102 protein-coding genes and 1 other RNA gene (1 of these 103 running past the window's edge) are annotated in these 115343 nt (G+C 41.5%); 37 read left to right on the top strand and 66 right to left on the bottom strand.

Annotated elements, in window-relative coordinates:
• From rluF to trmJ, 22 genes are all read right to left on the bottom strand, one after another.
• Positions 1 to 636 carry the 5' portion of a 23S rRNA pseudouridine(2604) synthase RluF gene (rluF, locus tag J6836_RS03970; protein ID WP_219247041.1) on the bottom strand. 240 nt of this gene lie to the left of the window's left edge, so only the first 636 of its 876 coding nucleotides appear in the window; the start codon lies at positions 634 to 636; its stop codon lies off the left edge, out of view.
• 172 nt (positions 637 to 808) lie between these two features.
• Entirely contained in the window at positions 809 to 2287 is a 1479-nt protein-coding gene (gene der / locus J6836_RS03965; protein ID WP_219247039.1) for a ribosome biogenesis GTPase Der, read from the bottom strand.
• A 129-nt stretch (positions 2288 to 2416) separates the two neighbouring features.
• Positions 2417 to 3589 carry an outer membrane protein assembly factor BamB gene (gene bamB, locus J6836_RS03960; protein ID WP_219247037.1) on the bottom strand — a complete coding sequence of 391 codons (1173 nt, stop codon included), beginning with the start codon at positions 3587 to 3589 and terminating at the stop codon, positions 2417 to 2419.
• Between the two features lie 20 nt (positions 3590 to 3609).
• Positions 3610 to 4233 (bottom strand): YfgM family protein, encoded by a 624-nt coding sequence (locus J6836_RS03955; RefSeq protein WP_219247035.1) that lies wholly within the window; start codon positions 4231 to 4233, stop codon positions 3610 to 3612.
• A 10-nt stretch (positions 4234 to 4243) separates the two neighbouring features.
• On the bottom strand, positions 4244 to 5521 hold the full coding sequence (gene hisS / locus J6836_RS03950) for a histidine--tRNA ligase (RefSeq protein WP_219247033.1): 1278 nt from the start codon (positions 5519 to 5521) through the stop codon (positions 4244 to 4246).
• 223 nt (positions 5522 to 5744) lie between these two features.
• Entirely contained in the window at positions 5745 to 6863 is a 1119-nt protein-coding gene (ispG, locus tag J6836_RS03945; RefSeq protein WP_219247031.1) for a flavodoxin-dependent (E)-4-hydroxy-3-methylbut-2-enyl-diphosphate synthase, read from the bottom strand.
• Between the two features lie 156 nt (positions 6864 to 7019).
• Positions 7020 to 7967, bottom strand: a complete 948-nt coding sequence (gene rodZ, locus J6836_RS03940; RefSeq protein ID WP_219247029.1) for a cytoskeleton protein RodZ — start codon at positions 7965 to 7967, stop codon at positions 7020 to 7022.
• Between the two features lie 201 nt (positions 7968 to 8168).
• Complete coding sequence (locus J6836_RS03935) at positions 8169 to 9350, bottom strand: bifunctional tRNA (adenosine(37)-C2)-methyltransferase TrmG/ribosomal RNA large subunit methyltransferase RlmN (protein ID WP_206082452.1); 1182 nt, start codon at positions 9348 to 9350, stop codon at positions 8169 to 8171.
• 157 nt (positions 9351 to 9507) lie between these two features.
• Complete coding sequence (gene ndk / locus J6836_RS03930; RefSeq protein WP_219247027.1) at positions 9508 to 9933, bottom strand: nucleoside-diphosphate kinase; 426 nt, start codon at positions 9931 to 9933, stop codon at positions 9508 to 9510.
• Between the two features lie 279 nt (positions 9934 to 10212).
• Positions 10213 to 12534: a peptidoglycan glycosyltransferase PbpC gene (pbpC, locus tag J6836_RS03925; protein ID WP_219247025.1), complete on the bottom strand. Its 2322-nt coding sequence runs from the start codon at positions 12532 to 12534 to the stop codon at positions 10213 to 10215.
• A 232-nt stretch (positions 12535 to 12766) separates the two neighbouring features.
• The gene (locus J6836_RS03920) at positions 12767 to 17806 is read right to left on the bottom strand and encodes an alpha-2-macroglobulin family protein (RefSeq protein WP_219247023.1); all 5040 of its coding nucleotides are present in this window, start codon (positions 17804 to 17806) and stop codon (positions 12767 to 12769) included.
• Positions 17807 to 18123: 317 nt separating this feature from the next.
• Positions 18124 to 18576, bottom strand: coding sequence for an enhanced serine sensitivity protein SseB C-terminal domain-containing protein (locus J6836_RS03915; RefSeq protein WP_219247021.1), 453 nt, complete (start codon positions 18574 to 18576; stop codon positions 18124 to 18126).
• Between the two features lie 126 nt (positions 18577 to 18702).
• Positions 18703 to 19998, bottom strand: coding sequence for an aminopeptidase PepB (gene pepB, locus J6836_RS03910; RefSeq protein WP_219247019.1), 1296 nt, complete (start codon positions 19996 to 19998; stop codon positions 18703 to 18705).
• A gap of 172 nt (positions 19999 to 20170) precedes the next feature.
• Positions 20171 to 20371: a Fe-S cluster assembly protein IscX gene (gene iscX, locus J6836_RS03905; protein WP_219247017.1), complete on the bottom strand. Its 201-nt coding sequence runs from the start codon at positions 20369 to 20371 to the stop codon at positions 20171 to 20173.
• Between the two features lie 709 nt (positions 20372 to 21080).
• Positions 21081 to 21416 carry an ISC system 2Fe-2S type ferredoxin gene (gene fdx, locus J6836_RS03900; protein ID WP_206082460.1) on the bottom strand — a complete coding sequence of 112 codons (336 nt, stop codon included), beginning with the start codon at positions 21414 to 21416 and terminating at the stop codon, positions 21081 to 21083.
• 2 nt (positions 21417 to 21418) lie between these two features.
• The gene (hscA, locus tag J6836_RS03895) at positions 21419 to 23269 is read right to left on the bottom strand and encodes a Fe-S protein assembly chaperone HscA (RefSeq protein WP_219247015.1); all 1851 of its coding nucleotides are present in this window, start codon (positions 23267 to 23269) and stop codon (positions 21419 to 21421) included.
• A 12-nt stretch (positions 23270 to 23281) separates the two neighbouring features.
• The gene (gene hscB / locus J6836_RS03890; protein WP_219247014.1) at positions 23282 to 23803 is read right to left on the bottom strand and encodes a co-chaperone HscB; all 522 of its coding nucleotides are present in this window, start codon (positions 23801 to 23803) and stop codon (positions 23282 to 23284) included.
• Positions 23804 to 23898: 95 nt separating this feature from the next.
• Positions 23899 to 24222 (bottom strand): iron-sulfur cluster assembly protein IscA, encoded by a 324-nt coding sequence (gene iscA, locus J6836_RS03885; protein ID WP_047756461.1) that lies wholly within the window; start codon positions 24220 to 24222, stop codon positions 23899 to 23901.
• 209 nt (positions 24223 to 24431) lie between these two features.
• Positions 24432 to 24818 (bottom strand): Fe-S cluster assembly scaffold IscU, encoded by a 387-nt coding sequence (gene iscU, locus J6836_RS03880; RefSeq protein ID WP_206082463.1) that lies wholly within the window; start codon positions 24816 to 24818, stop codon positions 24432 to 24434.
• 24 nt (positions 24819 to 24842) lie between these two features.
• Positions 24843 to 26057 carry an IscS subfamily cysteine desulfurase gene (locus J6836_RS03875; protein ID WP_219247012.1) on the bottom strand — a complete coding sequence of 405 codons (1215 nt, stop codon included), beginning with the start codon at positions 26055 to 26057 and terminating at the stop codon, positions 24843 to 24845.
• Between the two features lie 124 nt (positions 26058 to 26181).
• Positions 26182 to 26679 (bottom strand): Fe-S cluster assembly transcriptional regulator IscR, encoded by a 498-nt coding sequence (gene iscR, locus J6836_RS03870; protein ID WP_004264917.1) that lies wholly within the window; start codon positions 26677 to 26679, stop codon positions 26182 to 26184.
• Positions 26680 to 26798: 119 nt separating this feature from the next.
• Positions 26799 to 27530 carry a tRNA (cytosine(32)/uridine(32)-2'-O)-methyltransferase TrmJ gene (trmJ, locus tag J6836_RS03865; protein WP_219247010.1) on the bottom strand — a complete coding sequence of 244 codons (732 nt, stop codon included), beginning with the start codon at positions 27528 to 27530 and terminating at the stop codon, positions 26799 to 26801.
• Positions 27531 to 27654: 124 nt separating this feature from the next.
• Here trmJ and suhB point away from each other — a divergent pair, with 124 nt between their 5' ends.
• Positions 27655 to 28458 (top strand): inositol-1-monophosphatase, encoded by an 804-nt coding sequence (suhB, locus tag J6836_RS03860; protein ID WP_219247008.1) that lies wholly within the window; start codon positions 27655 to 27657, stop codon positions 28456 to 28458.
• Positions 28459 to 28506: 48 nt separating this feature from the next.
• Here suhB and J6836_RS03855 read toward each other — a convergent pair whose 3' ends face one another.
• On the bottom strand, positions 28507 to 29523 hold the full coding sequence (locus J6836_RS03855) for a zinc-binding alcohol dehydrogenase family protein (protein WP_255586316.1): 1017 nt from the start codon (positions 29521 to 29523) through the stop codon (positions 28507 to 28509).
• 142 nt (positions 29524 to 29665) lie between these two features.
• Here J6836_RS03855 and J6836_RS03850 point away from each other — a divergent pair, with 142 nt between their 5' ends.
• From J6836_RS03850 to J6836_RS03805, 10 genes are all read left to right on the top strand, one after another.
• The gene (locus J6836_RS03850) at positions 29666 to 30571 is read left to right on the top strand and encodes a GntR family transcriptional regulator (protein WP_219247005.1); all 906 of its coding nucleotides are present in this window, start codon (positions 29666 to 29668) and stop codon (positions 30569 to 30571) included.
• A 353-nt stretch (positions 30572 to 30924) separates the two neighbouring features.
• Complete coding sequence (locus tag J6836_RS03845) at positions 30925 to 32379, top strand: tagaturonate reductase (protein WP_219247003.1); 1455 nt, start codon at positions 30925 to 30927, stop codon at positions 32377 to 32379.
• A gap of 46 nt (positions 32380 to 32425) precedes the next feature.
• Positions 32426 to 33430, top strand: coding sequence for a C4-dicarboxylate TRAP transporter substrate-binding protein (locus tag J6836_RS03840; protein WP_219247001.1), 1005 nt, complete (start codon positions 32426 to 32428; stop codon positions 33428 to 33430).
• A gap of 77 nt (positions 33431 to 33507) precedes the next feature.
• Complete coding sequence (locus J6836_RS03835; RefSeq protein WP_219246999.1) at positions 33508 to 33987, top strand: TRAP transporter small permease; 480 nt, start codon at positions 33508 to 33510, stop codon at positions 33985 to 33987.
• Entirely contained in the window at positions 33978 to 35255 is a 1278-nt protein-coding gene (locus J6836_RS03830) for a TRAP transporter large permease (RefSeq protein ID WP_219246997.1), read from the top strand. The genes J6836_RS03835 and J6836_RS03830 overlap by 10 nt, the downstream gene beginning before the upstream one ends.
• A gap of 456 nt (positions 35256 to 35711) precedes the next feature.
• Positions 35712 to 36305 (top strand): fimbrial protein, encoded by a 594-nt coding sequence (locus J6836_RS03825; protein ID WP_219246995.1) that lies wholly within the window; start codon positions 35712 to 35714, stop codon positions 36303 to 36305.
• Positions 36306 to 36353: 48 nt separating this feature from the next.
• Entirely contained in the window at positions 36354 to 37046 is a 693-nt protein-coding gene (locus J6836_RS03820; protein ID WP_219246992.1) for a fimbrial biogenesis chaperone, read from the top strand.
• A 14-nt stretch (positions 37047 to 37060) separates the two neighbouring features.
• Positions 37061 to 39571 (top strand): fimbria/pilus outer membrane usher protein, encoded by a 2511-nt coding sequence (locus J6836_RS03815; RefSeq protein WP_219246990.1) that lies wholly within the window; start codon positions 37061 to 37063, stop codon positions 39569 to 39571.
• A gap of 8 nt (positions 39572 to 39579) precedes the next feature.
• Positions 39580 to 40662 (top strand): fimbrial protein, encoded by a 1083-nt coding sequence (locus J6836_RS03810; RefSeq protein ID WP_336432751.1) that lies wholly within the window; start codon positions 39580 to 39582, stop codon positions 40660 to 40662.
• A 12-nt stretch (positions 40663 to 40674) separates the two neighbouring features.
• Complete coding sequence (locus tag J6836_RS03805; RefSeq protein ID WP_255586315.1) at positions 40675 to 41370, top strand: fimbrial biogenesis chaperone; 696 nt, start codon at positions 40675 to 40677, stop codon at positions 41368 to 41370.
• 42 nt (positions 41371 to 41412) lie between these two features.
• Here the strand turns inward: J6836_RS03805 and J6836_RS03800 are convergent, their stop codons facing one another.
• Together J6836_RS03800 and glyA are read right to left on the bottom strand one after the other, a co-directional pair.
• Entirely contained in the window at positions 41413 to 42564 is a 1152-nt protein-coding gene (locus J6836_RS03800; RefSeq protein WP_219249357.1) for a 3-phenylpropionate MFS transporter, read from the bottom strand.
• An 80-nt stretch (positions 42565 to 42644) separates the two neighbouring features.
• A complete protein-coding gene (gene glyA, locus J6836_RS03795; protein WP_219246988.1) occupies positions 42645 to 43898 on the bottom strand; it encodes a serine hydroxymethyltransferase in 1254 nt (417 codons plus the stop codon).
• Between the two features lie 464 nt (positions 43899 to 44362).
• On the opposite strand from glyA, the gene hmpA reads away from it, so the two are divergent.
• On the top strand, positions 44363 to 45562 hold the full coding sequence (hmpA, locus tag J6836_RS03790) for an NO-inducible flavohemoprotein (RefSeq protein ID WP_219246986.1): 1200 nt from the start codon (positions 44363 to 44365) through the stop codon (positions 45560 to 45562).
• 198 nt (positions 45563 to 45760) lie between these two features.
• On the opposite strand, the gene glnB is transcribed toward hmpA, so the two are convergent.
• The 5 genes from glnB to J6836_RS03765 form a co-directional block, all read right to left on the bottom strand.
• Complete coding sequence (glnB, locus tag J6836_RS03785) at positions 45761 to 46099, bottom strand: nitrogen regulatory protein P-II (protein WP_004912721.1); 339 nt, start codon at positions 46097 to 46099, stop codon at positions 45761 to 45763.
• Positions 46100 to 46111: 12 nt separating this feature from the next.
• Entirely contained in the window at positions 46112 to 47734 is a 1623-nt protein-coding gene (locus tag J6836_RS03780; RefSeq protein ID WP_219246984.1) for an NAD+ synthase, read from the bottom strand.
• 74 nt (positions 47735 to 47808) lie between these two features.
• The gene (gene glrR, locus J6836_RS03775) at positions 47809 to 49149 is read right to left on the bottom strand and encodes a two-component system response regulator GlrR (protein ID WP_219246981.1); all 1341 of its coding nucleotides are present in this window, start codon (positions 49147 to 49149) and stop codon (positions 47809 to 47811) included.
• Positions 49136 to 49966 carry a two-component system QseEF-associated lipoprotein QseG gene (qseG, locus tag J6836_RS03770; protein WP_219246979.1) on the bottom strand — a complete coding sequence of 277 codons (831 nt, stop codon included), beginning with the start codon at positions 49964 to 49966 and terminating at the stop codon, positions 49136 to 49138. Before qseG ends, glrR begins: the two co-directional genes overlap by 14 nt.
• Positions 49966 to 51405, bottom strand: coding sequence for a sensor histidine kinase (locus J6836_RS03765; RefSeq protein WP_219246977.1), 1440 nt, complete (start codon positions 51403 to 51405; stop codon positions 49966 to 49968). Before J6836_RS03765 ends, qseG begins: the two co-directional genes overlap by 1 nt.
• A 1157-nt stretch (positions 51406 to 52562) precedes the next feature.
• Between J6836_RS03765 and J6836_RS03760 the strand changes: the two genes are divergently transcribed.
• The 7 genes from J6836_RS03760 to fbpC all read left to right on the top strand — a co-directional run bounded on the left by J6836_RS03760 (position 52563) and on the right by fbpC (position 61888).
• Entirely contained in the window at positions 52563 to 53597 is a 1035-nt protein-coding gene (locus tag J6836_RS03760) for a methyltransferase (protein ID WP_219246975.1), read from the top strand.
• A 216-nt stretch (positions 53598 to 53813) separates the two neighbouring features.
• Positions 53814 to 54443 (top strand): response regulator transcription factor, encoded by a 630-nt coding sequence (locus J6836_RS03755; RefSeq protein ID WP_219246973.1) that lies wholly within the window; start codon positions 53814 to 53816, stop codon positions 54441 to 54443.
• 4 nt (positions 54444 to 54447) lie between these two features.
• Positions 54448 to 55974, top strand: a complete 1527-nt coding sequence (locus tag J6836_RS03750) for an MASE1 domain-containing sensor histidine kinase (RefSeq protein ID WP_219246971.1) — start codon at positions 54448 to 54450, stop codon at positions 55972 to 55974.
• Positions 55975 to 56080: 106 nt separating this feature from the next.
• Positions 56081 to 57400 carry an MFS transporter family glucose-6-phosphate receptor UhpC gene (gene uhpC / locus J6836_RS03745; RefSeq protein ID WP_219246970.1) on the top strand — a complete coding sequence of 440 codons (1320 nt, stop codon included), beginning with the start codon at positions 56081 to 56083 and terminating at the stop codon, positions 57398 to 57400.
• A gap of 20 nt (positions 57401 to 57420) precedes the next feature.
• Positions 57421 to 58452 carry an ABC transporter substrate-binding protein gene (locus J6836_RS03740; protein ID WP_219246968.1) on the top strand — a complete coding sequence of 344 codons (1032 nt, stop codon included), beginning with the start codon at positions 57421 to 57423 and terminating at the stop codon, positions 58450 to 58452.
• Between the two features lie 300 nt (positions 58453 to 58752).
• On the top strand, positions 58753 to 60831 hold the full coding sequence (locus tag J6836_RS03735; RefSeq protein ID WP_219246967.1) for an ABC transporter permease: 2079 nt from the start codon (positions 58753 to 58755) through the stop codon (positions 60829 to 60831).
• 16 nt (positions 60832 to 60847) lie between these two features.
• A complete protein-coding gene (gene fbpC / locus J6836_RS03730) occupies positions 60848 to 61888 on the top strand; it encodes a ferric ABC transporter ATP-binding protein (protein ID WP_219246964.1) in 1041 nt (346 codons plus the stop codon).
• A 113-nt stretch (positions 61889 to 62001) separates the two neighbouring features.
• On the opposite strand, the gene ulaG is transcribed toward fbpC, so the two are convergent.
• Together ulaG and ulaR are read right to left on the bottom strand one after the other, a co-directional pair.
• Positions 62002 to 63069, bottom strand: coding sequence for an L-ascorbate 6-phosphate lactonase (gene ulaG, locus J6836_RS03725; protein WP_219246961.1), 1068 nt, complete (start codon positions 63067 to 63069; stop codon positions 62002 to 62004).
• Positions 63070 to 63182: 113 nt separating this feature from the next.
• A complete protein-coding gene (ulaR, locus tag J6836_RS03720; RefSeq protein ID WP_219246957.1) occupies positions 63183 to 63938 on the bottom strand; it encodes an HTH-type transcriptional regulator UlaR in 756 nt (251 codons plus the stop codon).
• 402 nt (positions 63939 to 64340) lie between these two features.
• Here ulaR and J6836_RS03715 point away from each other — a divergent pair, with 402 nt between their 5' ends.
• The 4 genes from J6836_RS03715 (at position 64341) to J6836_RS03700 (ending at position 68127) form a co-directional block, all read left to right on the top strand.
• On the top strand, positions 64341 to 66092 hold the full coding sequence (locus tag J6836_RS03715; protein WP_219246954.1) for a PTS ascorbate-specific subunit IIBC: 1752 nt from the start codon (positions 64341 to 64343) through the stop codon (positions 66090 to 66092).
• Positions 66093 to 66162: 70 nt separating this feature from the next.
• A complete protein-coding gene (locus J6836_RS03710; protein WP_219246953.1) occupies positions 66163 to 66639 on the top strand; it encodes a PTS sugar transporter subunit IIA in 477 nt (158 codons plus the stop codon).
• Positions 66640 to 66653: 14 nt separating this feature from the next.
• Complete coding sequence (locus tag J6836_RS03705) at positions 66654 to 67475, top strand: Cof-type HAD-IIB family hydrolase (RefSeq protein WP_219246951.1); 822 nt, start codon at positions 66654 to 66656, stop codon at positions 67473 to 67475.
• A 4-nt stretch (positions 67476 to 67479) separates the two neighbouring features.
• The gene (locus J6836_RS03700) at positions 67480 to 68127 is read left to right on the top strand and encodes a 3-keto-L-gulonate-6-phosphate decarboxylase UlaD (protein ID WP_219246948.1); all 648 of its coding nucleotides are present in this window, start codon (positions 67480 to 67482) and stop codon (positions 68125 to 68127) included.
• A gap of 121 nt (positions 68128 to 68248) precedes the next feature.
• Here J6836_RS03700 and J6836_RS03695 read toward each other — a convergent pair whose 3' ends face one another.
• Both J6836_RS03695 and purL read right to left on the bottom strand, forming a co-directional pair.
• Entirely contained in the window at positions 68249 to 70858 is a 2610-nt protein-coding gene (locus J6836_RS03695; RefSeq protein WP_219246946.1) for a calcium-binding protein, read from the bottom strand.
• A gap of 355 nt (positions 70859 to 71213) precedes the next feature.
• Entirely contained in the window at positions 71214 to 75101 is a 3888-nt protein-coding gene (purL, locus tag J6836_RS03690) for a phosphoribosylformylglycinamidine synthase (protein ID WP_219246945.1), read from the bottom strand.
• A 273-nt stretch (positions 75102 to 75374) separates the two neighbouring features.
• Between purL and mltF the strand changes: the two genes are divergently transcribed.
• The gene (gene mltF, locus J6836_RS03685) at positions 75375 to 77042 is read left to right on the top strand and encodes a membrane-bound lytic murein transglycosylase MltF (protein ID WP_219246941.1); all 1668 of its coding nucleotides are present in this window, start codon (positions 75375 to 75377) and stop codon (positions 77040 to 77042) included.
• Positions 77043 to 77071: 29 nt separating this feature from the next.
• Here the strand turns inward: mltF and tadA are convergent, their stop codons facing one another.
• The gene (tadA, locus tag J6836_RS03680) at positions 77072 to 77563 is read right to left on the bottom strand and encodes a tRNA adenosine(34) deaminase TadA (protein ID WP_219246938.1); all 492 of its coding nucleotides are present in this window, start codon (positions 77561 to 77563) and stop codon (positions 77072 to 77074) included.
• A gap of 98 nt (positions 77564 to 77661) precedes the next feature.
• Positions 77662 to 78306 carry a leucine efflux protein LeuE gene (gene leuE, locus J6836_RS03675; protein WP_219246935.1) on the bottom strand — a complete coding sequence of 215 codons (645 nt, stop codon included), beginning with the start codon at positions 78304 to 78306 and terminating at the stop codon, positions 77662 to 77664.
• Positions 78307 to 78785: 479 nt separating this feature from the next.
• Between leuE and J6836_RS03670 the strand changes: the two genes are divergently transcribed.
• Positions 78786 to 79046 carry a YfhL family 4Fe-4S dicluster ferredoxin gene (locus tag J6836_RS03670; protein WP_219246933.1) on the top strand — a complete coding sequence of 87 codons (261 nt, stop codon included), beginning with the start codon at positions 78786 to 78788 and terminating at the stop codon, positions 79044 to 79046.
• 89 nt (positions 79047 to 79135) lie between these two features.
• On the opposite strand, the gene acpS is transcribed toward J6836_RS03670, so the two are convergent.
• From acpS to rpoE, 11 genes are all read right to left on the bottom strand, one after another.
• Positions 79136 to 79525 (bottom strand): holo-ACP synthase, encoded by a 390-nt coding sequence (gene acpS / locus J6836_RS03665; protein WP_219246930.1) that lies wholly within the window; start codon positions 79523 to 79525, stop codon positions 79136 to 79138.
• Positions 79525 to 80256 carry a pyridoxine 5'-phosphate synthase gene (gene pdxJ / locus J6836_RS03660; protein ID WP_219246928.1) on the bottom strand — a complete coding sequence of 244 codons (732 nt, stop codon included), beginning with the start codon at positions 80254 to 80256 and terminating at the stop codon, positions 79525 to 79527. The genes acpS and pdxJ overlap by 1 nt, the downstream gene beginning before the upstream one ends.
• Before the next feature lie 307 nt (positions 80257 to 80563).
• The gene (recO, locus tag J6836_RS03655; protein ID WP_219246926.1) at positions 80564 to 81292 is read right to left on the bottom strand and encodes a DNA repair protein RecO; all 729 of its coding nucleotides are present in this window, start codon (positions 81290 to 81292) and stop codon (positions 80564 to 80566) included.
• An 11-nt stretch (positions 81293 to 81303) separates the two neighbouring features.
• A complete protein-coding gene (era, locus tag J6836_RS03650; protein ID WP_219246923.1) occupies positions 81304 to 82212 on the bottom strand; it encodes a GTPase Era in 909 nt (302 codons plus the stop codon).
• Positions 82209 to 82889, bottom strand: a complete 681-nt coding sequence (gene rnc, locus J6836_RS03645) for a ribonuclease III (protein WP_219246921.1) — start codon at positions 82887 to 82889, stop codon at positions 82209 to 82211. Before rnc ends, era begins: the two co-directional genes overlap by 4 nt.
• Positions 82890 to 83181: 292 nt before the next feature.
• Positions 83182 to 84147: a signal peptidase I gene (gene lepB / locus J6836_RS03640; protein ID WP_219246919.1), complete on the bottom strand. Its 966-nt coding sequence runs from the start codon at positions 84145 to 84147 to the stop codon at positions 83182 to 83184.
• A gap of 17 nt (positions 84148 to 84164) precedes the next feature.
• Positions 84165 to 85961: a translation elongation factor 4 gene (gene lepA / locus J6836_RS03635; RefSeq protein WP_219249355.1), complete on the bottom strand. Its 1797-nt coding sequence runs from the start codon at positions 85959 to 85961 to the stop codon at positions 84165 to 84167.
• 385 nt (positions 85962 to 86346) lie between these two features.
• Positions 86347 to 86811 (bottom strand): SoxR-reducing system protein RseC, encoded by a 465-nt coding sequence (gene rseC, locus J6836_RS03630; RefSeq protein ID WP_219246917.1) that lies wholly within the window; start codon positions 86809 to 86811, stop codon positions 86347 to 86349.
• Positions 86812 to 86814: 3 nt separating this feature from the next.
• Entirely contained in the window at positions 86815 to 87765 is a 951-nt protein-coding gene (rseB, locus tag J6836_RS03625; RefSeq protein WP_219246915.1) for a sigma-E factor regulatory protein RseB, read from the bottom strand.
• Positions 87765 to 88388, bottom strand: coding sequence for an anti-sigma-E factor RseA (gene rseA / locus J6836_RS03620; RefSeq protein WP_219246912.1), 624 nt, complete (start codon positions 88386 to 88388; stop codon positions 87765 to 87767). The genes rseB and rseA overlap by 1 nt, the downstream gene beginning before the upstream one ends.
• Before the next feature lie 59 nt (positions 88389 to 88447).
• On the bottom strand, positions 88448 to 89026 hold the full coding sequence (gene rpoE, locus J6836_RS03615; protein WP_219246909.1) for an RNA polymerase sigma factor RpoE: 579 nt from the start codon (positions 89024 to 89026) through the stop codon (positions 88448 to 88450).
• 393 nt (positions 89027 to 89419) lie between these two features.
• Between rpoE and nadB the strand changes: the two genes are divergently transcribed.
• The gene (gene nadB, locus J6836_RS03610) at positions 89420 to 91015 is read left to right on the top strand and encodes an L-aspartate oxidase (protein ID WP_219246905.1); all 1596 of its coding nucleotides are present in this window, start codon (positions 89420 to 89422) and stop codon (positions 91013 to 91015) included.
• Between the two features lie 36 nt (positions 91016 to 91051).
• Here the strand turns inward: nadB and trmN are convergent, their stop codons facing one another.
• Positions 91052 to 91786, bottom strand: coding sequence for a tRNA(1)(Val) (adenine(37)-N(6))-methyltransferase TrmN (gene trmN / locus J6836_RS03605; RefSeq protein WP_219246900.1), 735 nt, complete (start codon positions 91784 to 91786; stop codon positions 91052 to 91054).
• Positions 91787 to 91941: 155 nt separating this feature from the next.
• On the opposite strand from trmN, the gene J6836_RS03600 reads away from it, so the two are divergent.
• The 4 genes from J6836_RS03600 to srmB all read left to right on the top strand — a co-directional run bounded on the left by J6836_RS03600 (position 91942) and on the right by srmB (position 96612).
• A complete protein-coding gene (locus J6836_RS03600) occupies positions 91942 to 92673 on the top strand; it encodes an IclR family transcriptional regulator (RefSeq protein ID WP_219246897.1) in 732 nt (243 codons plus the stop codon).
• A 2-nt stretch (positions 92674 to 92675) separates the two neighbouring features.
• The gene (hutG, locus tag J6836_RS03595; RefSeq protein ID WP_219246895.1) at positions 92676 to 93593 is read left to right on the top strand and encodes a formimidoylglutamase; all 918 of its coding nucleotides are present in this window, start codon (positions 92676 to 92678) and stop codon (positions 93591 to 93593) included.
• A gap of 292 nt (positions 93594 to 93885) precedes the next feature.
• Positions 93886 to 95091, top strand: coding sequence for a sodium/glutamate symporter (gene gltS, locus J6836_RS03590; protein ID WP_219246893.1), 1206 nt, complete (start codon positions 93886 to 93888; stop codon positions 95089 to 95091).
• 180 nt (positions 95092 to 95271) lie between these two features.
• Positions 95272 to 96612 carry an ATP-dependent RNA helicase SrmB gene (gene srmB, locus J6836_RS03585; RefSeq protein WP_219246891.1) on the top strand — a complete coding sequence of 447 codons (1341 nt, stop codon included), beginning with the start codon at positions 95272 to 95274 and terminating at the stop codon, positions 96610 to 96612.
• Between the two features lie 30 nt (positions 96613 to 96642).
• Here the strand turns inward: srmB and J6836_RS03580 are convergent, their stop codons facing one another.
• Both J6836_RS03580 and grcA read right to left on the bottom strand, forming a co-directional pair.
• A complete protein-coding gene (locus J6836_RS03580) occupies positions 96643 to 98088 on the bottom strand; it encodes an ankyrin repeat domain-containing protein (RefSeq protein ID WP_219246889.1) in 1446 nt (481 codons plus the stop codon).
• A gap of 158 nt (positions 98089 to 98246) precedes the next feature.
• A complete protein-coding gene (grcA, locus tag J6836_RS03575) occupies positions 98247 to 98630 on the bottom strand; it encodes an autonomous glycyl radical cofactor GrcA (protein WP_042844740.1) in 384 nt (127 codons plus the stop codon).
• A gap of 383 nt (positions 98631 to 99013) precedes the next feature.
• Here grcA and ung point away from each other — a divergent pair, with 383 nt between their 5' ends.
• Entirely contained in the window at positions 99014 to 99694 is a 681-nt protein-coding gene (gene ung, locus J6836_RS03570; RefSeq protein ID WP_219246888.1) for a uracil-DNA glycosylase, read from the top strand.
• Positions 99695 to 99746: 52 nt separating this feature from the next.
• Here ung and grpE read toward each other — a convergent pair whose 3' ends face one another.
• On the bottom strand, positions 99747 to 100340 hold the full coding sequence (grpE, locus tag J6836_RS03565; RefSeq protein WP_219246886.1) for a nucleotide exchange factor GrpE: 594 nt from the start codon (positions 100338 to 100340) through the stop codon (positions 99747 to 99749).
• Positions 100341 to 100441: 101 nt separating this feature from the next.
• On the opposite strand from grpE, the gene nadK reads away from it, so the two are divergent.
• The 3 genes from nadK to bamE all read left to right on the top strand — a co-directional run bounded on the left by nadK (position 100442) and on the right by bamE (position 103578).
• Positions 100442 to 101341 (top strand): NAD(+) kinase, encoded by a 900-nt coding sequence (gene nadK / locus J6836_RS03560; protein WP_219249353.1) that lies wholly within the window; start codon positions 100442 to 100444, stop codon positions 101339 to 101341.
• An 85-nt stretch (positions 101342 to 101426) separates the two neighbouring features.
• Entirely contained in the window at positions 101427 to 103088 is a 1662-nt protein-coding gene (gene recN / locus J6836_RS03555) for a DNA repair protein RecN (protein WP_219246884.1), read from the top strand.
• Between the two features lie 112 nt (positions 103089 to 103200).
• Positions 103201 to 103578, top strand: coding sequence for an outer membrane protein assembly factor BamE (gene bamE, locus J6836_RS03550; RefSeq protein WP_219246882.1), 378 nt, complete (start codon positions 103201 to 103203; stop codon positions 103576 to 103578).
• A 178-nt stretch (positions 103579 to 103756) separates the two neighbouring features.
• Here bamE and J6836_RS03545 read toward each other — a convergent pair whose 3' ends face one another.
• Together J6836_RS03545 and J6836_RS03540 are read right to left on the bottom strand one after the other, a co-directional pair.
• Positions 103757 to 104053, bottom strand: coding sequence for an RnfH family protein (locus J6836_RS03545; protein ID WP_219246880.1), 297 nt, complete (start codon positions 104051 to 104053; stop codon positions 103757 to 103759).
• On the bottom strand, positions 104046 to 104480 hold the full coding sequence (locus J6836_RS03540; protein ID WP_206082531.1) for a type II toxin-antitoxin system RatA family toxin: 435 nt from the start codon (positions 104478 to 104480) through the stop codon (positions 104046 to 104048). Before J6836_RS03540 ends, J6836_RS03545 begins: the two co-directional genes overlap by 8 nt.
• Before the next feature lie 153 nt (positions 104481 to 104633).
• On the opposite strand from J6836_RS03540, the gene smpB reads away from it, so the two are divergent.
• From smpB to J6836_RS03525, 3 genes are all read left to right on the top strand, one after another.
• Positions 104634 to 105116: an SsrA-binding protein SmpB gene (smpB, locus tag J6836_RS03535; protein WP_219246878.1), complete on the top strand. Its 483-nt coding sequence runs from the start codon at positions 104634 to 104636 to the stop codon at positions 105114 to 105116.
• 48 nt (positions 105117 to 105164) lie between these two features.
• Positions 105165 to 105528, top strand: a transfer-messenger RNA (tmRNA) gene (gene ssrA / locus J6836_RS03530).
• Positions 105529 to 105693: 165 nt separating this feature from the next.
• On the top strand, positions 105694 to 106902 hold the full coding sequence (locus J6836_RS03525; RefSeq protein WP_219246876.1) for an integrase domain-containing protein: 1209 nt from the start codon (positions 105694 to 105696) through the stop codon (positions 106900 to 106902).
• 324 nt (positions 106903 to 107226) lie between these two features.
• Here the strand turns inward: J6836_RS03525 and J6836_RS23320 are convergent, their stop codons facing one another.
• From J6836_RS23320 to J6836_RS03460, 13 genes are all read right to left on the bottom strand, one after another.
• Positions 107227 to 107457: an HNH endonuclease gene (locus tag J6836_RS23320; RefSeq protein WP_099073630.1), complete on the bottom strand. Its 231-nt coding sequence runs from the start codon at positions 107455 to 107457 to the stop codon at positions 107227 to 107229.
• Positions 107450 to 107605 (bottom strand): hypothetical protein, encoded by a 156-nt coding sequence (locus J6836_RS03515; RefSeq protein WP_164996111.1) that lies wholly within the window; start codon positions 107603 to 107605, stop codon positions 107450 to 107452. Before J6836_RS03515 ends, J6836_RS23320 begins: the two co-directional genes overlap by 8 nt.
• Before the next feature lie 124 nt (positions 107606 to 107729).
• Positions 107730 to 107957 carry a hypothetical protein gene (locus J6836_RS03510; protein ID WP_219246875.1) on the bottom strand — a complete coding sequence of 76 codons (228 nt, stop codon included), beginning with the start codon at positions 107955 to 107957 and terminating at the stop codon, positions 107730 to 107732.
• Between the two features lie 98 nt (positions 107958 to 108055).
• The gene (locus J6836_RS03505) at positions 108056 to 108829 is read right to left on the bottom strand and encodes a hypothetical protein (RefSeq protein ID WP_219246872.1); all 774 of its coding nucleotides are present in this window, start codon (positions 108827 to 108829) and stop codon (positions 108056 to 108058) included.
• A 450-nt stretch (positions 108830 to 109279) separates the two neighbouring features.
• On the bottom strand, positions 109280 to 110905 hold the full coding sequence (locus J6836_RS03500) for a DUF927 domain-containing protein (RefSeq protein WP_219246870.1): 1626 nt from the start codon (positions 110903 to 110905) through the stop codon (positions 109280 to 109282).
• Positions 110906 to 111081: 176 nt separating this feature from the next.
• Entirely contained in the window at positions 111082 to 111843 is a 762-nt protein-coding gene (locus J6836_RS03495) for a hypothetical protein (RefSeq protein ID WP_219246868.1), read from the bottom strand.
• Between the two features lie 74 nt (positions 111844 to 111917).
• Positions 111918 to 112106 carry an AlpA family phage regulatory protein gene (locus J6836_RS03490; RefSeq protein ID WP_181468625.1) on the bottom strand — a complete coding sequence of 63 codons (189 nt, stop codon included), beginning with the start codon at positions 112104 to 112106 and terminating at the stop codon, positions 111918 to 111920.
• 99 nt (positions 112107 to 112205) lie between these two features.
• Positions 112206 to 112880 (bottom strand): hypothetical protein, encoded by a 675-nt coding sequence (locus J6836_RS03485; RefSeq protein WP_219246866.1) that lies wholly within the window; start codon positions 112878 to 112880, stop codon positions 112206 to 112208.
• Positions 112881 to 112982: 102 nt separating this feature from the next.
• On the bottom strand, positions 112983 to 113498 hold the full coding sequence (locus J6836_RS03480; RefSeq protein WP_219246863.1) for a hypothetical protein: 516 nt from the start codon (positions 113496 to 113498) through the stop codon (positions 112983 to 112985).
• 70 nt (positions 113499 to 113568) lie between these two features.
• Positions 113569 to 114003, bottom strand: a complete 435-nt coding sequence (locus J6836_RS03475) for a DUF2787 family protein (RefSeq protein ID WP_163860999.1) — start codon at positions 114001 to 114003, stop codon at positions 113569 to 113571.
• 280 nt (positions 114004 to 114283) lie between these two features.
• Positions 114284 to 114601 (bottom strand): hypothetical protein, encoded by a 318-nt coding sequence (locus J6836_RS03470; RefSeq protein WP_048607090.1) that lies wholly within the window; start codon positions 114599 to 114601, stop codon positions 114284 to 114286.
• Between the two features lie 9 nt (positions 114602 to 114610).
• Entirely contained in the window at positions 114611 to 114952 is a 342-nt protein-coding gene (locus J6836_RS03465; protein WP_163860998.1) for a hypothetical protein, read from the bottom strand.
• A gap of 97 nt (positions 114953 to 115049) precedes the next feature.
• A complete protein-coding gene (locus J6836_RS03460) occupies positions 115050 to 115334 on the bottom strand; it encodes a helix-turn-helix domain-containing protein (protein WP_163860997.1) in 285 nt (94 codons plus the stop codon).
• Between the last annotated feature and the right edge of the window lie 9 nt (positions 115335 to 115343).

The following is a 115343-nucleotide window of genomic DNA, read 5'->3' as shown; positions in this document are numbered from 1 at the left end:
TCCCACATTCATAATACGAATACGTTCAAGTTTAGTGACTTCAAAACCAAAGTGTTCGCACATGCGGCGGATTTGGCGGTTAAGCCCTTGCACAAGGGTAATACGAAAAACAAATGGCGCTTCTTTTTTGACCTTACATTTTTTGGTCATTGTGCCAAGTATAGGAACACCGGCTCCCATACCGCGGATAAACTCATCAGTAACGGGTTTATTGACCGTCACAAGGTACTCTTTCTCATGTGAGTTGCCTGCACGCAAAATTTTATTGACCAGATCGCCATGATTGGTTAAAAAAATCAGCCCTTGTGAGTCCTTATCTAACCGCCCAATCGGGAATATACGCGTACTGTGGTTCACATAATCAACAATATTATCTTTCTCACCACTTTCTGTCGTACTGACGATCCCCACCGGTTTATTGAGAGCAATAAGAATTAAGTCATCTTCATTACGCGCTTCAATCAGTTGACCATTTACTTTAACAACATCACCCGCAAAAACTTGGTCACCGATGCCTGCACGTTTCCCGTTGATAAATACATTACCTTGCTCAATATAACGGTCGGCTTCGCGCCTTGAGCAAATACCACTTTCGCTAATATATTTGTTAAGACGTGTAGAAGAACGAGTATCCATAAATTCCCTCAATCAGTTATGCCCCGCCGACACCATTATTATGAGTTATTGGCCACACGGATTTGCACTTGAATCACTAAAATTGTCAAAAGATCATATAACAAAAAGCCGTAACAGGTTGATGTGTTACGGCTTTAACGTCTATTAAGGCTAAAAATGCCTTAATGACAAACTAACGTTTTTTCAAATGCTGCATCAAACGCTTACGTTTACGTAATTGTGTTGCTGTCAGCTTGTTTTTCTTATCCGCATAAGGGTTTTCACCCTCTTTAAACAGAATACGAATTGGTGTTCCCATCACTTGTAATGAACGACGGAAATAGTTCATCAAATAACGTTTATAGCTATCTGGCAAGTCAGACACTTGGTTACCGTGGATCACTACAATCGGTGGATTATGCCCCCCTGCGTGAGCATATTTCATTTTCACGCGACGGCCACGGATCAACGGTGGTTGGTGCTCATCTTCTGCCATTTTCATAATACGGGTCAGCAATGCCGTACCAACGCGACGGGTAGCTGATTCATAGGCTTCTTGAACAGATTCAAATAAGTTGCCCACCCCGCTGCCATGTAGTGCAGAAATAAAGTGAATACGTGCAAAATCAACAAAACCAAGACGTAGCTCAAGCATATCTTTTACGTGTTCGCGATCTTCCGGCTTCATGCCATCCCATTTATTGACCGCAATGACCAATGAACGCCCCGCATTCAGGATAAAGCCCAGTAACGATAAGTCTTGGTCAGAAATACCTTCACGCGCATCGATAACTAATAAAACTACGTTGGCATCTTCAATGGCTTGCAACGTTTTGATGACAGAGAACTTTTCAACCGTTTCAGTGACTTTACCGCGTTTACGTACCCCTGCTGTATCAATGAGGATATATTCGCGCTCATCACGTTCCATTGGAATATAGATACTGTCACGGGTAGTACCAGGCATGTCGAATACAACCACACGCTCTTCACCCAAAATACGGTTTGTTAACGTTGATTTACCCACATTAGGGCGGCCAACAATCGCTAATTTAATCGGTAGTGTTGTTGGGTCGAAATCATCTTCTTCGTCTTCAGCAAGCTCACCTTCGGCTTCTAGTTCAGCCCAGTATGCCGCATTCTCTTCTTCTTCCGTTAACTCAACTTCTTCTTCATCTTCGCCAATAAATGGTTTCAATGATTGTTCGATTAATTGAGTGACACCACGGCCGTGGGAGGCAGCGATAGGATGAATTTCACCTAAGCCAAGGGAATAGAAATCACCAATTGCTGTGGTAACATCAATACCATCGGTTTTATTGGCAACTAAATAGGTTTTTTTCTTACGGCTGCGTAAGTGTTTAGCGATGCCTTCATCCGCAGGCATTAAGCCTGAGCGCGCATCAACCATAAAGAGTACGATGTCTGCTTCTTCAATAGCTTGCAAGGACTGCGCTGCCATGTGTGTTTCCACACCTTCTTCAGTCCCATCGATACCACCCGTGTCGATAATAATGAATTCATGCCCTTCAACTTCGGCACGCCCATATTTACGGTCACGAGTCAGACCAGGAAAGTCCGCTACTAATGCGTCACGGGTACGGGTTAAACGGTTAAATAACGTGGATTTTCCTACGTTTGGACGCCCTACCAGCGCTACGACGGGTATCATTCTTAGATGCCTCACAACTTTAATTAACTAAGGAATTCTGAGGCTTAAACTCAGAAAACAAAAAAACGAAACGGTCCCTGTTATCAGGAACCGTTTATTTTATCGGTAAAATGGCGGTTTGTCAGGAAATTAACGCGTTAACAGATAAACTGTTCCGTTTTTCGCCTGAACCATGAGTTTATCACTCGCCACTACTGGGCGTGCATGAATACCTGAGCTATTCAATTTGTTTTGTGCAACAAAGCCCCCAGTGTTCATATCCAACCAGTGTAAATAACCTTCTTTATCACCGACAACAAGGTAACCATTATACATTTCTGGTGCAGATAACCCACGGTTTAGCAGTTCTTCTTGCGTCCATAAGGTAACACCATCACTTTTACGTACAGATAACACGCGATCATTTTGGTCTACCAGATATAAGTTTTCACCGGATAAAACCATGTTGTTTACAGAGCCTAATTCGCGTTTCCACAGAATTTGCCCTGAGCGCATATCTAACGCAGCTAATGTACCATTGTATGCAATCGCATACACTTTGCCATCATCAATGATTGGTGACATATCCACATCATTCAAGCGACCGATTTCAGTTGAGCTGGTCACTTGAGAAATACGTTGCTGCCAAATCAGTTGGCCTTGGGATAATAACACCGCGCTGACACGACCGTTATCACCACCCACAATTGCGGCACCAAAGGCCACCGCAGGGGCTGACTCACCGCGTAAAGACAGCGATGGCGTATCCATGTTTACGGTCCATTTGATTTCGCCGCTGTTCGCATCTAACGCCTGTAATTGGCCATTACTGGTGTGAACCATTACTAAGTCGTTGCTAACAGTTGGTTTAGACAGAGCCTCACCTGCGACTTCGACATCCCAAACGACTTGTCCATCGTCTTTGTTCAACGCAATCACTGTACCGCGTTCGGTACCAATAAAGATTTTGTCACCATCAATGGTTAAACCACCAGACAGCAGCGCAGACAAATTAGCAGAAAGGAAGCCAGTACGCTTAGAGAGATCAACAGACCAAATTTCTTTACCGCTATCGAGCTCTAATGCTTTCACTAAACCTTTACGATCAGCCGCATAGACCGCTGAACCATCCCAAACAGGGGCTAATTCAGAGTAAAATTGTTCAACACCGTTACCAACAGATTTATCCCAAACAATTGATGGGGTAAATTGATTCTCAACCTGTGGAAGTGGCGCCATAATGATAGAATCAGTTTCGCTGGAACAACCGGCAAGTAAAGCTGAAGCGACGAGGCCTATCAAAAGAGTTTTGCGCAACTGCATGTTTGTCGTTTCCTTTCTTCTTATGAATTAGATACGTTGTTCAATTTCAGAGTCAAAATACCTCTAAGAGATTGAGAACCTTCACTTTCTAACCCCTGTGCGTAAGCTGCTTTCGCACCAGCTTTATCGCCCTTATGGAGTAAGGCATCACCACGGACATCCTGTGCCGTTGCTTGCCATGACTTACCTTTAATGTTCGCTACAGACGCGATTGCCGCATCAGCGTTACCTTGTGCAAGTTGCACTCGCGCTAAACGTAGATTGATAAGGTCTTGCATATCAACCGTTTTTGCTTTTGCTAGTGCGTTGCTTAATGCTGTTTGTGCATTCGCCAAATCACCTTTATCGACCGCGATTTGTGCGAGTTCCAGCCCCATCATGGCACTGTAAACATCATCTGTTTCAGCCGCAAATTTTTGTGCAGCAATAACACCCTGCTCTGAACCTGAGCGTAATTGGGTATTGATGGTTTCATATTTTTGCGCGCTTTCTTGTAGGACATTGACTTTATGGGACTGCCAATAGTTCCAACCGAATACCCCACCCACACCAATGACGAGACCAATGACTAATGGCGCGCCATAATTCGCGAAAAAGCGTTTAATCGCGTCAACTTGATCATTTTCGTTTGTATAGACTTCCACTTGTCTCTCCTTAACCTAATAGCTCAGTGATACGTGATGCCATTAGTTGCTGTGAAATGGTTTCTTGCTCGCCAGTACGCAAATCTTTTAGGGTAACTTGGCTATTATTAATTTCATCTTCCCCCAAGATCAACGCAATTTTAGCGCCTTGCTTATCGGCTCTTGCTAACTGTTTCTTGAAGTTTCCGCCACCGTGGTTAGTCATTAACCGCAGCGTAGGTAATTCGTCACGCACTTTTTCTGCAACCAACAGCGCAGCTTGCTGGCTGTTGTCACCAAATGAGGCCAAGTAGACATCAGCAACTGAGGTGTCTGCTGTAAATTCAGGGTTTACTTCCTGAACTAATAACACCATGCGTTCCATGCCCATCGCAAAACCAACCGCTGGTGTTCCACGACCGCCCAACTGTTCAACGAGGCCATCATAACGGCCACCAGCACACACCGTACCTTGTGAGCCTAAGGCTGTCGTTACCCACTCGAAAACAGTGCGATTATAGTAGTCAAGACCACGGACCAAACGCTGATTAACACGGTATTTAACCCCCGCATTATCCAATAATTTGCATAAGCCATCAAAGTGCTCACGTGATTCGACATCTAGGTAGTCAAACAGTTCCGGCGCATCGTTCAATAAAGTTTGAACATCTTGATTTTTGGAATCCAAAACGCGTAATGGATTAGTGTACATACGGCGTTTGCAGTCTTCATCCAACTTGTCTTTGTGTTGCTCTAAGAATGCCACTAATGCTTCGCGGTAATTGGCACGCGCCTCTAAAGAACCAATAGAGTTCAGCTCTAATGTCACATGTTCGCTAATCCCTAACGCTTTCCACCAGCGCGCAGTCATCAGAATAACTTCCGCATCGATATCTGGACCTGCTAAACCAAACACTTCAGCACCTAGTTGGTGGAATTGGCGATAGCGGCCTTTTTGTGGGCGCTCATAACGAAACATTGGCCCTAAATACCATAAACGCTGTTCCTGATTGTACAGCAGGCCATGCTCAATACCTGCACGGACGCAACCAGCGGTATTTTCAGGGCGTAATGTCAGACTTTCCTCGTTGCGGTCGTTGAAGGTATACATTTCTTTTTCAACAACGTCCGTCACTTCACCAATCGCTCTGCGAAATAGCGGGGTCTGCTCTACAATCGGGGTACGAATTTCACTAAAACCATAACCCTGTAAAATATTTTTTAATGTTGCTTCGATTTTCTGCCATACGCGTGTATCAGCTGGCAAGTAATCATTCATGCCGCGAATGGCTTGGATATTTTTTCCCACGTTCTTTCTCTATTTTCAGAATTACATTAGTTTGATTATAAGAGCGAAATATCATCAGGTTCAATCAACAAACAACAAATCCTGATACGAATCGAGATTTATCCGTTGATTTGCACAGTACTTAACCGATTTCGACTGCAAACACAGATAATAATTTGAATTGTGCACTAAAAATTTCAAGCTACAACAAATAACGGTGTAGCTTGAAGTTATATGAGCAAATTTAGTTCTTTAAATTAATCTCAATTCGATTGCTTTCGTCCATCATGGCAGCTTTAGCGCGAATTTTCGCTTCTAATTGGTCGATAATTTTATCATTATCAAAGCGTTCTTTTTGGCGCTTGCCATCTTCATAAAAACCGCTTTTGGTTTTAGCACCTGCAACGCCTAACGTTGAAACTTCGGCTTCACCAGGACCATTGACCACACAGCCTATAATCGAGACATCCATTGGCGTGATCAAGTCTTCTAAACGCTGCTCGAGTTCATTCACCGTGCCAATCACATCAAATTCTTGACGTGAACAGGTTGGGCACGCAATAAAGTTAATGCCGCGTGAACGAATACGCAGTGATTTGAGGATATCAAACCCAACTTTAATTTCTTCGACTGGATCTGCTGCTAAGGAGATACGTAAGGTATCGCCAATGCCTTCAGACAGTAACATGCCAAGGCCGATAGCGGATTTAACTGAACCCGCACGCGCGCCCCCCGCTTCGGTGATCCCTAAGTGCAAAGGTTGGTCAATTTTATTCGCCAGCAAACGGTACGAACCGACAGCTAAAAATACATCAGAGGCTTTAACGCTGACTTTAAATTGATCAAAGTTCAGTCTATCCAAGATATCAACATGGCGCATCGCCGATTCCACTAGCGCTTCAGGCGTTGGCTCGCGATACTTTTCTTGAATATCTTTTTCCAATGAACCGCCATTCACACCTATACGAATAGGAATGCCATAATGACGTGCACAATCAACAACCTGGCGGATACGTTCTTCACTACCAATATTGCCTGGGTTAATTCGTAAGCAGTCCACGCCGTATTCAGCGACTTTCAACGCAATACGGTAGTCAAAGTGAATATCTGCCACTAATGGCAAGTTAACTTGCTGTTTAATCAGTTTAAAGGCTTCCGCTGCATCCATCGTCGGAACAGAAACACGCACAATATCAGCCCCAACACGCTCGAGGGCTTTGATTTGGCGGACAGTGGCTTCGACATCTGTAGTGCGGGTGTTAGTCATTGACTGAACAGCGATAGGGGCACCGTCGCCTATTGGCACGCTACCTACATTGATACGGGTGGATTTGCGTCTTTTTATCGGTGATTCGTTATGCATTTTTCTTTAATTCTCCGAACGTCCATGTGCTCTTTGTTACCGTGGTATAGTGTTAACTATTGCTTCTATGCGTTCCACTATACACAAGAAAGCAAACTATAACCTATCAAAAAAGATGTTTTCAGATATAGTTTGCTTCTTCTTTACAATTTATTTTTAAGCTTCTGGCAGCTTAAGTTTCGCAGGACGTTTCGCTTTAATAAAGCGACTTAAATCAACTGGGTTACCTTGGAATTGTACAGTCACATTAGCTGGCGCACCGATATTTAAACGATAAGGTGCAGTGCCATCGAGTTCCAGTTTGTCGCCATTATTTTTCGCGCCACTAAACAAAATCTTATTGTTCGCATCACGCACTTCTAACCAGCACTGCCCTGTAAAATTCAGGACTAAAGCACTACTACTCACTGGCGCAGGTTCTTCCGTTTGTGTATTTTGCATTCTATCTTGTGAAACAGTTGATTGAGGTGCATTCGGTAATGGAATGGTTCTCACACTCGCTTGTTCAGAGGTGGTATTTGATGCAGCGCCTTCTGGAGCCAATGTTTCTGGCGTATCTTCCAGTGTCGCTGTTCCCACGGTGATGGAAGAGTCATCAATTGGGGTCGGTAATTCAACAGGCGTTGTGTTGTTGTCTTGTTGAGACAAAATCAAATCACTTTGATTTGCCATCGAAACTAATTCATTTTTTTGCGCGTTATGGTCTTGCCACCACCAAATACCCACCATGGCTATCAAAACTATTACAATTAACCACGTCAGTTTCATTAACCAACCTTCGCGTTTTTTGCGTTTTTTACCCAGAGAGTAACTTTGCATTGGCGACACTTTAGCCAGTGGAACAGGCTCTTCCACTTTCATGAATGCCTTGATGTCACTTTCTGGCACACCGACCATGCGTGCATATAAACGGATGTAGCCACGTAAAAAGGTGGGTTCAACACCAGCAGGAGCAATGTCTTGTTCTATCTCTTTTACCGTACTGATTTTAAGGCATAATCGTTCCGCAACAGCATCTTGCGTTAGCCCCATGCGCTCACGTGCCTGCGCCAATAATTGTCCTACAGTGACACTAGTTTGTTCGGTATTATTTTCGATAGTCATTTGCTGGCAACACTATTTCCAAGTTAAAAAAATATAAAGCAAACATTCATAAGCTTTATTCGTCAGTATTTATCATAGCTTTGAAACAACAATTAAATTTATCTTATTGCTTTAACTATTGTAGGTGAACAAAGGCGTTTTGCCTAACGTAAAAACGCCTTGAAACATTACCTAACTCACTGATTGGATAATATCTATAAATCAGACTGATTTTACTTGGATAGGTTCCCCAGCTAAGCGTTTTTTCAACGTTCGCTTGGTTCTATCGATCACATCGCCAGCTAATTGACCGCAAGCTGCGTCGATATCATCACCACGAGTCTTACGAACTATAGTCGTAAACCCGTATTCCATCAATACCTTAGAGAAGCGATCGATACGACTGTTCGAACTTCGACCATATGGCGCACCTGGGAACGGGTTCCATGGGATCAGGTTAATTTTACTTGGTGTGTTTTTCAAGCATTCAGCCAATTGGTGCGCTTGTTCTACGCTGTCATTCACGTGATCAAGCATCACGTACTCAACGGTGACGCGCCCTGCATTCGCGTTCGATTTTGTCAGGTAACGATTCACACTATTGAGGAATGTTTCGATATTGTATTTCTTATTGATTGGAACAATATCATCACGAATATCATCAGTTGGTGCATGAAGTGAAATCGCTAATGCCACATCAATCATATCACCGAGTTTATCCAACGCAGGAACAACACCTGAGGTTGAAATCGTGACACGGCGCTTTGATAGACCAAAACCGAAATCATCCAACATGATTTCCATCGCTGGTACTACATTGTTTAAATTGAGTAATGGCTCACCCATTCCCATCATAACAACGTTAGTAATTGGACGGCGACCGCTAGATTTTAGTGAACCTATAATTTTTGCAGCACGCCAAACTTGGCCGATAATTTCTGAAACACGCAGATTACGGTTGAAACCTTGTTGCGCTGTCGAACAGAATTTACACTCGAGCGCGCACCCCACTTGAGATGAAACGCACAATGTTGCACGGTCAGCCTCTGGAATGTATACCGTTTCAACCAGTTGGTCGCCAACTTTGATAGCCCATTTAATGGTGCCATCCGATGAACGTTGTTCATCAGCCACTTCAGGGGCACGGATTTCAGCCACTTCTTGCAACTTAGCACGAAGGACTTTATTGATATCCGTCATTTGCTCGAAATCATCGTAGCAGTAGTGATAAATCCATTTCATAACCTGATCGGCACGGAATGGTTTCTCGCCCATTTGCGCGAAAAATTCACGCATTTGCTTGCGATTTAAATCGAGTAAGTTAACTTTTTGATTCGTTTTTTCTGGGGTGACAGAAATAGCGGAAGATGTTGCACATTGTGCATCAGTCGTCATATCGGACATGTGTATTGCCTCGTTGTTACACTTTCGGCAGTGCTGAATTCAGCACGACGTAGATTTTGGTAGTCTTAAAAATATAAGCGCCCTGCTAATTATAGCAGGGCGTGGCATTGTACAAACTTTACAACAATAATGCTAATGCACTTTGATGTTTAGTTTATTAGCGTGGGCAGATTTCGTCAGCAGTGAAGAAATACGCGATTTCACGTGCAGCAGATTCTTCAGAATCTGAACCGTGAGTTGCGTTTTCTGTGAAGCTGTCTGCGTAGTCAGCACGTAAAGTACCTGCTAATGCGTTGTCTGGGTTAGTTGCGCCCATCAGGTCACGGTGACGTTGAATCGCGTTTTCGCCTTCTAATACTTGCAGCATGATTGGGCCAGAAGTCATGAATTCAACCAGACCATCAAAGAAAGGACGGCCTTTGTGTTCAGCGTAGAAGCCTTCAGCTTGTTCACGCGTTAAGTGCATCATTTTAGCTGCAATGATTGAGAAACCCGCGCTTTCGAAACGGTTGTAGATAGCACCAATCACGTTTTTCTTCACAGCGTTTGGTTTGATAATAGAAAATGTACGTTGAACAGTCATAAATAACCTCTTAGCGATTTATTAGGCCTTTATTCTTTGCTCTTCCCTGTAAGTTAGGATGCAAGAACGTAAAATAGGGGCATGTTGTAGTTTTTTATATTATTTCTAATTCGGATATTAGGGTTTTTGCCTCTAAAAATCAGCGCACCTAGGAAAAAGAAAAATAAGGCGATGATTATAGGGGCTCTGATTACAATTTCCTACAGTCACAACAACATTTTGTTAAAGTTTTTATAGCAAAAAACACTATTTTTTCGGGTAAGTCACGTTTTTCCTCTGTTACTTAACTCTAAAGTTTAGTGCGGTGACTTGTCCGCTTAAATCTAAAACAGATATTTGGTAGTTCCCGCTTTTTTCAAGCGTGAGCAAAATAGATCCATTTTGCTCAGTAGAGTTCACTTGTTCGCCATTTAAGAACCACCATTTCTGCCCTTGCCCCCCTTGCGTGACTAAGCGCAAATCCAAACTGGTTTTCCCCGGCAAACGCTGTAAAACTTCCCCATCACGCACACCCGAAATCAATAATGGCGGCATTTCTAATTTCAGTGGCGGGCAGCTTAAATCGGCTTTTGGTAGCCGATTTTCCCGTTTTTCACTTGATGGCAACCAAGACTCCACGGTAATTGGCCACAGATGCACCTCTTTTTCTTGAGCATTCGGGCAATCCGCGGCGACTTGCAAACCTTGGTCATTGACCCAAATTTTTTGTCTTAGCCCCAACAACGATTCTTGGTCACGCGCCATTAATGTTGGCGGGATGGTGTTATCCAAAACCCAACTTAAACGCCGCTGGCGGCAATTATTATCGTCTTTCAATAACGCTGTGCCACCCGGCCAACAAATCACCGCTTGGCTAACACTCGCAGGCTTGCTGTCTTTTGGCAGCGTTTCATGGGAAAGGTAAATTCGGCTCAACAACATGCCATTGACTTGGTTCATAATCGGGATAGCCGTAGCAACGCCTAATTGCCCTGCGACTGGAGTGGCATCAGGCCGCCCAACCCATACGCCAATGGTATACCGTGGGTTAACACCAATCGCCCATGCGTCTCGGTAACCATAGCTTGTGCCCGTTTTCCAAGCCAAGTTTAGTTGCCCTGATAAGTTAGCCTCTGGAACAGGCCGAGCCTCCCCGCCCATAATACGACGGACAATCCATGCCGCCCCCGGTGACATTAGCGCCCTATCGTGAATTTCATCCGTTGGCTTAAAACGCAGCGGCGACACATTACCTTTGCGAGCAAATGCACTGTAAGCCGACACCAAATCTTCCATGCGTGTTGCTGTACCGCCTAAAATCAACGATAAATTCGGCTCGCTACCCACAGGGAAGCGTAATTCCGTACCCACGTTACGCAGTTGTGCAGTAAAACGCTTGCTGCCATACACATCTAATAGTTGCACCACAGGTAAGTTTAACGAGCGCACAAGTGCATCACTCACACTCACAGGGCCATTAAAACCGCTATCGAAGTTACCTGGTCGATAATCATTGAAGCGCCGTGGCACATCTTGCAGCAATGATTCAGCGTGAATCAATCCATCGTCCATCGCTAACGCATATAAAAACGGCTTTAATGTCGAGCCTGGAGAGCGCCATGCGCTAATCATATCCACATGACCAAAACGGCTATCATCTTGAAAATCAATAGAACCGATATAGGCTTTCACCGCCATATCGGAATGATCGACCACTAAAATTCCCAAGGAAGTTTGCTTAGGAAGCTGGTTTTTCCAGTTCATCGCCATGTCTTCAAGCTGGCTTTGCAAACTGGCATCAATCGTGGTTTCAATAATCGACTCTTGAGCATCTTTGGTAACTCGTCGGGCCAATAACGGTGCCGAGTGTGGGTTTTTACGTGGTGCGAGCCAAATTTGCTCTTGCTTAATGTCAGCCACTTTTTCATGACTCCACACTTGGTACTCTTCAAGCCTATCCAGAACTTTATCCCGCGCGGCTTGTGCACGCTCTGGGTAACGGTCTGGTCTTAAGCGGCTTGGGGCTTGAGGGAGTACCGCAAACAAAGCGGCTTCACTAGCAGTGAGCTTGGTAGGGGATTTATTCAAATAGACCCAGCTTGCCGCACCAATACCTTCTATCGTGCCCCCGTAAGGCGCACGGTTTAAATACATTTCGAGAATATCATCTTTCGAATAATGGTATTCCAACTGAGCAGTACGCCACAGCTGCTTTAGTTTACCGCCCAATGTACGTTCATGAGGGTCGATAAGCCGCGCCACTTGCATGGAAATGGTGCTACCACCCGATACAATGCGCCCTGAGCTCACAAACTGCCCTGCCGCACGCACTAATGAAAACGGGTTTACACCGGGGTGTTGGTAAAAGTGGCGGTCTTCATAGGTTAATAACGCTTCGATAAAATCAGGGGAAACCTCATCAATTTTAACGGGAAAACGCCAAATTCCGTCTTTATCCGCAAAGCGCCACAGTGGTGTACCATCAGCGGCCACAACGGTTCGTGCCATTTCTATCTGTTTGATTGGCAAAGGCCAAATTTTGTCTGCCACTAAAAATAATAACGGCAGCAAAATGAGCAGAGACACGAACGTAATGCCTGTGCGACGTAACCATTTTTTCATTGATGGGTGTACCAAAAAAGAAGTAAAGAAAAGCCCTTATATTCTATATAAGGGCTCAGATGACTGAAAAACCGATTAGGTTTGCCAGCCATCTGATAGGTTTTGAAAATAAATATGGAAAATCAATTCATTGATTTTCGGCTAATAACACAAAGCGGGAAAAATCGCGCTTTTATCCCGCTTTGTCAACAAGCTTTGCCCTTATATTCTATATAAGGGCTTAAGGTGATAACTAGCGAACGATTTCCACTTGGCCTTCTGAGTAGCCCGTAGCACGCCAATCAGGGACGTACATCGACTCAACTTGTGGGACAGGGATGCTATACACACCCGGTGTCACGGCTCGCGCTAAGTAAACCAAGGTGGTTGGGCGATACTGCTGAACTTCAACGGCAGCCACAAAGCGGTCGTCACGGTATTCCATATGACGAATTTGCGATTGTTGCATGTCATCAATCAGTTCTTGCAAGTTCGGCGCAGATTCACTTAAATTCGCGCTGCTATTGGCTAAGTTCTGGTTTTCCAATTCTAAGCCCGCAGGCAGTAAATCCACCACCAGCGCATCTGGCACGCTTTGTGACGCTTGAACTTCCAGTTTCACCACCACCATTTCACCGCTTCTTAATCTATCCAGTGAAATACGGTTTCCTTTCATATCAAAGTAGCTGCGTTGAATTCCCAGCACATTCGACATTGGCTTCGGTGAACGTTGCGGGTAACCCACCACATTCAGGCGCGTATACAATGTGTTTGTACCACTGTTTTCAATGCTATAGCCGTTTTGAATTTGGCCTTTGCTTAAGAACTCGCTAACCGGCTTATCCGAAATCATCGGCGGTTCTTGCCCGTTAATTAACGCTTTCCAAGGTGCTTCAGAATCATTCAAGTAGAAGCGACCTGCTAAGAATAGTGCGTTGCTTTCTTGTGTTGAGAAATAACGTTGCGAAGTCAGGTTATTTGACAGCGTTTGCAGTTTTTGGTCACGGGATTTTGGCATCAAATTGTATTCGTTTAATAACGCAATAATCATTGCATCATCACGAATGGTTGAGCCGTAATCACCGATATAGTTATAACCAGTACGCTGTTTTTTCAAGCCCTCAATAATCGCACTTTCACCGCGGGATTTATCCCCCATCAGGTTTAATGCAACCCCTAACTGAACCAATGGTAACCCGCTGATTGCATTGTTACTTTGGCTGTACAGCTGGCGCAGTGCCCCTAATGGCGCTTTTTGCTGCGATGCTAACACTAAACCTGCATACGCCTGTGTCGCAAAGCGCGCTGCTGGCTGGTTGTCAGTGTATGGGTAATTGATTTGGTTACCATCTTGCAAGTAGCTTAATAAACGCGTATTAGCGTTGCTCAGTGCATCTTGCGGAACGGTGAAACCACGTTGATTCGCTTTATTTAAGAAGTCCGCAGCATAAGCCGTTAACCAGTATTCTTCACGGCCATTTCTATCCCATAAGGAGAAACCACCGTCACCACGCTGCATACTTAGCAGGTGTGGAATACCAATTTCAATCGCTTTATGGCGATCCGCATCTGTTTGCGTTTTAATGCCTAGCTTGTTCAGCTCCGCTTGTGTCGAGAATAAAGATGGATACAAGCCGCTGATGGTTTGCTCAAGGCAACCATACGGATACGCAAAGAGTTCACGAATATAACGAGAAATATCTAACGGCGGGCGGCTAGTCAACAGTACTTGCCCTTCCAGAGTTTCTGGGTTCAATGCTGCCAGCTGGTTGGCTGGCAATGACCACACGGTGCCTGGCTCAATTGCCGTTGCGAATGCGATTGTTTCCGCAGGCTGTGCAGGGCGAACACCCACTTTCCAGCTATTGCTGTAGTCTTTATTTGCTTCCCCGTCAATCTTCATGCCGTTAATGGTCATCGACACTTCACCTTGACCGAAGCCATAATCTGCTTTGACAGGTAAGTTGATTGTCGTGCGCTTACCTTTTGGCAGCTCTAATTCACGGCTCGTCACACCATCCAGCTTCACCATACCCGACGCTTTGAAATTCACTGTCAGGTTTTGCGTGTTGTCAGTCATGTTCGTTAGATCGAGGGCAAAATAGGACTTGTCCCCACCCGCCATAAAGCGAGGCATCGACATCTGCGTCACTAACGGCGCTGCAACAATCACTTTACTGTCTGCATGGCCGAAATCTTTTTCATTCCATGCTTGCGCCATCACACGTAATTCACCATTAAAATCAGGAATTGCGAGGGAAATTTCCCCTTCCCCATTTTTATCCAGCGTGACAGGTTTGGCTTGCTCAGCGATAATTTGTACTTCCGTCAGTGGCTTCATACCACCACGTTCCAGCGCTGCATCTTCGCTATCACCACCAAAGCGCAGGCTTGCAACTTTACCTTGCCCTTCAATCAGATGGCCATAAACGTCATATTGGTCGACACTGTAACGCTTACGACCAAAGAACGCGTCGTATGGATCTGGCGTTTTGAAATCAGTGATATTCAGTACACCCGTATCCACCGCAGATAACAGCACATTCACTTTTTCAGGCAGTGGCTTGCCATCTTGCGCTGTCGCTTTAATTTTCACCGTTAAGTCTTGGTTTGGACGCATTTTGTCTGGTGACGTTAGCGCTAAAGCAATTTTACGGTTTTCATCTGCGATTGGCAGATGCAACACACCTACGGCACGTTTTACCGTTGCTTCTTTCGAGTCATCTCCCGGACGAACGACAACGGCTGAGATATATAAGTCGTGACGTGCCCACTCTTTATTCACTGGCACTTCAACGTCTAAGCCTTTTTCAGGCACATCAATCTCTTCCCACCACAGCGGGCCATTGCTCGACTCAAGAAGCACATAACCTTTACCTGCTTTTGGTGATTCAATGCGAACTTTCGCTTTTTCACCCGGTAAATAAGCGGGTTTGTTCAGGCTTAATTTCACTTGGTCAGGGCGCACCGAACCGCTTCCGCCAGTGTTATCTTGCCATGAATACCCAGCCCAGAATTGCAGGCTAGAGACTAATTGATTTTCTGGGTTCAGCACTTCAATACGGAATGCGCCCCAATCCACAGGGAAGGAAACTTTGGCGGTGCCGTCTTTGGCAATCGCGATATTTTCATTCGCCATAACTAAATCTTTTTGGTCGTAATTGGATGACCAACCACCGCTTTCAGACCAGCTCCAGTAATAATCACGGCGCTCATACACTAAACGCACGGTTAAGTTGTCAGCAGCTAGTTTATTACCCGCCGCATCGGCCATGACTAACTCAAACTCAGCCAGTGAATTTTCATCCACATTGTGGCGTTTTACATAGCGGTCGGTGCGGTAATCATAGATTTCTTTTTTCGCGAATAATGGGCGAATACCCACCAGTTTTTCCGCTGGCCAAATTGCTTGTTCCGCACGGCGCGTCACTGGGCGACCACCCGCTTCTAATAAGCTAGCTTGTAACACCGCAGAAATTGGCGAACGAGTTGAACTCCAATTGCTATTTGGGATAGAAATAACGGTTTCGCCATTACTATCAAGTGTCAGGTCAAATTCATCCAGCTTACGCGGTAGGCCTTCTTCATTGACGGCACCAAATTCAAAGCCGGGTAATTTTGCGACCGCTTCACGGTTGGCTTTCAGGAGTATTTGCCCTTGCAGCTCATTGCTTGCTGCCGGTGCGCCATACAGATAACGGCCTTGAATATCAAAATCAACGGATTGATCCGTTAAACGTGGAACGTCACTGCCAACGATTTCTAATGCCATACGCTCTGGCATAAAATCTTCAACATTGAATTTGTAGTAACGCTGCGGGGAACCATCCCCTAAATCAAAGCGTAATGACCAGCCACCTGTTTCTGCATTTTTTGGAATTTCAAATTGGTATTGATATAACCCATTTTGGTTTTCCTCAGGTTGCCAAACAAAGCTGCGCACCACTTGCCCATCGGTTTTCAAAATATCGACTTTAACCGGCTGGGATTTAACAGGGTTACCGTCGCCATCACGCAGTAAACCGTTCACGAGTAATAATTCACCCGGACGATACAAATCACGAGGACCAAAGGTAAAGAATTGTTTTGCAAAGCCTTCTGGCCCTGAAATATCGAATTCAGACAGATCTAACGCAGGCTGCGTTAAATCAATCATACTGGTTTGCCCATCGTGGGTTGCCAGTAATAACTTACCACCTGCCAGTTTATCTAATTGCGCATGACCGTCACCGTCAGTGGTGCCTTTGGTCACTAATTGGCCTTTTTCATCCAAAATGCGCAGTTCCACACCTTTAATTGCGGAACCTTTGGCTAATGACTGAGTAAAAATATCCACACGGTCTTGGTAACTGTGCAGCGATACACCAATATCACTCAACGTAAACACTGTCGCTGGGAATTGATAGCTGTATGAACCCGCTTTTTGCATGATGGCGAGGTACACGCCATCTTGCTGAAGTTCTTTGATATCTTTTAGCGGCAGTAAAACAGTTTGGCGGGTATTTTTATCTGGGTTTAAATCAAAACGCCCGGTATAGGCCAATTCGACCTTATCGAGAAACTCTTCTGAGTACCAATACTCGTAATTGCTGCGGTATTGCCACTGGGCTAAAAATTGCGGCAACTGTTTTTCGTCCACACGGAAGAAATTCACATCCACTTTATCAACATTCAACGCAATAACAGGCAAGCCTTGCGCCACTTTACTTGGCAGTAAAGAACCTTTACTTGCAAAGCCAACGGTAGGGATGATTTGCGCCGTGGTGAATTTTTTATCGAACGTTTCAGAAATGGTACGCTCATTAACCGCTTTAATGCCTGGGTTAATGGTGAGGTTTAATTCTTTTGACGGAGGTAAATGGCGAAAACGCAGTTCCATTTGGTTATCAGACAGTTCCCAAGCACCATCTAATTTTCCTGATTTCACATCAATCAGGTTCACAAACTGCCCAAAATCTTGGTTTGCTTGCAGCGGAACCGAGAACGTAATCACCATCGCACTTGCGCCATCAAGTTGCAGTTCAGACGCATCCAACACCGTTAAATCTTTCCCTGCGTACTTTTTAATGAGCTCTTCAGTGGAAAGTTTTGGAGCCGCTTTTTTCTGCTCGGCAACTGGTGCAGTTTTAGTTTGGTTTTCTGCCGACGATGCGACATTGTTTTCTTTGGTCGTTGGCTCTTTCGCCGTATCATCACAGCCAGATAATGCCACGACCGATGCTAATGCGATTGCAATATAACGTTTTTTCGTTTTTAGACCCGCCAATGAAGCCCAACTTGATTGTTGTTTCATTACCGCCCGCCCTTTAATTAGTTAGAAATATGCTGTTTTTTTGAGGCCTTAACAGGAGGTTAAAACCCATTATGCATTTAGAATGGCTTTAAATTATGCATAAATGAAAACGATAGATATTTGTTTCATTCATCGACATAATTTAACAGAATGTAATAAAAAGACCTATCAGACAAAACGGAAAAAGCTATCAGAGGCAAAAACAGTGCTATTGCGGGATATTTTATAAATAGAAAGCGGAATATAAGTGTAATTAATTATCTATTATCCATTTATGAGTGAGAAAATACAATTCCCCCACTCAATACGGAATTTTATTAGGTATTTTTTACTGGGATGGTATCACGTAAAAAACTGCCTAAACGGCGCTGATAAAATGGCTGAACATGTTGGGTAATAAAATGGCTAATGCCTTTTTCATGTTCATTCACCACACAAAAATCAATTGATTCATCATCGTTTAAATACTCGCAAGCCAATGTGCCCGCTTCATGAATAATCGTATCGATATTCTCTGCGCCTGTCGTAAATTCTAATGCGATCATTAAGATAGGGTTTTCGTCACCCTCATCATCTTCAAGCGCTGACACCATAAAGGCCCGTCTGACAACTTTATGTTGCTTAAAGAACTCGGTCAGTGCATCAACAATCACTTGCGGCTCTTCGTCTAACACACTTAATTTTAGTGAAGAACCTTTTGGCACCGTTAACTCTGTGAATTGGATCTCAGTTTCTTGATTAGCATTGTTATTGTTCGGTTGCTGCGACATGCTCATCCCCTACCATAAGAAAATAATTGCTTATTATACGCGTACTTTCGTTGAGGTAAAAATTGTTGAGGTAAAAAAATAGGCACGAAAAGTTTCCCTTTCGTGCCTGATATCAATAACCGCGATTTATTTTGCTTTACTGATTAATAAATTCGCTAATGTTCGCACACCAATACCCGTTGCACCTTCAGCCCATAAGCTGACAGGTGATTTACGGTACGTTGCAGAGCAGTCAATATGCACCCAATTTTGACGATAATTTTCGACAAAGTGAGATAAAAACGCCGCTGCGGTGCTCGCACCTGCAGTGTGTGACGGTGCTGCAATATTATTTAAATCGGCAAAGCCTGATGGCAACTGTTGGCGGTGAAATTCCGCTAATGGCAAGCGCCAGAACAGTTCAAATTCCGCATCTGATGCGCTCATTAAGTCAGCAACCAGTTTATCATCAAAGCTTAATACGCTATGGTAGTCACCACCAACTGCGGTTTTGGCTGCACCTGTTAAGGTCGCTGCGTCGATGATAAGTGTCGGTTTTTCTTTGCTTGCATCAATCAGACCATCCGCGAGGACCAAGCGGCCTTCCGCATCCGTATTCATGATTTCAACCGATTTACCATTACGGTAGCGAATAATATCGCCTAATTTAAAGGCGTTGCCACTGACCATGTTATCTGCAAGGCACAGGAACATTTTGACGCGTTTTTTCAGACCGCGGGAAATCGCCAATGCTAATGAGCCCGCCAATGTTGCTGCACCGCCCATATCCGCTTTCATGGAGTTCATGGAAGAAGATGGCTTGATACTGTAACCACCTGAATCGAATGTAATTCCTTTACCCACTAATGCAGCGAATACTGGCGCATCTGGGTTTGCACCTGGGTTATAATCGAGCGCTAAGAATACCGGTGGGCGGCTAGAGCCACGGCCGACGGTATGAATACCGGTGTAGCCTTGTTCTAGTAAATCGTCACCTTTTACAATACGGTAGCTAATATCTTGCGCACCAACGGTACAGAGTAAATCGATAGCACGTTGAGCCAATTGCTCAGGACCTAGCTCCTCTGCTGGCGCGTTAATCACATCGCGCACCCAATCAACGGTGCGAATGCGGTTTTCTAATTCTTTACGGTCATCTTCTGGCAATACTGGCCATTCAATAGTTCTCGCCCCTTTTGGCGCACGAAAACCTTGCCAAAATGCCCAGCTTTTTTCTAAATCCCAGCCTTCGCCAGTCAATGCAACATTGCGAATACCTTGGCTATCTAATTTGCGCCCCGCGCTTTGCACTGCACAGAGTTTACCGGCATGTTTCAGGTGAATTGTCATCCCTTTATCGCCAGAGCTTAACAATGCGCCTTCACCCCAACACGGTGCTGCAGGCTCACAAGAAATCATTACTGGCATAATTTGTTTTGTCATCGTTTCTCTCACTTTGTCTATTTTTGCAGACAGCAAAAGCCCAATAATCTGTCGGCAGATGTCATTACCTTAACTGATTAATAGCGCTAGGGATATCATTATAGTGCTGATATAAAATAAAAAACCGAGCACTATTTCTAATAGCCACTCGGTTTTTAGTGTTTATTGCTAATTATTCGAACTCATCCAGCCAAACTAATAAGATAGCCTCAAGGATTTTTTCGTTTGACTTTTGCGGATCATCATCAAACTCTTCTAAATCGCAAATCCACTGATGCATATCGGTAAAACGCACTGTTTTTGGATCAGTATCTGGAAATGCATCATACAATGCTTCACCGATTTCACGGCTATTTGACCATTTTAAGCTCATGTTCTCTCACCAATTTGATTATCAAGCTTTCATCAGCACTTCAATACGCGAAATATGACGACCATTTCGATTTTTTAAATAATTCATGTTCTCGCTAGGCGGCAATTGAAAGTATCTCGGGGAGCATACATTAGTATGTGACCCGAGTACTTGAAAGAAGCCAACACCGCGAGAGCGCGAAATATGACGACCATTTCGATTTTTTAAATAATTCATGTTCTCGCTAGGCGGCAATTGAAAGTATCCCGGGGAGCATACATTAGTATGTGACCCGAGTACTTGAAAGAAGCCAACACCGCGAGAGCGTGAAGTATGACGACCATTTCGATTTTTTAAATAATTCATGTTCTCGCTAGGCGGCAATTGAAAGTATCTCGGGGAGCATACATTAGTATGTGACCCGAGTACTTGAAAGAAGCCAACACCGCGAGAGCGCGAAATATGACGACCATTTCGATTTTTTAAATAATTCATGTTCTCGCTAGGCGGCAATTGAAAGTATCTCGGGGAGCATACATTAGTATGTGACCCGAGTACTTGAAAGAAGCCAACACCGCGAGAGCGCGAAATATGACGACCATTTCGATTTTTTAAATAATTCATGTTCTCGCTAGGCGGCAATTGAAAGTATCTCGGGGAGCATACATTAGTATGTGACTCGAGTACTTGAAAGAAGCCAACACCGCGAGAGCGTGAAGTATGACAAAAATCAGTGTTCACGGGCGTGGTTAATCGTATATTTCGGTAATTCAACGACCAAATCCTCATCCGCTACCATTGCTTGGCAACTCAGTCGGCTTTCGGGTTCTAGGCCCCATGCTTTATCCAACATGTCGTCTTCTAATTCACTGCTTTCTTCTAGAGAATCAAAGCCTTCGCGAACTATGCAGTGGCAGGTTGTGCAAGCACAGGATTTCTCACATGCATGTTCCAGTTCGATACCGCTACGCAGTGCCACGTTTAAAATCGACTCGCCCTCTTGTGCTTCAACAACGGCACCGTCTGGACATAAATCACTATGAGGTAAAAAAACTATTTTAGGCATAATTATATCTCATCCACAGAATGGCCTGACAACGCTTGGCGAATAGAAGCATCCATTCGACGCGCAGCAAAATCCTGCGATTGCTTATCCAGTTGTTTAATGGCATTTTCAATTGCGATGGGGTCTGTGCCCTCAACCGCTTTAATTAACTCATTGACCGCATTATCAATTTCTGACTCTTCGGTTGGTGTCAGTAAATTGGCATCTTGCTCTAATGCGCTCGTTAAACTTTCAAGCACTCTTGCCGCTTCAACTTTTTGCTCCGCTAGGCGGCGCGCAGTTAAATCATCTTGCGCGTTAGTCATTGAATCTTTAATCATGTTTGAAATTTCATTGTCCGTTAAACCATAGGATGGTTTAACTTGAATTGAGGCTTCTACTCCTGTGGATTTTTCCATAGCGCTCACGCTGAGCAAACCATCGGCGTCCACTTGGAATGTGACACGAATATGTGCGCCACCCGCCGCCATTGCAGGGATATCTCGCAAAGTAAAACGCGCTAAAGAGCGGCAGTCTGCCACCATTTCGCGCTCGCCTTGCACCACATGAACACTCATGGCGGTTTGGCCATCTTTGAATGTGGTAAATTCTTGTGCACGTGCAACAGGAATAGTGGTGTTACGTGGAATGACTTTTTCTACTAAGCCACCCATAGTTTCTAAACCAAGGGAAAGTGGGATCACATCCAGTAACAGCATATCGCTGTCGGGCTTATTGCCCACTAAAATATCAGCTTGAATAGCTGCGCCAATGGCGACAACTTTATCAGGGTCGATGGAAGTTAGTGGTGTTTTACCAAAAAACTCCCCCACTTTTTGGCGCACAAGTGGCACTCGAGTCGAACCGCCAACCATCACGACATTCAGTACTTCATCCGCCTCTACACCCGCATCTTTTAATGCACGGCGGCACGCCATTAACGTACGTTTGATATGCGTTTCAATCAGCGCTTCAAATTGTTCACGGTGAATTTCACCCTGCCAATTGGCAAGCTGAATAGCTGCGGTATCTGCATCACTCAACGCAATTTTTATGTCAGTGGCAATATTCAATAATTGGCGATTTAAATGGTGGTCACCTTGCAGTGAAACACCGGCTTGGTCGGCAATCCACTGCGCAAGCACTTGGTCAAAATCATCACCACCGAGCGCGGTATCGCCCCCCGTGGCTAACACTTCAAACACACCACGGCTTAAACGTAAGATTGATACGTCAAATGTGCCACCACCGAGGTCATAAACGGCGATAACCCCTTCTTGGCCTGAGTCTAAACCATAAGCAATTGCGGCGGCAGTCGGCTCATTGAGCAAACGCAATACATGCAAACCAGCAAGGCGTGCGGCATCTTTAGTACCTTGACGCTGCGCATCATCAAAATAGGCTGGCACGGTGATCACCACGCCATCCATTTCACCACCAAGGGTGTTTTCAGCGCGCTGTGCCAGTGTTTTTAAGATATCTGATGACACTTGAATAGGGTCAACTTGCCCTGCTGCTGTATGGATGAACGGTAATCCGTTTTCACTGGCAGTCAGTTGATAAGGTAAATCAGGGTAGCGTTTTTGAATATCTGCCAATGAACGCCCCATCATTCTTTTTACGGAAATAATGGTATTTACAGGGTCTTGTTCTGCGAGCTGCTTTGCCTCCCAACCAACGCGCTTTGCATCAGTTTGGTAATTAACGATAGAAGGTAGCAAAACGCGCCCTAGGCTATCGGGTAGCGCGGCAGCTTCACCACTGCGTACCGTGGCAATCAACGAGTGTGTTGTTCCTAAGTCGATACCTGCCGCCAATTTACGTTGGTGCGGCGCAGCGGTCATACCCGGTTCACTGATTTGTAATAAGGCCATAATCGTTTTCTCTTAAAATTCGTCCAGTAACCGTTCTTCGAGCTGCTCAGCTTGTTGCTGCAACTTATCAAGAAAACGCAGTTTACGTACAGTATCAGCGGCTTTATCCCACTGCATCGCATCCAATTCGTTGACCATTAACAGGCTTCTATCTTGCTGCATTTTTTTGACGTTCTTCATAAACACGGCCAATAAATCAAGCGTATTGGCACTATTTTCAATATTGTCGAGCTCTTCACGCAGCTCAAGTTGCTCCATCAAAAATGCCGTATCATGCATAGTATGTTGTTCATTATTAATATCGAAACCATGCAATGAAAGCAGATATTCCGCCCGTTTTAGCGGATGGCGTAAAGATTGGTAAGCCGCGTTAATCGTGGCAGCTTTTTGAAGGGCTTGCATTTTTTCCTGCTCAGAAGAAGCAGCAAAACGATCAGGGTGGTATTGACGCTGTAAATCTTGAAAGCGCTGTGTAAGTTGTTCGCTATCAATTGCGTAATTTTGGGTTAACCCAAAGAGAGTAAAGTAATCCATAAGTGCTTAGTGTCTCGAACCGGTTACCAATGCAACAAACACGTTGTTTAACAGTATCAGCTACATTGGTCGAAAATCATGCGTTTATGAAGGCATTATACGTGAAAACTTTCACCGCATCCGCATTCGCTATTGACGTTAGGGTTATTGAATTTAAACCCTTCGTTTAAGCCTTCTTTGACGAAATCCAGCTCGGTACCATCCAGATAAACGATGCTTTTACCATCAACAATGACTTTTACACCTTTATCTTCGAAAACTGTGTCTTCTTCATTGATTATATCAGCGAACTCAAGAACATATGCCATTCCTGAACAACCTGAAGTTCTTACACCTAAACGCAAACCTTCACCTTTACCGCGATTTTGCAGGAAAGATTGAATACGCAGCGCTGCACTTTCTGTAAGAGAAATAGACATTGCAAACCTCACTTTAGAAACAAACAAGGCAGATGCTACACAATTGTCGCATCCGCCTTCAAATTATTTTTATATCTTTCATCCTGTTGATAAGTAATCACTTACTTAGCGATATTCAACATGTTGGATGACCGATATTTTGACCAGATATAGGGCAATAACTTTTTGTTATTTATTAATATGGGTTGCCCTATAAACTGATTTAAACCTTATTTGCTTTGGCGTTTGCTTTTGTAATCTGCAATAGCAGCTTTAATTGCATCTTCAGCCAAGATTGAGCAGTGAATTTTCACTGGCGGCAATTCTAACTCTTCTGCAATCGCTGTATTTTTGATTGACTCCGCTTCGTCTAAACTTTTGCCTTTCATCCACTCAGTAACCAGTGAACTTGATGCAATCGCTGAGCCGCAACCGTAAGTTTTAAAGCGTGCATCTTCAATAATGCCGTCATCACTAACTTTGATTTGTAGCTTCATGACGTCACCACAAGCAGGTGCACCTACCATACCGCTACCAACGCTTGGGTCGCTGTTGTCGAACGAGCCAACGTTGCGTGGGTTTTCATAATGATCGATAACTTTTTCACTGTAAGCCATTTTTAAACTCCTGAAACCGTCTGATTAATGGTGAGACCATTCGATGCTGTTAAGATCTACGCCGTCTTTAAACATATCCCATAAAGGAGACAGCTCGCGTAAGTGGCCAATTGCGCCATGAATCATTTTGATTGCATAGTCAATTTCTTCTTCTGTCGTGAAACGACCTAAAGAGAAACGGATTGAGCTGTGTGCTAGCTCATCATTCATCCCTAAAGCGCGCAGTACATAAGAAGGTTCTAGGCTTGCAGAAGTACATGCAGAACCTGAAGATACAGCCAAATCTTTTAATGACATCATCAGTGATTCACCTTCAACATAGTTGAAGCTGACGTTCAGAATGTGCGGCGCACCGTGTTCTAAATCACCATTGAGGTAAACTTCTTCGATATCTTTAATGCCATTCCATAAACGTAAACGCAGACCACGCAGGCGCTCAGATTCCGCCGCCATTTCTTCTTTAGCGATACGGTAAGCTTCACCCATACCCACGATTTGATGCACAGGTAATGTGCCTGAACGCATGCCGCGCTCATGACCACCACCGTGTTGCTGAGCTTCAAGGCGAATACGAGGTTTACGGCGAACGTATAACGCACCGATCCCCATAGGGCCATAGAGTTTATGTGCAGAGAATGACATTAAATCCACTTTTAATGCGCTTAAGTCGATAGGTAATTTACCGACACTTTGTGTTGCATCAACATGGAAAATAATCCCTTTGCTACGGCATAATTCACCGATAGCCTCGATATCCTGAACCACACCGATTTCGTTGTTCACATGCATGATAGAAATCAAGATAGTCTCTTCGCGGATAGCGTCAATCAGGTCTTGCATCGCAATTAAGCCATTGCTTTGCGGTGACAAATAGGTCACTTCGAAGCCTTCACGCTCTAATTGGCGGCAAGTGTCTAAAACGGCTTTATGTTCCGTTTTACACGTAATAATGTGGTTGCCTTTCTTCTTATAGAAGTTCGCTGCGCCTTTAATGGCTAAGTTATCAGACTCGGTTGCACCTGATGTAAAGACGATTTCACGTGGGTCAGCCCCCACTAATTCAGCGATTTGGTTACGTGCAATATCAACCGCTTCTTCGGCTTGCCAGCCAAAACGGTGAGAACGGGACGCTGGGTTACCGAAGTTCCCATCCATCGTTAAGCATTGCATCATTTTTTCAGCCACACGCGGGTCAACCGGTGTTGTTGCTGAATAATCAAGATAGATTGGTAATTTCATTGCTCACATACTCCAAAGGACAAGTTAACTTGCCTTTAATTTTCTAAAGATACCGATGGCGGAACTTAGCTCTTCGTCTAGGCACTCACTACTCGGTATCGACTGCAATTTTTAATATAATATTTTAAGCACGTACATTGATAATGGATTCAGGCGTAATGCCATTTGGCATGGTTTTGCGCTGTTCATTATCTTGTCTGTCAGCAACAACCATCACTTCTTGGTTTTTCACGAGCTCATCAAGACTGATGCTGCTGAGGAAACTGGTGATTCTGTCGCTTAAGTCACGCCATAATGCATGCGTTAAGCAGCGGTCACCGTTTTGGCAACCTTCTTTATTACCTTGGCAACGAGTCGCATCAACAGATTCATCAACCGCAGCGATTACTTCAGCAACAAAAATTTGGTCAGCGTCTCTACCAAGCAAATAACCACCGCCCGGACCGCGGACGCTAGAAACTAGCTCGTTTTTGCGTAAACGAGAGAAAAGTTGCTCAAGATAAGAGAGGGAAATTCCCTGACGTTCAGAAATATCAGCTAAAGGTACTGGACCTGACTGAGAGTGTAATGCGACATCGAGCATCGCAGTTACTGCGTAACGTCCTTTGGAAGTGAGTCTCATAACATATTACTCCGTGGTAAAATATGGCTGAATTGTGACATTCCTGAGTAATTTAGTCAACTATTTACCTGACTATTTTACTCAAGTATTATTCACTGACTTTCACCACGGATTTCGCCTCACTTTTTCGCCCATTTTTCCATCGACGTTAAGATACCGCGCAAAATGTGTAGCTCTTGTGTCTCTATGTGTGCACGGGTAAATAAACGGCGTAACTTATTCATAATTAAGCCCGGATGTGCTTTGCGAATAAAGCCCGACTCGTTTAATACGCTCTCAAGGTGCACATAAAAACGCTCAACATCTTCAGAGGGTGGATATTCTACCTCATCATCATTTGAGATCACCGCATTTTTTTCATCCATGGCTAAATACGCCATACGGATCTCATAACTCACCAATTGTACCGCCATCGCAAGGTTTAAAGAACCGTACTCTGGGTTAGTTGGGATATACAAATGATACTGGCATTTTTGCAGTTCTTCGTTGGTTAACCCAACTCGTTCACGGCCAAAAACGATTGCGACTGGTGATTCTTTTGATTGTTCGACAGATTTTACACCGCATTCCCGTGGCTCAACCATCGGCCAAGACAATGTCCGTGAACGTGCGCTGGTTCCAATCACCAATTTGCACCCTTCAAGGGCTTCATCTAAGGTTTTTACAATGGTCGCGTTACCAATGACATCACTCGCCCCAGCAGAAAGCGCAATTGAATGCGAATCGGGTTCGACAAGCGGATTAACGAGGTATAGGTTTGAAAGCCCCATGGTTTTCATTGCACGAGCCGTAGAGCCCATATTGCCAGTGTGTGAGGTTTCAACAAGAACGATACGAATATTTTCTAACATGTTTTATACGTTTAATGAAAAAATTATCGGCATAGCTTAACACAAAATTGCTTATTGTGACGAACATCTATATACTTCGGCTCTCAAGTTTTTTTGTTCTTTAACATCCCAGTGGAAAAAGCCCATGCATCCGATGCTTAACATCGCCATACGTGCCGCACGTAAGGCCGGTAATCACATAGCTAAAAACTATGAAATGCCTAGCAATATTAAAGTCACTCAGAAAGGGACGAACGATTTCGTTACCAATGTTGACCAAGAATCTGAGCAATTAATTATTGAAATCATTCGTAAATCTTACCCAGACCACACAATCATCACTGAAGAAAGTGGTGAATTATTAGGTAAAGATGATGATATTCAATGGGTAATCGATCCACTGGATGGCACTACCAACTTCACAAAACGTCTCCCTCACTTCTCTGTTTCTATCGCTGTACGCGTTAAAGGCCGTACTGAAGTTGCTGTGGTTTACGACCCAATGCGTAATGAGTTATTCAGCGCGGTTCGTGGACAAGGCGCACAGTTGAACGGCTATCGTGTCCGTATCGATGAGAAACGTGACCTTGACGGTGCTATCGTTGCAACGGGCTTCCCATTCAAACAAAAACAACATGCCCCTGTATTTATGAACATCATGACAGCGATGTTTGATAAATGCGCTGATTTCCGTCGTACAGGTTCTGCGGCATTAGACTTATGCTATGTGGCGGCTGGCCGTGTCGATGCTTACTTTGAAATCGGTTTAAAACCATGGGATTTCTTAGGTGGCGAACTCATTATGCGTGAAGCAGGCGGGATCATGACCGATTTTATCGGTGGTCATAACTACTTAGCTTCTGGCAACTTAGTTGCGGGCAGCCCGCGCGTCGTTCGTGATATATTGTCTGTCATGAAAGATGAATTATCTGAAGCGTTAAAACGTTAATCAGAATATTGATAGAAGCCCACAGATGTGGGCTTTTTTATGGTCATTTTAAAATAAAATAACGCCTTTGATTAAGTCACGATTATTGATGACATCTTGCTCATAACGCTCACCTATCGAATCAAAATCAAATTGGTGAGTAAGCATCAGTTCACTTGATATTTTACCTTCAGCCATCAACCTAGCAACTTTATTAAAATCTTCAGGGGTCGCATTACGGCTGCCCATCATTGTGGTTTCTTTTTTATGAAAATCAGGATCAGAGAATGAAAGGTTGCCTTTGAATAACCCTACAAAAATAATTTTTCCACCATGACGAATTAAATTAACGGTATTATTCATCGCATGCGGGTTACCCGTGGCATCAATCACTTTTTCGGCTAACATCCCGCCAAAATAGGCTTCAATGACGGACAGATAGTCCTCAGAAGCAGGATCACAAGTTTTTATACCCAGCACTTTTTCAACATGTTGTCGTCTTGCCAAGCTAGTATCAGCAACAAGAACATTTGCTCCATCAGCTTTTGCAATTGCTGCAACGCCAAGACCAATAGGCCCCGCACCGACGACAAGAATGGCATCATGCGGTTTAATTTGTGCTCGTCTCACCGCGTGGGCACTAATAGCGAAAGGTTCAATTAATGCTCCATCAATATCAGACACGCTGTCTTCAATGGCTAATATATTTTTTTCAGGAACATTCAGATATTCACAAAATCCACCATCTTCGTGCACACCAATCACTGAAATTTTTTCACAACAATTGGTTTTCCCGCTTTTACATGCACCACATTCATAGCATGCCACATAAGGCATTACAGCAACACGCTGCCCCACTTTCCATTGTTTTATATCATCAGCAACGGCACAAATAGTCCCCGAAATTTCATGCCCTAAGACACGAGGATACTGAAAAAAGGGCTGATTCCCCCCCCACGCATGAATATCTGTTCCACAAATGCCTACTGCATGTATCTTTATTTTGACTCGCCCTGCCTTAACAACAGGTTCTTCCACTTGCTGGTAAACTAATTTTTTTGGTTCCTGACAAATCAATTGCTTCATATCACCCTCCATCAATTAACCTGTCTTTTTTAATTTAAAAAACATCAATTAGGTATTAAACAACTAATTTTTGTGATTAAATGTTTTCAAATCGGTTTTAAATCGGTTTTTTAAACATAAAAATCACAAAAGGATTCTGGAGATGGTAAGAAGTAAAAACTTACGTTACAGTTCAATTAATGAATTCCTAGATGCTATTCATAAAAATCTACTATCTTCGCCATTTCCTTCTCAATCATCCCTAGCAGAGATGTTTAATATCAGTCGTACGACGGTAAGGCATACGATTGAATATTTATTAGAAAAGAAAATCATTGAAAAACAAGGAAGTGAATATCATGTTTCCCGATATCCTAACAAAAATGATTTCTTCCCCGTTGAGTCTAGCCTCCCCGATCAACAAATCGTTTTATTCGAAAAAGCCTTTTATCAAATGATAAAAGACAAAGAATTGATGCCAGGTGACACTTTTACTGAACTCCAATTAGCTAAAAAAAGCCATGTGAATTCTAGTGTTGTACGTGAGTTTTTAGTTGAGTTTTCACGTTATGGTCTGATTCAAAACACCCATCGCGGCAACTGGCACATGATGAAATTTTCCCGCGAGTATGCAGAGAAATTATTTGAATTTAGAGAGTTACTTGAAACCAATGCATTAACACATTTTTTAAACTTACCCGCGGATGACCATCGCTGGATTTTAGCGAAAGAGTTACTTTTAAAGCATCGCGCACTGAGGGAAACAGTCACAATAAACTACCGAGACTTCTCTCAACTCGACTACGAATTACACAGTTTAATTTTATCTGGTGCTAATAACCCTTTCTTTAATCAGTCACTTGAAATCATTACTGTTATTTTTCACTTCCAATATCAGTGGGATGAATCAGACCTAAAAGAACGGAATGTGCTTGCAATTGAAGAGCATATGACCATTCTCAGTGCGCTAATTAGCCGTAATGACCTTGTAGCAATGAATGAACTTCGCCACCATTTAGATACCGCTAAACGAACGATGATCAACTCTATTCAACAAACTTACGAGTAAATCGAGCCATCAACAATTTGTTATACACCATAAGGAACCAATTGATTTTTCTCATTTACGCTTATTTTCATTATTTTATTTTTTCTGGATTTTTCTTAAAAAAAACCAAATAAACAATAAATAATATTTTAAAAGAAAAGCAGAAAATCCACTATTTTAATAAATATCAACAATTTAAATATAAAAAATATATTCAACATTAAATTTCAATCTGTTTTTTACTCATAAAAAACAGATTAAAAGCATGAAAAAGCCATTTAATCCACAAAATTGATGCAATTAATAGTGCCTTCCCCTAAATACTTCTAGTCTGAGTCCACACCAGAACATAAATACACATAATAACTAGAGGAATGGCTATGGATTATTACCTGAACCGAAAGTCAATGGTGACAAAGCAATACCCTGAAAAAATTCTTCAATTTGGGGAAGGTAATTTTTTACGTGCATTTATTGATTGGATGGTTGACCAACTGAATGAAAAAACGGATTTCAATAGCGGCATTACACTTGTAAGGCCTATTGACTCTGCACACCCATCAATCAATAAGCAAGATGGCCTATACACAGCCATCACCAGGGGGCTTAATGAACAACAGCAACAAGTTGCTGATATTAGAATTATAAATTCAGTTAATAGAGAAATACTAATTTATTCTGAATATGATGAATTTATAAAGTGTGCAGAAAATCCTGAGCTGCAATGGATATTTTCTAACACCACTGAAGCTGGCATTGTATATCACCATGATGTCTGTTTTGATGAAAAACCAGCAAAGAGCTTCCCTGGTAAATTGACCCAATTTTTGTTCCATCGTTACCAATATTTTAAAGGGGATACAAATAAAGGCTTATTTATTATACCTTGCGAACTAATTGATTATAACGGTGAAAAACTTAAAGAATTTGTTCTTCAACATGCACAAGATTGGGAGCTACCAAGTCAATTTGTTACTTGGCTAAATGAGCACAATACCTTTTGCTCCACATTAGTGGATAGAATAGTCACAGGCTACCCAAAAAACGAAATTGAAAAACTAGAAAGCGAATTAGGCTATAAAGACGATTTCCTCGTTACTGCTGAATATTTTTATCTATTCGTCATACAAGGTCCAAAGATCTTAGAGGAAAAATTGAAGCTGAATTCTCTTCCACTAAATATCAAAATTGTTGATGACATTAAACCCTATAAAGAACGTAAGGTTGCTATTCTTAATGGTGCTCACACCTCAATGGTACCTGTTGCTTACTTAGCTGGCATAAAAACCGTCAGAGAGGTGACCTCCAACCCAATCTTTTTGGCCTATGTTAATGAGCTTGTCACTCATGAAGTGATCCCTGTTTTATCCCAACAACCCTCTGAGTTAAATCAGTTTGCCACAGATGTTATTGACCGTTTTAATAATCCCTACATTGAGCATGAGTTACTTTCTATTTCCCTTAATTCACTCACTAAATTTAAAACACGATTATTACCCCAGTTAATCTCATATTCTCAACAACGTAATGCTATCCCCTATTGCATTTCATTTTCACTTGCAGCTTTAATTGTTTTTTATCGTGGAAAATTCAACCATCTGTCTATTCCATTGAAGGATGATGAATATTTACTGGAACGATTTAAAGTTTGGGACAAACTCTACGATACCGACATCACACAGCTCACTTACAATGTGCTTGCCATGTCAGATTTATGGGAAATAGATCTCAATCAAATTGATTCATTAACTGAGAATATCGCCTTAAAGGTTACTCAAATTTTACGCAGTGGCACTCAAGCAATACTTGAAGAACGATACACCAAATAAACAATAACTATTTAAAACAATAAATCCCCCTACAGGAGATAAATTTATGAAACTGAGCACATTAAACGGGAAGAATATTCTAGGCTTAACACTCAGTGCCGTGTTTTTAATGGGCAGTATGGCAGGAACCGCTTTTGCGGAAGCGAAGTATAAGCTAAAAGTCGCTTACGAAAATAACCCTGGAGAACCTTTTGACCTCGCCATTCATGAATGGGCAAAAAAATTCAATGAAAAAACCAATGGTGAAGGAGAGCTTATTCCTTACCCAAGCTCACAACTAGGTTCGAAAAAAGATGTCATTGAACAGATGAAATTAGGTAGCCCACTCATCACTCTCGCCGATGGTGCTTTCTTTTCAGATTATGTTCCTGACTACGGCATCATGTTCGGCCCATATCTCGGTCTGTCATATAAAGATATTTTTAAATTAAATGCCTCTCCTTGGTATAACTCTCTGGAACAACAGCTAGACAAAAAAGGATTGCATGTTGTTTCTAAAGATTGGCTGTATGGGTCTCGCCATATTTTAGCGAATAAAATGGTGCAAACTCCAGATGATCTAAAAGGCCTAAAAATTCGCGTACCAAACAACAAAATCCAAATCAAAGGCTTAGAAGCAATGGGAGCTACACCGACGCCACTGCCATTAGCTGAAGTTTATACTGCACTTAACCTTAAAATTATTGATGGCGCAGAGAATCCAATTCCCGTGTTATACGGTCAAAAGCATCATGAAGCAGCGAAATATTTAATTTTAACTGGCCACGTTGAAAACGTCACCAACTTAGTTATGGGAAGCAAAACATATAATAAATTACCTGAAAATATCCAACTCGCCTTGGTTGAATCAGGGAATGAAGCAGGTGAATACCTCACCGAATTAGTCTTGAAAGAAGAAAAAGAAATTATTGAGAAAATGAAAAGTGAAGGAGTCACTGTTGTTGAAGTTGACCGTGCTCTTTTCAAAGAAAAATCAAAATCATTCTATAACGAATTCCCTGAATGGTCTGCGAATTTATATCAACAAACACAAGATATTATTAATAACTAACCATCTATATTGGCGGTTTTACCGCCAATATTTTTCTATTAATAAATGGTTATTTATGACTTTCGCAAGGATCTTTTATGTTTAAATTTCTAGGGAAATTAAGTGATATTGTTTCATCGTTAGCTGTTGCTGCGATTGTCATTATCACCATTCTTGCTGTATTCATGCGCTGGCTGCTTAATGACCCGCTAATGTGGAGTGAAGAGGTTCTCATCATTTGCTACATATGGTTAGTCATGATCGGTGCTGCTTCTGCCGCTGGAAAAAGGATGCATGTTAGCATTGATGCAATTACATCTCTTTTTCCTGAAAAAATACAATTATCTATCGCTGTAATAACGCATATTATGGCTATCGTTGCGTTATCTATTTTTGGCTATCTTGGCTATGAACTCTCTCTAATTGCCGAAGATAAGATCACCCCTATAATCGGCGTTTCTTATTATTACATCGACCTATCCGTTCCTATTGGTGCATCCATTATGGTGTTATTTTCCATTCAGCATTTATTGGAAGATATGAGCAAACTGATTAAAGGGGATAAACCATGTCAGTAGTTATCGCCTGTATTGTCTTAATTTTTTGTTTTCTAATTAATGTTCCAATTTTCTTAAGCGTATTAATCGCGTTGTTAACATACTTCTTTTCCGCTGGAGATATTTCGCCACTCATCGCTGTACAGCGTATTATTGGTGCCGGTGAAAACGTTACCTTACTCGCAATCCCATTTTTTATTTTGCTAGGTAACTTGCTAAATTACACTGGAATAACAAGCCGAATGTTGAAGTTTACTGGCACATTATCTGGTCACTATCCTGGCGGTTTGGCACAATCAAACGTTTTACTCAGTACAATGATGGGAGGGCTTTCTGCATCTAACCTTGCTGACTGCGCTATGCTGTCTAAAATGTTAGTACCAGAAATGACCAAATTAGGCTATGGAAAAAGCTTTTCAGCTGCCGTAACTGCAGCGGGTTCACTTATTACTCCAATTATTCCCCCAGGTATTGCCCTGATTATTTATGGTTTTGTTGCCGATGTTTCTATTGGCAAAATGTTTATGGCTGCCATTATTCCTGGCTTAATGTGTTGTGTCGCATTAATGGTTGCAATTTATCTTATTGCCAAAAAACGGGGTTATAAACCTGCTCGTGATAGAGCACCAACTTTTGCTGAAGTTTACCAAACAGGTAAAGGGGCAATCTCTGCCTTTTTACTAGTATTAGTCATTATCGGTGGTATTCGATTTGGTATTTTCACCCCAACTGAAGCAGGTGCTATCGCAGTATTATACGTCATCATTATTGGCACGTTCTTTTATCGTGAAATGAAATTAAAAGATATTGCTGCTTCATTCTTAGAAACTGCCCGCTCAACCGCAAGCATTATGTTAATTATCATGACTTGCTCTGCACTCGCGTGGGTGTTAACTAATGAGCAAGTAGCACAAGATGTTGCCAGAATGATGACAAGCTTCTCTGACAACCCTTACGTATTTTTAATGATAGTCAATGCCGTTTTATTAATTTTGGGGATGTTTATTGAAGGAAACGCCGCCATTATCGTACTTGTCCCATTATTAATGCCTACCGTTAAACTATTGGGAATTGACCCTATACACTTTGGTATCGTCATGATACTCAACCTAGCCATTGGTTGTTTAACGCCACCAATGGGGACAGTCATGTTTGTTGCGACTTCAATTACAGGCGTCCGCATTGCCGACTTTATTCGTGAAGTTATGCCACTCTTTTTTGCCTTAATTGTAGTTTTATTATTAGTTACATTCATGCCATTCTTCACCACATTTTTACCTAGTTTATAATTTACAACTCTTCTAAAGTGGTATCTAGATATAATTCTAGATACCACTTTTTACATTTATAATTTTCATAGCTTAATTAAAATAAAAACAATCAGAATTATTAATTTCAAAGTAATACAATTACAATTTGTAAAAATTTCGCAAATTCACTTTAAACTTAGCTCTTAACCCCCTAAAAAATAATCACGCCAATGACAAGAACATCAGAAATATTCACATTAATATCTTAATACTCAAAATACACTTATTATGTGTATTTTTTTATTTAAAAATAAAAATGCATTTTAATTATTTTCATCAACATACAAAAGACGACAATCTCATTTTATATTTTTTTGAATTTATATTTGAAAAATATAAGAACCATATCTAGCATGAAATAAGGTAGCTAATTATTAACAGGCTGCCATTCAAAGTTATATAACTTTATTCTACTTGACCTTAATGGGGTTAACTATGTCTAGATATATACTGCCTCTGTCTTTAGTTTCTTTATCTGTTATATCAGGTTCAGCACTCGCGGCGACAAATAGTCCTGGGGGTATTATTTCAATCTCCGGTGCTATCAGTGATACCACTTGTACCATTAATGGTGGTAATAGTGCTGATATGTCTATTGCCTTAGATCCAATTATTGCAACTGATGCAGGAACAACGGCAAATACAGTAATAACCAAAAACCAAAAAACATTTGCATTAACGTTTTCAAATTGTGCTCAAGTTGGCGTGGGTACACCTACTGGTACATTAAAACTGCACTTTTCATCCAGTAATATATCGCCTTCGGGCCTATATCTGGTGAATACCACAGTGAATGAAAATGACCCAACAGTTGCACGCAATGTGGGTTTTAGTTTGTCACAAACCACATCGCCAACCGTTGCTATCCCTTTAAATGCAACATTTGATACTACCCTTACCGCAGCAAACACTACCAGTGCGGCAGGTGCAACATTAAACCTGATTGCGAGTTATTATAAAACGAATGCAACCGCAGCCCAAGTTGGTGCATTGCAATCTAACGTCATTTATACAGTATCTTATTTATAAAAATAAATTGAAACCAGACTCAAATGGGTCTGGTTTTTTGGGGTGTTTATGCAAAATATATTAATGACAATTATCTTATTATTATTTCCACAATTGATATTTGCGAATGTTATCATCACAGGAACTCGAGTTATTTACCCCGAAAGTGCAGATAGCATTGCAGTGCAATTAACCAATAATAGTCAAACAGTTTCTCTTGTTCAGTCATGGATTGATAGTGGCGATGAAGACTCAACCCCCGAAAATTCAGATTCCCCTTTTTATCTATCGCCCCCTATTGTTAAAATTGAAGGTTTACAAGGGCAACAACTTAAAATTAAAAAAATAGATAAGGCGTTACCAAGCCATATTGAAAGTGCATTCTATTTAAATGTATTAGATATTCCTAAAACACCCAATACCGCTAAAGGTAAAAATACAATTCAGTTAGCCACACGGTCTCGAATAAAAGTTTTTTATCGTCCTATAGGATTAACCGAATCACCTGATGAGGTTATTAATAAAATTAATTACCAATTAAACAATAACACCCTATTAATAAAAAATAACTCGCAATATCACTTTACGGTTGCCGCACTGACAATAGCAAACGATAAAAAAAACTCACTGATTAATTCGGGAATGATACCGCCAATGTCCTCCCTTGAGTTTCCATTAAAACATACATTAAAAAACCGCGACCTTGTTTTAGTTTATGTCGATGATTATGGCGTTTTCAAATCTCACAATATTAAACTTTAAAAGAAGATATCATCGTGAAAAAAGAAAACTATCTCTATTTCCTAATTCTATTAGGCCTGCAAAGTTGTCTCAAAAACGCGATAGCGGATGAATTTGAGACATCCCTATTGGTCGGTAAATCCGCACAGGGCGATATTTCACGATTTTATACAGACAGTAAAATTCCTTCGGGTAAACAGTTAGCGGACCTTTATGTAAATAATAACTGGAAAGGCCAATTTGAAATTGAGGTTGATAATGACGGTAAGCTCATCAGCCTTTCTTCTGACGATGTTGAAAAATTAAATTTAAACTTATCACCGAGTGTGATTGAAAAAATTCAACAGCAAAACGTTATTCCTATTGATTCTTTAGTGCCAAATGTTCATTACAAATTCAATATCAATGAATTACGCCTCGACATGACTGTGCCCCAAGTGGCATTAAAACAATCCGAAGCCAACTATGTCGACCCGAGTTTATGGAATTACGGCGAACCCGCGATTATATTTTCTTATAATACAAACTATTACAGTTACAAAGAAAAGAAAAACACCAAAACCAGTAGTGATAATTTTTATGCAACACTCAATTCCGGTGTTAATTTAGGGGCATGGCAATTTAGGGACGAATCAAGTTATCGCAATAGTTCCCATGGTACGTCAAAATGGAAAAATAATACGCGTTATGCCTATCGGCCTATTAGCCAAATAAAATCGGGGGTTAAAGTCGGTGATTTTTACACCCCTGCGGCACTGTTTAACAGCCTACGTATTCGCGGAATTGCACTGGCGACCGAAATGGGAATGTACCCCAATTCGAGCCAAAATTTTGTTCCTATCATTCGCGGTGTTGCTCAGACCAACGCATTGGTTAGCGTGTATCAAAATAATAACTTGGTTTACCAAGAAAACGTCCCACCGGGTGAGTTCTCCTTTAACGACCTTCAACCCAGTGCAGGTGGGGGTGACTTATTTGTTGTCGTGCAAGAGGCTGATGGCCGCAAAGAAACCTTCACCGTCCCCTATTCTGCGGTTCCTGATATGCTTAAAGAAGGTATTTATACCTACAACCTTCTTGCTGGGAAAACAAAAATTGAAAGCACGCACTACCAGCCTAATTTTACACAAGGTGAGATACACTACGGCCTGAATAACCTCGTCACTCTCTATGCTGGCATGTTATTCAGTGAGAAATACTATTCCGGTGTTGTGGGAAGTGGTTGGAACTTTAGTTTTGGTGCCATTTCTGCCGATGTGACACACGCGAATGCAAAACTAGACGCTGGCTCTCAGAGTGGACAAAGTTACCGGCTGACTTACAGCAAATACATTAATTCAACCTCAACTAATTTAACGTTGGCGTCTTACCGTTACTCAACGAGCGGTTATTATAGCTTTATGGATTCTATCTACGCCCAAGATAACTATCGCGCGTGGAAATCTTATCAAGATGACCTCTCTCAACAACTGGGAAATGATGCACCTTCAGACCTATCATTAACCAATTTTGATGCCCTACGGGGGTCTCGCGCAAAAAATACCTTTACGTTGAATTTAAATCAACAACTCGCGGATGGCTATGGGTCTGTCTTTGTTTCTGGTACCCATCGCGATTATTGGAATACCCATGGCAGCAGCCGTGAATACCAAGCGGGCTATGCCAATAACTACAATGATGTGTCCTACAGCGTGTCGGTTTCGCGTATTCGTAATTATGATAATAAAGAAGAAACACGGGTGTATGCGAATGTCAGCGTGCCATTCTCTTTGTTTGAGAAACGCGCCAATATTAATCTAGGCAGTTACTTTACCGATTCACATTACCAACAAACAGCGTTGAGCGTTAGCGGCATTGCCGGTAAAAATGATCAAGTCAATTATACCGTGACGGCAACCAACCAAAGTGGTGGAAATAATTTAGTGGGTGCAAATGCCAGTTATCAACTGCCATCGACGACCCTGTCAGGTTCATATACCGAAGCCAATAACTACCGCCAAGCGGGTTTAGGGGCAAGGGGAACGGTGGTCGCCATTCCTGAACATATCGTATTTTCAGGAGAAACAGGCCAAACCTACACCATTATCGAAGCGCCGTTGGCCAATAACATGATGGTTAATTCAGATAAAACCACCCTCACCAATCAGCAAGGCGTTGTGTTGGTTGCGAATTCAACACCTTATCGAACAAATACCTATACCCTTTCTGATACCGACAAAACATCAGGTGCGGAAGTCCTCGGCAATATGGCCAATGTGAGCCCGTATCAAGGTGCCGTGAATTTTATCAAACTCGAAACAGACACGCGTCAAACTTACATATTCAGAGCGTCACTGGCTAATGGGGAGTCTCTACCATTTGGGACTGAAGTGAATAATGCACAACAACAAAATATTGGTTATGTAGGGCAATCTGGGGTGATTTACATCAAGAGCGATCAGTGGCCTTCAATCTTGTATATCAAGCTCAACCCTAAGGAAAAATCAGAGTGCGTGATTAAGGACCCCGTTAATACGATGGATAGAAACCGTAACTTTTGTCGATAAAGGACGCTATGATGAAAAAAACGCTATTGGCACTCCTCTTACCCGCATTATTACTCGCAAGCTATGATGTTGCTGCCAGTTGCAGTAATTTGGGAGAAAAAAATGTGCCGCCACTCAGTTTTGACATATCCACGGAACTCACAAGTACATCAACCACTGTCACCAAGTCAACTCGAACAGGATTCACAGGCCAATATACCTGCGAACCACCAGGGCTACTTTTGTCCAATTCAGTAGGCATTGATAGCCCATTTCGCCAATCTACAGTCGCGATTGGCTTTAATGGTGGGAAACAAGTGGTTTCCATCTCAGTCAGCGGTATTAGCCAATCAAGTGTGAATAATATTCCCCCGGGTACCTACCCCGCCTCTAATTTAGACACAAATTTTACGATTCAATTTAAATTACTCAGCAGCCCACCGGCAAATAATTATAAAGAAGTTGCAGGTAACAGTGTGTTAATCAGCCCAGTGATGATGGCAACGGATGTAACGGCATTAGGTCTTATCCCTTGGCTACTGCGCCTTGTCTCAGACTTGGTCACGTTTCTCTTAACCCTAAACTGGCCAACACATGCTGAGGATATGTTTTACCAACCGATGCAGTTAACCTATAACCCTATATTGACGACATGCAACTTTACTAACCAAGGCCTTGTCGTTTCACTTCCGCCTGTCAGTATCAATACTGTCAAAAATGCGACTCGAGCAGGCTACACCCCCTTTACGCTGAATTTCACCTGCAAAGATTTCCTCGCGGGTAGCACCGCTTCTCGCGATGTGTCTATGTTTTTATCCAGCGGTAGCTTACTGTCAAATGATAAAGCCACAATAAACAACACCCTCTCCCAAGGTGCTAAAGGTGTTGGTTTTCGGCTCGTCAAAACGGATAACCTCACCACCCCTTTGTTCCTTTCAGACAGTGTAACAGCACAAAATACCGCCACAAGTATTTTTACTGCCCTAAAAGGCAACCCCATTTCACCGTCCTTTTCCATCAATTTAGGGGCTTATTATTACCCTTATAACCCCAATATTGTTACTCAAGGAGCGGTATCTGGTACGGCAACCGTTGTAATGTCTTACAACTAAAAAAGGAAGCGAATGATGAAATACTTAGGGGGAATTATCTTATTGCTGATAAGTTTACAAACACCAGCGAGTCTCGTTTTGCAGGGAACTCGGGTTATCTTTCCCAGCGATAGAAAAATGGTTAGCATTCAGATCACTAATTACAGTGAACAACCGACGTTGACCCAAAGTTGGATAGATGAAGGGAATATTAATTCGACACCCGAAACAACCAATGCACCATTTATTGTCACGCCACCTATTAACAAAATAGCCGCAAATGATGGCGTTCAGCTGCGCATTCGTTTTCTTGGCAATAATTTACCCATGGATAGAGAGTCTGTTTATTATTTAAATGTGTTGGATATTGCGCCCAAACCTAAAAATACTCAGGGTATGAATACACTTCAGCTGGCGATTCAAACCCGGATCAAAGTGTTCTACCGCCCTATTTCGCTGTTACCCCTTCCAGATACATTATTGGATAGCGCTAAGTTTTATGCCAATGACGGGTTATTAACCGTGAATAACCCGACGCCTTATTTTCTTAGTATTGCCAATATTTACACTGCAAATAACGCCAATGATTCGATTGCTAAAAGTTTAATGATTGCACCATTTTCGACGCAGACAATCCCCTCGGGGAAAAAAGTGATTAATGGAGAGAATATTACAGTGGTTTATATTGATGATACTGGGCAACAAATTGCGTATCAAGCCAAGCTATAAATGCTGATGCTTCATCGCATTTATAGCCCAGCGATAGAAAGGCTATGATTGTGCGGTGACTTTAGGGCGAATAAATAACGCAGGTACAGCCAGTAAGGCCATCAAATAAAATACCACTCCATGATGAGCTGGCACTCGCTCATAAATATAACCGACAATAATCGTTAATACGGCTAAACCGCCACCCGTCGCCAATGCTGAATAGACGCCCTGCAATGGGATAATTTCATTTTCTTTACGTGCACTGATAAAACGCATTGCCGCAAGGTGACAAACAGTGAACGTTCCGCTGTGTAAAATCTGCACGATAATCAGCATAGGTAATGCGGTAAATGCCCCCATCATTCCCCAACGAATTATTCCGCAGAAAGCAGATAGCAATAACAAGTTACGCGCACTCCAGCGCCTAAATAAACGGTGGCTCAGCATAAAAACGATAACTTCTGCGACAACACCCAACGACCATAAGTTACCAATCACTAAATCTGAATAACCTGCTTCTTTCCAGAATAGAGAGGCAAAACCATAATAAGCTGCGTGAGCACCTTGCAATAAAGTCACACAAATCAGAAACCTGACCACATTTTTATCGGCAATCAGTTGTTTAAAGGTAACTTTATTACCATTGTCCGCTTTTGTGGCTCCCGATGGCAGAATTGCAGGCCTTAGCATTGCTCCCAATAATAAGGCTAAGCAACTGATAATCAAAGCAACCATGATTGATTTATGACCCCAGACACCTGCCAAATAGCCCATTAATGAAGAACCAATAATAAACGCTATCGAGCCCCAAACACGGATTTTGCCGTAATCAAACGTAAATTGCTTTTGCCATGTTCCTGCCAGTGAATCTCCTAAGGGAACCATAGGCGCGAAAAATAAGTTAAAGCCAATCATCACAAAAAGCAGCCATGCCCAATGTGAGCCGAAAGCAAAACCAATGGAGAATATTAAAGAAGATGCTGCCAGCAACCGCAATGCAGTAATTAATTTTGACGGTTCTTTAACTAATGGCGTGATAAACATCGCCCCAAGAAAACGAGCCGCAAGACCAACTCCCAGCAAAACACCAATCATTTCAGCATCAATTCCCTCACCTTGTAGCCAAACAGACCAAAATGGCAAGAAAATACTGTATGCAAAAAAGTAGGTAAAATAATCAATTGCTAGCCAGCGCGTTGATGGAATGACCATCATCCCTCCATTTTTTCAATGCAAAAAACCCGCTCATACTTAACAGTAGAAGCGGGTTTAGGTAACTAAAAGTTGTTATATTATGCGTAAACTGGGTATTTTTTGCAGATTGCTAATACTTTTTGTTTCACGCTCTCAATGGTCGCTTCGTCATTGAGGTTGTCTAGAATATCACACATCCAGCCAGCTAGCTCGCGCGCTTCTGCTTCTTTAAAGCCACGACGTGTAATTGCTGGGGAACCGATACGTACACCTGAAGTCACAAATGGGCTCTTCGGATCGTTTGGTACGCTGTTTTTGTTTACGGTAATATTTGCACGACCTAAAGCGGCATCAGCATCTTTACCCGTGATATCTTTGTCAACTAAATCAACTAAGAATAAGTGGTTCTCAGTTCCACCAGAGACAACTTTATAGCCGCGTTGTTGGAAAACTTCGACCATTGCTTTCGCATTTTTCGCAACTTGTTGTTGGTAAACTTTAAACTCGGGTTCCATAGCTTCTTTCAATGCAACTGCTTTACCTGCAATCACGTGCATTAAAGGACCGCCTTGGGAGCCTGGGAATACCGCTGAGTTGATTTTTTTGTACAGCTCTTCGTCACCGCCTTTCGCGAGGATCAAACCACCGCGTGGACCCGCTAACGTTTTGTGGGTTGTGGTTGTCACAACGTGAGCGTGTGGAACTGGGTTTGGATAAACACCTGCTGCAATCAGACCCGCAACGTGTGCCATATCAACGAATAAGTAAGCACCAATAGAGTCTGCGATTTCACGCATTTTAGCCCAATCAACCACGCCAGAGTACGCAGAGAAACCACCGATAATCATTTTAGGTTTATGTTTTTCAGCTTGCGCTTTGATATCGTCGTAGTCAATTTTACCGCTTTCATCGATACCGTAAGGGACGATGTTGTACAGTTTACCAGAGAAGTTAACTGGGGAACCGTGAGTTAAGTGGCCACCGTGCGCAAGGTTCATACCCAGCACAGTATCACCTGGTTGTAACAGTGCCATGTAAACTGCCGCATTCGCTTGTGAACCAGAGTGTGGTTGCACGTTTGCGTAGTCTGCACCAAATAATTCTTTTGCGCGGTCAATCGCTAATTGCTCAACCACATCAACGTACTCACAACCGCCGTAATAGCGTTTGCCCGGATACCCTTCTGCATATTTATTGGTTAGCTGAGAACCTTGAGCCTGCATGACTCGTGGACTTGTATAGTTTTCAGAAGCAATTAATTCAATGTGTTCTTCTTGACGTTGTACTTCTTGCTCCATTGCTTCCCATAATTTTGGATCATAGTCTGCAATATTCATTTCACGCTTTAACATTCGCTTCTCCTGCCTCAGCAATTCAATAGGTTGACAATCAATTCATCGCAATAGCACACAGTGTAAACTCTTTTTCGTTCTTGAGATAGCCCTAAAGAAAAAATATACGCAAACGATTGCATTAATTTTTTTCACGTCATTTAGCACTCTTTGCCTCATTATAAAATAGCCCAAATTTCAAATTTTGACGTATGAATATCTGGTATTGCGAGTCCCTTCTCATTATGTGTCTATTTTTGCCCTATTTTGTTTGTTTGCGTCTTTACAGATACCCTTAAATATTATAAGTTGTATTTAAAATACATGTTTATAAATAAACTTTATGTCTCTCAAAAAAAGTATAGGTTTTCGGGGCAAAATTCAGCTATATCGATGAAAACACAGTGTTATGTTTTTTGGTAGCTTAGAAAAAATGCCGGAACCCTTCCTGACTGAGAACATGAAAATAATTCAGGAGCACCTGTATGTTAGACAGCCAAACTATCGCCATTGTTAAATCAACCATTCCTGCTATCGCAGCCACTGGGCCTAAACTTACTGCGCATTTCTACGACAGAATGTTTAACCAACATCCTGAGTTAAAAGATATTTTCAACATGACCCACCAAGCTAATGGTGCACAACGTGAAGCGTTATTTAACGCGATTTGTGCCTATGCGGTTCATATTGAGACCCCAGAGGCTTTAATTTCCGCCGTTGAAAAAATAGCCCAAAAGCACGTCAGTCTAAATATCAAACCTGAACATTACCCGATCGTCGGTGAAAACTTACTGGCCGCCATTGATGAGCTACTCCATCCCGGCCAAGAAGTGCTTGATGCATGGGGGAAAGCCTACGGTGTATTAGCGGATATTTTTATTGGCCGTGAAGCCTCAATCTACCAAGAAAATGCAGACAAAAATGGCGGTTGGGAAGGTTTACGAGAATTTAAACTGAAGCAAAAACAGCCACAAAGCGATGTTATCACCAGCTTTGAGTTCGTTCCTGTTGATGGAAAACCTGTCGCAGGCTATCGCCCAGGTCAATACATCACGATTTATATTAACCATGATGGATTTGAAAACCAAGAGATCCGACAATACTCTCTGACAACTGCCCCTAATGGACAAAGTTACCGCATCGCAGTAAAACGCGAAGACCAAGGCGCGGTGTCTAATTTCTTACATCAACATATCAATGAGGGTGATAGCGTTCATTTAGCACCACCATGTGGCGATTTCTTTATTGATGTTGATAATCAAACCCCTGTCACACTAATTTCAGCAGGTGTTGGCCTAACGCCAATGTTGAGCATGTTAAATCACCTGACACAGCAAGGCCATGAAGCAACCATCAACTGGTTACATGCGGCGGAAAATGGTGCAGTTCATGCGTTTAACCACGAAATTGAGCAACTGATGGCAAAACAAAAAGCAGGCCATAGTGCAATTTGGTTTAATCAGCCCCGTGACAATGACCGCCTCGGCTTTGATTATCAATATGAAGGGTTAATGGATTTACAGAAAGTACGTGAATGGATTGACCAACCGAATATGCAATTCTATTTCTGTGGCCCAGTTGGCTTTATGCAGCACATTGGCCAGCAATTAATTTCAATGGGCGTTAATGCAGATGCGATTCATTATGAATGCTTTGGCCCTCATAAAGTGCTAACCCTAAATTAATAGATAAAAAAATGCTCTTCGAATAAGAAGAGCATTTCCTGAAACGTATCAGCCATAAAAAACTGTTCTAATGGCTAGGTGTTTGAAGTTTTTTCACAGCTTAGCGGTAACGGGCTCGCATAAAAACACACTGTTCTAATCCCATTCCTGTGTGTTTTACCGTTACCGCCTTTTAACCTTTTAGCAAAGGGTAAAAGGTTAAATCGCTTCCTCGTCCTGCTCTCCCGTACGAATACGGATCACACGAGCAACATCATAAACGAAGATTTTACCATCACCGATTTTACCGGTTTGCGCTGTTTGCATGATAGTTTCAACGCAGTTTTCCACGATATCGTCAGGGACAACAATTTCAATTTTAACTTTCGGTAAAAAGTCCACCATATACTCTGCACCACGATACAGCTCGGTGTGCCCTTTTTGACGACCAAACCCTTTCACTTCCGTGACCGTCATACCAGTGATCCCGACTTCTGCCAGTGCTTCACGAACATCATCAAGTTTAAATGGCTTTATAATTGCATCAATTTTTTTCATAAATAGTTCCTGTTATGACCAGTTCTTACGGCCAAAACCTGAGGTGATCGGATAACGGCGGTCTTTACCAAAATTCCGCATGGTAATACGCGGCCCAACAGGCGCTTGTCGGCGTTTATATTCGTTAAGATCGACCAAACGTACGACTTTGCGGACAATATCTTTATCGAAACCTAACTTGATAAGATCGTTAACGGATAAATCTTTTTCAACGTAACCTTCTAAGATAGCATCTAATACATCGTAAGGCGGTAAGCTATCTTGGTCTAACTGACCTGGCGCCAGTTCTGCTGATGGCGGTCTATCAATGACTCGCTGTGGAATTGCAGGTGAAAGCGTATTGCGATATTTAGCCAGTTCAAAAACCAGTGTTTTTGGCACATCTTTTAAGACATCAAAGCCGCCCGCCATATCACCATACAGCGTTGAATAACCGACCGCAGATTCGCTCTTGTTACTGGTTGTTAAGACTAAACGGCGGCGTTTATTAGACATCGCCATTAAGATAACAGCACGGCAACGTGCTTGTAAGTTTTCTTCAGTGGTATCAACCGCTGTCCCTTCAAACATTGGGCTTAACTGTGCCATGAAGGAATCAAACATCGGTTCGATAGAGACAATATCAAATTCCACGCCTAATAACTCGGCCTGTTCTTTAGCATCATGAATGCTCATTTCAGCAGTATAACGGAACGGCATCATCACCGCTTGTACACGTTCTTTACCAATAGCGTCTACCGCAATAGCAACGGTTAAACCAGAGTCTATCCCACCTGATAACCCAAGGATTGCACCATTGAAGCCATTTTTATTGATATAATCACGAGTCGACATCACTAAGGCTTGATATACCTGTGCGACGGGGTCATTTTCAATAAACACGCTGCCTTCGCTCACCAATTCCAACTCATCAAATTGTACCGTGACAACCTGTTCTTTGAATTCGGGCAGTTTAAAAGTTTGTTTGCCTTTATTTGCAATGACTTTCGAACCGCCATCAAATACTAATTCGTCTTGTCCACCTACTTGGTTAAGGTAAACGATAGGCATGTGAGTGCGTTGGCAATGATCAATCAGTAAATCACTACGGATATGTTCTTTGTGAATATCATATGGAGATGCATTGATAGTTAATAATAACTCAGCCCCTGCCCCTTTTACCGCATCAACAGGCTCGTCATACCAAATGTCTTCACAAATCAATAAGCCTAATTGATAGCCTTTAAATTCTACCACACAGGTTTTTTCAGCTGCACTGAAATAGCGTGGCTCATCAAAAACACCGTAGTTTGGTAGTTCTTGTTTAAAATAGCGAGCATGCAATTTCCCTTGGTAGAAGAAAGAAAGTGCATTGAAGATTTCATCCCCTTCATAACAAGGGTGACCGACAATAATCGCCGTTTCTGTACTCGCCTTTTGTAAACGTTCAAGCTGAGCTTCACATCTGTCTTCAAAATCTGCACGGAAAATTAAATCCTCTGGCGGGTAGCCCGTCAGAGACAGTTCTGAAAACATCACAATATCAGTTTGTGAGGCTTGTTCACTCACCACTTGCAACATACGATCGCAGTTACCTTCGATGTCACCGACTAACCAGTTAAGTTGTGCGAGTGAAATATTAAGCTTACGGCTCATAACGTGTTTCTTCTCCCGAAGCGTGAATACGGTTTACCTTGTCCACGTGGATTATATAGATAAATAATAGTTAATTATTCTTTAAAATCATTAGCTTCTAAATCGTGGCGACCAAGTAATTTATAAAACTCTGTACGATTTCGCCCTGCCATTCGTGCAGCTTGTGTGACATTGCCTTTTGTCATCTGCAATAACTTGCGTAAATAATTCAATTCAAATTGATTACGTGCTTCGACAAAGGTTGGCAATGCGGTATTTTCACCTTGTAGCGCTTGGCTGACAAGAGCTTCACTAATAACAGGGGATGTCGTTAACGCCACACATTGTTCAATCACGTTAACCAATTGACGTACGTTACCCGGCCAAGTTGCTGTCATTAGGCATTTCATCGCATCACTTGAAAAACTGCGCACAAAAGGCTTATGCCGAGACGCAGATTCCCTCAATAAATGATTTGCTAATAATGGAATATCTTCTGCACGTTCATTTAGCGCAGGAATACGTAAATTAACCACATTCAGACGATAGTAGAGATCTTCACGAAACTCGTTTTTTTCCATCGCTTTAGGTAAATTACGGTGCGTAGCAGATAGAATACGCACATCGATATCTAAATCGCGGTTGCTGCCTAATGGACGAACTTTGCGTTCTTGTAACACCCGCAATAATTTTACCTGTAAAGGCATTGGCATATCGCCAATTTCATCAAGAAACAGTGTGCCACCACTTGCCGCAAAAAATAGCCCTTCACGGTTACTCACTGCGCCCGTAAAGGCGCCTTTTGCATGGCCAAATAACTCAGATTCTAAAAGTTGTTCTGGTAATGCGCCACAGTTAATGGCGATAAATGGTTTACGTGCTCGAGGGCTTGCTTTATGAATGGCTTGCGCTAACACTTCTTTACCAGTCCCACTTTGGCCGTTAATCAGCACGCTAACATCCGACTGTGCCACCATATGGGCTTGTTCTAGAAGACGTATCATTAAGGGACTGCGGGTAACTATTCCTGAGCTCCACGCTTCATCACTCATGGGTGAGGAAGATAAAGCGAGAGCTTCATCGATGGCTTTATATAAAGCGTCTTTATCGACAGGTTTAGTTAAAAAACTAAACACGCCGCGCTGCGTAGCTGCTACAGCATCAGGGATTGAACCATGTGCCGTTAATATAATAACGGGCATATTAGGATGGGCTTTTTGCACTTCATCAAACAGTGCCATGCCATCCATTTCATCCATGCGCAAGTCACTTATCACTAAATCTAACTTTTCTTTCTGTAAGATTTTAAGTGCTTCAGGGCCACTTTCAGCGGTGGTGACTTTAAACCCTTCGCTACTTAGCCGCATTCCAAGTAACTTAAGTAAACTCGGGTCGTCATCAACGAGCAATAAACTTGCCGACTTACGGTTTGTCATTATTCGCGTTCTCCGATGAAGGTTTTTCTACAGGAGGCTCTGCGGGTTTTGCTGCTTCAGATGCGGTCTCTTTATCGCCTTCAACAACGCTTTCGACTTCTTTTTCCGTTTCATTGGTGCTTTTTTTCCGTGAGGAAAGTTGGCGCTCAATATCTGTTAAGTTTTCGAGTTTACGCGATGTTGTGTTCAGTTCAAAAGCCAGTTTAGCGTTGTCTTCTTTTAAGCGATCGAGCTTAGTGTCCATTTCTTGCTGTAGACGCTTATAACGCGCCCCAGCCTCAGAAAGGTTAATAATTTGCACTTGTTGCTCACGCCATAACTGTAATAACGGACGCACCGCAGTTGGAAAACTGAGGCTGTAAGTATTAATGCTATCAAGCATTTTGCGCCGTTCGGCAATTGTTGGGTCTGCTGAGTTCAACAATATATTTTGTTGGAATGCATCAGACCAATCTGTGACCGCTATTTTGCTTGCATTTTCACGCGCTTGTGACGTTTCTGTGCGATCTGCACAGTCCATCATACGCAACCAAAAGAGCGCATTTTCACGAGCGGCAGGTTGGTCATTATCCCAAATCGTATCGCATGATGCATAACGATAATCAGTGACTCTGACTTCTGGCACAACCACTTGTGTCAGTGTTTCCAGTGGTGATTGACCATTTTTTGCTACGCATCCGCTTAGGATAAGGGTAAAGAACACCGCTCCAAAGCTGAACCCTGTTCGTCTCATCACAAACGAGGTTTTTTGATTAAGTTTATTTGGCAGCGCCTTACGATAAAGCACCGTCAAAAAATCTGTAGACCGATTGACCATTATTCATTCTCTGCTGTTAGAGGCAGCTCAATTCTAAAACAGACATCTGCTGATTTATATGGGACTAATGAGAGTTCTCCGCCCATTTGTTTTATACAGTCTTGTGCAATACTTAAGCCCAATCCACTCCCTTTCACTGCACCTTTTCTTTGTAAGGTACCTTGGTAAAAAGGCTCAAAGATCATGCTTTGTTCAGACTCAGGAATTGGTGTACCTGTATTCGCAACTTCAATCAGCAATTTATTGCCTGTTTGACGACTCGTGATCCAAATATTACCTGATTCCCCGCCATAGTGCACCGCATTGGAGTAGATATTATCAATAACCCGCCCAAGTAAGGTGGGCTCAGCTAAACAGCTTTCGACTTTTAAACGGACTTCCGTTTTAATGTTTTTTGCCCTAGCAGGTAAATTGTGTGCATTAACAATATCTTCAATCAATTTCTGTAGGTCAACTAATTGCGCTTCTGGAGGGTCATCAACCAATTTACGATTATAATCGAGTAACTGCTCAATGAGTTGCTGAAGATGCTTACTGCTATGGTCGAGAATTTCAACGACTTCCCTTTGGGAATCAGTTAATGGCCCCGCAACTTCATCAGCAAGGAGTTCCGTTCCTTCTCGCATACTGGCGAGCGGCGTTTTTAACTCATGGGAAATGTGGCGTAAAAATTCATGGCGCTGAGACTCAAGCCAAGCTAGGCGCTCACTTAACCATATAATACGCTGCGCGATTGTTCGCAGTTCTCTCGGCCCTTTAAAGCGTTCAATATTACTGGCAAGCGTTCGCCCAGTACCAAGGCGGTTGATCATTCGTTCAATCACTTTGACGGGCCCGATAATCATTCGGGTAAATAAAGTCACAAGCAATGCGCTGAGCAGAAATAAAATCAAGCTTTGCCAGCCAAATAATTGGCCTTTGTTTGCGATGGCTTTTTGCAGTTGTTCCCCACGGCTAAAAATGACATCGCGAGTTTCTTGCACGAGAGCGGCGTTTTCTGTTGAGAATTGCTCTAAGGCTTGAGTGACTTTCGCAGTAGGCTCATTGTTTTCACATGTTACCGTTTTAAGCTGTACCAATGTTGCAGTGAGCTTTGAGGTGTCCGATGTTTGGGGCAAAATGGTTCTTTGCCTTTCAAACATTTGTTCATAATCGGCAAATTGTTTTTGATACTGGGTTTTCAACGTTGCGTCTTGCAATACGCAGTATTGCCGATAGCTTCGCTCCATTTCCAATGCGAGACTACTCATTACCTCACTGCGCCTTGCATCCAGTAAAGTAGTTTTATTGATATTTGCGGCTTGGTTACTCAGTTGTTCTAAGCTTTGATACGCCTGATATGCCAAAACCAATAATGGCAACAAGACGAGCCAAAATGCCATCACAACCAGTTGACGCAAGGATCGCGGGAAAAAACGCCATTTGCTCAATACATTCATCTCATACCCATTAAACGTCTTTCAATGGTAGCAGAACTCTCTCCCGCACGAAAAGGTGAATTCGGGTTCTGAGTTCCATAGCATAAAAATCAGGCTAACTATGACTTAATGTCTGCAATGAACGTGCCAACTTATTGTATAAAATGAGTATTTTCAGTGAGGTATACCCTAAAAGTGGATATTTTATTTTAGAATATTTATTAATATTCCCTAAATAATTCGGATTGCAGCTAGGCGCCAAGTGAAGATATCGCGGGGAACATACATAAGTATGTGACTCGCGTAGCTGAACGCAGGTAACAACGCTGCGGTTCGAAGTATGACAGGCATAGGGAGCATACATAAGTATGTGACTCACATAGCTGAACGCAGGTAACAACGCTGCGGTTCGAAGTATGACAGGCATAGGAAGGCGGAGTTAAGATATCGACCTTAACTCCGCCAGCGATGATTTACTACTTTTATAGGATTATGTCTTTACATTAAAGATAATCATATAGGTGGTGCCTCACTCCACGTGTCGCCCTGTGTTTGATAAGGCCCGAAGGCGAATATCTGTGCTGTTGGACGGTAGGCACCTTACTTTGGCGTCATTCTTGCTTTATGTGGTATGTACCCAACTATTTTTGGACCGACATAATAAATTGAATGAGCAACTGGATATTATTATGCACAACCCATGCCAACTTTTCAATTTATTTTTTATCTTACTGAATAATATAAGAATTTAATTTCTTACTTCTTTTGACTCTTTCTGAATAGGCTGAAACGGTTTATCCCATTCTTGGAATTGTCGCTAATTTAAGACACTCAAATACTTAATTTATAAATACCTTATTTATCATATAGATAAACGTCTCCTTTTGGAGACACTGCAAATAGGGCTTTGTCGCTAATTTTAGACACACCGTAAATTTTGTACTAAAAACAATCGTTCCAGATGACTTTACCGTTAAAATACATTAACAATTGTTATAATTTATATTAAAAAATAAAATAAATAAAAACCCAAAAAAAACCTAAATTTTCATTTAATAACAAATAAATATATCAAAATTACATTAAATATAAAAATGTTTGTTATTTTTAATAAATAAGCAATACTTAACATTGAGTGTATTTATTAGATTTTCTTTTAACTTATTCTAGGAGTTTTTATGTTAAACACGGCGACACCAATAGAGAATAAATTCGACGAACTCAGAGCAAGCCAACACGTATTACAACAAGCTATCGGTTATGCTTATCAAGCTGCATTACGAGCCGCTGTACAACTCAATCTTGCCGAGCACCTAGCAAACTCCCCCAAAACAGCACAACAATTAGCACAAGAAACGGGGGGCAGTGAAAGAACACTACACCAAATACTACGCCTACTTGCGAGTCGCCAAATATTTGAATCACTCAGTGACTCACGGTTTGGACTCAACTCACAGGCTCAATTTCTTCTGGCAGACCATCCATTTTCATTACGTCAAGCAGTGTTAATGCTGACAGACCAAACCTTTTGGATGCCTCTTTATCAGTTACGTGATACGGCATTAAAGCAACCTGTATTTGAAAATTTATTTGGTAATACTTTTTTTGAGTATTGGGAAAAAAATGCTGACTTGCCTGATAACTTCCATAATGGCATGTCATCAATGTCGGCAATAGAAAACCATTATATTGTGAAACACTATGATTTTCCTAAAAATGCAGTAGTTGCTGATATCGCAGGGGGGTTTGGAAGCTTATTACTTGAAGTTCTTAAACAAAATCCGTCAACAAAAGGCATTTTGTTCGATAGAGAACATGTTGTAAAAAATCATGTTTTACATGAATTAGGGGATGATCCTCGCTGGACACTTTGCCCAGGCTCATTTTTTGAAAAATGCCCAGAAGCAGACGTTTTTTTACTAAAATACATCAGCCATGATTGGCCTGATGAGAAAGTCGTCACTATCTTAAAAACTATTCGCAACGCCATGAAAGATACCTCACGGTTACTTTTAGTTGACTGTATTATTGATGAAGACGATATCCCCTACTTCGCAAAGGAACTCGATTTACTTTGTATTCAGTTCTCTCCTGATGCAGGTGGGCATACTAAGGCTGAATTTGAAGCGCTTTTTGCCCAAGCAGAATTAAAACTTAATCGTATTATTAGCACTGATTCACACACTAGCATTATCGAGTTATCCATTAATTAAGTAAAAAATAACCGCTATAGCTTCAAGCAATAAAATATTATCCTTCCATTTTATTGCTTTTTCACTTTCTATAAGTGCCAGTTATTCGTTCATATTTATGGTTTCATACTCTGCTTTCCTGATGAATATCAGAATTCTAAATGATGTTAGTAGCTTATCCCTGCTCATCTTGATATAAGATTTCTCAATACCCTACTCATCACAGAATATAACAACATGATAAAAATCGCCTTAGTTGATGACCACGTTGTTGTGCGCTCTGGTTTCGCACAATTACTGACCCTTGAGCCCGATATTTCCGTTGTTGGGCAGTATGCTAGTGCCCAAGAAGCATTGCCAAATCTTCTGAATTTAGAGATTGATGTCGCCATTATGGATATTTCAATGCCAGATGAAAATGGCTTGCAGCTGTTATCACGGCTTCGCCAAAAAAAACCTGACTTTAGAACGATTATTCTTAGCATTTATGATACTCCTGCGTTTGTACAAAGTGCATTAGACGCTGGGGCAAGTGCTTATTTAACCAAACGTTGTGGGCCAGAAGAATTAGTGCAAGCGGTACGTTCTGTTCACCAAGGGGGCTGCTATTTATGCGCAGACGCCATGCGAGCCCTGCGCCATTCTCCGCAACAGCACCAAGGCATGCAAGAATTAACGCCTCGGGAGCGGGAAATTTTTGATTTATTGGTTGCGGGCCTTAGCGTTAAAGTGATTGCAGAACAACTCGAACTTAGCCATAAAACAGTGCATGTCCATCGCGCTAATGTGCTTGGTAAATTGCAATGCGAAAACACTATTGATCTTGTGCACTACGCGTTAGAACATAACCTTATTTCAAGGTCTTAATGGCATGAGTAAAAGCCTGCGTTTGACACTCCAATCCATTTTTCTGCTCTTTACCTATTCATTGTTGTGGATTGGGCTGTGGATCATTGGCTTTTATTTAAGTGAAAATAGCTTTCAGGCAACCTTGTTTTTACCCCAAGGGTTGCGTCTTGCATTAATGATCATTCTGTGGCGACGTTATTGGCCTACTTTGCTACTTAGCGAAGGCATTTTGAATTTTTGGTTGTCTGGGGAGCAACTGCTTTTTCAACCAATTTTACTACTATCTCCACTATTAAGCCTTAGTGTAGCTTTTGTTATTCAAGATATTTGGTGGCGCTATACCCTATATTGGCAACGATTATTGTTATTGCTGGCGGGTGTTGCTGCAAACAGTGTCTTGCACGCATTACTGTTTGGTTGGCTATCATCCTATTCCATTAGCCAACTCTTTTTAACGACATTCACGGGGGGAATATTATTATCTCCATTTGTTTATCTTATCTATGAATATCTCCATGAGCAGCACTACCAAATGTTGCTTGATTATGGAACTCCAGATAAACAGTTACGCACCTCATTGATTGTTTGGTGTTTCTTATTTTGCGTGGTAGGGCTTAGCGCCCAAGTCTTTTTTGCCCCCGAAATTGAACGTTTGATTGTTTTACTGGTGTTTATCCCCAATGTGTTTATGGCTTACCGCTATGGCTGGCAAGGCGGTGTGCTTTCGGCATTATTAGGGAGTTTAATTATTACTTTTGCTCGGCAATTTCACGGCGCGTTTGCAGACTTAGAAGAACTGGAAATGTTCCTCAGTACTCAAGCGTTGATCGGGATTGGCTTAGGTATAGCCATTAGCCGACAAAAACAGCTCGCTAGTAACCTACAGCGCTATCGACAACGTTTAGAGCAAGAGTTAAAAGCACGGCGCGACCTGATGCGCCAGCTAGTTCATACTGAGGAAGACATCAAAAAAGCCATCGCTCGCGAATTGCATGATGAAATTGGGCAGAATATTACCGCCATTCAAATTCAGTCTATGTTAGTGAAAAAAACGGCGCCAGATTCATTAAGCCACCAAGCGGCAAGTCAAATTAATGAACTTGCCCAGCAAATTCACCAGTCGACTCGCCAGCTGTTACGTCAATTACGCCCACCCGTATTGGATGAAATGTCCCTTGAGGATGCACTTACCCATCTTATCGCCGAGTTTTCATTTCCCGAAAATAATATTCAATGCCACTTTCGTTATGCTCTGCAAGAAACACCTGTTAATGAAACCGTTCTGTTTACGTTATACCGTCTTGTTCAGGAATTACTAAACAATATCAGTAAGCACGCGAAAGCCACACAAATCCACATCTCTCTTGAGCAACTGGGTGACTCGATCCAGCTTATTGTTGATGATAATGGCGTGGGCATTCCTTTTAGCAAACGCACCAGTGGCTTCGGTTTGCGCGGTATTGAAGAGCGCGTTAGAGCCCTCGGTGGGGATTGGACACTCACCACGCAAAACGGCACGCAAATAATTGTTAACTTGCCCACATTTTGAGATAAAACATCGCAAAACTAGGAATTATTCTTAGTCCTCTAATACCTTCTCTCATCCCTTTTGTTAAAAACTTGATTACATTTTGCCAAACACGAGAAACACCATCATGACAGGTAAAAATACGTTGGATCTGGATAGCACTTATCGTTTTTGGCGTCGCCGACTGATGTTATTCATGATTGTTGGCTATGCCACTTTTTATCTAACACGAAAGAGCTTCAATTTCGTGATGCCTGTTATGCAAAGCGAATTGCTGCTCGACAAAAGTGATATTGGCTGGATTGCTACCGCGTTTTATCTGACGTATGGCATTTCGAAATTTTTATCTGGTATTTTCCACGATATCACAGGCTACCGCTGGTTTATGGGGGTGGGTCTTGTGATGACGGGGCTGCTGAATATCATTTTTGCCTATTGTTTATCGTTCCCTGCTCTCTTGTTGGTTTGGACGCTAAACGGGTTTTTCCAAGGTTGGGGATGGCCACCTTGTGCACGAATTCTGACTCACTGGTATTCACGCAATGAACGTGGTTTCTGGTGGGGCTTATGGAATATATCCATTAATCTCGGTGGCATGCTGCTGCCTTTGCTCACCGCGTTGTTAGCAACGCAATACAGTTGGCAAATGGCATTAATAGTGCCTGGTGTGATTGGTCTGGTCGTTGGGCTTTGGTTGTGCGGCCAATTACGGGGCACACCACAAGAAGAGCAACTCCCCAGTGTTGGGCAATGGCGTCAAGATCTGCTGGAACTACGCCAAGAGCGTTTATCTCCTCCCATGCCAATGTGGGTGATTTTAAAAGACGCGATTGTTTTCAACCGAATGATTTGGTTATTAGGTTTCTCCTATATTTTGGTTTATCTCATTCGTATGGCGATAAACGATTGGGGAAATCTCTGGTTAACAGAAACACACGGCACCAATTTACTCAGCGCCAACGCAACATTGTCGTTATTTGAATTAGGTGGGCTGCTTGGCGCACTGTGCTCAGGATGGGGCTCTGATATTTTGTTTCGCGGGCAGCGGGCGCCAATGATTTTGCTGTTTTCATTGGGGTTGTGTATCTCAGTCAGCGCTTTGTGGCTTACCCCTATTCATCATTACGCTTTATTAGCGGTGTGTTTTTTTGCTATCGGCTTTTTTGTTTTTGGACCACAAATGTTAATCGGTCTCGCTGCAACAGAATATTGTCATAAAAAAGCAGCGGGAGCGGTAACGGGTTACCTTGGGTTGTATGCCTATTTAGGGGCGGCAATTGCAGGGTGGCCGCTCTCTCAAGTCATCGCACATTACGGTTGGTCTGGGATGTTTACCTTACTAGCTAGTGCCGCTGCCTTGATGGGGCTACTGCTTATGCCGCTTTTAATTGCGAATGTTAGCAAGCGAGAGCACATGGCAGGATCTGTTTCACCCTCTGATAATTAAAATCTGATAAAGGATTGAAAATGAAACTGAAAACTCTCTCTACTCTAATCGCAGCAGGTTTATCCCTCGCCGCAATTTCAACCACTGCAAGTGCGGCGGGTCGCCTTGTGGTTTACTGTAGCGCAACCAACGCAATGTGCGAAACAGAAACCCAAGCATTCGCTAAAAAATATGATGTAAAAACTACGTTTGTACGTAACGGTTCAGGGAGTACTTTAGCTAAAATCGAAGCTGAAAAACGTAACCCACAAGCAGACGTGTGGTATGGCGGTACGTTAGACCCACATTCACAAGCGGGAGAAATGGATTTACTTGAGCCATACAAATCACCGAAACTCGCTGAGATCATGCCACAATTCCAAGACCCTGCTAAACGCAAAGGTAACTACTCATCTGCGGTTTACATCGGAATTTTAGGTTTTGGTGTGAATAAAGATCGCTTAAAAGAAAAAGGCTTACCAATTCCAACTTGCTGGAAAGATTTAATCAAACCTGAATACAAAGGCGAAATTCAAATCGCTGACCCACAAAGTTCAGGGACTGCGTATACCGCATTAGCCACGTTTGACCAACTTTGGGGTAACGAGCAAGCCTTTGATTACTTGAAAAAACTAAACTCAAATATCTCTCAATACACCAAATCAGGTATTGCCCCAGCACGTAACGCAGCGCGTGGCGAATCCGCGATTGGTATCGGCTTCTTACATGATTATTCATTAGAAGTGGAAAATGGTGCGCCATTAGAATTAATCGCACCTTGTGAAGGTACGGGTTATGAAATCGGCGGGATCAGTATCCTGAAAAATGCCCGTAACATGGACAACGCTAAACTGTTCGTGGATTTCGTGCTGTCTAAAGAAGCTCAAGAACTGAGCTGGAAAGAAGGTAAATCTTACCAAATCCTCACCAATACCACGGCTGAATCATCACCAATTTCGTTAAAACTGAATGACCTGAACCTGATTAATTACGATATGGATAAATACGGCGACGCCGATGTCCGTAAGAATTTAATCAACAAGTGGGTTACTGAAGTCAAAATGAGTAAATAACCACCCTGTGCGGCGTGAATGCGCCGCACTGAGCACTTACTTAACTAAAATAAAAATTCATTTAATTAAGCTCTAAATTATTCGTGTTGTTAAGGTTTGGCTGAGCGAAGCCAACACCGTGACAGCGCAAAATATAACTAGATAAAAATTCTAACTATTATCATTAAGCTCTAAATAGTTTGGGTTGTCACAAGGTGGTAAGTGACGTTATTCCTAGGAGCATACACAAGTATGTTTCTAGGATAACAAAGCGCAGCCAACACCGTGACAACACAAAATATGACGAGCTTAGGGGGATCTATGTCTCAAACCCTAGCTCTGACACCACCTAAAAAGCGAGATAGCACCTTTTTTTGGCTGCTATTAGCTTGGGTTGGTTTCGCCTTGTTGCCGTCTTGGAGTCTGGATTATGGCTTACTTGACTCGACGCAAGATGAAATCCTCGCCGCTTATGGGTGGAGCAGCCTGAATATTAGCTGGCTTTGGTATCTCTTACCATCTGTGCTGTTTATTCGCCCGTTAACACCAGCGGATCGTTACCATAAAACTCGCCATTATTTCGATATTGCCGTTGCGGCACTCACTGCCGTTGTAGTGATAGTCACAGCTTACTTTGATGGTAAGGGGCTTGGTTATTCAGCCATTGTGCTGTTTATTGCCTTAGGTATGGTGATGACGCACGCGCTAACCCGCCTTGAATGGCTGGGCGGCGACCAATTTGTCATTGGCTCGTTAATCACCGTTGTTGCACTGATCACACTGTTTATCGTCTTCCCAAGTGTGGCGATTTTTATCCCGATGTTTACTGATGGTAATGGGGATTTTGCGCCATTTGCCTTTGTGGCAATTTTAACGCAATCCCATATAGTTCAAGTCATCATTAACTCGGTATTTCTCTCTTTAGCCGTGGGTGCGGGTTGTACCTTCTTTGGGTTAATTTTAGCTATTTACACCACACGTATTGCGAAACGCTCTGCCATTATTGGTCGCGTGTTTTCTATCTTACCAATTGTGACACCGCCATTCGTTGTCGGCCTTGGTGTGACCTTGATGATGGGTCGCTCAGGCTATATTACTGAATTCCTCGCCACTTACATGGGGTTAGAAAATACCAACTGGTTGTATGGTTTTACAGGAATTTGGCTCGCACAGGTTCTGGCCTTTACACCAATGTCATTTATGATTTTGGATGGTGCGATTAAAACCATTCACCCATCTTTGGAAGAAGCCTCTTACACCCTGCGTGCTAACCGCTACCAGACCTTCTTTAATGTGTTTATGCCATTACTGAAGCCAGCACTAGCCAATGCATTTTTAATTGTTATCGTTCAGTCACTCGCGGACTTTAGTAACCCGTTAGTGTTAGGCGGTAACTTTGACGTATTAGCTACGCAAATTTACTTCTATATCACGGGTTCACAGTTAGATTACCAAGCCGCCAGTACCTTGGGTGCTTCCTTATTAGTGTTCTCGCTGTTGGTATTCTGCGTGCAGTATATGTGGATTGGTAAGCGTTCGTACGTCACGGTTTCTGGTAAATCTTACCGTGGTGATGTCCAACCGCTGCCATCATCTTTAATTACCACGGTGACTCTCTTCTTAGCGATTTGGGTTGCCTTTAACGTGCTGTTATATGGTAGCATTTTCTACGGAAGCTTTACGGTGAACTGGGGTGTGGACTACACCTTAACTCTGGATAACTTTATTAAGTTATTCGGCCAAGGTATGAGTGACGGCGCATGGCCTTCATTGCTCGATACTCTTCTGTATGCGGGGATTGCGGCACCAATTACGGCTATTCTCGGCTTGTTAATTGCTTATATCGTGGTGCGCCAAGATTTCCGTGGCAAGAAAACCATCGAATTCACCACCATGTTATGTTTCGCCGTACCGGGTACCGTTGCTGGTGTGTCATACATCTTAGCCTTTAACGACACCCCGTTCTATTTAACGGGTACAGCCGCCATCGTGATTATTTCGATGACCATGCGTAACGTCCCTGTGGGGATCCGCGCAGGTATCGCAGGGTTGGGGCAAATTGATAAATCACTAGATGAAGCCTCATTGAGCTTGCGAGCAGGTTCCATGCGCACTATTTTCTTTATCTTACTGCCGCTCTTGCGCCCTGCCATTTTGTCCGCGCTGATTTACAGCTTTGTTCGAGCCATCACCACGGTCAGTGCGATTGTGTTCTTGGTTACCCCTGATACACGCGTTGCCACCGCTTACATTCTTAACCGTGTTGAGGATGGTGAGTATGGCGTTGCGATTGCTTATGGCTCCATTTTGATTGTAGTCATGCTCGCAATTATCTTCTTATTTGACTATTTGATTGGCGAAGCCCGTGTTTCACGTTCCAAAGCCAAAAATGCACAGTGATCAGGGAGTAACTGACATGACACAACATAATTTTGTTGAATTAAAAAATGTGACTAAACGCTTTGGCACCAACACGGTCATTGATGATTTAAGTCTTTCTATTCCTCAAGGCAGCATGGTGACCTTATTAGGCCCATCAGGTTGCGGGAAAACCACCGTTTTACGTTTAGTTGCAGGGCTCGAAAAGCCGACTGAAGGCCGCATGTTTATTGATGGCGAAGATGTAACCGACCGTTCAATACAACAACGTGATATTTGTATGGTGTTCCAGTCCTATGCCTTGTTCCCACACATGTCTTTAGGGGATAACGTAGGTTACGGCTTGAAGATGTTAGGCTTACCGAAAGCAGAAATCAAAAAACGGGTCGACGAAGCATTAGAGCTGGTGGATTTAGCCGGCTTTGCTGACCGCTTTGTTGACCAAATCTCTGGGGGACAGCAACAGCGTGTCGCCTTAGCCCGTGCCTTGATCCTCAAGCCAAAAGTGCTGTTATTTGATGAGCCGTTAAGTAACTTGGATGCTAACTTGCGTCGCAGCATGCGTGAGAAAATTCGTGAGCTACAACAACAATTTAACATTACCTCTTTGTACGTTACCCATGACCAAAGTGAAGCCTTCGCGGTATCCGATATGGTTCTAGTCATGAACAAAGGGAAAATCATGCAATTGGGTTCACCGCAGGAACTCTACCGCCAGCCAGCGTCGAAATTTATGGCCAGCTTTATGGGGGATGCCAACATTTTCCCTGCGATATTGACCGCTGATTCTGTTGATATCTTTAATTATCGCTTGCCACGTCCTGCGCAAATTACCTCAACGCAAACGCAGGTCACTGTGGGTGTTCGCCCTGAAGCCATTACTTTAAGCACACAAGGTGATGATAGCCAACGTTGTACCATCACCCACGTTGCCTATATGGGGCCCCAATATGAAGTCACAGTTGATTGGCATGGTCAATCTATGTTGCTGCAAATTAATGCTACCCAGTTACAACCAAGTGTAGGGGAAAATCTGTATCTGCAAATTCACCCTTACGGCATGTTTGTACTTGAATAATCAACTGTTACCTTAAACACCAAACCGCCACATCCTGTTGGCGGTTTTTTTATGCTTCAAAATAAAAAAAGCAGAAGCGTTTTCGCCTCTGCTATGAATGAGTTTATCAATAACTATAAGAATGCTTTATAGGGCAGCTCTGGCTCATTTTTAAAGATGTCGTTAAAGCCACGGAAGTGCTGATAATGCATACGGTCTTTATCGGTTGGATAAGTATATTTGCCGCCCACTTGCCAGAAGAACGGGGCAAACGTGTATTGCAAACGCTCTTTTTTCATATTCCACAACACTTCAATTTCACGCGGGTCATTTTGGAAGTTCGCCCAAATATCGTGGTGGAATGGAATAACGCGTTCGCAATTTAATGATTCTGCGGCACGCAAAATGTCCGAAGAGGTCATTTTATCCGTCACACCACGTGGGTTTTCGCCGTAAGACAGTAATGCGACGTCGATATTGTAACGGTTACCATGAGCCGCATAATAGTTTGAATAGTGGGAATCACCTGAGTGATAAACAGAACCGCCCGTGGTTTCAATTAAATAATTCACTGCGCGGGAGTCCATGCCATCCAAAATGGCTTTATCATAGGAAGACACCCCCTGCGGCAACGTCACTAACGCAGTTCGGTCGAAGGAATCTAACACACGGATTTTCATATCTCCGACTTCTAGCACATCACCCACTTTTGCCACTACACAGCGCTCTGTAGGTACGCCCCATTTTGTCCATAAATCCACGCACGCTTGCGGGCCAATAAACTTAACATGGTCACCGCAGTTTTGTAGCACGGCTGCCGCCACGTTAACATCGATATGGTCAGCATGGTCGTGAGAGGCTAGAATCGCATCCACTTCTTTGATTGCAAATGGGTCAAGGGGGAAAATTGCCGTACGTAAATTAGGTTGTAGCGCTTCGACTCCCCCCATACGCATCATTTGGTGTTGCTTGTTCATCAGTGGATTTTTTTGTGTTTTTTTCCCTGTGCCGCACCAAAAATCGATAGAAATATTGGTATTACCCGCACTTTTCAACCAAATACCTGTGCAACCTAACCACCACATTGAAAATGTATTGGGCTCAACAACGGTTTTTTCAATTTCTTCATTTAGCCACGTTCCCCACTCAGGAAATGTGCTTAAAATCCAAGATTCACGTGTAATTTCATTGACTTTGCTCATAGTGATAATACCTTTTCCAGAATTTTAGATGTCAGGAGCCCGATGCCTTAATGAAAGAATTAAGGCATGAAGGCAAATTTGTTTAAATTCAATAAATCAGGTAGTCGGCTAAACTAGGCGAGGATCACGCGAGTCCCTTGCGCTTTAATCCCTTTTATCACCTCTGGGTTTGCATTTCTTCCCGTGATAAGTACATCAATCTTATTAGCTGGACAAAATAACATCCCTGTTCGATGGCCTACCTTGGAACTGTCGACAACCACCACTAATTTATCGATTTGATCTAGCATCTGCTGCTCAGCCACGGCGGTTAGCATATCGGCTTTATATAAACCAGCTTCCGTTAATCCCTTCCCTGACGTGAACATCCAGTTACCTGCATAGCCCATCAACGTATTGAGGGCTGGGTTTAAAAAGATGTTTTGTGCCTTGTTATACTGCCCACCAATTAAAATGACGTCGTCATGGTCTTCATCAATTAAATAACTGGCTAACGGGAAGTAATTGGTCACAATCTGTACATTTTTACCACAAAGCTGTTGCCCTAACATAAAGGCGGTTGAGCCACAGTTGATCACTGCGCTTTCCCCAGGGAGACAAAGCTCCGCAGCTTTGATGGCAATTTCTGATTTTTCTTCGTAGTGGTCAGTGCTATTAATATTGAGCGGTGTCCACTTACGCTTTTTCTTTTCAATTCGTTCTGCGCCATTACGGACTTTCCGTAACTTACCTTGCTCATCAAGCTTTGAAATATCACGACGAGCGGTGGCAGGAGACACATTAAACTGTTCGGTAATATGAGAAACGTTAATCACCCGCTGCGTTTCTAGTAACGACAAGATTTCGTTGTGTCTTTGCACTTCATTCATAACTATCGCCTTATTAAGAAATAATCATATCAATGACAACTTATGATTGAAAATGATTACTGGTGATTAGTTTTGATTCTATTTATCTCATCCAATATTGTCAACCTCTGCCTATGCAAAAAATTGATATTTGACATAAATAAAATTACTACGTTGATTTTATTAAATATTTTAAATTTTACGTGATCAGGTCGCCATTTATTTATTTTTTTACTGGTAAAAAAACAGACAAATGCAAACAATCATAAAAGAGCAATTCGTGATTACATTTGATCATAATTGATTTTTGCGCGACCATTTATCTGTTTTAAATGATTATATCGCAATAACACCAGATACGATCAATATGAATAATCTATTACCCATATAAATTACAAATACAATTTGATTAGAGGTAAAAATATGGATTTTTTATACGACGCTTTCTATATTTTTTACAGCCAAGTCATGACGAAAGCACCGCTACTATTAGGCTTAGTCACATTTATTGGTTACTGGCTATTAAAGCGTGATGGTACAACAATCCTCAAGGGGACAATCAAAACAATTGTCGGCTTTATGCTAGTGGGTGTTGGAGCAAGCACCTTGGTGTCTAGCTTTAAACCCGTCATCGAAAAAATGTCTGAATACCACGGTCTTACAGGTTCAGTCATCGACCCATATACCTCAATGATGGCTACCATGGAAACCATGGGTGATAACTATTCGTGGGTCGGTTATACCGTGTTACTCGCCCTCGCTATTAACATTCTGTTAGTGCTCTTTCGCCGAGTCACTGGTATTCGTACCATCATGCTGACAGGGCACATCATGTTCCAGCAAGCAGGCTTGATTGCTGTTTTTTATTTTGTGCTGGGTTCAAGCATGTGGGAAACCATTTTGTATTCCGCGGTCTTGATGGCGCTGTACTGGGGGATCTCCTCCAATATCATGTTTAAACCGACACAAGAAGTGACTGGCGGAGCTGGTTTTTCTATCGGCCACCAGCAGCAGTTTGCCTCATGGATAGCGACCAAGGTTGCCCCAAAACTGGGGGATAAAAAAGACAGTGTTGATAACTTAAAATTGCCAAAATGGTTGCATATTTTCCACGATAGCATCTCTGCAACTGCCATTGTGATGACGCTCTTTTTTGGTGTTATTTTAATTTCCTTTGGTCTGACTAACCTACAAACCATGGCAGGCACCACCCACTGGACTATCTACATTATTGAAACAGGCCTGAAATTTGCCGTTGCCATTCAAATCATCGTGACGGGTGTGCGGATGTTCGTCGCAGAGCTTTCCGAAGCATTTAAAGGTATTTCTGAGCGCGTCATTCCTAATGCCGTGCTCGCCATCGACTGTGCCGCTATCTATGCTTTTTCCCCGAATGCGATGGTCTTCGGCTTTATGTGGGGCGCAATAGGCCAGTTTGCTGCGGTATTGGGTATGTTAGCCTTCAATTCGCCGATTATGATCATCCCAGGCTTTATTCCGATGTTCTTCTCCAATGCCACCATCGGTATCTTTGCAAACCACTTTGGCGGTTGGAAAGCCGTGATGAAAGTGTGTTTCGTGATGGGGGTCATCGAAATTTTAGGTTCTGCATGGGCTATCGACTTAATCAACCGCCAAGGCACCGATTTTAGCGGCTGGATGGGAATGGCTGACTGGGCGCTTGCATTCCCAGTGATTATGCAAGGCCTCTCATTCTCGAAAATGTTCTTCTTTGTGATTGTCGCACTTTCCCTTGTCTACATGTACTTCGCCGCGAAAAAACTGCGCGCAGAAGAGGATGCTGAAGGTGCACTTGAAGCAGCAATTGAAACAGTCGACGAAGTTGAATCAACCTCAATTGAGCACAGTGGCGCCAAACCGGTACGCATTTTAGCGGTATGTGGTAATGGGCAAGGCTCCTCCATGATGATGAAAATGAAAATTGGCCAGTACCTTGAGAAAAAAGGCATCCCACACATCATGGATTCCTGCGCGGTGTCCGACTATAAATCGAAATTAGCAGCAACAGACATTATCGTCTCGTCAAAGCACTTAAGTTCAGAAATGGACCCAGGTGAAGGAAAGTTCGTTCTTGGCGTACAAAATATGCTCAATCCAAATTCATTCGGTGATGAGTTGCTCAATATCATTCATACCAATTTTATTCGCCACTAATCATGTTGATGCCTCGATAGACGCTACCGCCGCTTCTATCGAGGCAAATATTATCCAAGAGGAAGTCATAATGGGATTCAAACAATCATTAATCGACAACAATTCTATCCAACTTCACGCCAACGCAACAAATTGGCGCGATGCGATTAAAATTGGTACAGACATGCTAATTGCCTCTGGTGCTATCAAGCCCGATTATCATAATGCCATTATCAGCAGCGTCGAAAAACTGGGCCCGTATATCTGCATCGCCCCGAACTTGGCTTTACCCCATGCTCGCCCTGAAGATGGGGTTATTCGCACCGCTTTTGCGTTGGTGACCTTAGAAAAACCCATTATTTTTGATGGAGAAGATGAGCCCGTCGACGTTTTAATTACACTTGCGGGTAGCTCTTCTGACGAACATATGGAAGGATTGATGGAGGTCACCCAAGTTCTTGATGATGAGGACAGCGAAACGGGTGTCGATCTTAACAAACTGCGCCAATGCCACACAGCCGACGATGTGTATCGCGTGATTGATGAGGCACTCGCGAAAAACGCTTAAAAGGATTAATTGATATGTATAAAGTGCTCGCATTAGATTTAGATGGGACGGTTCTGACGGCTCAACACACTATCCACCCAGAAGTGAGGTCTGCAATTCAAAACGCGGCGAAACACTGCCACGTGATGATTGTGACAGGTCGTCACCATACCGCTGCGCGCCCTTATTACGATGAGCTGGGGTTAACCACACCCATTATTTGCTGCAATGGCACCTATATCTATGATTACCAAAATGAAAAGGTGCTAACACAAACCTCAATTGCCAAAGATGATGCCTTGGCCTTTATTGAATTGGCACAAAAAAACCAATTCAAACTGGTGCTGTATACCACCAATGAAATGACCTATTCAAAATCACAACCGATTGACTATATGAAAGATATGGAAGTATGGGCGGCAGATCCAAGCCTTGCACATCCCCCTAAAATCTACCGTATTGATTCATTTGAAGAACAGGTTCGTGATACCGATTACGTTTGGAAATTTGTCGTTGAAGGTGACCCGAATGCCATCGAGCAATTAATGGATGTCTCGTGGGTGAATGACAAATTCACCGCTGAACGTTCGTGGGTCAACCGCATTGATATCGCCTGTAAAGGTAACAACAAAGGTATGCGCTTAGCGCAATACGTCAACCAACTAGGCTTCAAACCAGAGCAAGTGATTGCCGTTGGCGATAACCATAATGATATTTCCATGATCCAATACGCTGGGCTCGGTGTTGCCATGCCACACGCTGATGAGGCAGTCAAAGCACAAGCTAACGCTATCTGCGCCACTGATAACAATCATGACGGGCTTGCCCGTTTGATACGAGAAAAAATTCAAGGATAAAACCATGACTAAACCGTTGATCCAAATCGCATTAGACCAAACAAACTTACCTGCGGCACTGGAAGTCGCTGAAAATGTACACACTTTCGTCGATATTATTGAAGTGGGTACAATTTTAGCGTTTGCCGATGGCATGAATGCAGTGTCGACCTTACGCCAGAAATACCCAAACCACATTCTGGTTTGCGATATGAAAACCACTGACGGGGGCGCTATTCTTTCGAAAATGGCATTTGAGGCAGGGGCGGATTGGATCACGGTGTCAGCAGCGGCGCATATTGCCACCATCGCCGCCTGTAAGAACGTCGCCGACGAATTTAATCGCGAAATTCAAATTGAAATTTACGGTAACTGGACCTTTGACGATGCTAAAAAATGGGTCAACCTCGGCATTCAACAAGCCATTTACCACCGCTCACGGGATGCTGAACTCGCTGGCGTTGGCTGGACTGATGAAGATATCGAAAAAATGCGCAAGTTATCTGATTTAGGGCTCGCATTATCCATTACAGGGGGTATTGTACCGGAAGATATCCACCTATTTAATGGCATTAAAGCCAAGGCCTTTATTGCGGGGCGTGCGTTAGTCGGTGAAAAAGGTAAGCAAACGGCAGAAGCCTTGCGCGAGCAAATTAATCGTTTCTGGAAGTAGCCTATTTAATGTCGTCACTATGATTGCCCTAAAATTAAATTCGCATTTAGGGCAATCTACTGCCATATGATAACCCAATGGGCGGATTAAATACCGCCCCCACCAACTTGATAGTTAAATATTATAACGTATCTTCACACATAAACGTGCTAACAACTTTCACAGGATCCCATTTTAATTTTATATCCGTAACCCCAAGACTATTATATTCATCCTGTAAGCGCATTGCGGCGAGTGCATTTCCCAAATATTCGAGTTTCTGTTCAGTCGTATAATCGCGCCTTCCTGGCAATAAATTGTGATGAATAACGGTGGGTTCAGGTATCCCTTCCGCTTGACTAATTGTGACTTTATAGCCAGATTCCGATTCATAAATATATTGTGTGATTTGGTTTTTATCATTTTTTTTTAAAATAACAGGCGTTTGATTAAAGCTAATTAAATGCACCTCATTATATCCTTTACCATAATGAATATCGCTCCAGCCTCTACGACCGCCATCAATGATAAACATATTATTGCCATATTCATCACTTAGCTTTCCGCTATTTCCATTGATGATGAAAACATCATTTCCCCCACCACCTGTTAACTCTGTGTTTCCTTTTCCTGCATATAATACATTGTTACTCATCGAAAATTTGGAAATAGCCATTTTCCCCGATTCTGTTTTAACGTTATAAAAACGCCCATAACCGCTGTTATCCGTTAAATCAACTGGGTTACCTTTTATATTCATCACAAGTTGATGAAAACCGGTATCCTGATTAATCGTCACAATAGGTTTAGATAAATCAATAATACTCTGTGACGTATTATTAAATGTTCCTTTAAAGGCAGACATCGGCTGCCAAGGTATTAATGGATTTTCACTTTCCCAGTATTGCTGATGCTCAGCTAAATACCTGATCATATGACTCATATTCCCTTTAACATCATTCGGCACATGATGGGGGAGACTATCATAATGATGTATGTGATTTTTATTCTTATCAATTTCCGGTGAGATCTTTATTTTTACTTTTCGCAAATTTGATATTGAACTATATACCTGATAACGAGATACACTATTTTCTATTATCGGATCTTTATGAAAATGCATTAAATGAATATTATTGATACCGTCATCATCACTAATGACTGTTGTTCCCGTGCCTATTGAACCATCAACAATATAATGGTCATTACCGCCCCGCCCCTTTAAAGTATCATTGCCCAAATCTGAAAGTAACAAATCCCCTTGGTTTCCTCCCTCAATCACATCATCACCATCGCCGCCGTAAAAAACATTACTCCCCTTAGAAGCCTTAATTTTATCATTACCCTCACCACCATTAACGATTACGCCAGTTCCACTGTAATTCTCAATGCTATCGTCACCCGCTAATGTATCGATGATGCTGCCCGAAAAAGAATACCCAGGGGAAAGGTAAACCTCATCGGCCATTTGTGTAGTTTCCCTAATTTTAGGAGGACGTACTATTGTGTGCCCATTTTGGCTTAGTTTAACTTGAAATATATTACTATTTGCATCTTTTATATATACATGGTTATATTCACTATGTTTATAATTGATAAATTTAATATTAAGCTTTTTATCATTAAACACATTTTTAAAATATACTGATTGACCGTCAGCGTATAAATCTTTTCCATATTCATCAGGCAAATCAATAATAACACTTCTGTTTGTAGATATGCCTTCCACCTGAGAAAAATCAACAGTTAACTCAGACTGTTCAAGATTACCAGGTTTTAAATGATAAATATCATTCCCTTGCGTTGCCATAATGTAACTATTTCTGTTAACCCTCTCTAATTCATCATTACCTTCACTTCCTGTATACGTTAAATTTTTCATATCCCCGTCTAAATTGAATTCGCCCCATTCAGGGAAACGATACCCATTGTTATTAATGACGACATATTTCTTTTCTTCATTAATCTTAACATAATCACTTGAATCTCTATTAATAGCGTCTTCGCTTTGAAAATAGCGTATTTCAAAAAGCTTTTCTCTCTCTGATTTATCACTGTTATTTTTTAAAATTGGTTTTAAACCAAACCCATCTTTCGTATAGAGTTGGTAATGGTGCTTTAGCGCTTTTCCTTCTAATCGTTCTTGATAAACATTTTTTAACGTCAAATTTAATTCTAACGTATTAACATTATTATAAGGTGATACAGTCTTAATCGTTATGACTAAATCGTTACCTACAAGTTTAACCTTCGTTATCTCCTTTAAAGTGTAACTTAAGCGAACGACACTTTTCCCTTGAGATGTTTCAACAATTCTTGCATCCAATTTAGTTAATGGTTTTTTATTCGCACTTTCCCACTGGTAGCGACGTAAGAAATAATAATCATCATCAGCTCCTCCTCTCGCAACACCCGACCTAAAAATAAGATGGTCACTTCCGCCGTAACCATTGATAGCCGCATTCGTCATACCAGCATCTAAATAATTGTCTTTTCTATTACCTTTTAAAAATATTTTAGATTTATCTCCCCCCTTTATTATCGCATTATTGATATTTGCTAATTTTGCTTTATCAATCTCTACACCACTTAACTTCACACGGCCATTCATGAGATTGATATGTATTGGGGAGTCACTATAAAAATTGGATGGACTAAATGGTTTTCTAGTTTCATAATGTAAATGCTCAATATTTCTCAACTTTTTTAAAGAAAAAGTAACAGTTTCATTTCTGTTATGATGACCAATCATAAATACACCCTTATTTGATTTTTCAGTTAAATTAAAAGAAATCCCCTATCAAAATTAATTATAATAAAATTATTTCTTAATTTATAAAGGAAAATACAACTATTGACTTTAGCACTTAATTTGAAAGGATATTTAAAAGTTATTCTGAAACATCAATGAATTAATTAATAAAGCAAATATCTAATAAATCAACATTCAAATAACCATCATAATATTTTATTTTTTATGATGTTATTCAATACAAATAAGAGAAATAATAATTACTGTAAATGTGAGGGCATAATAAAAAACTCTACCGTTATGTTTTAATCCATAACGGTAGAGTGGCTTTATTTCTGAATGGTTATACGAATTTCTAACCTAATTGCTTACGCGCATTGCGGAAAATACGCATCCATGGGCTATCTTCTCCCCATGTTTCTGGGTGCCAAGAGTTGCTCACTGTACGGAAAACACGCTCTGGGTGCGGCATCATAATCGTTGCGCGGCCATCTTTTGATGTGACTGACGTAATACCGTTAACTGAACCGTTCGGGTTCGCAGGGTATTGTTCGGTCACTTGACCATAGTTGTTCACAAAACGCATGGCGACTAAGCCGTTGTCTTCTAATTGCTGAAGATGTGCCGCGGCGCGGGTTTCCACTTGCCCCTCACCATGAGAGACCGCAATTGCCATACGAGAACCCGACATATCTTGCAGTAATAATGATGGGCTAGTGGCGATTTCCACTAAACTAAAGCGGGCTTCAAAACGCTCTGAACGGTTACGAACAAAACGTGGCCAGAATTCAGCACCGGGGATCAGCTCGTGCAGATTGGACATCATCTGGCAACCGTTACATACACCCAGTGATAAAGTATCTGGGCGGCTAAAGAATGCTGCAAACTCGTCACGCACTTGGTTGTTGAACAAGATAGATTTCGCCCAACCTTCCCCTGCGCCCAATACGTCACCGTAGGAGAAACCACCACACGCCACCAGCGTTTGGAATTGCTCAAGAGATACATTACCCGCCAGCAAATCACTCATATGCACATCAACGGCATCAAAACCTGCACGGTCAAAGGCTGCTGCCATCTCAACGTGGGAGTTAACCCCTTGCTCACGCAGCACAGCGACTTTCGGACGCACACCCGATAAAATAAACGGCGCCGCAATATCGTCTTCGATATCGTAAGTTAATTTGGTATTTAAGCCTGGGTCTTGGTTATCTTGCTTCAGCGTATGCTCTTCGTCTGCACACACTTCGTTATCGCGCAGGCGCTGCATTTGCCATGTGGTTTCTGCCCACCATTGACGCAGTAAACTGCGTGATTCACGGTAAACTACGGTATCACGGCTATTGATGATCACGATATCGTCATGAATTGCTGAGCCTAAATAATGCACACAATTGGCTAACCCTGCCTCTGCAAAGCACGCTTCGACATACTCTTTATCAGCACCATTGATTTGAATGACCGCACCTAATTCTTCATTGAATAATGCAGCTAAAGTGTCTTCATCAAATGAGCTAATATCGACATTAATTCCGCAATGACCTGCAAATGCCATTTCGGCTAAAGTGACGAATAAACCACCGTCTGAGCGGTCATGGTAAGCCAGCAATTTTTGCTCAGATAACAGTTTTTGAATGGTATTGAAGAAACCAAGTAAACGCTCAGGGCTATGGACATCAGGCGCTTTGTTGCCTAATTGACGATAAACCTGTGCAAGGGCTGAGCCGCCTAACGCATTTTGGCCTTCACCCAAGTCAATTAATAACAGCGCGTTATCTTCTACCGTTTTTAATTCAGGCGTTACGGTTAAACGAACATCTTCAACGCGACCAAATGCGGTGATAACCAATGACAGTGGCGAGGTCATTTCGCGCTCTTCGCCATTTTGCTGCCAACGGGTTTTCATCGACATGGAGTCTTTACCCACAGGGATAGTTAAACCTAGTGCAGGGCAAAGTTCTTCACCAACGGCTTTTACCGCTTCATATAACCCGGCATCTTCACCTGGGTGACCCGCAGCTGCCATCCAGTTTGCGGATAATTTCACACGTTTGAGGTCTTGCACGTAAGAACAAGCGAGGTTAGTCAGCGCTTCACCTACCGCCATACGCGCAGAAGCCGCAAAATCCACTAATGCCACTGGTGTTCTTTCACCAATTGACATGGACTCACCGTAATAACTGTCTAAGCTTGCTGTCGTCACGGCGCAGTCCGCGACTGGAATTTGCCAAGGGCCGACCATTTGGTCACGAGCAACCATCCCTGTTACCGTACGGTCACCAATGGTGATCAAGAAAGTTTTCTCTGCGACCGCGGGTAAATGTAAAACACGTTTAACCGCTTCATTTAAATTGATGGCCGTTCTGTCTAATGCATCAGGCTCTGCTTTAAGTGTTTTCACATCACGCAGCATTTTTGGCGTTTTGCCCAGTAACACATCCAGTGGCATATCAATCGGTTGATTATCAAAATGCGCATCATTTAAGGTGAGATGTCGCTCTTCTGTCGCTTCACCAATCACCGCAAATGGCGCACGTTCACGTTCACAAATTGCGGTAAATTCTGCCAGTTTCTCAGGCGCAACAGCCATCACATAACGCTCTTGGGATTCGTTACACCACACTTCTAATGGGCTCATACCCGGTTCGTCGTTCAAAATTTTACGTAATTCGAAACGACCACCGCGCCCACCATCGCTCACCAGCTCTGGCATAGCGTTGGATAAACCACCCGCACCCACATCATGAATAAATAAGATTGGGTTATCGTCACCCAGCTGCCAACATCTGTCGATCACTTCTTGGCAACGACGTTCCATTTCAGCGTTATCCCGCTGAACTGATGCAAAATCTAAGTCGGCATCTGATTGACCTGATGCCATCGATGACGCCGCACCACCACCTAAACCAATGTTCATTGATGGTCCACCTAGCACGATCAGTTTCGCACCCACGGTGATCTCACCTTTTTGTACGTGATCCGCACGGATATTACCAATACCACCTGCTAACATAATTGGCTTGTGGTAACCGCGTAATTCTTCGCCATTGTGGCTATTCACTTTTTCTTCATAAGTGCGGAAGTAACCTAATAATGCAGGGCGACCAAATTCGTTATTGAATGCAGCACCACCCAGAGGGCCTTCCATCATAATATCCAGTGCGTTCACAATGCGTTCAGGCTTACCAAAATCCTCTTCCCAAGGCTGTTCAAAGCCGGGGATACGTAAGTTAGAAACGGAAAAGCCCACTAAACCTGCTTTTGGTTTTGCACCGCGCCCTGTCGCGCCTTCGTCACGAATTTCCCCACCAGAACCTGTCGCCGCACCCGGCCATGGCGAAATAGCTGTTGGGTGGTTATGGGTTTCCACTTTCATTAAAATGTGAGTGTCTTCTTGATGATAACGGTACGTGCGCCCTTCTGGTTCTGGGAAGAAACGCCCCACCAAAGAACCTTCCATCACAGCCGCGTTGTCTTTATAAGCCGATAACACGTGCTCTGGCGTTTTCTCGAAGGTGTTTTTAATCATCTTAAACAACGATTTTGGCTGTTCTTCACCATCAATGACCCAATCTGCGTTAAAAATCTTATGGCGGCAATGTTCGGAGTTCGCTTGCGCAAACATATATAACTCAACGTCTGTTGGGTTACGTTTTAAACCTGTGAAGGCAGCTTGCAGATAATCAATTTCGTCATCCGCCAGCGCTAAGCCCATTTCTGTATTTGCTGTTGCTAATGCTTGACGCCCACCGTTGATGATATCAATGGTTTTCATCGGTGCAGGCTGTTGGTGTGCAAATAAGGCATCCGCCTGTTCAAAAGAAGAATAAATTGTTTCCATCATGCGGTCATGTAACAGTGCAATCACTTCGTGCCACTGTGCTTGCGTTAATGCATCTCCCTGAACGTAGTAGGCAACACCGCGTTCAATGCGTTTAACTTGGCTAAGACCACAATTGTGAGCAATATCCGTTGCTTTAGATGACCAAGGAGAAATTGTACCCGGACGTGGGGTGACTAAAACCAGTTTACCGAAAGGGTCATGCTCTGTCAGAGAAGGACCATATTTTAACAAACTGCTCAGTTTGCCTTGCTCACTATCACTTAACGGCGCTGATAAATCAGCAAAGTGCATATATTCAGCATAGATATCTGTTACAGGCAGTTGCTTTTCTGCAAACAATGCCAAAAGGCGGGTAATACGAAATGCTGATAGAGCAGGTGAACCACGCAAAATTTCCATAGTCTTAATTTCTCTCTTTTAAACGCCAGCCCTGAACATGAAAGCAGGGAAACCGGTGCCCATTATAGAGCAATGTTCATCAATACGAAACCGTTTGCGTGATTAAAAATAAAGCGATTAGTTAAATATTATTCTGTGCTAAATACGATAATATAGGTTGCACCGATCATAATTGTTGAGCAAAATACCCAACCACTGGAATTATAACCATTACTTAGCCATACTCTTTTTTAGACATCACACAACACCAGAGATTGCACGAGAAATTATTATTTGAATAACTTAAAAGTTAACTACTTAATCATCGTGGTTATCGCGCTACTGGCTTCAATGGTCATCGGCTTTAATATCCGCTGGCCCAATACGCAAGATTCACAAATTAATAAAATACTGTCACAAGGTGAATTACGTATTAGTGCCGTCAGCTCGCCACTTATCTATATAGATGAGCAAAAACAGCTTCGTGGTTTTGACTACGAACTTGCTCAAGATTTTGCTTCGTACCTAGGGGTCAAGCTTAAAATCACTATCCGCCCAACATTCGAGCAAATTTTTGACGACCTCGAAAATGGCGATGCTGACATCGCTGTTGCAGGGCTTTTGTATAATAAAGACCGATTAACTAAGACAAAAACAGGCCCAAGCTACCTGACGGTAACTCAGCAATTGGTCTATCGCAAAGGCTCAACACGGCCGAAATCGTTTAATGACATCAATGGTAAGCTGCTTGTGACTTCTGGAACGGCCCACGCCAGTACCTTAAAAGAGCTCGCCAAAGAATATCCAAACTTAAAATGGGAAGAGACATCTAAATACAATACCAATCAAATTCTTGAAATGCTTGCTGATGGTGAAATCGACTATACCCTCGAAGACTCTATCGCAGTTGCATTGCAACAGCGCATTCACCCACAAATCGCTGTCGCCTTTGATTTACTCGATGATCATGCGGTCACGTGGTATATGCGTCGTGGTGATGAAAACAGCTTAAATGCTGCCCTGCTCGACTTTTTCAATCAAGGCAATGAAACTGAGCTATTGGCACGTCTGAATGAAAAATATTTTAGCCATGTGGAATCGTTCGATTATTTCGATACGATGACATTTATTAAGGCGATAGATAATAAGCTGCCTGAATACCAGCCGTTATTTGAAAGATACGCTGAAGTTATTGATTGGAAGCTTCTCGCTGCGATTGCATGGCAAGAGTCTCATTGGGACCCTCTTGCAACTTCACCTACGGGTGTGCGGGGCTTAATGATGCTAACAAAACCTACGGCGGCTACGATGGGTATCGCTGATAGGTTAGATGCGGAAGAAAGCATTAAAGGTGGTGCCGCTTATATCGCTTATATAATGGAAAGATTGCCAGAGACCATCGCGGAAGATGACCGTATTTGGTTCGCTCTTTCTGCATATAATATGGGCTATGGGCATATGTTGGATGTACGAAAACTAACTCAGATGCTAGGCGGTGACCCAGATAGATGGCTCGATGTTAAAGCACGGCTTCCACTGTTAACCCAGAAGAAATATTACTCGCAACTCACTTATGGCTACGCACGTGGCCATGAAGCTTATCGCTACGTAGAAAATATTCGCCGATATCATCAAAGTTTGGTGGGGTACCTTCAAGCGCAAGAACGTAAGCAACATGCGCTCGATATTGCCCAGCAATCTTTGACCTATTTGATTTTGCCTGAAAATTTAAAAACGAATGAATCTAAAGCTGTTGAAAATCAATCCCCCATCCCTGAAACAAATAATGTTAGTCATTTAGGGGAGTTGAGCTCATCAAAGCCATCTCTAAATAGCAGTGAAGAGGGGAAAACGTCACTCGGTCAATACCTTACTTCATTGCATTCGGACTTACAAGATACTGAATTAGGTCAAAAACCTGCATCAATTTCCCCGCTTAAAGTGCCCGATACTGCGCCTTAATCAGCACGCTTAAATCAACTCACAAAGCGCTAATTCTGTTGGCGCTTTTGTTCTTTTTTCTGAGCTCTGCGCATTTTAAAAAAAGCACTCAGCATTGAAGAACATGCTTCTTCTAAAATTCCACCAGTGACTTCCACATAATGGTTTAACCCTGCTTGTTCCATGATGTTGATATAAGAACCGCAAGCACCCGTTTTGAAATCTTTCGCGCCATAAACAATACGGCCAATACGGCTATGGATCATCGCGCCTGCGCACATTATGCAAGGTTCTAAAGTGACATATAACGTGGTATCAAGCAGACGGTAATTACTCAACGCTTGCCCTGCTTGTTGCAGAGCTATAATTTCAGCATGAGCAGTCGGGTTATGGTCAATAATTGAACGATTCCAACCAGAGGCAATTAACTGATTATCTTTAACTAACAATGCACCTACTGGGATTTCACCCACCTCTTGTGCCTTTAATGCAAGTTCAAGGGCTTGCTGCATCCAATATTCATCAATTTCTATTTGCGTCACTCTTACCTCTGGGCAATTAACTCGAAGGCTAATTATTACCAAATGTCTGAGTGACTGCAATTTTAAATCTTTGTCAGGTGGTTAATTCACCTTATACACTAATTACTCAATGCAAGTTTTGCCGCAAAACCCATAAAGAAGGCCCCAACGGTGCAATTGCCTAGTTTTGCGAGGATCTTTTTCTCACGTAAAAATTTAGCAATTAAATAACCACTAAAGATCAGTATGCTTAAATATAAAAAGCTAACTAACTCTAAGATCGTCGCCAACACAAGGTATGGCACCCATGCATTTGCGTAGTTAAAATCGACAAACTGAATAAAAAACGAAATATAAAACAAAATCGCTTTTGGGTTTGTCAGACTTAACGCTAAAGCACGAACAAAGTGATTTTCTGACTTGATTGTCACCGCAACCTCTTCGCCCTCACCCTGTGACTTGCGCTTTAATGTGCTATATAAAATCTTACAACCGAGATATAAAAGATAAGCCGCACCTAGATAGCGAACAATCATAAACAAAGTTGGTGACGCTTTGATCACAGATGCTACACCGATAAATGACAAAAAAACCAATATAGCATCACCTGTAAAGACGCCTAGCGCAGCTCGATAACCGTACCGAGCACCACTAGAGGTACTCGTTTTGAGTACATAAATCGAGTTAGGCCCTGGAACAATAATAATGAAGACTAAACCAGCAAGGTAAGTCCAGAAGTTAAGAACTCCGAGAGTTTCGAACATGTTTGCGTTCCTTTATATTTTTTATTATTACTACCATAGATTTCGTTATTTGTGAACAATATCATATTTTGAGTTTTAACATTAAAAACAAATAGTTAAATAAATTCTAAAAGAATCGCGCTCTAATTTATTTAATCGCCGAATTTATAAAATAAAATTCTGCTCATAATAGATAATTATAAAAATCTTTTTTGATAATCGAGTAAACTCAAATGCAATTTCAGTACAGCGCCTAATTACATACTCTATTTATAATCTCTTGTTATCATGATATTAATCATGGATGAAACAGAGTATTGGTGTAATTTATTCGACTCCGCAGCTCAGGACGTTTAAAATAACCTTATTACTACAAAACCTGTTTACAACCCTGCTTTTCAATATTAAATATAACTTAAGTAAAATTTCAACTGGAAGTAACGAATAGGTGCAAGATATAAGTTACTAATTATTAAATATTTTTAATGAATTTATTATAAATGGCACTATTAATTACTAAAAAATGTATCAATTGCGATATGTGCGAACCCGAATGCCCTAATGACGCAATTTTTATGGGCGCTGAAATTTATGAAATTGACTCAACGCTATGTACAGAATGTGTCGGGCACTACGATAAACCGACTTGCCAGTCAGTTTGCCCTATTACGAATACCATTATTACTGATCCACAGCATATTGAAACTGAAGAACAATTATGGGATAAGTTTGTCGCAATTCACCATGCTGATAAAATTTAACTAAACTCCCCCACGCTTCATCTTTATTCATAACGCTGCCAGATATAGCACTGACAGCGTTATGTTTTACCTGTTAGGCATAATAAGGCTCAATCACCAAGACGCTCTATGATCACAGTTGCTGATGCATAATGCCGTTCATCTGTGATGGAGACGTGGAAACAGGTTGCATTTAAGCTTTCAGCGAGCTTTAACGCCTCCCCCTTTAAATGTAATAATGGTTTACCCAATTCATCATTTGTCACTTCAAACTGGTTGAATGCAAGACCATTACGGATACCCGTTCCCAAAGCTTTTGCGGCCGCTTCTTTAACTGCAAAGCGTTTTGCCAAAAAACGAGCAGGTTTTGCTTGCTGCTGATATTGCAAAAACTCTTTTTCAGTCAAAATTCGCTTTGCTAAGCTATCGCCTGTACGTTCAATAACCGATTCAATACGCGTTATTTCGACGATATCCGTTCCTAAGCCAACTATTGCCATTATTTTCGCGCTTCTAACATGATTTTTTTCATATCAGCAACCGCCTGCGCCAGTCCACTAAATAGAGCACGGCCAATAATTGCATGACCAATATTTAATTCATAAATTTCAGGTAGTTGTGCAATACGCTGAACATTATGGTAAGTCAAACCATGCCCTGCATTGACCTTGATGCCTTTACCCGCGGCATAAGTGACGCCATCGCGAATACGACGAAACTCTAACTCTTGTTCCTGTTCCGTTTTAGCATCCGCATATGCACCTGTATGGATTTCAATAAATGGCGCACCACATTCCTGAGCGGCATCAATTTGTACATGGTCAGCATCAATAAAGAGAGACACTAAAATGCCCGCTTCCGTTAATCGTTTTACTGCATCTGCTATTTTTTGTTTTTGTCCTGCAACATCCAAGCCCCCCTCAGTAGTCACTTCTTCGCGCTTTTCAGGAACAAGGCAACAAAATGCAGGTTTAATACGGCAAGCAATATCAACCATTTCATCCGTCACTGCCATTTCAAGGTTCATACGCGTTTGTATTGTTTCGTTGAGTAACGCAACGTCTCTATCGGTAATATGACGACGGTCTTCACGTAAATGCACGGTGATACCATCTGCGCCAGCTTGTTCAGCAACAAATGCAGCCTGTACAGGATCGGGATATTGCGTTCCTCGTGCATTTCTGACTGTCGCAATGTGGTCAATATTAACGCCTAATAAAAGCTCTGCCATTTTATACTCCCCTCAATAAACGGTAACTGATATCTCAATTCCACTATCCTACTGTAATTTTGAAGGTTCGGGGAATAAATCTCATATCATTCGAGGCAAATTCCAAAACAGTTAGGCTATTGCATGTAAGGGATAAAATTTTTGCGAAGCGCTTCGTAAACTTTGTAATAAAGCACCAAACTTAGTGGTTTAACACCATAAAATTGGGTACAACAAACACAGTTAAACGCGATAAGTTAGAAAGATATAAAAAGCGAAGTAAAAAAAACATAGCAGCTAATGTATAAATAGAATCAATAATTAACGATTAGTTTAATTTGTTTGAAGTGGTAGTTGAAACCGTAAATTGCCTAAATAACTCTCTGCTTTTTAATGGTTTGCCGCCTAAATAAGGTTTTAATGCGATACGAGTAAAACGCTTAGCGGCCTTTAAGGTGTCAGCATCAGGGAAATCACGGCTTGCGAGTGCTTTTAATTGTTTACCCGTAAAACTGAGCTGGTCAACAACTAAACTGCCTATAAAGCCTTTTTCTTCTCGGTAACGGTACGTCATTGTGTCAGAAACAGCTTCCCCGCTACCTGCACAGTGCAAGAAATCCACACCATAGCCAAGGTAAGATAACAACGCCAGTTCAAACTGACGCAAGGCAAACTCAGGGGTTTTCTCGCTCGCAGCAAGGACTTGTAAACATGAAAGGTAATCAAAAAATAGCGCGGAATAAGGCGTACCAAACTCAAGTACACGTGCCGTTAATTCATTAAGATACAGACCGCTATAAAGGACAGTTCCACTCAAAGGAAGTGCTAACGAAACAGGATCTGCATTAATTAAGGTTTTGATTTCACCTTTGCCGCTCCAACGGATTAGCAAAGGTGTGAAAGGCTGTAAACAGCCCCTTAAAGGGGAGCGATTGCGGCGGGCACCTTTAGCCAGTAAGCGAATTTTTCCTTCGCCTTCAGTGAAGAAATCAAGTAACAAACTTGTTTCACTGTAAGGCCTTGAATGGAGCACAAACGCGCGTTGCCAACCACTCACTCCGCCACCTACTATTTTAAATCGTCAACATAACCCAGACTGCGTAATGCTCTTTCATCATCCGCCCAGCCTGACTTAACTTTAACCCAAAGCTCGAGGTGAACTTTGTTATCAAACATGCGTTCCATATCGATACGCGCTTCGGTACCGATGGTTTTCAGTTTGCTACCTTTGTTACCAATGACCATTTTCTTCTGGCCTTCGCGTTCAACAAGAATTAAGCCATTGATATGGTAAATCCCCGTTTCAGTAACTTTAAATTGTTCAATTTCAACGGTAACAGAATAAGGCAATTCATCCCCCAAGAAGCGCATTAATTTCTCACGGATCATTTCTGACGCCATAAAACGCTGAGAACGGTCTGTAATATAGTCTTCTGGGAAGTGGTGCGCTGCTTCTGGAATATGTTGCTTCACAATTTTAGCAATTGTATCCACGCCAGTGCCTTTTTCTGCACTGATTGGCACAACATCTAAAAAATTCATTTTTTGGCTAATCGCGCCAATATGTGGCAATAAAACCGTTTTATCCGTCACGTTATCAATCTTATTGATAGCTAAAATGACTGGGCAACGTAAGCTTGATAACTTAGTCAGCACCATTTCATCGTCAGCGGTCCAGTTGGTACCTTCAACGACAAAAATCACCAGTTCAACATCACCGATAGAGCTTGATGCCGCACGGTTCATTAAACGGTTAATCGCACGTTTTTCTTCAATATGTAATCCTGGGGTATCAACATAGATAATTTGATAATTATCTTCAGTGTGGATCCCCATAATACGATGGCGAGTCGTCTGTGGCTTTCTCGACGTAATCGAGACTTTTTGCCCCAGTAATTGATTTAATAATGTCGATTTACCGACATTTGGCCGTCCAACTATGGCAACGAAACCACAGTGGGATTGTAATTCACTCATTCAAGCTCCAAAATTTTCAATGCTTGCTCTGCTGCGGCTTGCTCTGCTTTACGACGACTTGAACCAACACCATAGATGGGTTGTTCGATGCCACTCACTTGGCAGTGGATCGTAAACTCCTGGTCATGAGCCTCGCCTTTTACTTGAACCACTAAATAGTTCGGTAATGGCAAGTGACGCCCTTGCAGATATTCTTGTAACCGTGTTTTCGGGTCTTTTTGTTTATCACCCGGACTAATTTCAATTAATCGGCTTTGATACCAATCTAAAATAATTCTTTCAATCGTCTGGATATCGCTGTCCAAGAATATACCGCCAATTAGTGCTTCCACTGTGTCAGCAAGGATTGACTCTCGACGAAATCCACCACTTTTTAGCTCCCCCGGACCTAAACGTAAACATTCACCCAGTTCAAACTCACGAGCAATTTCTGCCAATGTATTTCCACGAACGAGTGTTGCACGCATCCGGCTCATATCACCCTCATCCACTTTAGGAAAACGGTGATACAGATCATTTGCAATCACAAAACTTAAAATTGAATCCCCTAAAAACTCGAGGCGTTCATTATGTTTGCTACTTGCACTTCTGTGTGTTAACGCTTGAATCAACAAATCATGTTGTCTGAACTGGTAACCAAGCTTACGTTGTAATCTTTCTACTAAAGAGGGGTTCATGTGCGCCCAACCATTTTTATTTGATAAAAAAGCACACGCAACAGACCAGTAAAATAATGTATTTTACAAAACTGTTGCGTTTGCACTGACTCCTTATCTACCCACATTTTTTGCAGCTCAGTAGAACTAATGATTTAAACTTTATTAGTTACAATGAGTTACAAAAGAAAGGAATTACAATTGGGGAGCCAATAATATTAACTAAATTATATTGTACACTGGGTAAAATAATAATGCTTCGGTTAATGCGGATTTTCAAATGAAAACCCGCACTTTCATCGTTGTCTTGAAATTATAGAGGACCAATTCGACTAAAGCGAATGCCTGTTGGCCATTCATTTTCTTGCTTATCAAGACTTAGCCAAATAAATACAGCTCGACCAACTAAATTTTGCTCAGGCACAAAGCCCCACATGCGGCTATCAGAGCTGTTATCCCGGTTATCACCCATCATAAAATATTGTTTTTCAGGAACAATCCATTCATTTAATGGCATACCTGGTTGTATATATTTTGCTTCAGTGATTGCTTGACGAATAATTAGAATTTGGTGTTCAACTGTACCTAATTTTTCGCTACGTTCATATTGACGTAATGCATTACGCGGCAGTTCTTGATCTAGTGGAACCTCATAGTTCCCTTTTTGGCTATCAACAACCGATGCAACGTCAAAAAACATTGTCCATTCACTTGGGTTCAATGGCCCATAAGTAATTGGTAAGCTTTCTGTGCATTTGTTATCAGCACAATTTGGGTAAATAGTCAGTTCTTTCGCATCCGGGTTATAAACAATCTTATCACCTGGCAAACCTATTACACGTTTAACGAAATCGACATTTGGGTCACGAGGATATTTAAATACAGCGATATCTCCACGTTTTGGTTTACCCGTTTCTATCAGTGTCGTCTGTGTAATGGGGTCTTTTAAACCATAAGCAAATTTCTCAACCAACATAAAGTCACCAACTAATAGCGTTGGCATCATTGACCCAGATGGTATTTGAAATGGCTCATAAATAAATGAGCGCACAATCAGTACAATAGCTAACACAGGGAAAATAGATGTCCCTGTTTCTAGCCATGAAGGGCGGCGGACAGCATTCGCCACATCCGCTTCGCTTACTGCACCATTTGTTGCATCCTGTAACTGCTTAAGTTTTGCTTTACGCGCAGGCGCAAATTTAAACTTATCTAAACACCAAATAATCCCAGTGATTAAGGTTGCCAGTGTTAGGATCAAGGCAAAGGTGTTAGCCATTGAGACTCCTTGTAAACTTAGTTGTCTTTACCAACGTGCAATATAGCAAGGAACGCTTCTTGTGGTAGCTCAACGTTACCCACTTGTTTCATACGTTTCTTACCATCCTTTTGCTTCTGTAACAGTTTCTTCTTACGGCTAACGTCACCGCCATAACATTTGGCAAGTACGTTTTTACGCAGCTGTTTAACTGTAGAACGAGCAATAATATGGTTGCCAATCGCTGCCTGAATCGCAATATCAAACTGCTGGCGCGGGATCAGTTCCTTCATTTTTTCAACTAACTCACGGCCACGGTATTGTGAGTTTGCACGGTGCGTAATTAACGCTAATGCGTCAACACGTTCGTTATTGATAAGCACATCAACCCTAACCATATCTGATGGTTGGAAGCGTTTAAATGCATAATCCAATGAAGCATAACCACGAGATGTCGATTTCAAACGGTCAAAGAAATCCAGTACCACTTCAGACATTGGAATTTCATAAGTTAATGAAACTTGATTACCATGATAGACCATATTGGTTTGAACGCCACGTTTCTCAATACAAAGTGTAATCACGTTACCTAAGTATTCTTTAGGCATTAACATGTGGCACTCAGCGATTGGCTCACGCAGTTCTTCAATATTGTTTAATGCAGGCAGCTTTGATGGGCTGTCTACATATACAATCTCACCATTGGTTTGTTGAACTTCATACACGACCGTTGGTGCTGTGGTAATCAGGTCAAGATCGTACTCTCGCTCTAAACGCTCTTGGATGATTTCCATGTGCAATAAGCCAAGGAAACCACAGCGGAAACCAAAACCTAAAGCGGTTGATGTTTCTGGCTCATAGAATAACGAGGCATCGTTTAAACTAAGTTTACCTAGCGCATCACGGAAACTTTCGTAATCATCAGAACTGACAGGGAACAGACCAGCATAAACCTGTGGCTTGACTTTTTTAAAGCCTGGAAGTGCTTTTTCCGCAGGATTACGAGCGCCTGTTAAGGTATCCCCTACTGGTGCACCAGTGATGTCTTTAATTGCGCAGACTAACCAGCCCACTTCACCACAGCTCAATACATCACGGTCGACTTGTTTTGGTGTAAAAATACCAAGGCGGTCGGCGTTATAAACCTGACCTGTACTCATGACTTTAACTTTATCGCCTTTTTTCAGTGAACCATTTTTAATACGGATCAATGAAACAACGCCTAAATAGTTATCAAACCACGAGTCAATAATCAACGCTTGTAGAGGTGCATCCACATCACCAACAGGCGGTGGGATCTCTTTAACAAGACGTTCAATCACATCTTGCACACCAATACCGGTTTTCGCAGAACAGCGAACTGCATCGTGGGCATCAAGACCAACGATGTCTTCAATTTCATCAGCAACACGCTCTGGGTCTGCCGCTGGTAAGTCAATCTTGTTTAAAACAGGAACGACTTCTAAATCCATTTCAATCGCGGTATAGCAGTTAGCGAGTGTTTGTGCTTCAACACCTTGCCCTGCATCAACAACTAAAAGCGCCCCTTCACACGCGGCTAGAGAACGCGAAACTTCATAAGAGAAGTCAACGTGGCCAGGAGTATCGATAAAGTTTAGTTGGTAGGTTTCACCATCAGAAGCTTTATAATCAAGCGTAACGCTCTGTGCTTTGATGGTAATTCCACGCTCACGTTCCAGATCCATTGAGTCTAGAACTTGCGCTGCCATTTCGCGATCCGTTAAACCACCACAAATCTGAATAATGCGATCAGATAATGTGGACTTGCCATGGTCGATATGAGCAATGATAGAAAAATTTCTTATATTATTGATTTTCAAGGTAATATCTTCTTTTAAATTGCCTTACAAAATCAGCTTTGTGCAAATATCGCGACAAAACTAAAATGCTATGATTATCACAAGATTGTTAATTAGCAGCATTTTACATATAAGACCCCGCTAACACAAAGATTCAATGTAAAACAACTGTAAACTTGCCAAAGGTTAATGAGTTAGAACACTAATTTAGCGCTAATTTAACCCTCAAAATACTCATTTATTACGAACAATAACGAGTCTCTTTTGATTTTTATCTCAAAAGAGACTGAAAAATCAATTAATTGGTTATTAAACTCAATAAACCACAAAAGGAAAACATTACGTTTTCCTCTTTTTTATCATGGTATCAAATAATGAATTGAATACAACCTATTGATATTTAGCAGTTAACCTGCACTGAAAGCTCGGAAGGTGGTAAACCTATTTGCAAGACGACAGGTTGGAATGCGTCATCATCACGCCAATGAGAAGCGAATTTCCGTGCGGTATAAAAGCCAATCACGCCACCTAACACACCAGAAATAGCCACTAAAAATTGACTAAAATCAAACGATTGAGCTAATCCTGCAAAAATAAACAACCCTAAAATCGGTGTTAAATACACCAGCATTGCCGAACGAATTAAACTTCCTTCAGGAATGCCAACTTCGATTTTTTGCCCTTCGACTAAAGGCTGTTCAATCGCAATTTCCAATTCATGTTCCGTGTTTGGCCCTATTTTGCTGAGCGCATAAGAACCACACGTTTTACGAGCACCGCAACTTCCGCATCCTGATGAAGAACCATAACGTAGTAATGCTCTTCCGTTTTGCCAACGAATGACAGTTGCCCACTCTTTTACCATAACCTACTCCCGAAACTGAACACTACCTGCAATAACTTGTGCCGTTGGCAAAGGTAATTCACCAATCACAGTAATGACATTTTGCTTTTGTGTCATTGTATAAATTGAACGGCGCCCATTTTGCATGGGTTGATCCAACAACGGGCCTTTTGCCGATTTCGTCACATTAACTGAGAAGGTAAATAACCCATCGCTGAACATCGCGCTTTCCACAACGTCGTCTTCACTTAATTTACGCACAGAACGCGATGTTTCTTCAAAACCAGGTGGAAGCATACCCACTTGCCATTTGAAGGATGGTGCTGCATTTTTTGGATATACCAATAACGGCGGCATATTCACCTGACTCAGAGAAAGTAATGAATCATTCACTGTTTTACTGTCTAGCACTGTAGAGATGACACGAAATTGCTCTAATGTTTGGCTGTTGTTATCCAACAAATCAATACGTAATGGCAGTTTCGTTTCCTCATCAATTAATAGTACATAATTAAATCGGGAATTGTCTTTCGATATTATGCGGATCACTAAAGCAGGCCGATCGCCAATATGTGTGCGCCCTGCATCAATAAAATTATAGTACGGTTTTATCTGTTCATAATTAGCAAATAAAACAGAAGGTAAGTTATCAACGATATTTTTGCCATTCAAACTAAACGCATCAAAACCAGGTTCAAAGTAGCTGACTTTGTCACCTTTTTGAACAATTTCTCGGCGTGATGAGTCCATCTGTATCATTTGCGAAACAGGGACACCATTAACGATTGCGTGGCGATATCTTACAGGTGTAATTGTTTGCGGACTGAAAGTCATAAATGACATTTCATAAGAGAGGTTTTGGGCAGCGTTCCCCATTTCTTTAAAAAGAACATCGGCACCTATTTCAGATGCCGAAGCTTGATTAGAAATAATCAGGCTGCCCGTCAGGCAGATGACGGATAACCATTTATTCATTATTTCAGCTTAACTCCTGCCGCAGATGCAGGTTGTTCAGATTGTTGATATTGCTGGTTCAGCATCGAGCGTCTTTCAATTTCGTATTGTTGCAGCATCGCATTAATACGTTGATTTTGCTGTTCAACCTGTTGAAGTTGCTGTTCATTGCCAAATAATTGGTTGTCTGAAATGTTCAGGCTCACAGGCGCGCCACTTCCAACAGGGATGGTATTAAACATTGGCTCATCAACTGTGGAATCAACAGCATTACTTTGATTGTACTGCTGTACGCCTACAATAACGGCTAATGAAACACATGCCGCAACACCAATTTGAGTTATTTGGCTTGCCCAAGGACGGATTTTACCCCAGAACGGGAAAGTACCCCAAGTCGCAGGTTCAGGCTGCGATTCGACAACTACCTGAGGATTAATACGCACAGCTTCATTCTCTAATGCTGCCGCAACTTTACTTGCTATATCAAAATGCATGACATCGCCAGTATCATTACGCAGAGTATCACGAATAAGATGATAGCTCTCCCAACGTTGCTTTAACGTTGAATCACATGAAATGGCATTCACAAGCTCTAAATCTAGAGCCTCGCCATCCATCATTGCGGAAAGTTTCTCTCTTTGCATGCCCAATTACCTTCAGTTAATTGCATCACAATTATAATTAATCTGCTGATTTAATAGCATTAGTGCTGTTGAATCAGAGGTTGTACTTTATTATCAATCGCTTCCCTCGCCCTAAAAATACGTGAACGTACAGTACCTACTGGGCAATCCATAATTTCAGCGATTTCTTCATAGCTCAAACCATCAAGTTCACGGAGCGTGATCGCCATTCGTAAATCTTCAGGCAACGATTCGATGGTTTTGAAAACAACTTTCTTTAATTCTTCAGACAACATTAAGTTCTCTGGGTTCGAAATTTCTTTTAAAGCACCAGCGCTCTCAAAGTTTTCAGCATCACTCGCTTCAAGGTCTGACGCGGGAGGGCGTCTATCTTGCGCAACTAAATAATTTTTAGCCGTATTGACCGCAATACGATAAAGCCAAGTATAAAATGCGCTGTCACCACGAAACGAGCCAATAGCGCGATACGCTTTTATAAATGATTCTTGTGCCACATCAGGCACGTCCGCTTGCGGCACATAACGAGATACTAAACTAGCAACTTTGTGCTGGTATTTAATTACCAGTAAGTTGAAAGCTTGTTGATCGCCTTTTTGTACCTTTTCAACCAATAATTGGTCCGTTAATTGCTCGCTCATTTCGGAAAGAATCTCCCGAATTCAGGCTGATAATATGTTGACTTGTTCATGTTCTCCCATCCTAAAGCAAGCACTACTTTGAGTTATAGAAATCATTGAAGTTCAATTTAATCTAAAAAAATAGTCAAAAATTTACAAAAGTGCTGTTTTTTCATTTTCGAAGATCCCAAAGATCCTCATTAAAACAATTGTGTACAAATTCCTGAAGGCCAAGAATACAGCATACGGATTTTGCAAATGAATGCCATAGCTATCACATTAATACAATGTGAATAAGTAAATAGACTTAAGTCAAGATAGTGACTGTAAACATCTATCCAGCAATAGTAATCGACAACCTGATAGGCTAACATAAAAAAACACACTACATACTATTATATACAGCAAACACACATGAACGGATCCACACAGCATTACACTGATATTTTAATCATTGGCAGTGGTGTCGCAGGACTATCCGCAGCCTTACGCCTTGCCCCTTTTCATCAAGTGACTATTTTGAGTAAAAGCCGCTTGAGCGAAGGAGCTTCTTATTATGCCCAAGGCGGTATTGCCGCCGTATTTGATGATACCGACAGCATAGAATCCCATGTAGAAGACACGCTTATTGCAGGTGCTGGCATTTGCCATAAAGAAGCCGTTGAATTTATCGCTTCAAACGCAAAGGATTGCGTACAGTGGCTTATTAAACAAGGGGTTTTATTCGATACAGAAATCACAGAAAGTGGAGAAACCCAGTACCATTTAACGCGAGAAGGCGGCCACAGCCATCGTCGGATACTTCATCATGCTGATGCGACAGGAAAAGAAGTCGAAACCACTCTTGTTGATCTTGCTTTTGCTCACCCAAATATCCATATAAAAGAACGCTATAACGCCGTTGACTTAATCCTATCCGAAGACAACACACCATCACGTATTTTGGGTGCTTATGTTTGGAATCGAAAACAAGAACAAGTAGAAACGATCCGCGCCAAAACCGTTATTTTAGCCACTGGCGGCGCAGCAAAAGTCTATCAATACACCACTAATCCGGATATTTCGTCAGGGGATGGCATTGCCATGGCGTGGCGGGCTGGTTGCCGTGTTGCTAACTTAGAATTCAACCAATTTCACCCCACTTGTTTGTTCCACCCACAAGCGCGAAACTTCTTACTTACCGAAGCATTACGGGGTGAAGGTGCCTATTTAAAACGCCCTGATGGCAGCCGCTTTATGCCTGATTATGACGAAAGAGAAGAGTTGGCACCTCGTGATATTGTTGCACGTGCCATTGACCATGAAATGAAACGCCTTGGTGCAGACTGTATGTATCTTGATATCAGCCATAAGCCAGCCGATTTTGTGCAGCATCATTTCCCAACCATTTATGCCAAGCTAATAACACTAGGGTTAGATATCACCAAAGAGCCTATCCCTATCGTCCCTGCCGCGCATTATACCTGCGGCGGGGTGATTGTTGACCAAACGGGTATGACCGATATTGCTAACTTATATGCTATTGGTGAAGTCAGTTATACTGGCCTACACGGCGCGAACCGTATGGCATCTAATTCATTGTTGGAATGCCTAGTATATGGCTGGTCAGCCGCAGAAAACATCAAATCAACACTGCAAAATATTGGTGAAGTACCGCACTTACCTGAGTGGGATGAAAGCCGGGTACATAACTCCGATGAACAAGTTGTAATCCAGCATAACTGGCATGAATTACGTTTATTTATGTGGGACTACATGGGGATTGTGAGAACAACTAAACGTCTCGAACGTGCACTCCGCCGCATTCATTTATTGCAACAAGAAATTCACGACTATTATGCTAACTTTCGTATTTCCAATAACTTACTGGAGCTACGAAACCTCGTGCAAGTTGCAGAATTAATGGTGCGATGTGCATTAGAGCGCAAAGAAAGCCGTGGACTGCATTACACATTAGACTACCCAGATATGTTAGAAAATTCAGGACCCACTGTTTTAAAGCCTGAATAAGGCCACGAAACCAACGGGATAGCCGTTCCGTTGGTTTCAATATTTAAGGTAGAACGGCTGGATCAATGCACGAAAATCCTCAGTGTATTCGCCGTTCGGTGCTTTTAGCGCTAAATGACTCACCTGAGTGTGTGAATTCGCTAATCGCAAGCCTAATAACATGCGGTGAAATGGCGTTGCTGGTTTATCACTCACATTGACTCTCAGCGCTGTAAACCACCCGCTCCCTTCAGCCATGGCTTGCACTTTTTCACCTACTTCATACGGCAACACTAAGCAAAACAGCCCATTTTTCTTTAAACAACGCTGCGCACATTCTAATAATACGTCATGAGTTAATGCCCCCGTGTAGCGCGCTTGGTCACGCTGTACATCTCGGCACGCTACCGCAGGCTCGAAATAAGGTGGGTTGCTCACAATCAAATCATATTGAGTATGTGAATGCTGACTATAGTGGATAATATCCTGATTAATAATGCTTAATCGCTTCGCCCAAGGTGACTCGACAAAATTTACCCCGGCTTGATGTGCAGCTTGCTCGTCTAATTCAACCGCATCAATGTGGGCATTTTGTTGACGCTGCGCCAGCATCAGTGCAACTAACCCGCTCCCACTGCCAATATCCAATACAGATTGAACATCATCAACAGGCGCCCACGCCCCTAATAACACACCATCAGTTCCCACTTTCATTGCACATTGGTCATGGGCCACAAAAAACTGTTTAAATGTAAACCCACCCTTTCGGTAGCTTTTTTTCTGCTCGCTCATCCACACACTCTGTTTATCTAAGCCTTGCTATTTTCTCATTTTGAGCAAATAAATGTCATCATTTAACCTATTTGCTACAATATAATTCTTATAATATGAGAATTATATTTGAGACGTGAAAATTTTACTGCTAAGTTCGAAAAAAAGGAGATGCGATGAACAGCATTAATAGAACCTTAGATGTCTTGTCTTACATCACAAGTTGCGCATCCCCAGTGACGCCACAGGTTATCTCAACCACCTTAGATATTCCATTATCTACGGTTTACCGCTTGCTAGCAATTCTCATAGATTGGGAATTTGTATCTCATGCAAAGCAGTATGGTACTTATTGCGTTGGCTCGCAGAGTATCAAAAATCATGAAAAATACTATCACCACAGTTTATTGATGGAAGCCGCAAAATTAGAGCTTCAATCGTTAGCGAAAAAAACACGAGAAACCGCAGCGATTATCACCTCAAACCTGCGAGAAACGATTTGTGTGGACATGATTGAAAGCGAACAAGCCTTGCGTTGCTCATTTATCATCGGGCGCGGTAATACCCTTATCAAAGGAGCAAGTGCCAAAACATTGTTAGCATTTCACCAAACACAATACCAAGAACAAGTGTTTGAGATACATGCAAAACAACTAATTTCTGACGTAGATAAGCTGAAGTTACAACAAGATCTACAACAAATCCGCAAACAAGGCTATGGCACATCAACCAGTGAGATTGATGAAGGTGTATTTGGCGCTTCAGCCCCTATCTTTAAAGGAAATGATGTACTGGCAGTTGTTTCTGTTATGGCACCTGAATTTCGTTCAATTCACCGTGTTGACGAGTTAATTATGCACACACGTCAAGCGGCGGATAACATCACTAAATTGATTAATTTGGAGTAACTATGACACAACCTTTCCAATGGCAAGGCCGTACGGATGGTGAAACACAAGAACATTTGCGTATTCATCAAGTGATTAACAAAGTATCACCCGCACAATTTACATTGATAGGCTTTGCCTCTGATGAGGGTGTTAGGCGCAATAAAGGCCGTCAAGGGGCTAAAGCTGGCCCTGATGCTATTCGTCGCCAACTTGCTGGGTTACCTATCCACCAGCCACTAGCGATTAAAGATATGGGAACCGTAAGTTGTGATGATGGTGATCTCGAGTCCGCACAACGCCGTTTATCCGATAAAATTATTGAAAGTTTAACCGCAAATGAACACCCGATTATTTTAGGGGGTGGTCATGAAGTAGCCTTTGGCAGCTTCCAAGGACTATTTGATTATGTCGAACAAAATCAAACAGGTAAAGCTATTGGTATTATCAATTTTGATGCCCATTTTGATTTACGTGAAGCGCCTGAAGCAACCTCCGGCACGCCTTTTTTGCAATCTGCACATTTATGTGACAAACATCAACGCCCGTTCCATTACCTGTGTTTGGGCATTGCTGATCATGGCAACACCAAGGTGTTATTTGATACCGCAGACCGCTTAGGCTGCCAATACATTCGTGACAAACAACTGAGCTTTTCGCAGCTCCCACAAGCCATTAAGCAACTCCAGGCATTCATTGATGCCGTTGATTATTTATATGTCACGGTGGATTTAGATGTGTTCTCTGCTGCTATTGCCCCCGGTGTTAGTGCCCCTGCACCTAAAGGTATCTCTACCGAAACGTTTGATGAGCTTTTTGCCGTTATTAAAAACAGTAAAAAAATCGCCCTCTTCGATATCGCAGAGTGCAATCCTGAATTTGATATTGACAACCACACCGCCAAACTCGCGGCTTATTTGATTTACCAATATTTATTCTAATAAAACAACACAACAATTCGACTGATAAATAAACTGTTCGCTTCAATCTGTTGAGATAGCTTCTATTCAAACACCACAATAAAAAATAGGTTTGAAAAGAAATATCAACTTAGCTGTAACTCTCTAAATTTTAATGTTTTTCATCATAAATATTTTAACTATTAGATTTCAAGTTACAGCTAGGCGGCTAACGAAGATAGCTGTAGGAGCATACAAAAGTATGTGACTACAGTAGCTGAGTGCGGCCAACAACGCTGTAGCTTGAAAGATAACAGTTCAAAAAGGGAAACTTATGATTCTACACCTAGACGCACTATCCACCTTATTCCTCACAGTAATCTGCCTTCTCATGGGCATCCACTTAAAAAAGCGCATTGAATGGTTACAACGGTTCTGTATTCCATCTCCTGTGATAGGTGGATTTTTGGTGAGTTTAATCATTTGGGGCTTGAAATCATTCAACCTCGCAGAGATTAACTTCGATACCAGTTTACAAACCTTCTTGATGGTCGCATTCTTCACCACGATAGGTATTGATGGCAGCTTCCGTATTCTCAAGACGGGTGGTCGCCTATTATTTATGTACCTATTTATTTGCTGGTTTGTCGTGATTTTCCAAGACACCTTTGGCGCAGGATTAGCACACTTATTAGGTATCGAACCTGTTATTGGAATTATGGCAGGAGGCGTATCTCTTACAGGTGGTCATGGTGGAGCAGCTGCTTTTGGCGGCATGGCTGAAGGGCTTGGCGTACAATCGGCGACAGTTGCCGCCATTGCAGCAGCCACTTTTGGTTTAATTACAGGTAGCTTATTAGGCGGCCCAATCGCCACCTACTTGATTAAAAAATACAACGTTCGTATTCAAGCAGATGAGAAAGTCGAAAAAATTCAAGTTCCTGAAACTATTGCAGGGAAAATTGAGTCTATCGATGCACATGCTTTCTTGAAAATGCTCGCCTTGATCTTAGGGATCATGGTGATTGGGCAATTTGCTTCTGCTCAATTCACCAAAGCCACCGGGTTTTCATTACCTAGCTATGTTGGTGCAATGATCATTGCTATTGTCATTCGTAATATCAATGATCAGGTCGAATTATTCCGTATCAACCAAAAATCTATCGATCTTATCTCTGAGGTCTCGCTGGGCCTTTTCTTAACCATGGCCATGATGTCACTCAAGATTTGGGAACTAAAAGCGGTTGCTCTTCCACTCTTCACCATCTTATTAGCTCAAGTTGTCATTTTAATTCTGCTCGTTGTCTTTGTTATCTTTAGATTGTTAGGGAAAAACTATGACGCAGCCGTGATGTGTGCAGGCCTAATGGGTCATGGTTTAGGAGCGACACCAAATGCAATGGCGAATATGTCATCCGTGTGTGAGCGCTATAAACAAGTTTCCATGAAAGCCTTTATGATTGTGCCACTAAGCGGTGCAGTACTCATCGATTTAGTGGGTATCCCATACCATACTTGGTTGATTAATATGCTTAGCTAATAAATATGTAAAAGAGGAGAGTTTCGGCTCTCCTTATTTCTTTTGCGATTTAGCTGATATTTCCTCGAGTTACCACTCCCTGTCAGACCTGAAAACAGTTACACTGGTGAAAAGCGGTTTTTTTCAGGTGAACAATTTTGCTAACCTGTTTATAATCAGCGCCCCAAATAGAGGTATATCATGACTGCATCCACATTTTCTGAACTTGATCTCGATGAGAGCCTAATTGACGCGCTGTCAGACAAAGGTTATCAACGCCCCACTGCTATCCAAGCCGCTGCTATTCCAGCAGCAATGGATGGTCGTGATGTTTTAGGTTCAGCACCAACAGGAACAGGTAAAACTGCGGCATTCTTACTGCCAGCAATTCAACATTTACTTGATTTTCCAAGAAAAAAATCAGGGCCACCACGCGTTCTGATCGTCACCCCTACCCGTGAATTAGCTATGCAGGTTGCTGACCAAGCAAAAGAATTATGCGCACATAATCACCTAGACATTGCGACAATCACCGGCGGTGTTGCTTATATGAATCACGCTGAAATTTTCAGCGAAAACCAAGATATCGTTGTCGCCACAACAGGCCGCTTATTACAGTACATTAAAGAAGAAAACTTTGACTGCCGTGCCGTTGAAATTTTAATCCTTGATGAAGCTGACCGCATGTTAGACATGGGCTTTGCGAACGATATTGAAACCATTGCGGGTGAAACGCGCTGGCGCAAACAAACCATGTTATTTTCAGCAACCCTTGAAGGTGAAGCCATCCGTGACTTTGCTGAACGTTTGCTAGAAAATCCAATTGAAATTGATGCTGACCCTTCTCGTCGTGAACGTAAAAAAATTCAGCAATTTCATTACCGTGCAGATACTGTCGAGCACAAAACAGCACTGCTTTGCCACTTACTAAAACAAGAGGAAGTGACAAAAGCGATTGTGTTCGTGCGCAAACGTGAACGCTTACGCGAGCTGGTTCAATGGCTACGTGAAGCGGGGATCGAACCTTGTTATCTCGAAGGCGAAATGCCTCAAGCGAAACGTAACGAAGCTGTTCGCCGCCTTGTTGATGGTCAAGTGAAAGTTCTTGTTGCAACTGACGTCGCATCACGCGGTTTAGACATCGATAATGTCAGCCATGTATTTAACTTCGATTTACCTCGAACCGCTGACGTTTACCTGCATCGCATAGGCCGTACTGGCCGCGCAGGTCGCAAAGGTACTGCAATCTCTTTAGTTGAAGCCCATGACTTCCCATTGTTAGGTAAAATTACACGCTACATTGAAGACCCAATCAAAGTGCGTGTTATTGATGCTTTGCGCCCAACAACAAAAGCGCCATCTGAAGCCATGCTAAACAAGCCAAAACCGTCGAAGAAAGTGCTTGCGAAACGCAAAGAGAAAAAGAAAGAAGAACAAGTTAAGAAAAAAGAAAAAGTACGCCATCGCGATAAGAAAAATATTGGGAAACGTCGTACTCCAGTTAGTCCAGCAGCATCAGTGACTAGCGATAAAACACAATAATCAATCAAACGGGTTTCGGCCCGTTTTTATTTAATTCATCATATGAATAATTTTTTCTCGCATTTTTTTTCCTTCCTGTGTTAATGCATCATACTTAATAATATGATTATTAATGATATCTTTGCAGTCAAAACCCTGATTATTTTTCGTTCGCCAATCAGCACCACTTACCAACAATAATTCAGCAACTTCTAAAGCATGGCTATTTAAAGCATCATGGAGTGGCGTATTTCCTAAATTATCTTTTATATCAACCATTAGGCCATTATCTAGTAATATTTTAGATTGCATCACTCGACCACTTTGAGCCGCCAAATGTAAGATACTTTTTTGCTGGGTTAATTGTGTGTTTTTAATTGTTTGCCCATAGGGTGAATCAAGCAAAACTTGCATAAACTGCCCATTCATAGCTCGTGCTGATTGGTTAGCTAAAAACTCAAGATCACATGTTTTATTGTGGCACTCTAAAAGGTTTGAGAACTCAACAATATTGCCTTTTTTAATGGCACTTTTACAACTTTCTTGCCAATTAATTTTTTGTTGCTCTTCGATGAGTGGAAAAACTTTAAGTGGAAGCTCTACAGCTTTATCATACTCCCCTGTAATCGCATTCCAATTATTCCACGGTTTTTGTTTACACATCACCTTAATAATTTTAACCATCGTATGAGCAATAAAACTTCTTGTTAATAACCGGTGCGGTAACCAATTTTTCCAAGAACTCTGTTCGCTATAAGCCATTTTAATACGCGTTCCCAGCGCTGAAGGGATAGGTAAAGTATTTTGTAATGAATCAAGCCAGTCATATTGCACAGTATAAAACCGTATCAGCCCTTCATTCGCCGTTCGTTCCGCAACATCATAATTAAGCCCAATCTTGTTTACGGTATTCTTTGCCAGCCCTGCAGGACTAAACACAACAGCAGGGCTATGACTCGCCAATGCGGCGATTGATGCAAGGCCACCACCTAATGAATGCCCTGTACAAATCAAATTTCCTTTTACTGCATTAAATAAAATATTCGTTAAGCCAACGGATTGATAATACTGAGGTTCATACTGCCCCAAGCCCTGACGGATATTGGCATAGAAGTCCACAATATCGTTCGAACCAGCAAAACAAAGAATATATAAATTATTAAATCGACAGATATTGGCTTGAAACCCTGAAGCCCCATCACCGAGCAACTCTGCATCGATACCTAATGCGTTAAGTTGTGCCGTATTTAATCTCTCTACACCTAGCATCTGCTGCCAATCGGTATGGTAAGCTCCATGCGATAACATGGCTAAAATAAAGTCTTTTTTTTGCGCATCACGGCCAAAAAAATGTTCTTTTAACGTATTTTTTGACCAGCGTTCTCTTTCACATAACGAAATATCTAAACTGTGATTTTGCAAATAAATGTCTAAGCCTTCCCTAGCAAGAGAAAGATCATCCACTGAATTAAGTGTTGGTTGTATTGAAAAAGGCATAAATTCTCCCTAACAAATGCGTATGTTGGAAGAGTATTGGAAGCTAAATAACGTTAAAGAGAAATAATCTACTTTGTTAGGGACAAATAAAAAGCCATTGATATCAATGGCTTTAGAATTTATTATACTGTACTAGATGTAATAGTGTTTAAACTTTATTACAGGCTTTCAGTGAAAGTACGGGTAATAACATCACGTTGTTGTTCAGGGGTTAACGAGTTAAAACGAACCGCATAGCCTGAAACACGGATAGTTAATTGTGGGTATTTTTCTGGATTTTTCACTGCATCTTCTAACGTTTCACGACTTAGTACGTTAACGTTTAAGTGCTGGCCACCTTCTACACGCACGGTTGGTTTCATTTCAAGTGGCACTTCGCGATACTCAAAAGCCCCTAATTCGTCTTTAGCAACAATCTGGCCTTCATTATAATCAGCTTTAGCACAAACGCAGCGAGCTTCGTTTTTCTCGTTATCCAGTAACCAGAAAGAATTCAGTAATGCTGCATTATCAGTTTTAGTAATTTGAATACCTGTAATCATGTCGACCTCCACGTTCGAACTAGATTGCGCTCGATTTTTTGTATCAATCAAAGCTGCATTAACCATCAATCTTATATAAATTTGCAATTGGATATTTGGTCTAACCAATGTCTCTGAGTATTTTATACCAGCTCAATAGGTCATTTTCTTTGATATTTATCAATTATTCCGCGTAGCGATTAACCAAATCAATTCAACTTTATGATTTAAATCAATATTCATCATTGTGAAATTTTAATTATTTTTATAATTTTTCAAATTAATTTGAATGAAATTATAAAGATCAGGGCTTTATCTCTGTCCAACGAACCAGTAAGCTTATTAGCATCATTTGGTTCAGTTATAAATTGCGCCAGCCAACATTCATTGTTATGGAAAATTTCATGTCAAATACCATTACATGGCACGACGTCATTGGCCCTGAAAAATTAAAACCGTATTTTAAAGAAACGCTAGCCTATGTCGCGGAGCAACGCCAAGCAGGTAAAATAATCTACCCTCCACAAGATGATGTTTTTAATGCCTTTCGTTATACCGAACTTGCTGATATTAAAGTGGTTATTTTAGGCCAAGACCCTTACCATGGCCCAGGCCAAGCCCATGGACTGTCTTTTTCAGTTTTACCGGGTGTTAAGCCGCCACCATCTCTTGTAAACATGTATAAAGAACTCGAAAAAGATATCCCAGGCTTTACTCGTCCACCACATGGTTATCTCCTGAGCTGGGCACAGCAAGGTGTGTTGCTACTCAATACAGTGCTCACTGTTGAGCAAGGTAATGCACATTCTCATGCACACTTAGGATGGGAAACATTTACAGATAAAGTAATAGAAGCAATTAATGAAAATACCGAAGGCGTCGTCTTTTTACTTTGGGGCTCCCATGCTCAGAAAAAAGGCAAAATTATTGATACTAAACGCCATCATGTTTTAAAAGCGCCTCACCCTTCCCCTCTTTCTGCCCATCGTGGCTTTTTAGGTTGCGGGCATTTTTCTCAAACAAATGAAATTTTAACTCAACAAGGCAAAACACCGATTAATTGGGCGCCTGTCATTAACGAATAATTTCAAATTGTAGATAAAAAAATGGGATACCTCATGTATCCCATCTTATCGATTATTTAGACACAATAACCATAGCTGGTCTGAGTAAACGGTTATTTAACGTATACCCTTTTTGCATCACATTAATCACATGATTAGCTTGGTGATCAGGTGATTCAATCATTGTCATTGCTTGGTGAACTTCAGGGTTAAATGGCACATTCGCATCCCCCACAGGTTCGATACCAAACTTAGCGACAGCATCTAAGAACATTTTCAGCGTTAAATCTAACCCTTCTAACATCGCCTTAGATTGCTCATTATCACGATCCGCAGCATCGATAGCACGTTCCAAATTATCAATCACTGGCAAAAGCTCATTTGAGAACTTCTCGAGTGCAAATTTATGTGCTTTCTCAATGTCTTGTTCTGTACGACGACGAATATTTTCAATTTCAGCATGGGCGCGTAACATCGCTTCGCGCTCCGTTTTTTGTGAGGCAGCTAATTGCTCTTCAAGCTCAGCAATACGCGCTGCTAACGCTTGTTCGTTTGCTTGTGTATCTTCTGCTTGTTGAGCGTTCATTTCTTGCTCTGCTTGAACTTTTTGTGATTCATTTTGCTCAGAAGCTTGCTCATCATGCATATTTTGGTCTTTACTACTCATGAATATCTCCGCGTATTTAGCATTAATCCCATATATGAGAGTATTATGGGGATCTAATACAGGGATTCAAGGGAAGTCATACAATGAGAGGCCAAAAAAGTATGCAAAAGGACAATAATACAGCACATTCTCACTTCAAAACGATAGGCATTGTCGGGCACCCGAGGCATCCTGAAGCGTTAGCAACTCATGAACTTATTTATCATTGGTTAATTTCAAAAAATTACCATGCCATTATTGACAAGCAAGTCGCTAAAGATTTGAAGTTAGTAAATGCGACAACGGGCACATTAACTGAAATTGGCCAACAAGCCGATTTAGTCATCGTCGTGGGTGGTGACGGTAACATGTTAGGTGCAGCCCGTATATTATCTCGCTATAACAATAAAGTTATTGGTGTGAATCGTGGAAATTTAGGTTTTCTCACTGACCTAGACCCTGATAATGCCCTACAGCAACTTTCACGCGTGCTTGAAGGCGAATATCGTGAAGAAAAACGTTTTCTTCTTGAAGCTCAAGTCATTAAATCTAATCAAAAAGCGCGCAAGAGCAGTGCGATTAATGAAATCGTACTCCACCCCGGAAAAGTCGCGCATATGATTGAGTTTGAAGTCTATATTGATGAAAAATTTGCCTTTTCACAACGTTCTGATGGGTTAATTATCGCCACACCAACAGGTTCAACTGCCTACTCTCTATCCGCAGGTGGGCCTATTTTAACCCCTAATTTAGAGGCTATTGTCTTAGTTCCCATGTTCCCACATACCTTATCATCACGCCCTTTAGTTATAAGTAGCGATAGCAGTATCCGCTTAAAGTTTATACGTACCAATATTGATTATGAAGTAAGCTGTGACAGCCAAATCATGTTGCCAATTCAAGATGGTGAGGAGGTCATTGTAAAACGTAGTAATAAAAATCTGAATCTAGTGCATCCTAAAGACTACAATTATTTCAATACATTAAGCTCAAAATTAGGGTGGGCGAAAAAAACTTTCTAATTTTTTAGCTCTGCCTCTTTACTGTATAAAAAAACAGGTTAAACTGTATAAAAACACAGATGTGTATTTTCACAGGAGAGCGCAGATGCTTACCCAATTAACCATCAGTAATTTTGCTATCGTTCGTGAGTTAGAAATTGATTTTCGCAGCGGTATGACCACCATCACTGGTGAAACAGGTGCGGGGAAATCTATTGCAATTGATGCGCTCGGTCTGTGTTTAGGTAACCGCGGTGAAGCCAATATGGTGCGCCCAGGTGCACAACGGGCCGATCTTTGCGCTCGTTTTTCCCTATCTGATGCACAAATGGCGGCAAATTGGCTCACAGAACACCAACTTGATAACCAAAACGAATGCTTGTTGCGTCGTACGATTGCCTCAGACGGTCGTTCACGGGGGTTTATTAATGGTGTTTCGGTCCCTCTCTCCCAACTGAGAGAATTAGGTACCTTATTAATCCAAATTCACGGTCAACACGCACATCAACTGTTGCTTGATAATGCACATCAGAAATCCCTGCTTGATGCCTATGCAAACCAACAAGAATTGCTTGCTCAAATGAAACAAGCTTGGCAAACATGGCATGATTCATGCCAGCAACTTGCTGTATTTCAAAAGCAAATGCAAGAACGTGAATCACGTCAGCAACTATTGGATTACCACTTAAAAGAACTCAATGAATTTCTTCCTGTTCAGGGGGAATTTGAAGAAATTGACCAAGAGTACAAGCAACTGGCTAATCATGGTCAATTTTTAACAATTGGGCAGAATGCAGCACAAATATTGTCTGAAAATGATGATGCAAACGTTATTAGCCTACTAAACATGGCAAAAAATGAATTAATCGATCTTGTTGCACTAAGCCCGAAATTCTCAGGCTTGCTTGATATGCTGGAAGAAGCATCAATACAAGTTAGTGAAGTCAGTGATGAAATAAAACACTACTGCGACCAATATGAACTTGATCCTAATCGCTTGTTTGAACTAGAGCAGCGCATTTCTAAACAAATCAGTTTAGCACGCAAGCATCACATTGCACCTGAAGCTCTACCTGAGCTATTTCAACAACTTTTGTCTGAACAAGCGCAAATCGCCAACCAAAATGAAGACTGTGAAGCATTAAACTCACAAGTCCTTGCTGACCACCAAAAAGCCCTCGCTTGTGCTGAACGCTTGCACCATGTTCGTTTACATTATGCACAAGAACTTAGCACACTCATTACCAACAGCATGCACCAGCTGTCTATGCCGCATGGTTTATTCACGATTGATGTAAAATTTGCACCTGAACAACTTCAAACTGATGGTGCTTGTAAGATTGAATTTAATGTCACAACCAATCCAGGGCAACCACACCAATCACTTGCAAAAGTTGCCTCAGGAGGGGAACTTTCGCGTATTGCCCTTGCAATTCAAGTGATTACTGCGAAAAAAATGGATACCCCTGCATTAATCTTCGATGAAGTGGATGTCGGTATTAGTGGCCCTACCGCTGCCATTGTAGGTAAATTATTACGTGAACTTGGCGAATCAACGCAAGTCATGTGCGTAACCCATCTACCTCAAGTTGCAGGGTGTGGCCATCATCACTTTTATGTGAGTAAAGAAACAAATGGCGTTGAAACCGAAACACATATGCAATTACTAGATAAAAAATCACGATTACAAGAACTTGCAAGGCTTTTAGCTGGTTCTGAAGTCACAAAAAATACGCTAGCTAATGCAAAAGAGTTGCTTGCCGCATAATTTTTGACAACTTTTTTGCGCTCATGTGGTCTTAGAGTCGATAAGGAAGGTTTTAAAATGTATCAATGTCGATTATCATTGATGTTCTGACTCCAAAAGGAATGAGATATCCATGCGTTATAAATTGTTAACTGCTGCTGCACTATCACTCGCATTAATGTCTACGGGCTGTTCAATGATGGAACGTCTTGTCTATCACCCGGACATTAACCAAGGTAATTACCTCACAGCGAAAGATGTTGCTAAGATTCAAAAAGGAATGACACAGCAACAGGTCGCTTATACTTTGGGCACACCAATGTTATCCGACCCGTTTGGTACTCAAACCTGGTATTACGTATTCCGCCAAGAACTGGGGCATGATCCAGTTAAGCAAGAAACGCTGACACTTACTTTTGATCGCAACGGTATTCTTACTGACATCAAAAATGAGAAAAATCTTGCTGCTCAAGAGTCTATGGAAGCAGCTGAGGCTAAAACAGCTGACTAAAAATGCATATGCATTGATATAGAACTAAAAATATAACTACCTATAACCGAATATGCGTAGGTAGTTATTTGTGTTTTTGTTAATATCTGATAAAGCCTTCTGAGCTTTAACGTTAGAGCTACAGATAACAGAAACAAAAAAACCGAGCAAATTGCTCGGTTTATCAATTCACTAAAGTCTAATTACTTTTTGCTTCTTTCGATTTTTCAGCACGCTTACGGCGCAGTTCTTTTGGATCCGCAAGTAAAGGACGATAAATTTCAATCCGCTCACCATCTTGTATCGTGTCAGAAAGTTTTGCTGGGCGGCTATATATTCCCACTTTATTCTTTTTCAAATCGATATCATCACGCAGTGAAAGGATACCTGAAGCTACAATCGCATCTTCTATTGTTGATCCCTCTGCAACTTTTACAGATAACAAAAATTGCTTTTCTGGGAGTGCATACACCACCTCAATATTGATATCAGACACTATAAACATCCTTAGCTCTTAGTGTAAAAGCTTGAACCATATTATTAGCTAGCTCTTTAAATATTTTGCCGAATGCTAGCTCTATTAATTTATTGGTAAATTCAAAATCAAGGTGAAATTCAATTTTACAGGCATCTGCACTAAGAGGAATGAATCTCCATCCTCCAGACAGCTTACTAAACGGGCCTTCTACCAATTGCATATGGATGCATTTATTGTCTTCAAGCACATTTTTAGTGATGAACGTTTTGCTAATTCCCGCTTTTGATACCTCAACAGAAGCCGTCATTTCCTCAGCACTGTGACTGATAATACGGCTTCCCACACACCCAGGTAAAAAACTTGGGTATGAAATTACATCATTTACGAGTTTATACATTTGTTCTGCGCTAAAAGGGACTAACGCAGAGCGACTAATCTGTGGCATATCAATTCCTATCCCTAAAAACTGGGCATATAATAGCACTATTGATTGGTTAAACAAAAAACAAAACCCATACAGGGCAAGAAATGCACAATCAAAAAAATATCAGCGCAGAAAGATTTCTTTCGACTCAGCTTACAGTATAATGATTGCACTATGACAAAGAAAAAACCATATAAACCGGGTTCAGCAACAATTGCTATGAACAAGCGTGCTCGCCACGAATATTCTATCGAAGAGGAGTTCGAGGCGGGTTTGTCCCTACAAGGTTGGGAAGTTAAATCACTACGTGCTGGCAAAGCTAACATTGGTGACAGTTATGTATTACTTCGAGATGGCGAAGCTTATTTATTTGGTGCTAACTTTACGCCTCTCAATGTTGCTTCTACTCATGTAGTCTGTGACCCAACACGTAGTCGTAAACTATTGTTAAATCAACGTGAATTAGACACCCTTTATGGTAAAGTTAACCGTGAAGGCTACACTGTCATCGCACTTTCTCTCTATTGGAAAAATGCATGGTGTAAAGTAAAAATCGGTGTTGCTCGGGGTAAAAAAGCCCATGACAAGCGTTCTGATATCAAAGAACGTGAATGGCAACTCGATAAAGCACGTATAATGAAACATTCTAATCGCTAAGTCCTAGCTTTATAGGATAATTTTCTGTTATACTGCGTTCAACAACTTGGGGCTGATTCTGGATTCGACGGGATTTGCGAAACCCAAGGTGCATGCCGAGGGGCGGTTGGCCTCGTAAAAAGCCGCAAAAAAATAGTCGCAAACGACGAAAACTACGCTTTAGCAGCTTAATAACCTGCTTAGAGCCCTCTCTCCCTAGCCTCCGCTCTTAGGACGGGGATCAAGAGAGGTCAAACCCAAAAGAGATCGCGTGAATGCCTTGCCTGGGGTTGCAGCGTTAAATTTAATCAGGATAGTTTGTTGATGGCGTGTCTGTCCGCAGTTGGCAAATGAATTTAAAGACTAGACTAAGCATGTAGTACCGAGGATGTAGAAATTTCGGACGCGGGTTCAACTCCCGCCAGCTCCACCAAATATAGTATCATTGATGCTCAGTGATGATTAAAAAAGCCTTCAATATCATAGTTGGAGGCTTTTTTTATATGTATTAATGGTCAGTTATGTTCAGTGACAAGCAAAATTTTTAGTTATATCATTAGTTATATCCCTTATGTATAACTAAAAGGCGTATAACTATATGGCGCGTACAACAGTACCACTCAGTGATACCAAGCTTAAATCAGCAAAACCCAAAGATAAAGATTATACGCTGCAAGATGGAAATGGCTTATATCTACTAATCAAAACAACTGGTTCAAAAATATGGCGCTTTAACTACTACCGCCCTATAACCAAGAAACGAGCACTTATTAGCTTTGGTAGCTATCCTACAGTTAGCCTTTTAGAGGCTCGGCTTAAACGAGAAAATGCGCGAGAGCTTCTAGCTAAAAATATAGATCCACAAGAACACAAAAAAGCTGAAGAACAACGCCTATTTGAAGAAAAAAATAATACTTTTGAAAAAATAGCTCAGCAGTGGTTCAAAATCAAAAGTAAATCTAGCTTGCAAGAATCAACTTTGAAAGATATTTGGCGTTCTCTTGAGCTGCATGTACTTCCTAATGTTGGTGATATAGCAATAACTGATTTAAAAGCTCGCCATTTTATTAGCGCATTAGAACCCTTAAAAGCACAAGGCAAACTAGAATCAGTTAAACGAGTAGCACAACGCATTAATGAAGTGATGTTTTATGCTGTGAATGTTGGCTTTCTTGATGCTAACCCTGCTGCAAAAATTACCGCTGCCTTTGAAAATCCAGTTGTAAAAAACTTACCTGCATTAAAACCTGATCAGCTTCCTGAATTGATGGCTGCAATCCAAGGAGTCAACATTGAGCGACAAACTTATTGTTTACTGCAATGGCAATTATTAACTATGACCCGCCCAGCCGAAGCAGCCGAAGCGGCATGGTGTGAGATCGATCTTGATAATAAGCTTTGGACTATCCCACCAGCAAGAATGAAGATGAAAAGAGAACATATCATACCTCTCTCTCCTCAAGCATTGGCAATATTAGAAACTATGAAACCTATAAGCGGTCATAGGGAACACATTTTTCCTAGTATGAAATCACCACACACTAAACCAATGAATAGCCAAACAGTTAATGCGGCTATCAAGCGTGTTGGCTTTGCAGGTCGCCTTGTAGCACATGGATTCCGTTCAATTGCATCAACTGCATTAAATGAGCATGGATTTCAACCTGATGTGATTGAAGCAGCTTTAGCCCATATAGATAGTAATGAGGTAAGACGTGCTTATAACAGAGCTATTTATCTTGAACAAAGACGCGAAATGATGGATTGGTGGGGAGAGTTTGTTGATGACTCAATCAACAAGCGCTAATAAACAATTAAGTTTAGCAGTCTGTTTTGTGCCTGAGCGGACGTCGTTAACACAATGATGAGTAAAAATATGGGAAAGAATCAACCTAAGTTAAATGTTTAAGTGATTCAGAGTACGCGCTTTGCAGATTTTCCTGTTGGCGATTCTTTGCTATCGCTTTGACGCGGGATTGTCTGTGTGATCTGATGCTAAAATTAAGCAAAGATTCTATTTATTTAACAAAGTACAAAACTCTAATACTTACTCTCTGAACATAACGTGAAAATAACCGGAAGTGAAAACTGGTTTTTTCCCTTCCGGTTAATTGCAGGGGCAGACATTAGTTTAGAACCTGTAGATATCAATGTTCAGCTTACCCGCATGATACTTTTTGTGGCATTCGTCGCACAAGGTGACAAAATTAATGATGTTATCGCTCCCGTCCTCAGAGAACGGAATCAAGTGATGGCCTCGTGCTTCTTTCTTCCCGTTTCTCCAACAAACAATGCATAGGTTATCCTGTAATTCTTTGATTCTCTTCTGCTGTCTTGTGTGAGAATACGGCCGTTTATTCATTTTCCTTCTTCTCTATGAGAGCACGTATTTTGCTAGGCAATTCACGGCTACTTCCCTCAACCAATGTGGCTTTCACTTCGTCACCTGTGACGCGCTTCTTTAACTTAACAATCTCAGCATGCATTTCATCTTGCTCGCTTCGTGTCATTCCATCGATACGAAGAATCAAAGCCCGATCTCTGGTTTCTTCCGAGCTTGTGTTATTAGCGGTCGGACATGTCCTACGATTGTGTCCTTCTAATCCGCATGTTTTACATTTCATTTTAAGGCCTCTAGAATGTTGAAACTCTTACGTGGCCATCTCGAACTTCGATTTCATTATCTCCTTCAGCAATAGTCCATGTTGACGATATTTCTGGCAAGCCGTCTGAATTCTTTGAGATCAATATAATTTCTATATGTCCTGATTTTCTCTTGACTGCAATAGCAACACTTCCTTCATAGGGCAACACGCTAACAACAGTGTCCCCTTTTTTTAGAATTTTGATGTTGAGATTCATAAAAAGTCCTAATACTAAATTAAAAATTAGTGGCTAACATTCGAATTCATTGGCGCCCGCTGGGCATCAGGTCGAATGAATGGTTAGCCGTAGCTAGCTCATGACAAAGTTTTCACCTGCCGCCAAGTCTCTATGCCCAGTCGTGTCATTGCGCCAAATGCAGCTTGCTTAAGCTCAGCGTACTCTGTGTCATTGAATACTCCTGTTTGCTGAAATGCTGTCAGCATGAATTTGAGCACCTGCTGAACCGTATCGCGAAGCTCCGCTTGATCTGGTTTGGCTGGATTCAGCATTAGCGTAATCATATTGCATTGCTCCATGATCTCAGAAGACATCACATCAAGTTGTTGTTGTGTAGTTGCATTTGAGCCGGAAGTCATTGGGCGCTTCAAAAGGTTATACTGCAGGTCAAGCTGTTTATATAAATTCGACAACCTTTCACGAATATCTTGCAGCCAACGAAGACGCTCTGTCGCTACAAGATTCGCTTGCAGGCGTTTAGTTTCGAGTTCCAAGTCAGTCTTCGCTTTCTGTCTGGCAAGCAAGTAGCTGGCAAGTCCGCCAGCCAGTGCACCGAATATTCCGGCCGCCGCAGAGATCAGCGCGACAAGAGTTGATGAACCAGTGGACATATTACCACTCGAACTCGGGATTATAGTTATGGCTGGTATGGGCGGCATGCTGACGGTCTGGAAAACGGTGATTGATCCGCAGACGATTCTTATTTCAGGCCTAACAGTCTGAAAAGGTTTGTGAGGCAGCATTGGGTGCGAAAACTCACATTCGACCTTTGCACCAGACTCCTCAGCCCACACAGGAGCAAAAGGGAATAGTAATACGGAGAGAAAAAACATGCGCAGCTTCAAGTTCATTAGTTTTACTACTACTCCTTAGGATGGTTAATAGTGATTATAAGGAATACTGTGCTAACATGTTAATAGTGCCTTCCATATAATTCAACTCCTGTCATACAAAGACTACGACAAACATTAATTTAAATAAATAACATAAATCCAGCCGCTGAGCCTGAATACATTCACTTGGCCTATTCTTTTATCGCAAACATTACAGATGTATAAAAAAACGAAGGTAGTGACCATGACAAGTGCTGGTAAGCGATACCGGTTGAAAACTTCCAGTCTACTTATTACCTGTATTGTCGTGCTGACACTGAATTAGTGTATGTCCGCTTCTCGCTGTGAGTTCAATTAAATTTGACGCAGATACAATCAATATCACTCAAATAACCTAAAGCCAATGTAACAAAGGCCTTCCAGAAATAACTAGAAGGCCTTTAATATAATACCTTACTGATTGAACAGTTAACTCACAACATCTACTTTCAAGCAGTAACGGCGGCTCAATTTCACGCCATTAATCTTGCACTGGCGAGTGCTTTTGCCTTGGGCATCAGTTAGCAACTTCCCTTCTGAGACCAACTGATTAATCACTGATTTTTTGTTCCCAATAATATTTTTATTAAAAAATGATGGGTTTACTGCGGCATAATGTTCTCCCTTAATTTTTAAAACAATAACATCTAAGTTATTTAGCTCATCCTCATCTATTAGGCTCTTTTTCGGTTTACAGGGCTTTTTCAATGCATCTAATAGTTTTTGATTAAAAACCATCTTTTTAACTGGGTTTTGGTCAATAGCTTTCAGATAACAATGTGTAATTCCATCAAAAACCTCCTTCTCAGTAAAGGGGAGAACCTTACTTTTAATACCGAGTATCCCACTTGCGTAAGCTAAAGCAAAACGAGTAGCTATACGTTTATCTAATCCATTAGAACCTACATTATTCATCTCCAAGAATTTAGTAATATAGTCGTTGAGCTTATTAGTAATATACTCTGGAGATTTTTTGCTAACCTGTGTCAGTATCTTCTGTAAGAACGCATCTCCAGCTGTGCCATAATAGTTATTGCAATTTTCTTTCAAATATTCTGCATATTCAGCAGATGACGATACACCTTCAGGTAATGAACTAAAAATACCCATATCATTATCACAATCAACAGGAACATCTATGAATCGAGCTATTTCACCATTCTTACGACTCATTAGACCAGAGCTGGCATGTTGGCTTAAAGCTTCTTCTCCGTTGCTTAAAGCGACTAATTGCCAACTTGCCGAACGTTCTTGATAGGTATGACTTCTTGACTTTCCAGTACCAGAACCAAGCATATACACAAATTTTTGCATTTTTTGGGCGGCAGTTTGACGATTGGAATCTATTAAAATAAGTTCGTCAGTCAATAGCAATCCATGATTACGAGACTCCGCTTGCTGCTCAAATGCAGCTTCGGTGATATTCCAATCAAGAATGTATGAGGAATCCCCAAATACAGAAGCTGCTGATTTTAACACTGTACTTTTCCCCGAAGAACTACCACCATAAATATGCTTTCCACCAGATTCTATCTCTGTAAAATAAATACACATGCCAGCAAAAGCTGAACATAAGCAAAGCATAACATAAGGACTATATTTAGCAGTTTCTGCAACCTTATTTTTCCATTGTTCTAATGTGCCTTTAGCCTGACATGAGTAATTAAACGTTCTAGCATTAGGATTTGGAAATATCTTCAAGCCATTATGTCCACCTAATACTTCTCCTGAATTTTTAATATAGTAGAGTTCATTATCAACATAAAGAAAACCCGGTTTATTACACAGTACAATTCTTTCATCACAATCACCTAAAATAATATTAAAAACTCCATTAAAGTTCTCATGGATAACTTTAGGTTTAAATCCATTCTCTAATAGAAGACTTTTAAGTTTATTAGGTACTGCAATTATTGACGCTGGAATTAATAAAAAAATATCCTTATTTTTATTTACATTGAAAAACTCAACTAAACGATAAGATTCTTGCCCTTCATCTTGATATGATAAAGCAACAAGCTTAATATGTTTTGAACCAATTTTCTTTCTAGTCATAAAGGCCTCTTTGATAATCACAAAATCACCAAATCACCATTTACAACACCAGTATGTATTAGCGTTATACTAATAAAGATAAATTAACTAGTGTTCATTCCAAAAACTACCAGACTAATCAATCTTCCATATCTACAGGCATACTGGTGCTGTCTAAACAGAGATCTAGAATTTAGTTACTGGAAATTACACTTAAAAAATATGTCACTGAATTTCAGTGTATCTAGCTTAACTAGTGAATCAGCAAACATACGACTATTTGATATACGGCGTTTACTGCTGTGTTTGAGCTTTCCCTCCTTATTAGTAAAAAATGCTATTTCGCACCACATGATTTTAGTTATATACTTGATAACCCCGCCAATATCATTAATTTCATCAACCACCATAGGCCTATTTTTAATGCCTTGCCGAGAGTTTAAATTCTTAGATGACTTCATGTAATCTCTAAGAGATTTGATTTTTTCACTTTCATTAGGAATTAATAAATGAAAATGAGGTTGATAATAACTAGAATTAATGCTCTCATATAAGTGGAGATCTAATTCTAGACTGCCAAAAATAAAGTTATTAAAACCAATAGATTTAAGCTTCTTTCTTAATTTATCCTTTAATAAATTAGGATTGAAATCTGGCAATTCATTTATTGCAATTTTATCTTTATAAAAAACAAGAGTCACGAAGATATAATTATCACTTACATAGCTAATATATTTATTAACTATATCTAGCTGTTTAACATTAATACATTTAGCACAAGCTAAGCTATTACATGGATCATTTTCCTCACAATTATAAATTTTTTTAGCTAAATTCTTATGGATTTTATTTTTTGTTTTATTGTAAACAGACTCCAATATTTTAATGCGAACATTATTTTCTTTATCTTCTTCAGTACTTCGCCTATTTATACTTCTCCTATTGGCATAGATTTTCATAACATAATACTCTCCTCCAGATAATAAAGATAAAATTATCCATAATCTGATATTTAAAATATGTTAGTTATTAATTATTTTACAGTGCGAGTATTAAGCCATTCTTGAACAGCATTTAGATCATAGCCAATACGCCTGATCCCGATGCGAATTCGAGGAGGAAAACCAGCTTTACGCTCAAGATTGTATACTGAGTTCCGAGAACGGACATCAAGGATTAACATCACTTCTGCCATGCTACAAATTTTTATCATCTTACTCATGTGTAACCTCTTTTTGCTATACGTCTATTAGTTACTGAATGGGTTACAGCATACGAAGTAACACATGACTAAAAAAGGGGAGCATTTTTCATTGTTTTACTAACCTAGCTTTTTTATTTCATTCATGATATGGGAATCGCCTCTTAAATATTTTTTCGCGGTATCAATACTGCTGGTTAGCACATCAGGACACGCTGAGCAATAACTACTTAAAGTCGCCTCCGCTACTTTTTCTTGTGTTATTTTTCCTCGAACGCCTTTACATTTTTCGGTATGAAAAGTTAGTACGTGCTTAGCTTTTATCAAAAAATTTTCTTTCTCTTGTTCGAAGCGTTTTTTATTACCATGGGGTACAATCTTTAAGTTTTTGAGTGATTTTTTTATTATTTTTAAATATTTATCCTCGACAGAAAGCTCATCTAATAGATTAAAATTAACACAATTACCATATAGTGGGTGAGTGCGCTCTAAAGATGCTATTTCGGTTTGTTTTGATGAATAAGGTGTTACTAATATTTCCGTAATCATTTCATCACTACTTTTAAGCCCATACTCGAGTATATACAAAATATTATTTCTATTTGGGTAGACAATTTCATCGTAATTCTTTCTTCCTGTAGTATTACTATACCCTTTTCCTCGCCAATCTAAGACAAACTCGATATGATGATTTTTCCATATACCTATAATGCTATCCTCAGTACATGCAATACCTTCATTTTTCATTTTTTGTATAATATTTGGTATTGTATGTACGACAATATGATCATTCATATCATTTAGCCCTTTCCATTCATATATAACTCTTAATAATGAATATTAATAAGCTAATGTATGATTAGCAATCAGATAAAATTAATAAAGCGAATAAGAAAACTAAGTGACTTCAACAAAATAAACAGATTCACTATACAACCGCCGTACCTTGTTACCCCTTAATCCATAACGGGCGCGGCTCACTCTCTCTTGCTGGTGGCTATCAAAGAAATAGAGATATTCGCTGTCCATACGCTCTACCAACGACCAATGCCACTGGTCACCCAATAAGATAAGCCGACGTGACGTTGTATGAGCACCTAAGAACGCCTGACAAGCAGACAGTATTTTTTGTGTGGTAAGTCCATCTTTGTAACGAAATGGCGTGGTGACGCATAGAGGGGCTTGTGATGGGTATTTTAAGGTTAGGCGCTTAATCAAGTAATCCATTTCAGGAATATCAATACCTTGTGTTAAACACTTGTACAGTGACCAGTATTCGCTGTATTCACGCAAAAGATAATTAAATAATGGGCGGGGCTTAATGCGGTCGCCATAGAACCATGTACTCATATTCACCAGACTGTAAATCCCACAGAGGCAATCTAAATCCCCTTGCTTGGACGGTATCAACATCAACTCAAACCTTCTATTGATTGTACTGTACTTAATGGAATCACCAGCGCTGGTATTATTTTTTACTTAATTAGTGGGTTTCCCACTGAATACTGACTTCATAACATTTCATTTTGTGGTATTGAATAAAATTGCGTTGCCACAATTCAAACAGTGCTCCGCCCTCTTCTTCATCAATATCCCCCATCAAAAAATGATAGATATAACCCTGCGACCAACAAATATCGAGTTCCTTTTCAAGCTCAGGATAATAGCTTCCCATGTATGAAAAATCTGTCACATAATCAAACTGCCATTGCTCATGCAGCCGTAACAAACGTATTTCGACAGGATGGAAACCTCCTGTTTCAGCACTATACAATGGGTCTCGAAAATTTAAGGTAACCGCCCTAACAGTGGTTAAATCAATCGCTGAGTTAATCACTGAATTATTCAGTTCATGTAATAACAATTGGCTAAATACTTGTGCGATAGGCAAGCGTAGCCCTGACTGATGAATAGTCATATAAAGTGGCCTTTAAATAAAAAAGTGGAAATAAACTGTTAAGCACAACCCAATCATATATGGGTATAGTGCCATGCTAATATTTTACCATAACCACTAGCAAAGTAAAGTATTTTACTGTTTATAATCAGATGGTTACATGAATTTAGCCATCATTGCTATTTTGATATACCTACCGTGATTTTTATTTATGGCGGGGGAATATTGATGTGGAAAGTGAATGAAAAAATGGAAGCGTCAAAAGGTAAAATGCCAACCTAATAATAGGCTGGCATAGCCATTAACCGTTAAGTAACGTAACAACAAAACTTTTTTTATCATCCGTGAGCTGCACGGAATAAATTACGGTGACAGAGCCTGCTTTTCCCGTTGCTTCGGCAGCACAGAGATAAACGCCTCGTTCTGCATTTTGACGTTGCGTTCGCACATTCTCAAGCTGCTCATACATCGCCCAACCGACATGTTGATTGACCACTTGTAACGCTAATGCTTTTGCACCATCACTGTTACAATTAACGGTGCTCTCATTACATCCTGTTAAACCAACCATCGCCGTTAATATGCTTAATTTCATCCACTGGTTCAGTTTCATTTTCACATTGTCACCTTACAGCAGAAAATTCACGGTTATTCCTGCTAATATATCCAGTGCAATCACCACCAACGCCACGTAATACCAAGCACGACGATTCGGTATTTTCACGATAAAGTAAAAGCAGCAAACATCCCAAATGAGAATCAATGCTTCTATTTTATTCAATGTCACCTTTTTAGTGATAAAAAATTCAACGATATTTAAGAATAAAATCGGTAAAAACCAAAATAGCCAAAAGGTTTTAGCTAATCCAAAGCCACCGTTGAACAAACGCTGTTTAAATAAAGCTGGATCATTTAAGCCTTTCGCTTCGTTTTCTTCTCGGATTTTTTGCAATTTATTTTTGATAGACATGACTGTTCCTTCAATTAAATGAATTAAGGGTTTTTCCATGGTGTTGACGCTAGAATGGGGGCAATGCCTTACCGATAGGCAAGGGTAAATATTTAGGCTATTTCAATAACCTTCTATGATTATTAGAGGATGGCTTATTGATGTAACGACTCGGCCATATTGTTTCAGGAGCCGTGCCAATCACATCCGCAATAATCTGTTCAGCTCTTGGGTAAGCTCGCTCTAGCGCATTATTTAACGTCCGAGCAGAAAGACCATGCTCACGAGATAATTGTGCTAGTGTGACCCCTTTTTTATGCAAAGCCGCCACAATATCCGCGCGGTGCCAATCCGCAGTGCTTCCTTTTCGGGACTTTTTTTGAGATGCTACAGGGTTAGACATAGTAATAAC

This window comes from Providencia sp. R33 (assembly GCF_019343475.1).
In the GTDB taxonomy this organism is placed as follows: Bacteria; Pseudomonadota; Gammaproteobacteria; order Enterobacterales; family Enterobacteriaceae; genus Providencia.
The sequence above is the reverse complement of the archived record's forward strand: the minus strand, read 5'-3'. Positions and strand labels throughout refer to the sequence as shown.

Bases quoted from the DNA above. Each gene is read 5' to 3' on its own strand.
- der (WP_219247039.1), bottom strand. From the start codon at position 2,287: ATGATACCCGTCGTAGCGCTGGTAGGGCGTCCAAACGTAGGAAAATCC.
- bamB (WP_219247037.1), bottom strand. From the start codon at position 3,589: ATGCAGTTGCGCAAAACTCTTTTGATAGGCCTCGTCGCTTCAGCTTTA.
- ispG (WP_219247031.1), bottom strand. From the start codon at position 6,863: ATGCATAACGAATCACCGATAAAAAGACGCAAATCCACCCGTATCAAT.
- rodZ (WP_219247029.1), bottom strand. From the start codon at position 7,967: ATGACTATCGAAAATAATACCGAACAAACTAGTGTCACTGTAGGACAA.
- J6836_RS03935 (WP_206082452.1), bottom strand. From the start codon at position 9,350: ATGTCCGATATGACGACTGATGCACAATGTGCAACATCTTCCGCTATT.
- ndk (WP_219247027.1), bottom strand. From the start codon at position 9,933: ATGACTGTTCAACGTACATTTTCTATTATCAAACCAAACGCTGTGAAG.
- pbpC (WP_219247025.1), bottom strand. From the start codon at position 12,534: ATGAAAAAATGGTTACGTCGCACAGGCATTACGTTCGTGTCTCTGCTC.
- J6836_RS03920 (WP_219247023.1), bottom strand. From the start codon at position 17,806: ATGAAACAACAATCAAGTTGGGCTTCATTGGCGGGTCTAAAAACGAAA.
- J6836_RS03915 (WP_219247021.1), bottom strand. From the start codon at position 18,576: ATGTCGCAGCAACCGAACAATAACAATGCTAATCAAGAAACTGAGATC.
- pepB (WP_219247019.1), bottom strand. From the start codon at position 19,998: ATGACAAAACAAATTATGCCAGTAATGATTTCTTGTGAGCCTGCAGCA.
- iscX (WP_219247017.1), bottom strand. From the start codon at position 20,371: ATGAGCTTAAAATGGTCAAATAGCCGTGAAATCGGTGAAGCATTGTAT.
- fdx (WP_206082460.1), bottom strand. From the start codon at position 21,416: ATGCCTAAAATAGTTTTTTTACCTCATAGTGATTTATGTCCAGACGGT.
- hscA (WP_219247015.1), bottom strand. From the start codon at position 23,269: ATGGCCTTATTACAAATCAGTGAACCGGGTATGACCGCTGCGCCGCAC.
- hscB (WP_219247014.1), bottom strand. From the start codon at position 23,803: ATGGATTACTTTACTCTCTTTGGGTTAACCCAAAATTACGCAATTGAT.
- iscA (WP_047756461.1), bottom strand. From the start codon at position 24,222: ATGTCTATTTCTCTTACAGAAAGTGCAGCGCTGCGTATTCAATCTTTC.
- iscU (WP_206082463.1), bottom strand. From the start codon at position 24,818: ATGGCTTACAGTGAAAAAGTTATCGATCATTATGAAAACCCACGCAAC.
- J6836_RS03875 (WP_219247012.1), bottom strand. From the start codon at position 26,057: ATGAAATTACCAATCTATCTTGATTATTCAGCAACAACACCGGTTGAC.
- iscR (WP_004264917.1), bottom strand. From the start codon at position 26,679: ATGAGACTCACTTCCAAAGGACGTTACGCAGTAACTGCGATGCTCGAT.
- trmJ (WP_219247010.1), bottom strand. From the start codon at position 27,530: ATGTTAGAAAATATTCGTATCGTTCTTGTTGAAACCTCACACACTGGC.
- suhB (WP_219247008.1), top strand. From the start codon at position 27,655: ATGCATCCGATGCTTAACATCGCCATACGTGCCGCACGTAAGGCCGGT.
- J6836_RS03855 (WP_255586316.1), bottom strand. From the start codon at position 29,523: ATGAAGCAATTGATTTGTCAGGAACCAAAAAAATTAGTTTACCAGCAA.
- J6836_RS03850 (WP_219247005.1), top strand. From the start codon at position 29,666: ATGGTAAGAAGTAAAAACTTACGTTACAGTTCAATTAATGAATTCCTA.
- J6836_RS03845 (WP_219247003.1), top strand. From the start codon at position 30,925: ATGGCTATGGATTATTACCTGAACCGAAAGTCAATGGTGACAAAGCAA.
- J6836_RS03840 (WP_219247001.1), top strand. From the start codon at position 32,426: ATGAAACTGAGCACATTAAACGGGAAGAATATTCTAGGCTTAACACTC.
- J6836_RS03835 (WP_219246999.1), top strand. From the start codon at position 33,508: ATGTTTAAATTTCTAGGGAAATTAAGTGATATTGTTTCATCGTTAGCT.
- J6836_RS03830 (WP_219246997.1), top strand. From the start codon at position 33,978: ATGTCAGTAGTTATCGCCTGTATTGTCTTAATTTTTTGTTTTCTAATT.
- J6836_RS03825 (WP_219246995.1), top strand. From the start codon at position 35,712: ATGTCTAGATATATACTGCCTCTGTCTTTAGTTTCTTTATCTGTTATA.
- J6836_RS03820 (WP_219246992.1), top strand. From the start codon at position 36,354: ATGCAAAATATATTAATGACAATTATCTTATTATTATTTCCACAATTG.
- J6836_RS03810 (WP_336432751.1), top strand. From the start codon at position 39,580: ATGATGAAAAAAACGCTATTGGCACTCCTCTTACCCGCATTATTACTC.
- J6836_RS03805 (WP_255586315.1), top strand. From the start codon at position 40,675: ATGATGAAATACTTAGGGGGAATTATCTTATTGCTGATAAGTTTACAA.
- J6836_RS03800 (WP_219249357.1), bottom strand. From the start codon at position 42,564: ATGGTCATTCCATCAACGCGCTGGCTAGCAATTGATTATTTTACCTAC.
- glyA (WP_219246988.1), bottom strand. From the start codon at position 43,898: ATGTTAAAGCGTGAAATGAATATTGCAGACTATGATCCAAAATTATGG.
- hmpA (WP_219246986.1), top strand. From the start codon at position 44,363: ATGTTAGACAGCCAAACTATCGCCATTGTTAAATCAACCATTCCTGCT.
- glnB (WP_004912721.1), bottom strand. From the start codon at position 46,099: ATGAAAAAAATTGATGCAATTATAAAGCCATTTAAACTTGATGATGTT.
- J6836_RS03780 (WP_219246984.1), bottom strand. From the start codon at position 47,734: ATGAGCCGTAAGCTTAATATTTCACTCGCACAACTTAACTGGTTAGTC.
- glrR (WP_219246981.1), bottom strand. From the start codon at position 49,149: ATGACAAACCGTAAGTCGGCAAGTTTATTGCTCGTTGATGACGACCCG.
- qseG (WP_219246979.1), bottom strand. From the start codon at position 49,966: ATGGTCAATCGGTCTACAGATTTTTTGACGGTGCTTTATCGTAAGGCG.
- J6836_RS03765 (WP_219246977.1), bottom strand. From the start codon at position 51,405: ATGAATGTATTGAGCAAATGGCGTTTTTTCCCGCGATCCTTGCGTCAA.
- J6836_RS03760 (WP_219246975.1), top strand. From the start codon at position 52,563: ATGTTAAACACGGCGACACCAATAGAGAATAAATTCGACGAACTCAGA.
- J6836_RS03755 (WP_219246973.1), top strand. From the start codon at position 53,814: ATGATAAAAATCGCCTTAGTTGATGACCACGTTGTTGTGCGCTCTGGT.
- J6836_RS03750 (WP_219246971.1), top strand. From the start codon at position 54,448: ATGAGTAAAAGCCTGCGTTTGACACTCCAATCCATTTTTCTGCTCTTT.
- uhpC (WP_219246970.1), top strand. From the start codon at position 56,081: ATGACAGGTAAAAATACGTTGGATCTGGATAGCACTTATCGTTTTTGG.
- J6836_RS03740 (WP_219246968.1), top strand. From the start codon at position 57,421: ATGAAACTGAAAACTCTCTCTACTCTAATCGCAGCAGGTTTATCCCTC.
- J6836_RS03735 (WP_219246967.1), top strand. From the start codon at position 58,753: ATGTCTCAAACCCTAGCTCTGACACCACCTAAAAAGCGAGATAGCACC.
- fbpC (WP_219246964.1), top strand. From the start codon at position 60,848: ATGACACAACATAATTTTGTTGAATTAAAAAATGTGACTAAACGCTTT.
- ulaG (WP_219246961.1), bottom strand. From the start codon at position 63,069: ATGAGCAAAGTCAATGAAATTACACGTGAATCTTGGATTTTAAGCACA.
- ulaR (WP_219246957.1), bottom strand. From the start codon at position 63,938: ATGAATGAAGTGCAAAGACACAACGAAATCTTGTCGTTACTAGAAACG.
- J6836_RS03715 (WP_219246954.1), top strand. From the start codon at position 64,341: ATGGATTTTTTATACGACGCTTTCTATATTTTTTACAGCCAAGTCATG.
- J6836_RS03710 (WP_219246953.1), top strand. From the start codon at position 66,163: ATGGGATTCAAACAATCATTAATCGACAACAATTCTATCCAACTTCAC.
- J6836_RS03705 (WP_219246951.1), top strand. From the start codon at position 66,654: ATGTATAAAGTGCTCGCATTAGATTTAGATGGGACGGTTCTGACGGCT.
- J6836_RS03700 (WP_219246948.1), top strand. From the start codon at position 67,480: ATGACTAAACCGTTGATCCAAATCGCATTAGACCAAACAAACTTACCT.
- J6836_RS03695 (WP_219246946.1), bottom strand. From the start codon at position 70,858: ATGATTGGTCATCATAACAGAAATGAAACTGTTACTTTTTCTTTAAAA.
- purL (WP_219246945.1), bottom strand. From the start codon at position 75,101: ATGGAAATTTTGCGTGGTTCACCTGCTCTATCAGCATTTCGTATTACC.
- leuE (WP_219246935.1), bottom strand. From the start codon at position 78,306: ATGTTCGAAACTCTCGGAGTTCTTAACTTCTGGACTTACCTTGCTGGT.
- J6836_RS03670 (WP_219246933.1), top strand. From the start codon at position 78,786: ATGGCACTATTAATTACTAAAAAATGTATCAATTGCGATATGTGCGAA.
- acpS (WP_219246930.1), bottom strand. From the start codon at position 79,525: ATGGCAATAGTTGGCTTAGGAACGGATATCGTCGAAATAACGCGTATT.
- pdxJ (WP_219246928.1), bottom strand. From the start codon at position 80,256: ATGGCAGAGCTTTTATTAGGCGTTAATATTGACCACATTGCGACAGTC.
- era (WP_219246923.1), bottom strand. From the start codon at position 82,212: ATGAGTGAATTACAATCCCACTGTGGTTTCGTTGCCATAGTTGGACGG.
- rnc (WP_219246921.1), bottom strand. From the start codon at position 82,889: ATGAACCCCTCTTTAGTAGAAAGATTACAACGTAAGCTTGGTTACCAG.
- lepB (WP_219246919.1), bottom strand. From the start codon at position 84,147: ATGGCTAACACCTTTGCCTTGATCCTAACACTGGCAACCTTAATCACT.
- rseC (WP_219246917.1), bottom strand. From the start codon at position 86,811: ATGGTAAAAGAGTGGGCAACTGTCATTCGTTGGCAAAACGGAAGAGCA.
- rseB (WP_219246915.1), bottom strand. From the start codon at position 87,765: ATGAATAAATGGTTATCCGTCATCTGCCTGACGGGCAGCCTGATTATT.
- rseA (WP_219246912.1), bottom strand. From the start codon at position 88,388: ATGCAAAGAGAGAAACTTTCCGCAATGATGGATGGCGAGGCTCTAGAT.
- rpoE (WP_219246909.1), bottom strand. From the start codon at position 89,026: ATGAGCGAGCAATTAACGGACCAATTATTGGTTGAAAAGGTACAAAAA.
- nadB (WP_219246905.1), top strand. From the start codon at position 89,420: ATGAACGGATCCACACAGCATTACACTGATATTTTAATCATTGGCAGT.
- trmN (WP_219246900.1), bottom strand. From the start codon at position 91,786: ATGAGCGAGCAGAAAAAAAGCTACCGAAAGGGTGGGTTTACATTTAAA.
- J6836_RS03600 (WP_219246897.1), top strand. From the start codon at position 91,942: ATGAACAGCATTAATAGAACCTTAGATGTCTTGTCTTACATCACAAGT.
- hutG (WP_219246895.1), top strand. From the start codon at position 92,676: ATGACACAACCTTTCCAATGGCAAGGCCGTACGGATGGTGAAACACAA.
- gltS (WP_219246893.1), top strand. From the start codon at position 93,886: ATGATTCTACACCTAGACGCACTATCCACCTTATTCCTCACAGTAATC.
- srmB (WP_219246891.1), top strand. From the start codon at position 95,272: ATGACTGCATCCACATTTTCTGAACTTGATCTCGATGAGAGCCTAATT.
- J6836_RS03580 (WP_219246889.1), bottom strand. From the start codon at position 98,088: ATGCCTTTTTCAATACAACCAACACTTAATTCAGTGGATGATCTTTCT.
- grcA (WP_042844740.1), bottom strand. From the start codon at position 98,630: ATGATTACAGGTATTCAAATTACTAAAACTGATAATGCAGCATTACTG.
- ung (WP_219246888.1), top strand. From the start codon at position 99,014: ATGTCAAATACCATTACATGGCACGACGTCATTGGCCCTGAAAAATTA.
- grpE (WP_219246886.1), bottom strand. From the start codon at position 100,340: ATGAGTAGTAAAGACCAAAATATGCATGATGAGCAAGCTTCTGAGCAA.
- nadK (WP_219249353.1), top strand. From the start codon at position 100,442: ATGCAAAAGGACAATAATACAGCACATTCTCACTTCAAAACGATAGGC.
- recN (WP_219246884.1), top strand. From the start codon at position 101,427: ATGCTTACCCAATTAACCATCAGTAATTTTGCTATCGTTCGTGAGTTA.
- bamE (WP_219246882.1), top strand. From the start codon at position 103,201: ATGCGTTATAAATTGTTAACTGCTGCTGCACTATCACTCGCATTAATG.
- J6836_RS03540 (WP_206082531.1), bottom strand. From the start codon at position 104,480: ATGCCACAGATTAGTCGCTCTGCGTTAGTCCCTTTTAGCGCAGAACAA.
- smpB (WP_219246878.1), top strand. From the start codon at position 104,634: ATGACAAAGAAAAAACCATATAAACCGGGTTCAGCAACAATTGCTATG.
- J6836_RS03525 (WP_219246876.1), top strand. From the start codon at position 105,694: ATGGCGCGTACAACAGTACCACTCAGTGATACCAAGCTTAAATCAGCA.
- J6836_RS23320 (WP_099073630.1), bottom strand. From the start codon at position 107,457: ATGAATAAACGGCCGTATTCTCACACAAGACAGCAGAAGAGAATCAAA.
- J6836_RS03515 (WP_164996111.1), bottom strand. From the start codon at position 107,605: ATGACACGAAGCGAGCAAGATGAAATGCATGCTGAGATTGTTAAGTTA.
- J6836_RS03510 (WP_219246875.1), bottom strand. From the start codon at position 107,957: ATGAATCTCAACATCAAAATTCTAAAAAAAGGGGACACTGTTGTTAGC.
- J6836_RS03505 (WP_219246872.1), bottom strand. From the start codon at position 108,829: ATGAACTTGAAGCTGCGCATGTTTTTTCTCTCCGTATTACTATTCCCT.
- J6836_RS03500 (WP_219246870.1), bottom strand. From the start codon at position 110,905: ATGACTAGAAAGAAAATTGGTTCAAAACATATTAAGCTTGTTGCTTTA.
- J6836_RS03495 (WP_219246868.1), bottom strand. From the start codon at position 111,843: ATGAAAATCTATGCCAATAGGAGAAGTATAAATAGGCGAAGTACTGAA.
- J6836_RS03490 (WP_181468625.1), bottom strand. From the start codon at position 112,106: ATGAGTAAGATGATAAAAATTTGTAGCATGGCAGAAGTGATGTTAATC.
- J6836_RS03485 (WP_219246866.1), bottom strand. From the start codon at position 112,880: ATGAATGATCATATTGTCGTACATACAATACCAAATATTATACAAAAA.
- J6836_RS03480 (WP_219246863.1), bottom strand. From the start codon at position 113,498: ATGTTGATACCGTCCAAGCAAGGGGATTTAGATTGCCTCTGTGGGATT.
- J6836_RS03475 (WP_163860999.1), bottom strand. From the start codon at position 114,003: ATGACTATTCATCAGTCAGGGCTACGCTTGCCTATCGCACAAGTATTT.
- J6836_RS03465 (WP_163860998.1), bottom strand. From the start codon at position 114,952: ATGTCTATCAAAAATAAATTGCAAAAAATCCGAGAAGAAAACGAAGCG.
- J6836_RS03460 (WP_163860997.1), bottom strand. From the start codon at position 115,334: ATGTCTAACCCTGTAGCATCTCAAAAAAAGTCCCGAAAAGGAAGCACT.